The 115,343-nt window shown below is 56.1% G+C and carries 80 protein-coding genes; 46 read left to right on the top strand and 34 right to left on the bottom strand.

All coding sequences use genetic code 11. The annotated features are described in order from the left end of the window. Window positions 1–278: 278 nt before the first annotated feature. From EQG79_RS26005 to EQG79_RS25975, 7 genes are all read left to right on the top strand, one after another. On the top strand, window positions 279–3,377 hold the full coding sequence (locus EQG79_RS26005; RefSeq protein WP_129605567.1) for a SusC/RagA family TonB-linked outer membrane protein: 3,099 nt from the start codon (window positions 279–281) through the stop codon (window positions 3,375–3,377). 14 nt (window positions 3,378–3,391) lie between these two features. After that, the gene (locus EQG79_RS26000; RefSeq protein WP_077922958.1) at window positions 3,392–5,245 is read left to right on the top strand and encodes a RagB/SusD family nutrient uptake outer membrane protein; all 1,854 of its coding nucleotides are present in this window, start codon (window positions 3,392–3,394) and stop codon (window positions 5,243–5,245) included. Between the two features lie 151 nt (window positions 5,246–5,396). Continuing rightward, the gene (locus EQG79_RS25995; RefSeq protein WP_129605565.1) at window positions 5,397–8,426 is read left to right on the top strand and encodes a SusC/RagA family TonB-linked outer membrane protein; all 3,030 of its coding nucleotides are present in this window, start codon (window positions 5,397–5,399) and stop codon (window positions 8,424–8,426) included. A gap of 31 nt (window positions 8,427–8,457) precedes the next feature. Continuing rightward, a complete protein-coding gene (locus EQG79_RS25990; protein WP_129605563.1) occupies window positions 8,458–10,203 on the top strand; it encodes a RagB/SusD family nutrient uptake outer membrane protein in 1,746 nt (581 codons plus the stop codon). 29 nt (window positions 10,204–10,232) lie between these two features. Then, complete coding sequence (locus EQG79_RS25985; RefSeq protein WP_240699453.1) at window positions 10,233–11,264, top strand: DUF5627 domain-containing protein; 1,032 nt, start codon at window positions 10,233–10,235, stop codon at window positions 11,262–11,264. Window positions 11,265–11,289: 25 nt separating this feature from the next. Beyond that, entirely contained in the window at window positions 11,290–12,966 is a 1,677-nt protein-coding gene (locus EQG79_RS25980) for an endo-1,4-beta-xylanase (protein ID WP_077922954.1), read from the top strand. A 210-nt stretch (window positions 12,967–13,176) separates the two neighbouring features. Beyond that, window positions 13,177–17,217: a two-component regulator propeller domain-containing protein gene (locus EQG79_RS25975; protein ID WP_129605561.1), complete on the top strand. Its 4,041-nt coding sequence runs from the start codon at window positions 13,177–13,179 to the stop codon at window positions 17,215–17,217. Window positions 17,218–17,318: 101 nt separating this feature from the next. On the opposite strand, the gene EQG79_RS25970 is transcribed toward EQG79_RS25975, so the two are convergent. From EQG79_RS25970 to EQG79_RS25955, 4 genes are all read right to left on the bottom strand, one after another. Then, window positions 17,319–18,086, bottom strand: a complete 768-nt coding sequence (locus EQG79_RS25970; RefSeq protein ID WP_077922947.1) for a LytR/AlgR family response regulator transcription factor — start codon at window positions 18,084–18,086, stop codon at window positions 17,319–17,321. Window positions 18,087–18,176: 90 nt separating this feature from the next. Next, window positions 18,177–19,211: a sensor histidine kinase gene (locus tag EQG79_RS25965; protein ID WP_129605559.1), complete on the bottom strand. Its 1,035-nt coding sequence runs from the start codon at window positions 19,209–19,211 to the stop codon at window positions 18,177–18,179. Window positions 19,212–19,267: 56 nt separating this feature from the next. Next, the gene (locus tag EQG79_RS25960; RefSeq protein WP_129605557.1) at window positions 19,268–19,942 is read right to left on the bottom strand and encodes a hypothetical protein; all 675 of its coding nucleotides are present in this window, start codon (window positions 19,940–19,942) and stop codon (window positions 19,268–19,270) included. A gap of 273 nt (window positions 19,943–20,215) precedes the next feature. Beyond that, window positions 20,216–20,554 (bottom strand): winged helix-turn-helix transcriptional regulator, encoded by a 339-nt coding sequence (locus EQG79_RS25955; protein WP_077922944.1) that lies wholly within the window; start codon window positions 20,552–20,554, stop codon window positions 20,216–20,218. A gap of 103 nt (window positions 20,555–20,657) precedes the next feature. Between EQG79_RS25955 and EQG79_RS25950 the strand changes: the two genes are divergently transcribed. The 3 genes from EQG79_RS25950 to EQG79_RS25940 all read left to right on the top strand — a co-directional run bounded on the left by EQG79_RS25950 (window position 20,658) and on the right by EQG79_RS25940 (window position 25,935). Continuing rightward, window positions 20,658–21,047, top strand: a complete 390-nt coding sequence (locus EQG79_RS25950; protein WP_129605555.1) for a DoxX family protein — start codon at window positions 20,658–20,660, stop codon at window positions 21,045–21,047. A gap of 295 nt (window positions 21,048–21,342) precedes the next feature. After that, window positions 21,343–21,747: an enoyl-CoA hydratase/isomerase family protein gene (locus EQG79_RS25945; protein WP_129605553.1), complete on the top strand. Its 405-nt coding sequence runs from the start codon at window positions 21,343–21,345 to the stop codon at window positions 21,745–21,747. A 438-nt stretch (window positions 21,748–22,185) separates the two neighbouring features. Beyond that, window positions 22,186–25,935, top strand: coding sequence for a GH32 C-terminal domain-containing protein (locus tag EQG79_RS25940; protein WP_129605551.1), 3,750 nt, complete (start codon window positions 22,186–22,188; stop codon window positions 25,933–25,935). 412 nt (window positions 25,936–26,347) lie between these two features. Here the strand turns inward: EQG79_RS25940 and EQG79_RS25935 are convergent, their stop codons facing one another. From EQG79_RS25935 to EQG79_RS25890, 10 genes are all read right to left on the bottom strand, one after another. Beyond that, the gene (locus EQG79_RS25935; RefSeq protein WP_077922940.1) at window positions 26,348–28,036 is read right to left on the bottom strand and encodes a RagB/SusD family nutrient uptake outer membrane protein; all 1,689 of its coding nucleotides are present in this window, start codon (window positions 28,034–28,036) and stop codon (window positions 26,348–26,350) included. 12 nt (window positions 28,037–28,048) lie between these two features. Continuing rightward, window positions 28,049–31,078, bottom strand: a complete 3,030-nt coding sequence (locus EQG79_RS25930) for a SusC/RagA family TonB-linked outer membrane protein (RefSeq protein ID WP_129605548.1) — start codon at window positions 31,076–31,078, stop codon at window positions 28,049–28,051. A 19-nt stretch (window positions 31,079–31,097) separates the two neighbouring features. Further along, entirely contained in the window at window positions 31,098–31,991 is an 894-nt protein-coding gene (locus tag EQG79_RS25925) for a carbohydrate kinase family protein (RefSeq protein WP_129605546.1), read from the bottom strand. 8 nt (window positions 31,992–31,999) lie between these two features. Further along, on the bottom strand, window positions 32,000–33,325 hold the full coding sequence (locus tag EQG79_RS25920) for a sugar porter family MFS transporter (protein ID WP_129605544.1): 1,326 nt from the start codon (window positions 33,323–33,325) through the stop codon (window positions 32,000–32,002). A 191-nt stretch (window positions 33,326–33,516) separates the two neighbouring features. Next, window positions 33,517–36,300, bottom strand: a complete 2,784-nt coding sequence (locus EQG79_RS25915) for a substrate-binding domain-containing protein (RefSeq protein ID WP_129605541.1) — start codon at window positions 36,298–36,300, stop codon at window positions 33,517–33,519. Window positions 36,301–36,791: 491 nt separating this feature from the next. Next, on the bottom strand, window positions 36,792–37,289 hold the full coding sequence (locus EQG79_RS25910) for a DinB family protein (protein WP_077922935.1): 498 nt from the start codon (window positions 37,287–37,289) through the stop codon (window positions 36,792–36,794). A 222-nt stretch (window positions 37,290–37,511) separates the two neighbouring features. After that, a complete protein-coding gene (locus tag EQG79_RS25905; protein WP_077922934.1) occupies window positions 37,512–38,711 on the bottom strand; it encodes an AGE family epimerase/isomerase in 1,200 nt (399 codons plus the stop codon). A gap of 98 nt (window positions 38,712–38,809) precedes the next feature. Beyond that, window positions 38,810–39,949 carry a glycoside hydrolase family 10 protein gene (locus EQG79_RS25900; protein WP_129605539.1) on the bottom strand — a complete coding sequence of 380 codons (1,140 nt, stop codon included), beginning with the start codon at window positions 39,947–39,949 and terminating at the stop codon, window positions 38,810–38,812. A gap of 37 nt (window positions 39,950–39,986) precedes the next feature. After that, window positions 39,987–41,762, bottom strand: a complete 1,776-nt coding sequence (locus EQG79_RS25895; RefSeq protein WP_129605537.1) for a RagB/SusD family nutrient uptake outer membrane protein — start codon at window positions 41,760–41,762, stop codon at window positions 39,987–39,989. 8 nt (window positions 41,763–41,770) lie between these two features. Next, the gene (locus EQG79_RS25890; protein WP_129605535.1) at window positions 41,771–44,803 is read right to left on the bottom strand and encodes a SusC/RagA family TonB-linked outer membrane protein; all 3,033 of its coding nucleotides are present in this window, start codon (window positions 44,801–44,803) and stop codon (window positions 41,771–41,773) included. 162 nt (window positions 44,804–44,965) lie between these two features. Here EQG79_RS25890 and EQG79_RS25885 point away from each other — a divergent pair, with 162 nt between their 5' ends. From EQG79_RS25885 to EQG79_RS25865, 5 genes are all read left to right on the top strand, one after another. Continuing rightward, window positions 44,966–46,540: a DUF4127 family protein gene (locus tag EQG79_RS25885; protein WP_077922930.1), complete on the top strand. Its 1,575-nt coding sequence runs from the start codon at window positions 44,966–44,968 to the stop codon at window positions 46,538–46,540. A 65-nt stretch (window positions 46,541–46,605) separates the two neighbouring features. After that, window positions 46,606–47,916, top strand: a complete 1,311-nt coding sequence (locus EQG79_RS25880; protein ID WP_129605533.1) for a citrate transporter — start codon at window positions 46,606–46,608, stop codon at window positions 47,914–47,916. Between the two features lie 67 nt (window positions 47,917–47,983). Next, complete coding sequence (locus EQG79_RS25875; protein ID WP_129605531.1) at window positions 47,984–50,128, top strand: hydantoinase/oxoprolinase family protein; 2,145 nt, start codon at window positions 47,984–47,986, stop codon at window positions 50,126–50,128. A 19-nt stretch (window positions 50,129–50,147) separates the two neighbouring features. Continuing rightward, window positions 50,148–51,749: an FAD-dependent oxidoreductase gene (locus EQG79_RS25870; protein ID WP_129605528.1), complete on the top strand. Its 1,602-nt coding sequence runs from the start codon at window positions 50,148–50,150 to the stop codon at window positions 51,747–51,749. Window positions 51,750–51,761: 12 nt separating this feature from the next. Next, window positions 51,762–52,070 carry an ImmA/IrrE family metallo-endopeptidase gene (locus tag EQG79_RS25865; RefSeq protein ID WP_077922926.1) on the top strand — a complete coding sequence of 103 codons (309 nt, stop codon included), beginning with the start codon at window positions 51,762–51,764 and terminating at the stop codon, window positions 52,068–52,070. 351 nt (window positions 52,071–52,421) lie between these two features. On the opposite strand, the gene EQG79_RS25860 is transcribed toward EQG79_RS25865, so the two are convergent. Further along, on the bottom strand, window positions 52,422–53,579 hold the full coding sequence (locus tag EQG79_RS25860; protein ID WP_077922924.1) for an ROK family transcriptional regulator: 1,158 nt from the start codon (window positions 53,577–53,579) through the stop codon (window positions 52,422–52,424). 286 nt (window positions 53,580–53,865) lie between these two features. Here EQG79_RS25860 and EQG79_RS25855 point away from each other — a divergent pair, with 286 nt between their 5' ends. Further along, on the top strand, window positions 53,866–54,528 hold the full coding sequence (locus EQG79_RS25855; RefSeq protein WP_077922923.1) for a hypothetical protein: 663 nt from the start codon (window positions 53,866–53,868) through the stop codon (window positions 54,526–54,528). Between the two features lie 13 nt (window positions 54,529–54,541). Here the strand turns inward: EQG79_RS25855 and EQG79_RS25850 are convergent, their stop codons facing one another. Next, window positions 54,542–55,444 carry a helix-turn-helix domain-containing protein gene (locus EQG79_RS25850; protein WP_077922922.1) on the bottom strand — a complete coding sequence of 301 codons (903 nt, stop codon included), beginning with the start codon at window positions 55,442–55,444 and terminating at the stop codon, window positions 54,542–54,544. 271 nt (window positions 55,445–55,715) lie between these two features. Here EQG79_RS25850 and EQG79_RS25845 point away from each other — a divergent pair, with 271 nt between their 5' ends. The 3 genes from EQG79_RS25845 to EQG79_RS25835 all read left to right on the top strand — a co-directional run bounded on the left by EQG79_RS25845 (window position 55,716) and on the right by EQG79_RS25835 (window position 59,195). Next, entirely contained in the window at window positions 55,716–56,198 is a 483-nt protein-coding gene (locus EQG79_RS25845; RefSeq protein WP_129605526.1) for a nuclear transport factor 2 family protein, read from the top strand. A gap of 254 nt (window positions 56,199–56,452) precedes the next feature. Beyond that, window positions 56,453–56,908 (top strand): (2Fe-2S)-binding protein, encoded by a 456-nt coding sequence (locus EQG79_RS25840; protein WP_077922921.1) that lies wholly within the window; start codon window positions 56,453–56,455, stop codon window positions 56,906–56,908. A 34-nt stretch (window positions 56,909–56,942) separates the two neighbouring features. Further along, window positions 56,943–59,195, top strand: a complete 2,253-nt coding sequence (locus EQG79_RS25835) for a xanthine dehydrogenase family protein molybdopterin-binding subunit (protein ID WP_129605524.1) — start codon at window positions 56,943–56,945, stop codon at window positions 59,193–59,195. A gap of 507 nt (window positions 59,196–59,702) precedes the next feature. Here the strand turns inward: EQG79_RS25835 and EQG79_RS25830 are convergent. From EQG79_RS25830 to EQG79_RS25820, 3 genes are all read right to left on the bottom strand, one after another. Continuing rightward, window positions 59,703–60,449 carry a hypothetical protein gene (locus EQG79_RS25830; RefSeq protein WP_129605522.1) on the bottom strand — a complete coding sequence of 249 codons (747 nt, stop codon included), beginning with the start codon at window positions 60,447–60,449 and terminating at the stop codon, window positions 59,703–59,705. 68 nt (window positions 60,450–60,517) lie between these two features. After that, a complete protein-coding gene (locus tag EQG79_RS25825; protein ID WP_077922918.1) occupies window positions 60,518–60,829 on the bottom strand; it encodes a hypothetical protein in 312 nt (103 codons plus the stop codon). Window positions 60,830–60,941: 112 nt separating this feature from the next. After that, a complete protein-coding gene (locus EQG79_RS25820; protein WP_129605520.1) occupies window positions 60,942–61,241 on the bottom strand; it encodes a hypothetical protein in 300 nt (99 codons plus the stop codon). A 371-nt stretch (window positions 61,242–61,612) separates the two neighbouring features. Here EQG79_RS25820 and EQG79_RS25815 point away from each other — a divergent pair, with 371 nt between their 5' ends. The 6 genes from EQG79_RS25815 (at window position 61,613) to EQG79_RS25790 (ending at window position 67,815) form a co-directional block, all read left to right on the top strand. Then, on the top strand, window positions 61,613–62,647 hold the full coding sequence (locus EQG79_RS25815) for a LacI family DNA-binding transcriptional regulator (RefSeq protein WP_129605518.1): 1,035 nt from the start codon (window positions 61,613–61,615) through the stop codon (window positions 62,645–62,647). A gap of 165 nt (window positions 62,648–62,812) precedes the next feature. Continuing rightward, complete coding sequence (locus tag EQG79_RS25810) at window positions 62,813–63,811, top strand: aldo/keto reductase (protein WP_129605516.1); 999 nt, start codon at window positions 62,813–62,815, stop codon at window positions 63,809–63,811. Window positions 63,812–64,028: 217 nt separating this feature from the next. Further along, complete coding sequence (locus EQG79_RS25805) at window positions 64,029–64,766, top strand: helix-turn-helix domain-containing protein (RefSeq protein ID WP_240699452.1); 738 nt, start codon at window positions 64,029–64,031, stop codon at window positions 64,764–64,766. 184 nt (window positions 64,767–64,950) lie between these two features. After that, complete coding sequence (gene egtB, locus EQG79_RS25800; RefSeq protein ID WP_129605512.1) at window positions 64,951–66,114, top strand: ergothioneine biosynthesis protein EgtB; 1,164 nt, start codon at window positions 64,951–64,953, stop codon at window positions 66,112–66,114. Window positions 66,115–66,128: 14 nt separating this feature from the next. Continuing rightward, entirely contained in the window at window positions 66,129–67,088 is a 960-nt protein-coding gene (egtD, locus tag EQG79_RS25795; RefSeq protein ID WP_129605510.1) for an L-histidine N(alpha)-methyltransferase, read from the top strand. A 292-nt stretch (window positions 67,089–67,380) separates the two neighbouring features. Continuing rightward, a complete protein-coding gene (locus EQG79_RS25790) occupies window positions 67,381–67,815 on the top strand; it encodes a response regulator (RefSeq protein WP_077922913.1) in 435 nt (144 codons plus the stop codon). An 8-nt stretch (window positions 67,816–67,823) separates the two neighbouring features. Here the strand turns inward: EQG79_RS25790 and EQG79_RS25785 are convergent, their stop codons facing one another. Continuing rightward, the gene (locus EQG79_RS25785) at window positions 67,824–71,246 is read right to left on the bottom strand and encodes a HEAT repeat domain-containing protein (RefSeq protein ID WP_129605508.1); all 3,423 of its coding nucleotides are present in this window, start codon (window positions 71,244–71,246) and stop codon (window positions 67,824–67,826) included. 280 nt (window positions 71,247–71,526) lie between these two features. Between EQG79_RS25785 and EQG79_RS25780 the strand changes: the two genes are divergently transcribed. The 9 genes from EQG79_RS25780 to EQG79_RS25740 all read left to right on the top strand — a co-directional run bounded on the left by EQG79_RS25780 (window position 71,527) and on the right by EQG79_RS25740 (window position 80,871). Further along, window positions 71,527–73,623 (top strand): TonB-dependent receptor plug domain-containing protein, encoded by a 2,097-nt coding sequence (locus EQG79_RS25780; protein WP_129605506.1) that lies wholly within the window; start codon window positions 71,527–71,529, stop codon window positions 73,621–73,623. A gap of 15 nt (window positions 73,624–73,638) precedes the next feature. Then, window positions 73,639–74,274: an HmuY family protein gene (locus EQG79_RS25775; RefSeq protein ID WP_077922910.1), complete on the top strand. Its 636-nt coding sequence runs from the start codon at window positions 73,639–73,641 to the stop codon at window positions 74,272–74,274. Between the two features lie 111 nt (window positions 74,275–74,385). After that, window positions 74,386–74,724 carry a DUF6686 family protein gene (locus EQG79_RS25770; protein ID WP_129605504.1) on the top strand — a complete coding sequence of 113 codons (339 nt, stop codon included), beginning with the start codon at window positions 74,386–74,388 and terminating at the stop codon, window positions 74,722–74,724. Between the two features lie 13 nt (window positions 74,725–74,737). Then, window positions 74,738–75,607, top strand: a complete 870-nt coding sequence (locus EQG79_RS25765; protein WP_240699451.1) for a heme/hemin ABC transporter substrate-binding protein — start codon at window positions 74,738–74,740, stop codon at window positions 75,605–75,607. Between the two features lie 3 nt (window positions 75,608–75,610). Continuing rightward, complete coding sequence (locus EQG79_RS25760) at window positions 75,611–76,714, top strand: FecCD family ABC transporter permease (protein WP_240699450.1); 1,104 nt, start codon at window positions 75,611–75,613, stop codon at window positions 76,712–76,714. A gap of 2 nt (window positions 76,715–76,716) precedes the next feature. Beyond that, the gene (locus EQG79_RS25755; protein WP_077922906.1) at window positions 76,717–77,514 is read left to right on the top strand and encodes a heme ABC transporter ATP-binding protein; all 798 of its coding nucleotides are present in this window, start codon (window positions 76,717–76,719) and stop codon (window positions 77,512–77,514) included. Between the two features lie 12 nt (window positions 77,515–77,526). Next, window positions 77,527–78,564, top strand: coding sequence for a hemin-degrading factor (locus EQG79_RS25750; protein WP_129605501.1), 1,038 nt, complete (start codon window positions 77,527–77,529; stop codon window positions 78,562–78,564). A 176-nt stretch (window positions 78,565–78,740) separates the two neighbouring features. Beyond that, the gene (locus EQG79_RS25745) at window positions 78,741–79,595 is read left to right on the top strand and encodes a hypothetical protein (protein WP_129605498.1); all 855 of its coding nucleotides are present in this window, start codon (window positions 78,741–78,743) and stop codon (window positions 79,593–79,595) included. A 337-nt stretch (window positions 79,596–79,932) separates the two neighbouring features. Beyond that, window positions 79,933–80,871, top strand: coding sequence for a S1/P1 nuclease (locus EQG79_RS25740; RefSeq protein WP_129605495.1), 939 nt, complete (start codon window positions 79,933–79,935; stop codon window positions 80,869–80,871). A 9-nt stretch (window positions 80,872–80,880) separates the two neighbouring features. Here EQG79_RS25740 and EQG79_RS25735 read toward each other — a convergent pair whose 3' ends face one another. The 6 genes from EQG79_RS25735 to EQG79_RS25710 form a co-directional block, all read right to left on the bottom strand. Beyond that, a complete protein-coding gene (locus tag EQG79_RS25735; protein ID WP_129605492.1) occupies window positions 80,881–81,093 on the bottom strand; it encodes a hypothetical protein in 213 nt (70 codons plus the stop codon). After that, complete coding sequence (locus EQG79_RS25730; RefSeq protein WP_129605489.1) at window positions 81,083–82,285, bottom strand: PepSY-associated TM helix domain-containing protein; 1,203 nt, start codon at window positions 82,283–82,285, stop codon at window positions 81,083–81,085. Before EQG79_RS25730 ends, EQG79_RS25735 begins: the two co-directional genes overlap by 11 nt. 66 nt (window positions 82,286–82,351) lie before the next feature. Beyond that, window positions 82,352–84,805: a TonB-dependent receptor gene (locus EQG79_RS25725; RefSeq protein ID WP_129605486.1), complete on the bottom strand. Its 2,454-nt coding sequence runs from the start codon at window positions 84,803–84,805 to the stop codon at window positions 82,352–82,354. A gap of 585 nt (window positions 84,806–85,390) precedes the next feature. After that, window positions 85,391–87,607, bottom strand: a complete 2,217-nt coding sequence (locus tag EQG79_RS25720; protein WP_077922899.1) for a bifunctional alpha,alpha-trehalose-phosphate synthase (UDP-forming)/trehalose-phosphatase — start codon at window positions 87,605–87,607, stop codon at window positions 85,391–85,393. A gap of 120 nt (window positions 87,608–87,727) precedes the next feature. Beyond that, window positions 87,728–90,424 carry a TonB-dependent receptor domain-containing protein gene (locus tag EQG79_RS25715; RefSeq protein WP_129605483.1) on the bottom strand — a complete coding sequence of 899 codons (2,697 nt, stop codon included), beginning with the start codon at window positions 90,422–90,424 and terminating at the stop codon, window positions 87,728–87,730. Window positions 90,425–90,518: 94 nt separating this feature from the next. After that, window positions 90,519–92,282, bottom strand: coding sequence for an alpha-amylase family glycosyl hydrolase (locus tag EQG79_RS25710; protein ID WP_165358954.1), 1,764 nt, complete (start codon window positions 92,280–92,282; stop codon window positions 90,519–90,521). A 432-nt stretch (window positions 92,283–92,714) separates the two neighbouring features. Between EQG79_RS25710 and EQG79_RS25705 the strand changes: the two genes are divergently transcribed. Then, on the top strand, window positions 92,715–93,896 hold the full coding sequence (locus EQG79_RS25705) for a sensor histidine kinase (protein WP_129605477.1): 1,182 nt from the start codon (window positions 92,715–92,717) through the stop codon (window positions 93,894–93,896). A gap of 105 nt (window positions 93,897–94,001) precedes the next feature. Then, window positions 94,002–94,370, top strand: coding sequence for a DUF1304 domain-containing protein (locus EQG79_RS25700; RefSeq protein WP_077922895.1), 369 nt, complete (start codon window positions 94,002–94,004; stop codon window positions 94,368–94,370). 98 nt (window positions 94,371–94,468) lie between these two features. On the opposite strand, the gene EQG79_RS25695 is transcribed toward EQG79_RS25700, so the two are convergent. Both EQG79_RS25695 and EQG79_RS25690 read right to left on the bottom strand, forming a co-directional pair. Beyond that, on the bottom strand, window positions 94,469–95,404 hold the full coding sequence (locus EQG79_RS25695) for a sterol desaturase family protein (RefSeq protein WP_077922894.1): 936 nt from the start codon (window positions 95,402–95,404) through the stop codon (window positions 94,469–94,471). A gap of 281 nt (window positions 95,405–95,685) precedes the next feature. Then, a complete protein-coding gene (locus EQG79_RS25690) occupies window positions 95,686–96,885 on the bottom strand; it encodes a glycosyltransferase family 87 protein (protein ID WP_129605474.1) in 1,200 nt (399 codons plus the stop codon). A 189-nt stretch (window positions 96,886–97,074) separates the two neighbouring features. On the opposite strand from EQG79_RS25690, the gene EQG79_RS25685 reads away from it, so the two are divergent. Together EQG79_RS25685 and EQG79_RS25680 are read left to right on the top strand one after the other, a co-directional pair. After that, complete coding sequence (locus EQG79_RS25685; RefSeq protein WP_129605472.1) at window positions 97,075–98,106, top strand: alkaline phosphatase D family protein; 1,032 nt, start codon at window positions 97,075–97,077, stop codon at window positions 98,104–98,106. A 51-nt stretch (window positions 98,107–98,157) separates the two neighbouring features. Beyond that, the gene (locus EQG79_RS25680) at window positions 98,158–99,930 is read left to right on the top strand and encodes an ABC transporter ATP-binding protein (RefSeq protein ID WP_129605470.1); all 1,773 of its coding nucleotides are present in this window, start codon (window positions 98,158–98,160) and stop codon (window positions 99,928–99,930) included. A gap of 23 nt (window positions 99,931–99,953) precedes the next feature. Here the strand turns inward: EQG79_RS25680 and EQG79_RS25675 are convergent, their stop codons facing one another. Genes EQG79_RS25675 through EQG79_RS25665 form a run of 3 tightly spaced genes read right to left on the bottom strand, consistent with a single transcriptional unit; the run spans window position 99,954 to window position 103,144 of the window. Further along, window positions 99,954–101,216: an NAD(P)/FAD-dependent oxidoreductase gene (locus tag EQG79_RS25675; protein WP_129605468.1), complete on the bottom strand. Its 1,263-nt coding sequence runs from the start codon at window positions 101,214–101,216 to the stop codon at window positions 99,954–99,956. After that, entirely contained in the window at window positions 101,213–102,217 is a 1,005-nt protein-coding gene (locus EQG79_RS25670) for a 4-hydroxyproline epimerase (RefSeq protein WP_129605466.1), read from the bottom strand. Before EQG79_RS25670 ends, EQG79_RS25675 begins: the two co-directional genes overlap by 4 nt. 12 nt (window positions 102,218–102,229) lie before the next feature. Beyond that, complete coding sequence (locus EQG79_RS25665; protein ID WP_129605464.1) at window positions 102,230–103,144, bottom strand: dihydrodipicolinate synthase family protein; 915 nt, start codon at window positions 103,142–103,144, stop codon at window positions 102,230–102,232. Between the two features lie 137 nt (window positions 103,145–103,281). Between EQG79_RS25665 and EQG79_RS25660 the strand changes: the two genes are divergently transcribed. From EQG79_RS25660 to EQG79_RS25640, 5 genes are all read left to right on the top strand, one after another. Next, on the top strand, window positions 103,282–104,217 hold the full coding sequence (locus tag EQG79_RS25660) for an AraC family transcriptional regulator (protein WP_129605462.1): 936 nt from the start codon (window positions 103,282–103,284) through the stop codon (window positions 104,215–104,217). Between the two features lie 118 nt (window positions 104,218–104,335). Further along, entirely contained in the window at window positions 104,336–105,967 is a 1,632-nt protein-coding gene (locus tag EQG79_RS25655; RefSeq protein WP_394343326.1) for a M1 family metallopeptidase, read from the top strand. 532 nt (window positions 105,968–106,499) lie between these two features. Continuing rightward, the gene (locus EQG79_RS25650) at window positions 106,500–107,579 is read left to right on the top strand and encodes a Gfo/Idh/MocA family protein (RefSeq protein ID WP_077922886.1); all 1,080 of its coding nucleotides are present in this window, start codon (window positions 106,500–106,502) and stop codon (window positions 107,577–107,579) included. Further along, window positions 107,576–108,403, top strand: coding sequence for a sugar phosphate isomerase/epimerase family protein (locus EQG79_RS25645; RefSeq protein WP_077922885.1), 828 nt, complete (start codon window positions 107,576–107,578; stop codon window positions 108,401–108,403). The genes EQG79_RS25650 and EQG79_RS25645 overlap by 4 nt, the downstream gene beginning before the upstream one ends. 17 nt (window positions 108,404–108,420) lie before the next feature. Then, the gene (locus EQG79_RS25640) at window positions 108,421–109,233 is read left to right on the top strand and encodes an alpha/beta fold hydrolase (RefSeq protein ID WP_077922884.1); all 813 of its coding nucleotides are present in this window, start codon (window positions 108,421–108,423) and stop codon (window positions 109,231–109,233) included. Between the two features lie 7 nt (window positions 109,234–109,240). On the opposite strand, the gene EQG79_RS25635 is transcribed toward EQG79_RS25640, so the two are convergent. The 3 genes from EQG79_RS25635 to EQG79_RS25625 all read right to left on the bottom strand — a co-directional run bounded on the left by EQG79_RS25635 (window position 109,241) and on the right by EQG79_RS25625 (window position 112,138). Then, window positions 109,241–110,503 (bottom strand): cation:proton antiporter, encoded by a 1,263-nt coding sequence (locus EQG79_RS25635; protein WP_077922883.1) that lies wholly within the window; start codon window positions 110,501–110,503, stop codon window positions 109,241–109,243. A 33-nt stretch (window positions 110,504–110,536) separates the two neighbouring features. Further along, entirely contained in the window at window positions 110,537–111,427 is an 891-nt protein-coding gene (locus EQG79_RS25630; RefSeq protein WP_077922882.1) for a YitT family protein, read from the bottom strand. Window positions 111,428–111,754: 327 nt separating this feature from the next. After that, complete coding sequence (locus EQG79_RS25625) at window positions 111,755–112,138, bottom strand: hypothetical protein (protein ID WP_077922881.1); 384 nt, start codon at window positions 112,136–112,138, stop codon at window positions 111,755–111,757. Window positions 112,139–112,457: 319 nt separating this feature from the next. Here EQG79_RS25625 and EQG79_RS25620 point away from each other — a divergent pair, with 319 nt between their 5' ends. From EQG79_RS25620 to EQG79_RS25610, 3 genes are all read left to right on the top strand, one after another. Beyond that, window positions 112,458–112,811 (top strand): helix-turn-helix domain-containing protein, encoded by a 354-nt coding sequence (locus EQG79_RS25620; protein WP_129605460.1) that lies wholly within the window; start codon window positions 112,458–112,460, stop codon window positions 112,809–112,811. A gap of 159 nt (window positions 112,812–112,970) precedes the next feature. Next, on the top strand, window positions 112,971–113,930 hold the full coding sequence (locus EQG79_RS25615) for a ParA family protein (protein ID WP_077922879.1): 960 nt from the start codon (window positions 112,971–112,973) through the stop codon (window positions 113,928–113,930). 12 nt (window positions 113,931–113,942) lie between these two features. Next, a complete protein-coding gene (locus EQG79_RS25610) occupies window positions 113,943–114,932 on the top strand; it encodes a ParB N-terminal domain-containing protein (protein ID WP_129605458.1) in 990 nt (329 codons plus the stop codon). Window positions 114,933–115,343 lie beyond the last annotated feature (411 nt).

The raw sequence follows: 115,343 nt of genomic DNA, 5'->3' as shown, positions 1-115,343 counted from the left end.
CGTTCCAAACCAATAAACAGATCACCCTGACAGTCATTTATTTCTATGACTTTTTGTATTATTTAATTTATTAACTCCTAAACCCAACCTCTTCTATGCGACTAATCAGCCTTACAACCAGATGCATCGTTCACGTTGAACAGAGCAGAAAAAAGTCACAGAGTTCTGTTTGAATTAATCAATATATCCGATCACTGTAATTCAACGGAAGTGAAATGATCAAAACTATACAGTACGCAGTCCGATTTCCAAAAAATGGAGTGCAGAAAACCCGACTGATGGCTTTTTTAGCCTTGTGGATCGGCTTGATTCTGGGCAGCCAGGTAGCGCTAGCGCAGGAAAGTCAAACGGTTAAAGGGGTCGTTCTGGATGAAAACCAGAAGCCGCTTTTTGGCGCCTATGTGATCCTGAAGAATACGATGACCGGAACCACTACCGATGTCAATGGGGAGTTCAGCCTCAGGATTCCGGCGGGTAAGCAAACCCTGGCGGTCTCTTACCTGGGATCGAAAGCGCAGGAAGTGGCTGTAGATAAAGGGAGTAGCCTGAAGGTCGTACTGACCGGGAGCGACATCACCCTCGACGAAACGGTTGTGGTCGGCTACGCTCAGCAGAAAAAACAAAGCGTTGTCGGAGCCATCTCCCAGACCACGGGTAAGGTGCTTGAGCGTGCGGGAGGTGTCTACAGCGTAGGGTCTGCCCTGACGGGTAACGTACCGGGTGTCATCACCACCTCCAGCACGGGTATGCCCGGCGAGGAAGACCCGCGTATCCTTATTCGGGGGTTGAGCTCCTGGAACAATAGTTCGCCCCTGATTCTGGTCGATGGGATCGAGCGGCCCATGAACAGCGTGGATATCTCATCGATCGAAACGATTTCTGTGCTGAAAGATGCGTCGGCGACGGCCGTTTTTGGGGTTAAAGGTGCCAACGGGGTTATTTTGATTACCACCAAGCGGGGTAAAGAAGGCAAAGCGACCATCAACGTGCGAGCCGATTACACGCTGAAAGTACCCTCGGCATTGCCCAATAAGTATGACTCCTACGATGCCCGAAGCATCCGGAACCGGGTTATCGAAAACGAGCTCGGGCTGGAGTCGGCGGGCTGGGCTACTTACACGCCGTACGAGATCCTCGATAAATACCGGAACCCGGCCAACCTGGCCGAAGCCGAGCGCTACCCGAACGTAGACTGGGCCAAGGAGATGTTCAAGCCGGTTACCAAGTCGTACAGCGCCAACCTCAACGTGTCGGGGGGTACGTCGTTCGTCAAGTATTTTGCATCGGCGGATGTGCTGATGGATGGCGACATTTTCAAGGAATGGAACAACAACCGGGGCTATCAGGCAGGCTACGGGTTCAACCGGGTCAACGTTCGGACCAACCTTGACTTTCAGTTGACGCCCACTACCCTGCTCATCACCAACCTGTCCAGCTCAAACGGAGTGAAGAAGAGTCCGTGGGGCGCTACCGGTGGGGAGTACGATATGTGGCAGGGGGCGTATGGCGTAGCACCCGATGCGATGCTGCCCCGCTACTCCGACGGCACCTGGGGGTACTACGCCCAGGACCCGGTAGCCGCCACCAACTCCGTGCTGAACCTGGCCCGCAGCGGGATCATGAAGCGGACCACCAGCCGGATCACCACTGATTTTACCCTGAATCAGGATTTGAAGATGGTCATGAACGGTCTGAGCACGTCGGGTACGGTTTCGTGGGACAACACCTTCGTGGAAAGCCAGCGGGGTATCAACGATCTCTACAACGATCCGCAAACCAAGTGGATCGATCCCGCTACCGGCGAGTCGCGCTACCGGTTCACCTACTATGCGGCCAATATGTTCGACTTTCAGGAAGCCATCCGATGGGCTCCCCAGGCGGGCACGATGGATAACGGGGCTACGTACCGACGGTTGTTTTACCAGCTCAAGCTGAATTACAACAAGACCTGGGGTAAGCACACCGGCACCGCCATGGGGCTGTTCAGCCGCGAGGACCGGGCGGCCGGCAGTGAGATTCCCAACTACCGCGAAGACTGGGTATTCCGTACCACCTACGACTATGCGGGTAAGTATTTCGCCGAAGTGAACGGCGCCTATAACGGATCGGAAAAGTTCGGCAAAGAAAACCGCTTCCATTTTTTCTCGTCGGGTGCGGTAGGCTGGCTCTTGTCTGAAGAGGCTTTTTTCAAGCGGGCCAAGTTTCTGGATCTGCTGAAACTACGGGTGTCGTACGGGAAAATCGGGGATGACAATATCAACCAGCGGTGGCTGTACATGACCCAGTGGGCCTATACCGGACAGGCCAAAATCGGGGAGAACAACTCCGACGTGAGCCCCTACGTCTGGTATCGGGAGTCATCGGTAGGGAACCCATCGGTACACTGGGAAACGGTAACAAAAACCAACCTGGGAGCTGACTTCTCCCTGTTCAACGGCACCGTTTCGGGTAGTGTCGATTATTTCAACGACTACCGAACCGATATCCTCATCGCTGGCGGGTCGCGCGCGATACCATCTTACTTCGGCACCAACGCCCCCGTCGCGAACCTGGGTAAAGTTCGGGTGAAAGGGTACGAGCTGGAAGTAAAGGTCAATCACCAGCTCACCAACGGCATCAGACTCTGGGCCAATGCCAACATGACCCACGCCAAAGACCGGATCATCGAAGCCGACAACCCGAGCCTGCTGCCTGACTACCGCAAGAGCGAGGGCAAACAGATTGGTCAGACCTACTCGTACGTCAGCCACGGGTACTACAACAACTGGGATGAGCTGTATGCCAGCACCGAACAGAACACCAACGACCGGCAAAAGCTACCGGGCAACTTCCAGATCGTCGACTTCAACGGCGACGGCCGCATCGACACCTACGACAACATCCCGTACGGGTTTCCCGAGCGACCACAGAACACCTACAACGGCACCGTTGGTTTTGAGTGGAAAGGATTTAGCGCCTTCGCGCAGTTCTACGGCGTCAATAACGTAACCCGCCAGGTCGTTTTCACCAGCTTCGGCTCCCGGATGAACACCGTCTATGACCAGGGTGAATACTGGTCGAAGGAAAACCCGACGGCCAACTCGCCCCTGCCGCGGCTGATGACCGCCACCGACCCATCCACCTACGGCAATTTCTACATGTACGACGGGTCGTACCTGCGGCTGAAAAACGCCGAAGTCGCCTACACCTTCAACCGGGGCTGGATCGAACGGTTTGGCATGCGCTCGCTGCGCGTTTACGCCAACGGAAACAACCTCTGGCTCTGGACCCGGATGCCCGACGACCGCGAATCGAACTTTGCCGGAACGGGCTGGGCCGCCCAGGGTGCGTACCCCACGGTAAAGCGATACAACTTCGGACTAAACATTACCCTGTAACTCACGGCTGACTCATGAAACGAATAACAAAAACGATTGGCTGGCTCGGATTGGCCGCGATGCTCTTCGTGCTGCCCTCCTGTAGCGATTATCTGGACCGGGAAAATCAGTCGACAGTTTCGTCTACCGACGCCTTCAAGAACTTTATCAATTTTCAGGGCTTCGTCGAAGAACTCTATTACTGCATACCGGAGTCGTCTAAGTTCTACTGGCAGAACTCGTTCAACTGGGGCGAAGACGAAATCATTGTGGCTGGCGCGACCTGGTTCTACGGCTACAAGATCGACAACGGCGATTTCTGGGGCTGGCAGCGCGAAAACGACGGCTGGGGTGCGGGCTGGATGGACGGTCCCGGCAATACGCTCGATCAGACCAACCGCTTCAATAAACGGTTCTGGCCCCTTGCCTGGTATGGTATCCGGAAAGCCAATATGGGTCTGGAGAATATCGAACGGCTCTCCGATGCTACCCCGGAAGAAAAAAACCTGGTGAAAGGTCAGCTGCTCTTTTTCCGGGCCTGGTTCCACTTTCAGCTCATGACCTACTTTGGGGGCCTTCCGTACATCGACAAGGTACTACCCGCCGACCAGAAGCTGGACCTGCCGCGCCTGACCTATCAGCAAACCGCCCTTCGGGCTGCCGAAGATTTCAAGGCAGCCGCCGAACTGCTGCCCGTAAACTGGGACGATACGGATGCCGGTAAACGAACGCTGGGGAAAAATCAGCTGCGTATCAACAAAATTATGGCTTACGGGTATCTGGGCAAAAACTACCTCTATGCGGCCAGTCCGCTGATGAACTGGTCGTCTACGGGTAGCAAAACCTACGATGCGGACCTGAGCAAAAAGGCCGCCGAAGCCTTTGCTACCCTGCTCCAGATGAGCGAAAGTGGTAAGACACACCACAAACTCGCTAATTTCTCGGAGATGTCGAGTGTGTATTACACGCTGAACCAGGGTATGCGGGTGCCGGGCTTTCCCGAAGCCATCATGCAGTCGCCGGCCTATGATGGTGGCGCTACGCGCTGGGGTCTGAACGAGCAATACGTAGCGGGGGTGTTGTTCAATGGCGGCAGTACCTGTTTCTCGCCAACGGCTAACTACGTAACCTACTACGGTATGGCCAACGGGCTTCCCATCAGGAATGCCGAGCAGGCCGATCCGGAGTCAGGCTACGACCCGACCGATCCCTGGAAAGGGCGCGATCCGCGTTTTTACAAAGACATCATCTATGACGGCGTGAAAATGATACAGGGTATTTCGGCCACCCGCGAAGCCCACCGGTACGCCAACCTGTTTACCAAAGGCAGCTACCGCGACGAGAACAACGGCAGCCGCACCGGCTATCTGAATGGTAAGTTCATTCCCCGAACGACCAACTACGACGATAACGGGCATAACCAGTCGCACTTCATCCACCTGAGTTATATGCGCCTGGCGGATGTTTATCTGATGTATGCCGAAGCGGCCCTGCATGCCTACGGAAACCCGCAGGGTGCTTATCCGGGCTACATTTCGGCCGTCGAAGCCGTCAACAAGATTCGGCGCCGGGCGGGGGTTGCGGATGTGAACGCCAAATTTCTGGGCTCGAAAGAGGCTTTCATGGGCGAACTGATCCGGGAGCGGGCCGTAGAGCTGTCGTTCGAGGGGCATCGCTTCAATGACCTGCGTCGCTGGCTGCTGCTCACCGAGCGTCCATATACGCTGAAAACGGCCCACGATTTCGATCGGGCGCCCAACGGGAAGGTGGCCAACCTGAAAGAGCGGATCATTCTGGAACGTCGCTTCAACAGCAAACACTACTGGCTACCGCTGAAGGTCGTCGACGTGAGCATGTACCTGGCTTTTCCCCAAAATCCAGGCTGGTAAACCGCAGGCTCTACCGCCTGATTGATAAAACTTTTCTAAGCCGCGTATCACCGCCAACATCCGTTTTTGTGTCTCCGGAAGGGGACACAGCAGGCCGTGCCATGACTCGAATCAGGTATGGCGGTGTTGGCAGGCTTTCCAAACCATCCTCATGAAACAGTTAGTCTACATCACAACGGTTTGTTCGTTGCTGGCACTCTACAGTGCAGGCGCCAGGGCGCAGACCAATCCGAAAGTCGAGGTCAGGTCGGTTGTTCGGAATGCAGAGGGTAAGCCTTTGCGGGGTGCCTTCATCAGCGCCAATGCCGGCCAGGTGAAAACCAAGACCGATAGTCTCGGTGCATTTTCGCTGACCCTGGCGCCCAAATCGACCGTGCTCGTATCGGCCGAGGGCTACCAGGACCAGGTTGCCCAGGCCGACACCAACATGCAGGATATCGTGCTGGCCGGTATTGACGACAACGCCAGCCTGGTTAATGTGGCCTTCCGCACAGTGCCCAAAAAAGACCTGCTGGGCGGGGTAGCCGTGGTTAATCTGCCGGGCTTGCTGCAAAAGAACTACACAACCGGCGCGCTGGACAACCTGAGTGCCTTTGCGGCCGGGTTCAACGGCAACATCTGGGGCATGGGCGAGTATCTGGTGCTGATTGACGGGGTACCCCGCTCGGCCACCACCGATATTCACCCGACCGAAATTGAGCAGATCACGGTCCTGAAAGGCGCGGCTGCCCTCGCCCTGTACGGAAGCCGGGCGGCCAAAGGGGTTATCCAGATTACCACCAAACGGGGCGTTGCCAACGAGAAACGGATCAACGTTCGGGTCAATACGGGGCTGCACGTGCCCAAGGGTTACCCGGATTACCTCGGTTCGGCCGAGTACATGACCTTGTACAACGAAGCCCGCCGGAACGACGGTCTGGAGCCCCTCTATAATCAGGAGACCATCTGGAACCATTATTCCGGTACCAATCCCTACCGCTACCCGGACGTCAACTATTACTCGCCCGAGTACCTCCGGAAAGCGTATAACCGAACCGACGCTTTCACCGAAATATCGGGTGGCAACAACCGGGCCCGGTTCTATACCAACATCGGATTTGTTCACTCAAACTCCCTGCTGAACGTGGGCGAGGCCAAAAACGACAACAATACCCGGCTCAACGTCCGCGGAAACATTGACGTACGGCTCACCGACTACATCAGTACATCGGTAGACGCCACGGCCATCTTCGGCAACAACCGCTTTGCGCATGGCAACTACTGGAGTAGTGCCGCAACCTTACGCCCCTACCGCTACTCGCCGTTGATCCCGATCAGCATGATCGAAGAAAGCGATCAGCTCACCCAGCTTCAGGTGCAGAACAGCAACTACCTCATCGATGGCAAGTACCTCCTGGGCGGCACCCAGCAGCACCTGACGAACCCCTTCGCCGACATGTACGCAGCCGGGTACAACAAGGGAACCACGCGCCAGTTCCAGTTCACGAGCGCCATCAACGTAGACCTGCGTAAAGCCCTGCCGGGGCTGTCGTTCGGTACGCGCATCGGGGTCGACTACTCCACGTCGTACAACCTGTCGTTCAACGATCAGTACGCGATTTATGCGCCGACCTGGAACAGCTATGCCGGGAACGACATGATCAGCAGCCTGCAGAAGTTCGGCGAAGACCGCAAAAACGGGGCGCAGAACGTCAGCAACAGCTGGCGGCAACAGACGATCTTCTTCTCGGGTCAGTTCAACTACCTCAGACGAATCAACAACGTCCATAACATCAACGCCATTCTGGTCGGCACCGGCCACCAGCGGGCGGAGACCAGCGTTTACCACAAATCACAAAGCCACGTGAATCTGGGCTTACAGCTGGCCTATACCTATCGGCAGCGCTATTACCTCGACTTCAGCGGGGCCGTGCTGCATTCGGCCAAACTGCCCCCGGGCAACCGGCAGGCCTTCTCTCCCACCCTGTCGGCGGGCTGGCGGATCAGCGATGAGCCCTTCATGGCGGGTGCGTCGTTTGTCAACAACCTGAAACTGACCGCATCGGCGGGTATCCTGCATACTGATCTCGACATTCCGGGCTATTACCTCTACAAGGGCCTCTTTACCCATGCCGACGGGACCTGGTACAGCTGGCGCGACGGCACCCTGACCCGCACAACCGATTCGCGCCGGGGCGAGAACAACGACCTTTTCTTTGCGCAGCGGAAAGATATCAACGTTGGGGTCGAAGCCTCGCTCTTCCGACAACTGCTGACGCTGGAAGCCAATTACTTCATCAGCCGGATGGATGGCATCGTGACCCAGGCGGCTTCCATCTACCCGAACTACTTCGTGACCGGTTTCCCCCAGAGCTCATTTATTCCGTATATCAATTACAACAACGACCAGCGCAACGGCCTGGATGTCAACCTGAGCCTGAACAAGCAGCTGGGTCAGGTGGCCTGGACGGTCGGCTTGACCGGAACCGTTTACAACTCGAAGGTGATCAAGCGCGCCGAAAACTACGAGAACGCTTATCAGAACCGGGTGGGCAAGCCGCTCGACGCCATTTTCGGGCTGCGGAGCAACGGCCTCTTCGCCGACGAAAGCGACATCGCCAGCAACCCCACCCAAACGTTCGGCCAGGTTAAACCCGGCGATATCAAGTACGTAGATCAGAACGGCGACAACCTGATCGACAGTCGCGATGAGGTATACCTGGGCCGGGCGGGCTGGAATGGCTCTCCGTTGACCTTTGGTCTGCACCTGACGGCCAGGTGGAAAAACTGGACGGTGTTCACCATCGCTACCGGCAACAACGGGGCCTTCTCGCAGAAGAACAGTTCGTATTTCTGGATCCGGGGCGACGACAAATATTCGGCAGCCGTTCGTGATCGCTGGACGCCCGACACGAAAGAAACGGCCACCTACCCCCGGCTCACCAGCCTCAACAACGATAACAACATTCGCACGTCGGACTTCTGGCTCTATCGCAACAACCGCTTCAACCTGGCTAAAGTACAGGTTACCTACGCCTTACCCGGCCAGGCGCTGCCCGTTAAGTTCATCCGCGATCTGACCATCTATGCCAGCGGGTCCGACCTGCTTACCCTGGCCAAAGCCCGGCAGATTATGGAAATGAACATCGGCGGCACCCCCCAGACCCGCTTCTTCAATATTGGCTTGAACGCAGCGTTCTGACCAGCTTCTTACTTTCTGGCTAGCAAAACTTATGAAAAGATACCTACCCATCCTGCTCGCTGCGAGCTTGTCCCTGACGGGCTGCGCCGATCTGCTGGAACCCGAAGTCGAGAACCTCCCCGGCAAAGATGCCATGTACAAAGAGGTGACCTTCGCCCAGGGATTCCTCCTGAATGGATACACGCGGCTGCCCGGTCTGCCCTTTAACGATGTGGCCACCGACGATGCCGTCAGCAACGACAAAAACAACGCATTCCTCAAGATTGCAACCGGCCAGTGGACGGCCAACTACAACCCAACTGACCAGTGGGTGAACAGCATGTCGGCCATTCAATACCTGAACACCATGCTGGCCGAAGTCGACAAGGTTACCTGGGCCACGGACCCCAGGGCGGCTCAGATGTTCCGGGACCGCATCAAAGGGGAAGCCTACGGCCTGCGCGCCTTTTACATGTTTCAGCTGTTGCGAGCCCATGGCGGCTGGGCAAGCAGTGGTGAGTTGCTGGGGGTTCCCATTCTGACGAAACCCCAGGATACGAACTCCGACTTCAACCAGTCCCGCGCTACCTTCGAAGCCTGCATGCAACAGCTCTACAGCGACATTAAACAAGCCGAAGAACTGCTGCCCCTCGATTACGAAGACGTTACATCGGCCTCGCAGATTCCCGCCAAATACAGCGGCATCAGCCCGGAAGAGTACACCCGGGTATTCGGGCAGTACTCCCGGCTTCGGCTAACGGCCCGGATCGCCAAAGCCATTCGGGCACAGGCGGCCCTGCTGGCGGCCAGCCCAGCCTACAGAACCGGCACCACCACGACCTGGATCGATGCCGCCAACCACGCGGGCGAGGTTCTGAAACTGGTGGGAGGACCGGCCAGACTAGCCGCTAACGGAGGCACCTGGTACGACAACCGCACGGAGATCAACAACCTGGGCGCGGGTATCAATCCGCCGGAGATTCTCTGGCGGGGCGATGCATCCAACAGCCGCAACCTGGAGGAGGACAACTATCCGCCGTCTCTGTTCGGTCGGGGTCGTGTCAACCCGACCCAGAACCTGGTCGACGCGTTTCCGATGGCGAATGGGTACCCCATCACGGCAGCGGCCAGCGAGTACCGGGCGCAATCGCCGTATACTAACCGCGACCCCAGGCTGCAGCGGTATATCGTGGTCAACAACAGCACCCTGGGGCCGTCGAACACGGTGATCAGAACCGAGACCGGCGCGGGTAACGATGCCGTCAATCAGATCGAGACATCCACGCGCACCGGCTACTACCTGCGCAAACTACTGCGTCAGGACGTGAACCTGAACCCGATTGGCGCCAACCAGCAGCGGCATTACACGGCCCGCATCCGCTACACCGAAATCTTCCTGATCTACGCCGAAGCGGCCAACGAAGCCTGGGGCCCCGACGGACAGGGCTCATTCGGGTTCTCGGCGCGCGACGTAATCCGGGCCATTCGTCAACGGGCGGGTATCGGTGCCAACAACGGAGATGCGTATCTGGCTTCGGTCCAGACCCAGGCCGATATGCGGCAGCTCATTCGGAATGAGCGTCGGCTGGAGCTGTGTTTCGAGGGCTTCCGCTTCTGGGACCTGCGTCGCTGGAATGAAAAGCTCACCGAGAGCGCTAACGGCATCCGGATAACGAATGGCAACTACTCCATTTTTCCGGTAGAAAACCGATCCTTCACGGCGCACATGAACCACGGGCCTATTCCGTACGGTGAAATGCTCAAATGGAAGTCACTCGTCCAAAACAAAGGCTGGTAAACGCTCCTCATAACCAATCATTTACGAAGGTGAAGAAATTACATACACTCTTACTACTGGCAGGAATGGCTGTTTTCAGCGCCTGTGAAAACCAGGAATGGGTATTCCCGGACTTCAAGTACACGACGGTCTATTTTGCCTACCAGTCTCCGGTTCGCACCATCACCCTCGGCGAAGACCTCTACGATACCTCGCTCGATAACGCACGCAAATGCAGGATCATGGCAACAAAAGGCGGGGCCTATACCAACAGCACGGACATCACCGTCGACATCAAGATCGACAATTCGCTCTGTGACAGACTGTTGTTCGGCACCAATGGCCAGAAGGTATTGCCGATGCCAGCCAACTACTACAGCCTGGCCGCCAACCAGATCGTTATCCCTAAAGGCAGCATTACGGGCGGAGTAGAGGTGCAGCTGACCGACGCCTTTTTTGCGGACCCGGCCGCAATCCGGAATACCTACGTCATACCGGTGGTGATGAACCAGGTGCAGAATGCCGATTCGCTGCTGCGGGGGAAGAGCACACTGCCGTCGCCCCGCCGGACGGTGGGTAGTGACTGGGACATTACCCCCAAAGATTATATCCTTTACGCGGTGAAATACGTCAACCCCTGGCATGCCACCTACCTGCGCCGGGGCAAGGATGTGATTGCCGGTAAGGACGGGAATACCGCCATCAGTAAAACCCTGGTGCGCCGGGGCAGATACGTCGAGAACAGCGAAGTCTGCAACCTGTCAACCCGCTCGCTGAATCAGGTTGTGTTCAGCAACTCCATAAAAGCGACCAACGGAACCGACATGCCGTTCCGGCTCATCCTGAATTTCGACGAAGCCAGTACCTGCACCATCACCACCGACGCCACCGACTATACGGTGAAAGGAACGGGGCGGTTTGTGAAGAAAGGTGATCTTAAAAGCTGGGGCAATCAGGATCGCGACGTACTGCACCTCAACTATGAAGTCAACTTCAAAGATGCGGTCCTGACTACCACCGATACCCTGGTCGTACGCAACCGGGGTGTCGTTGCCGAAACGTTTATTCCGGTGTATCAGTAAGCCACCCTCAACCTCATAGAGCCCGATGACACCTTTGAAAACGACCACCTGCCTGGCACTCCTGACGGTGCTTTCGGCTGCCTGTAGTCCCGACGAAACCGAATTCGTTCTGGAAAGGCCCGAAAGTGTAGCGACCATGGCACCCATCAACCGGTATAATGCCCTGAAATCATACGTCGACCCAACGGCGAACCCCAACTTTAAGTTAGGCGCCGGCGTGAGCCTGGCCGATTATATGGCCCGGGGCGTGGTTTACCGGATGATTAACAGCAATTTCAACGATATTACCCTGGGTTACGAGATGAAGCACGGCGCCGTCGTGAAAGCCGATGGGAAGCTGGATCTGACCAACGTGACCAACCTGCTCAAAGCCGCTCAGGCGGCCGGGGTCAGCGTCTATGGCCACACACTGGCCTGGCACGCCAACCAGAACGCGGCCTACCTCAATAGCCTGCTGCTGACGGGCGTCGACTTCGACCCGGCCGACAAGCGCGTAAACTACGTCAATGGCTCCTTCGAGCAGAACCAGACCGGCTGGAACTCCTGGGGCGGCTCCAGCACCCGCGATATTGTCAATACGGGGCTGGTGGGCACGAAAAGTCTGCGTTTCACGCATACGTCCAAAGCAAACCCCTGGGATGCCCAGATCGCGCTGGACTTCTCCCCGATGCCCGTACCCGTGGGCGAGTACACCCTGTCGTTCTTTGTCCGGTCCGACGCGCCGGGTAAGTTTCGCTGCTCAACGGTAGGAACGGGCCCCGACGTGCAGTACCAGGCCGATGTCATTACGTCGACCACCTGGCAATATGTGGAGTGGGACATCAAGTCGGCGGGTTCGTTACAGGCCTTACGCTACGACATGGGCACCACGCCCGGCACGTATTACCTCGATGAGGTCCGGCTGAATCCAAGATCCACGCTCTATAAAAAACCGGTTATCCTGCAGCTGAGCGACCAGGAAAAAGGCCGGATTATTGGCGGAGCCATGGACAAGTGGATCTCCGAAATGGTTACCCAAACCAAGCCCTACGTAAAGGCGTGGGACGTGGTGAACGAACCCATGGACGATGCCAAACCGACTACGCTGAAGACAGCCGCCGGCCGCGCCCGAATTGCTACGGATGAATTTTTCTGGCAGGACTACCTGGGTAAAGACTATGCGGTCAGAGCCTTCAAGCTGGCCCGGCAGTACGGGAACGCCGACGATGTGCTGTTCATCAACGACTACAACCTCGAATACGACCTCAACAAGTGCCGGGGCCTGATCGACTACGTCAGCTACATCGAGGCCAATGGCGCCAAAGTAGATGGCATCGGCACCCAGCTGCACATGAGCCTGGATACGAAGCGGGAAAACATCGATCAGATGTTCCGGATGCTGGCCGCTACCGGCAAGATGATCAAAATATCCGAGATGGACATAGGCATCGGTACGGGTATCAAAACCCCGGCTACGACCCCCGCGCAATACAAAGCCCAGGCCGACCTCTACGAATACGTGATCTCGAAATACATGGAACTGGTGCCCGCCAAACAGCGCTACGGCATTACCATGTGGAGCCCGATGGACAGCGCCGAAGGGTCGACCTGGCGAGCCGGTGAGCCGATCGGCCTCTGGAAACGCGACTACAGCCGCAAACAGGCCTACGGTGGGTTTGCCAACGGTCTGGCCGGTCGAAATGTGAGTGCTGATTTCAAATAACGAAACCGCGGCCGAATACCCCGGTAAAACCATAGATTTCGTCGTTCCTCCCCATGGGTGGGATGACGAAATCCTTTATTTTAGCCGATTGTATGGCTCCTTGCCCTAACCGGAAACCAGTCAACCGCTTCCTGTAAAGCGCGTTGTTCGGCGTTGGTCCTTTAGGTCTTCTTTCCACTCGCTGTCAGCAGCAAACTCAGCGTATTGTACATGGTTCGTAAGCTTTTACTCTTCGTTCTCTGGTTTATGTGGCCGTGTGTTGCGCAGGGCCAGCTGGGCAAGCTCTTCACAGTCGAAACCGGCCTGTCGGGCAGCCTCGTTACGGACATACATCAGGATCGGAGTGGGTTTGTCTGGATAGCCACCGAAGACGGGCTCAACCGGTTCGACGGGATAAAATTCACCGTATACCGCCATACCAAAAAAGACTCGACGAGTCTGCTGAACAACCAGATCCATGTGCTCTTTGCCGACAAAAACGGCCGCATGTATGTCGGTTGCATCGAGGGGCTTCAGTACTACGACCCGGCTACCGACACGTTTCACGCCATCCCCCTTATTTTGCCCAATGGCCAGGCCGTCAGCGCCAGTGTATCCACGATCTGCCAGCGAAAAAATGGGGACATACTGGTGGGTACCTCTGGCCACGGCACCTTTAAACTAACCCGGCAAGGGCCACGGCTGGTTGGCCATAAGACCCAGACAAACGCCCCCAGTGAACTGATCATCCGACTGCTGGAGGATAACGAACAGAACCTGTGGGTATCCACCGAGGATAAAGGCCTCTATCGCTTCAGCGGTCAGACGGTCAACGCGTACTTTGTATCGAAAAAGTCGCAGAACAACATCATCAGCAGCATCTGCCAGGACCGATACGGGCGTCTGTTTGTGGGTAATATGAGCAGTGGGCTGTATCGCTACGACCCGGCCGGTCAAACCTTTGTTTCCATACCCTACAATGGGCAATCCGACCTGCCGGTAGCCGATCTGCTGGTCAACCAAAGCAACCAGATCGTGGTGGCCACCAGCGGTAAAGGAATGAAGTACTTCGACCCGGTTTCCAATAAAATCCTGGACCTCGAACCCAGCGTAACCAGTTTCGATTTCTCCCGGTCCAAGGTGAACACCATGCTCGAAGATCAGGCCGGCAATGTCTGGATCGGGATCTACCAGAAAGGCCTGTTGCTGCTGGCGGGCAACACCAACCGATTCGGCTACATCGGGTACAAGTCGGTCAGCCGGAAGTCGATCGGGTCGAGTGCAATCATGGCGCTGGAGCAGGATGAGCAGGGAACCGTCTGGGTAGGCACCGACAGCGACGGTCTGTACGCGCTACCGGCCGGGGGTAATGCCAGCGTTCACTACCCCACGGATAAGGAAGGCGGCACGGTACCGTCCAACATCCTGACGATTCATCAGGACTCCCAAAAAAACCTCTGGCTGGGGTCCTACCTCAGTGGCCTGTCCCGGTTTGATCGCGGCACGGGTAGAAGCGTCCCGATAGCCAAACTGGTCGACAAGCGGGGTGACAACGTACAGCGTGTGTTCAGTATTCAGGAAGACGCGCGGCAGCGGCTGTGGATCGGTACGATGGGGTCGGGTATTTTCCGGATGGATCTGCGGTCGGGGGCGGTCAAAAACTACGACGCCCTGCCCGGTCACCTCTACCGGCCCGAGTATAACAATCTGCTGAACAGCTGGATCAACTGCCTGTATATTACCAAAGATAACAAGCTCTTCATCGGTACATTCGACGGGCTGGGCTGTCTGGACCTCGACACGGAAAGTTTTATTTCCACCCTGGGCACAAACCGGCTCATGGCCGGTACGGTCGTGTACTCGCTCTTCGAAGACAACCGGGGTATTCTGTGGATAGGTACCTCGCAGGGACTGAAAAAGATGAACCGCTCCACCAAGGAGATTACCACCTTCGACGCCGATCGTGGCCTGCCCGGCAACCAGATCTGGTCGATCCGGGGCGATAAGATGGGCGACCTCTGGATAAGCACCAACCACGGCCTGTCCAAGATGGACGTGGAAACCAACACCTTTACCAACTTCTACTCCTCAGATGGCCTGCAGGGTAATGAATTCAGCCGGGGAGCCTCGCTGATCAGCGAGGCCGGCGAGCTGTATTTTGGCGGGGTAAACGGCATCACGCACTTCAAACCCGATGAAATTCGCGTGGCCAGCAAGCACCTGGCGGTGCAGATTGTCGACCTCTACATCCGCGACAAACCCGTCAGGAAAGGGACCCGGTCGGGCCGTTTTCAGGTGGTCGATACCACCGTTACCAACGCCCGTGAGTTTAATCTGGCTCATCACGATAACTCGTTTACCCTCGAGTTTTCGACCATGGATTTTATCGACGCGGAACGGGTGGCCTACCAGTATTCGATCAACGACAACGTCTGGGAAGAACTACGGCCCGGCACGAACCGACTCACCTTCGACAATCTGTCGCCGGGCAGCTACCAGTTTCGGCTCCGGGCCAAATTCAGCAACGCCGTTTCGGCCATTCGCCAGGTAACCGTCATCGTGCATCCCGTCTGGTACCTGTCAACCTGGGCCATGCTGGTCTATGCCCTGCTCACCCTGATCGGGGCCGTATTCGTGGCCCGAACGGTCAGACAACGGCGACGGGTAAAAGCGGAATCACTTGCCCACCAGCGCCAGGAGGAGATTAACGAAGCCAAGCTTCAGTTCTTCATCAACATAGCCCACGAAATCCGCACGCCCCTGACTCTGGTTGTCAGCCCGCTGCAAAAACTCATTACCCATGATCAGGATGAGGAACGCAGCCACCTCTACAGCATTATGGGGCGTAACACCAAACGGATACTGGATTTGGTGAACCAGCTGATGGATATTCGAAAAATTGAAAAGGGGCAAATGACGCTGCAACTCGAAACCGTCGAGATGACTCAGTTTACCAACGAGATCTGCCAGCTTTTTGAAGAACGAATCCATGCCAAACCGATTCAGTTCAGTACCGACTTTCCGACTGTATCCATCTACGCCCGTATCGACCCGCACCACTTCGACAAAGTACTGATCAACGTACTCGCCAACGCCTTTAAGTTCACCCCGGCGGGTGGCCTGATCCGGGTTGTGCTGCGGGTCGATGCGTTCGAAGCCACTAGCGGGCAGCCGGTTTTACTATTGGCTATCGAAGACTCGGGGCAGTGCATCAGCGAACTGGAGACCGAGCGTATTTTCGAGTGTTTCTACCAGTCGGAAGACCATCGCGGCTATAACCAGCAGGGTACGGGCATCGGCCTTCACCTGGTAAAACAGTTGGTTGAACTGCATGGCGGCACGATCAAAGCCGAAAACATGGACCCCGTCGGCTGTCGGTTTCTGATCAAGCTCCCCCTCCAATCAGTCGTTAACGAAGTACACATACCGGCGGTAGTGCCTGTCAATACCCCTCAACTGCCGGAGCTGGCAGCGCATAGCCCGGCTATAGCAAAAGCCCGAAAGCGAGCCCGACGCATCGCCATTGCCGATGACGACGCTGAAATCTGCACGTTCCTCTCCGATGAGTTGTCGGATGAATTTACGGTATTGACCTACGCCAACGGGGAAGAAGCCTACAAAGGCATTGTCAAAGAAAAACCCGATCTGGTGGTCAGTGATGTGATGATGCCGTTGATGGATGGCATGACGTTGTGCCGTAAGCTGCGGGCCAACCCGCTCGTCAATCACATCCCCATCATCTTGCTGACCGCCAAAACCGAAGAGTCGAGCAACGCCCTGGGTTTTGAACTGGGTGCCGACGCGTATATTACCAAACCCTTCAACATGGAGATACTGTCGAAAACGATCAGGAGCCTGATCCGAAACCGGCAGATTATCCTGAACAATGAGCAGGAACAGCAGTACCAGGATGAGTTCATTGCCAAAGTCAGTCTAAAATCTGCCGATACAAAATTGCTGGAAAAGGTACACGCGCTGATTAGTAAAAACCTGGCGAATCCGGAGTTAAGCGTAGAAATGATCGCCAGCGAGATCGGCATCAGTCGGGTTCACCTGCACCGTAAACTGAAGGAACTAACCAACTCCACCACCCGCGACCTGATCCGGCAGATCCGTCTGAAACAGGCGGCAGACCTACTGACTACCAAAGGACTAACGGTGTCTGAAATTGCTTTTGCCACGGGCTTTGCAAACGTGAACAACTTTTCGGTTTCGTTCAAGGAAATGTACGGGGTATCCCCTGCCCATTACGCCGAGCAACACCTGGTGTGAGGGTAGGATTGTACTTCAGGAAAACAACGACCAGCCGGTCAGCTTTCACTTATATGGGGGTGTAAAAGCAAGCCTACGCCATCCATTTTCCTGTCCAGCTGTTACCGGTCCAGCCAGGCTTTAAAAGCCGGTGCTTTCTCGCGGCTGACGAGTACTTCCTGGGGTGTTTCGGGCCGCAGGTCAACTTTGAGCTTGCCGTTGAAATAGGTATGAATTTTCTGGATCGCCGTCACCTGGGCGATGAACTGCCGGTTGAGCCGAAAGAACTGATTCGGGTCTACGAGCGCTTCCAGCTCCTCCAGCGTGTAATCGACCAGATACTGCCGCCCATCGCGACCGACGAGGCAGGCCAGCTCATTGGCAGTGTAGAAATACGCTACCTGGTCCTGCGACAGGGGAATGAGCTGCTCCCCATTTTTCACCAGAAAGCGGGTTTTGTGCGGCCGGCGGCTCATCTCCAGGCTGTCGAGGAGTGATTCCACTTTTTTGGCGTAGGCCAGTGGGGAAAATTCCAGTTTCAGTGCTTCGTATTTCTGGATAGCCGCTGCCAGTTCGGGCAGCTTGATCGGTTTCAGGAGATAATCGATGCTTTTGACCCGAAAGGCTTTGATGGCAAATTCATCGTAGGAGGTCGTGAAAATGATCGGACTATGGGCCGGGAAAGCCTCGAAGATTTCGAAGCTTAAGCCGTCGGAAAGCTGAATATCCGATAGGATCAACGCCACCGTCTGGCCCGCTGCAAACCATTGTTTCGCCGAAGCCACACTATCCAGCACGCCCACAATCTCGATACGGGCATCCAGCTTACGGATCAGTTTCTCGAGCCGTTCGGCGGCTGGGTACTCGTCTTCGATGATCAGGACTTTCATTTTTTCCAATGAATGAACGTGCAACTTACTGATTGGGTGAATGTAGATGAGCAGGGCCAGTCAGTCACCATTCGCTCAATCACTGATTCGCTAACTTAGCAGGAGCGGAATCTTAACGGTAAACAGGCTACCAGTCCGGATAATCTCCACCTGCCGATCGGTAAGCAGACTGTATCGATTGATGATGTTCTGCAAACCTACCCGCATCGACTCGTCCCGGCCGTCGCTCCGGAGAATAGTTTTCTCCTGAATCGTATTTTCAACGACCAGATACTGATCGCCTTCCTGCTGAATACTGATTTTCAGGGGGTTTTCTTTCGACACAACGTTATGCTTAATGGCATTCTCGATGAGCATTTGTAGACTGAGGGGCGTAACGTACTGACGATAGGCGGTTGGCGAGAGCTGTTTGTCAACCTGTAGATTATCCCGGAAGCGAATTTTATTCAGATACACGTACGCATCCAGGAAAGCGATTTCCTCTTCCAGAGGCACCGTATTCTTGTGGCGGCTGACCAGCACATAGCGGTATACGTCGGAGAGCCGTTCGAGGTACTGCTGGGCGTCGATGTTCTCGTCATCAATCAGGGCCGCCAGTGTGTTCAGGCTGTTGAACAGAAAATGGGGGTCGAGTTGATTTTTCAACACTTCCAGCTGCGACTGTACGCTCTCCCGGGCAAGCGACTCGGTCTTCCGGACGTTCTCCTTCCAGGCCTCAAAAAAATAGATGGCTTCGTAAATCAGATACACCAGTATGGTAGGAACCAGGCTCCTGCGAAACCCGATGAGCAGTTCCTCTTTGTGGAGAATACCTTTACACAAAATCTGATCCAGCAGAAAGGTGGCCACCAGCGTGAACAGGAGCCCGGCGGCTGCTTCGGTCAGTAGCCGCTGGGTCGTCTGGCTATAGCTCGGGAAAGCGCGACGGGCCTGGGTAATAATCAACCGGTTACCTTCCCATAACATCAGCGTGGTACAGACGGAAATAAGCAGATACATACCGAACGTGGCATTCAACTGCCGGAAATCGTCGAAGTGCTGGATGGCAGGAACCACACAACTGATGAGCGGAATACCAATCAGTCGGAATTTGCCGTCATTCAGTCTGTAGGGAGTCGCTTCCATTGACTGTCGCTGGATTAGTCTGCACAAGAAGGTGTTGAAAGATACGATTTTATCCCCTATCGATTCGGTTTATGCAGTCCGAAGGTGTAGCCAACCGTTACGTTGGCCAGCAGCCCATTCGTACCGGGAAAGCCCTGGGGAGCCGCTTTATAGGTTTCGGTTCGGTTCGTCGCTTTGTTCAGGTAGGTTAGTTTGTTATCGTCCAGTGAACTCCAGACGTTGGGCCAGAACCGAAGGCTGGGCATAACCAGGATACCCGCCAGCGCATTGTTTTGTCGGCGGAATGGGTAGTAGCGGTAATAGGCCCCCAAGCCGAGCGTAACGGTTTTGTACGAGGTCAGTAACGCACTGCCGGCATCGGACTCTCCGTTGTAGTTTACCTCGTAATAATGCAGCTTCGGCTCAAATCGAATATCAAGCGTGGGGGTCAGCCGATAGCCGATGCCGATACCCAGCGTTGAGGTCAGGGTTTCGTTGAGCTTCTGATCCTGCGCGACCAGTGACGCTGCCTGGCCGCTCAGCCTGATATTGAAGCCGTGCGAATAATCGAAAACCAGGCGTTTGGTGGTGTATTCGGCCTGCACGTTAAAGCCGCCCAGTAACAGTTGGCTGACTCCGCCCCCCAGCGTCAACCGATTGGAATAGGGGAAGTTAGCCCGATGCGTATCCTGAGCCCAGGCCGATGCGCTAAATGCCAGGAAAGCGAGGAAGGTAATCGTCCGGTTTTTCATGATCTTTCTCTGTTTTGGTTATCGTCTTTTTCCTAATTGACGGCTCAAAACTGGTGAAAGAGCAAGGGGCCCAAAAGCGGTTCGGGGGCGAAACGTCGGTAACGAGGGGGCGAAGCGTTTTCAGAAAGGGGTAAGCTGAACCGTCAGCGCAACTGCCCTACGGCTGGCTAAAGTAACGCCCCTGAATACCACGGTGGATATGAGCGACCATAGGTGCAAACTGCGGTTGGTCCGGTGGTATCCCGGCTGCATTGGCCAGTCGGGCTAGACCGGTTAGTCACGAATGATTTCGCTTCGATGCAGCAGGCCCCACTTGTGTAACTCATCCAGCACGGCCGCTAACGAGCGACCATGTGGCGTAATCTCGTAATGGACTTCCGGCAGGGGTGTATGCGTTACCGTACGTGTCACGAGCTGATTCATCTCCAGAAGTTTTAATTCTTTAGAGAGTGTTCGATCCGAAATGCCCTTGATCTCCCGACTCAGCTGGCTGAACCGTTTGGGACCCGAGGAGAGCACAAACAGGATCAGGAGCTTCCATTTTCCCTCCAGCACTTCCAGCGCATCTTTGATGGACAGTAAGCTCGCCGGGCACGTTGTTCCGTTCAGCATAAGTATCGATTACTATCTTGGTGGATAGCACTATCTGCCGGTATAGTGCCATGTACTGCCTGCCAAAGGTAAATAGATTTGTAGCCACCAACCTTTGTTAGCTATGCGTCCGTTACAATCCTCTGCCCGGCTTCTGCACATCAGTTTATGGTTTGTCCAAATCGTACTGGCCAGCAGCCTGCTCTGGGCTGCTTACCTGAAGCTGTTTTCGCCCACCGCCCAACTGGCCGCCATGTGGCCCTGGACGGCTCAGCTCCCCAAGGCCTTTGTCAACTTGACGGCCTTCTTCGATGGGTTAGGCGCCATCGGGTTGGTTCTACCCACCTGGCTCAACGTCCGCCCGCGGGTGACATCCCTGACAGCAGTTGGAATAATCGGGCTGATGATTGGAGCCATTGTCCTTCACCTTTACCGGGGCGAGGCCTCCCTGATTGGCGTCAATCTGGTTTTTATGGGACTGGCCGCGTTTGTGGCCTGGGGCCGTGCAACCTAAACCCACGTGGTGGTCAACTGGGCTCAGGGGTTCGAAGGTGTTTTCGGTACGCCCCAAAGGGGTAAATTACACGCCACGGTACTAGCTGGCCCGCTAGTCTTTCCGGGCCTGTTTTCGCGCCTTATATTCCTGGAACCGGTTGCGGTATTCGTCCAGCTGTTCAGGCTTATACTTTTTCTGGTAGTCGACGGGAAGGCCAGCAGGTGTTGCAGAACCTGGCCGCCATTGGCGTACCCGTAATCGCAGCCATTAACGGCCCAGCACCGTACACTCCGAATATGCCCTGACAGCCGACATGATTCTGGCTTCGGAATCGGCCTACTTCCAGGATTTTCCACACCTGACCTTCGGCATTGTTCCGGGTGATGGCAACCAGACAGTCTGGACGCGGGCCATCGGTGACTACCGGGCCAGGTATTTTCTCTACACCCAGCAGTCCCTTTCGGCTCAGGAAGCAAAACAACTGGGGGTAGTAGCCGAGGTGCTGCCCCCAGTTGTTTTGCTGATGGAACGAGCCAGGACGCTGGCTGAACAGTTTTTGCGTATACTGGAACTGACCCGTCGGCACATGCGGGCCATGTTCGCCTTGCCGCTGAAAAAAGAACTCCTGGAGCAGGTCGGTTTTGGACTGGCGGTGGAAGGCATTACTGCAACGGATCTGCGCATAATGGCCGAAGAACAAACTAAAGCCACAGCCTGATCGATCGGCATGTCAGTACGACACTGTTGTTGGATGATGAGCCGCTACATGCGTTCACCCAACCCGCTCAACGACTGACCAGGCTACTTTCATCAAATAGGTAAACCAACTGGTCACCAGGCTTTACATCCTATTTTTCTATGAGGATGATGGGAGAAGCCGGTTTACAGTCCGAGCCCCAACAGAACGCACATCGAATCGATACGCTCTTACAAAGTGATTTAGGTGAGTTGGACCAAGCAGGACGTATCATTACTTAAATAGCTGTAACATACGTGAACACCAGTACTAACAATCCGGGCAGTCAGTATGGCGCTAATGGCCTGCATTTACAGATGAGGCTTCGGAAACGCCCTCGAAACAAAATTTAATTTTTTTGGGAGATAATTTAACTATTGTCGGTCAGTAGAGGCTGAGTTTTGGGGAAACGTTATTACTATGAAAACCTCTACCCTTTCTCTGCTGGTCGGTAGCCTGGTGAGCGGGTTGGCCTCGGCGCAAACGCCGGTGCTGCACTTCGCTTACAACGAAGCCACCGGCACAACCACGACCGTCAATGCGGCCAACAGCGCATCATTTTCGGTCGTCAATCAGTTCAACAAACCGGAACGAGTAGCGGGCATCAACGGCAACGCACTCCGGCTCGATGGCTTTTCGACCTGGGTGACGGGTAACTTCACCCACAACTTCACCAAACAGTTAACGGTAGAGACCTGGGTGAACCTCGAAAGCTATCCGTCCGACGCCGAAACGCCCTACGCCAACCTGACTCCTTCGGCACTGATCAGCCAGTTCAGCGGGGCCAACGGGTACCAGCTCAGTCTCAATGCATTCGGCGTCTGGGCCTTTACCGTGAGCCTGAATGGCCAAATCTACGCGTGCCAGGCCCCCAAACCGTTTCCGCTCTACGAATGGACACACGTAGTCGCGGTGGTGAACTCACCCGGCGGCACCCTGAAATTATACCTGAACGGCGCAGAGGTAGCCAGCACGGCAATCCCCGTCAACAGCGACGTTACGGAAGCGAATGTGCCCATGTTTGTCGGCAAGAGTAATGTGGACAAACGCGACGGTATCTTTTTGCTCAACGCCCTGAGCGCGGCTGTTGATGATACCAAGCTGTACGCCGGGGCCCTATCAGCCTCCACCATTCAGACAAACTACCAGCAGGGTGCTGCCACGGCCCGCGCGCTGGGCACCCGCTCGCTGGATGTACCCCTCTCCCGTTTTGCCAATGACCCCAACCGGCCGCTGTTTCATGCCCTGCCCCCCGCCAACTGGACCAACGAACCACACGGACTGGTAAAGCATAACGGGGCCTACCATCTGTTTTATCAACGAACACCCAACGGCCCGTTCAAAACGCTTATGCACTGGGGCCATACCGTCAGTCGGGATCTCGTCAACTGGTATCACGCTAAAGACGCGCTCTGGCCCACACTGGAATGGTCGGCTACCAACGGGTACGACATGAAAGGCATCTGGTCGGGGGACGTGGTGATGGACGGTAATAAAGCGTACGCGTTTTATACCAATGTCAACCACGGCGGCTCGTACAACCCCGGCATTGCGCTGGCCATCAGCGACGATGCGAAGCTCGAAAACTGGCGCAAAAGTGGCCCCGTCATCAGCAAAGAGAATGTCAACGACCTGCGCGACCCGTTCGTCTGGAAAGACGGCAGCACCTGGCGAATGCTCATCGGCGCGGCCCTGAACGGCTACGGCGGACTGGCGTATTACACCTCTACCGACCTCGTCAACTGGACCTATCAGCCAACGTTCTCGACGGTGCCGTACAGCCAGATGGACATCGGTTCAGCCATCTGGGAGATGCCGGTGTTCGAGTCGCTCGGCGGGGGCAAATACGCGCTGGTGGTTAACCCCATCGGCGGCAACGTGGGCAAGTACGGCCCGACCAACTACACGCGGGCCGTCTACTGGACAGGCACCTTCCAGAACGGGCAGTTTACCCCCGACTACGCCCAACCGAAATTTCTGGACGTGATTCATGGCCACCTGTCGCCCACTACCGAGCGCGATTACAAAAACCAGCTCGTCGGCATCGGAATTGTCGATGAACGGCGGTCGTCGCAGGCTCAGCTGGATGCGGGCTGGTGCCACCTGTTCACGCTGCCCCGCGTCTGGTACCTGCGCCCCGACGGCAAAACGCTTGGCCAGAAACCCCTGCCCGACCAGGCCAACCTTCGTAAGCCCGACACCTACCAGAAATACACCGACCGGACGGTTACCGGCACGTCAGCCCTGGCGAACACCCGCGGCAAGCAACTGGAAATCATTGCCTACGTGGATACGAATACCACAGCCACGAAATACGGGCTGAACTTCCGGATCTCGACCAACCGCAACGAACTGACGGGCCTGTATTACGATGTGCAGCAGCAGAAAATCGTGCTCGACAAAACAGCCTCGACCACAGCCTCGAACGACGAAGAAAAGGTAGTGTTACAGGGCAGTTACGACGTAACGGCTTTCGGCAAGCCGCACAAGTTCCACATCTTCCTCGACGGGTCCATCATGGACGTATTCATCAACGACGCGGCTGCCTTCTCGAACCGGTTTTACCCGACGATGGCCAGCAGCGAGGGCGTCGAGCTGGTGGCGCAGGGCGGCCCGGTCACGTTCCGGTCGGTGGAAAGCTGGGGCATGAAGCGCGCCGTTCCCGACACGACCAATGGCGCCCCCCGACCCGATTACTGGCGCTATGATTTTGAAACGGGCGGCCTGCAGAACCTGACCACAACGGGCACAGCCTTCACCGTCGCCGACCTGACCACCGACAATAGCTGGGGCTGGGGCGGACCGTTTCAACAACAGGGCATCCGGCACCTGTGGGGCTTTAAAGACGGCGGAGATGCTCAAACCGGCGAACTAAAAACACCTAACTTCGTCCTGGGGGGCGACGGTAAAGTGAGTCTATTGCTGGGGGGTGGTAACGATCTCGCCAACCTCTACGTGGCACTCGTTCGGGCGTCGGATGGTGTCGTGCTGACGAAAGCCACCGGTCAGAACGACGAAGCGTATCAGCGGGTTGTGCTCGACGGATCGGGGCACATCGGCACGACCTGCTACCTCAAAATGGTCGACAACGCCACGGGTGGATTTGGCCACCTCAACATCGACGACATCGTGATTCCCGTGCGGGTAGCCGTAACGGGTGTTACCCTCGACAAGCAGAGCCTGACCTTACCCGCGGGCGACAAAGCCACTCTCTACGCCACCGTGCAGGCTCCCAACGCGACCAACCCGGCCCTTACGTGGCAGTCGTCCAATACGGCCGTGGCAACCGTGGATGCGTCGGGTAACGTGACGGCTACAGCAGCGGGTTCCACGACCATTAAGGTTACGACCCAGCAAGGCAATTTCACCGCCCAGTGTACGCTGACCGTTACGGCGGCTATGCCCACGACCTATCGAAAGTACACCTTCGAGCAAATCAGTTTCGACGACCTGATCGTAACCGGACAGGCGTTTAGTCTGGGTGATATCGCTACCGAAACCGGCTGGGGCTGGGGTGGTCCGTTCAACCAGCAGGGGCTGCGACATCTTTGGGGCTTCAAAGACGGCGGTGACACCCAGACCGGCGAGCTGAAAACGCCCAACTTCGTCCTGGGGGGCGATGGAAAAATCACGTTTCTGCTGGGGGGCGGTAAGGACCTGAACAACCTGTATGTGGCGCTGGTGCGGGCCTCCGACAACGCAGTCCTGATGAAAGTAACCGCTCTGAACGACGAAGGCTACGCCCCGAAACTGCTGGACGCCAGCGCGTACATCGGCACCAGCTGCTACCTGAAAATCGTCGACAACGCCACGGGCGGCTTCGGCCACCTTAACATCGACAACATCGTGATTCCCATCCGCGACGGAGGCACGTCGGGACAAACCACATCACCCGGCATCATCATGTCGACCGATGAACGCGGGGCAGTCATTCGGGCTTACCCCAATCCCATCCGCGAGCAATTCACGCTGGCTCTGGGCGGATTTGCCGATGAGGAAGTAACGGTAGAAATCATCGACCTGAACGGACGGACGGTAGACCTTCGCTCGTTCCGGGCCGTACCCACGTACCAGTACGCCACCAAAGGCATGATGCAATCCGGCCAGCTTTACGTCGTAAAAGTATCCGGCAAAACCCGGGTCATGACAACCAAGATTGCCGTGGAGTAACGGGGTTCGCACAACAAAACGCCCGACCTGTTCTGACAGGCCGGGCGTTTTTATATCAATACTATATTTTGATTACCATACATTATGCCTTTTTGTCATCCCTTCGGTAGAACCGTGCCGCCTGGATGACAACATCGAATTCTTGACATAACCAAACCGTTGACAGGTTTAGACTTGTCTCAACGAACTCTCCTTCATTGGGCCTGCCGATGGTAAGCCGATGGTTCGAATGTAATGGGCGGGGGTATCCCGCCGGGTAAGAACTCCTATATAAACCTCTTGTACTCAGCCCCCCTTGTTTAATAGCGTAAACTCCCCCACCCCTAAACGCAATGCTTCCGTCCTTCCATAACGGGCCGGTTGTATGGCCTGCTATCGAAAGACGGAAGCGGGTTATTGACGGGAGAAACCGTTACCGGTAGAACTCATTCTGCACATAAATACCTTTGCTGCGGTCGATTTCGCTCTGCGGCAGGGGCAGGTACTCGTGCTTGTTTTTGAGAAACTTAGCGCCAGCTAAGAATGGGCGTGTTCTGGTTTCTTCCTGCAAATAACGGTTTAGCACGGCATCGGCTTCGCCCCAGCGCACGAGATCGTAGAACCGGTGTCCTTCGAGGCAAAGCTCCAGCCGACGCTCGAACCGGACGGCCCGGCGGGCATAGTCCTGCGTCCAGCCCGATGTTGGGTACAACCCAATTTTATACGTAGCAGCCGGGCCGCTACCGTCGAGTTTGAGCACGTTGGGGGCATCAGCGGCTCTTTTGCGAATCTGGTTTACGATCTGCCGGGCCTCTTCCAGCTGGTTTAATTCAACAAGGGCTTCAGCCTTCCAGAGAAGCAGGTCGGTGTACTTGATCAGCGGGAAGTCGAGTGCACCCAGCGCCCAGGGGAAGCCGATGGCCGCCCGCAGGGGTGAGTTGGGCGAAATAATGTTCTTCTTTTTCGAGAACGGCCCGTAGACCTCAGCCCCCCGCGCCCAGCTCAGCGTATAAACACCCGCTTTGTAGTCCTTCCAGGGAATGGTCGGCCGACCAATGGCGTGGTCGAGACGGGGGTCAACGGGCGTCGTTACGTCGCTCGGGGCGAGATTGGTCTGGTTGAACGTATCGAACAGAGGCAGGCCATTCGCGTCTACCTTGAATGCATTGACCAGGTTCTGGCTGGGGCGGTGGAATCCGTCGCCAGCGGTATAGGCGGGCGATACCGGCGAGTTGAGCAGATCACCCCAGTTCAGGTTACCCACCGGCGACCCGTCGGTAATGGAATGGGCAATGGAGAAGATAAACTCCGGCCCGTGTTCAAACTCGGGCAGCGAATATACTTTCTCGAAGTTGTCGAGTAGTCCGTACAGGCCCGAATTGGTCACCAGGTTGGCCTGCTCCAGCGCTGGCTGCCACTTCCGCTGGAACACGTAGGCCTTGCACAGAAAGGCATGGGCGACAAACTTGTTCGCCCGGCTTTTCTGCACCTGCGTGGCGGGCAGGTCGGCGATGGCCAGCCGGAAATCATCTTCGATTTTCTGCCAGAGCTGCTCTGAGGTCAGCGTGTTGCCCACCGTACCCAAATCCGCGTCGGCTACCGTTTCATCGATATACGGGAAGGTGTAGTAGTGCTTCTTCAGGTCGAAATAGAAGTAGCCCCGCAGCACCCGCATCTCGGCCAGCTGGGCCTTTTTATTGGGAAATTGGCTGTCGGCGATGCCATTCAGGGCCCGAATCGCCTTGTTGATGTTGGCGATGCCGATGTAGTTACTGCGCCACTTCTTCTCCAGCGTCATGTTGTTGGCGCTGATCTCCCCGATTTCCAGCTGGTGGTATTCGATGATGTCGCCCGTGCCGCCCCCGCCTTTGTAGGCATCGTCGGAGCGCATGTCGGCGAAGCTCCAGTTGGAGGGCGGGTGGAAAAAGTCGGGCCACATGCCTTCGAAGTGGGTATCGAGCGACGAATAAGCCATCGCAACCAGGCCATCGACCCCTTCTTTCGAAGTCGTCAGGAGGGTCTCGGCTAAGACGCCCTGGGGTTTTGGGTCCAGAAAATCGGTATCACAGGCCGAGCTGACCAGCAACAGGCCGCTAAAGAGCCAATAGGTATGTGTTTTCATAAGTGTCTTTTGTTAGAAGGCGAGGTTCAGGCCGAAGTTGATGGCACGCGAGTGCGGGTAAAGCTGGGTATCGACGCCCAGGTCGAGGGGCCCCCGAGCCCCTACCTCGGGGTCCATGCCCTGGTAGTTGGTGATGATGAACAGGTTCTGCCCCTGCACATACAGCCGCAGCCGGTCGATGTTCAGGCGCTTCGTAACGGGCGCGGGCAGCGTATAGCCCAGCACGAGACTTTTGAGGTTCACGAAGGAGCCGTTCTCTACGAAGTAACTCGACGCCCGCAGCTCGTCGTTGGGGTTGTTGATGTTCACCGCCGGAACCGACGCACCGGGGTTTTCGGGTGTCCAGGCGTTGAGTGTCTGCCGGCCGAAGTTGAACGGGAAGTAAGCAAAGTCGGTCAGTTTGCGGAAGGTGTTGTATACGTCGTTACCAAACGTACCGCTGGCGAACACGCTGACATCGAAGCCCTTGTACTGGGCCGAGAGGTTCATACCGGCCAGCAGTTTCGGGTGCGGGTTACCGATGTACGTCCGGTCCTGGTCATTGATGGTCCCGTCGCCGTTCAGGTCTTTGTACCGAATCCGACCGGGGGCTTTGCCGGGTTGGGTAGCGTGGGCATCTACGTCGGACTGCGTTCGGAACAGACCATCGGCTACCCAGCCATAGAACACCGACAGCGGCTGACCCGGCACGATGCGGTTCGCTTCGGCGCCCAGAAAGAACTCATTACCTTCGCCCAGGCTCAGCACCTGGTTGCGGTAGGTCGACGCGTTCAGATCGACGCTGTAGCTGAAGTCGCGCACGTTGCCCCGGTAGGTTACCAGCGCTTCAAAACCCCGGTTCCGCATCTGGCCAGCGTTGATGAACGGCGGGGCGCCCTGCCCGTAAACCGCCAGCAGCGTCGGGTTGATCAGCATCCCGTCGGTGCGTTTGTCGAAGTAATCGGCCGTGAGCGACAGTTTGCCATTGAACAGCGACGCGTCCAGACCGATGTTGGTTTGGGTGTTGCTTTCCCAGCGCAGGTTGTTGTTGCCGATCTGCACGGTGTAGTAGCCCGGCACGGCACTGGTGTTGCCACCCCCCAGGTCGTAGTTCCCAAATTCACCGCTCGTGCGGTAGAAGTTCAGCGTGGTAAAATCACCGATTTCCTGGTTGCCCGTCCGGCCCCACGACGCCCGCAGCTTCAGGTCGCTGACGTAGCGGTTGTCTTTCAGGAACGATTCATCGCTGATGCGCCAGCCCGCCGAAAAAGCCGGGAATACGCCGTATTTGTTGTTGGCTCCGAACCGGCTGGACCCGTCGCGCCGGATGGTGGCCGAGAACAGGTACTTCTCCCGGTAGCTATAGTCGAGCTTGCCAAACTGCGAGAGCAGGCTGTAGCGACTTCCGCCCCCGTCGGCCGCCTGCAAATCCGTACCAGCGCCCAGGTACGCGTAGTCGTAATCCTGCACGAGAAAATTCTTCCGGCGCGCCGAGAAGCTCTCACTCTGGCTTTGAATGGCTTCGACACCCGCCAGAAAGCCGATGTTGTGAGCCTCGCCAACGGTTTTTTGAAAATTCAGCGTGTTCGACCACGTTCCCACCAGGCCCTCGCTGTAGGCGGTTGTCAGAAAGTTTTCGACGATGTTGAACCGGCCTTCCTTAAAGCGCGGCTCGAAGTTGCGGGCGTAACCATTGTTGTAATCTACGCCATAGGAGGTGCGCAGGTTCAGCCCTTTCATAAGATTCAACTGGGCATAGACATTACCCAGAATGCGCCAGTTGCGCGACTGGTTATCGCGGTTGCGCGACAAAATGCCCAGCGGGTTCAGCTTGTCGCCCAGGCCGTCGGTGGGGCCGCCAAAGTTACCGGCGTTGTCGTAGAGCGGAATCAGCGGGTGCTGAAAAATGGCGTCGTGGGTGACGTTGGCTTTTACTTCTCCGAAGCGGGCCACCTGCAGGTTTTCGCCGATAGTCAGCCGGTTTTTCACCGTGTAATCGCTGTTCAGCCGCAGCGTCAGCCGGTTATAGTTCGTGTACTGCTGAATGCCGTTGTCGCGTACGTAGTTCAGGCCGGTGTAGAGCTTACCTTTGGTGCCGCCCATGCTCAGACCGAGGTTGTACGACTGTATCTGCGACGGTTTGAAGACCGCACCCAACCAGTCGGTATTGCTGGCCGGAATGGTGTTTTCGGCATCGATAAACGGGGGAATTACCGGCTGGGCGCCATTGCCGTACTGCGGATGCGAGGGGGTCAGGCCGGAGTTGCGCTGCGCCTGCCAGTAGACCTGTCCCCACTCATTGGCGTTCAGCATCTCGATGCGGTTGCGCAGCGTCTGCACGCCGTAGAACGTGTCGAAGGTAATCTTTGGCTCGGGCGAGGAGGCCCGCTTGGTCGTGACGACGATAACCCCGTTGGATGCCCGCGACCCGTAAATCGACGCAGCAGCGGCATCTTTCAGTACCTGAATCGACTCGATATCGTTGGGGTTCAGCGCACCGGAGTAGGTTGTTGGTACGCCGTCGATGACGAACAGCGGCCCGTTGGCGCCGATGGTCGAAAAGCCCCGGATCCGGATCGCCGTGCCCGATCCGCCCGGCGTTCCGTCCGACTGAATCACCACACCCGGCACCCGGCCCTGCAGGGACGAGAGGATGTTGGCGTTCGACTCCTGAAGCGTCTGCTTCAGGTTCACCACGGCCACCGCCCCGGTCAGGTCGCGCCGACGTTCTTCTTTATAGCCCGTGACAACAACTTCGCTAAGCTGAGCGGGATCTTCTTCCAGCGATACGCTGACGGGTGAGGTAAGCCCCTTCACATTGAGGTCATACGGCTTCATACCGACGAACGAAAATCGCAGTGTCGCATTCGGCGGGCTCGTCAGCGCGAAGCCGCCGTTGATGTCGGTGGTGGTGCCGTTGTTGGTGCCCACCTCCAGGATGGTTACGCCGGGAATGGGTTTTCCATCTGTTCGGCCGGTTACGGTACCACTCACGCGAACCTGCGCCCATAGCGCATGGCTCAGGCTCAGCAGTACCAGCAGTAAGCATAGTCGTTTTTGCATAGTCTGAAAAAATTAAGGGTTAAACGGTAGTTGTTTGGTGCATAAACTGGTGAAGGGCGGCCAGCGACAGGTCGGGCGTGGCTCCCCGGCAGGTGGCCACCAGCGACCCGGCCGCACAGGCTACCGGCAGCCAGGTTTCAGGGGCGGTTTGGGCCAGGTAAGCCCGCAGCAGGCTCGCCAGAAAGGCGTCGCCACTGCCGATGGTGTCTACGACCTCGACCGGGTAGCCATTGTGTTCGTAGAACTGGCCATTCACGAGCAGGGCCGCGCCGTTTTCGCCCCGCGTTACGCAGAGGATCGACAGGCCAAACTGATCGGTCAGGGCCCGCATAGCCGCTTCGTCAGTCAGTCCCGGGGTAAACCAGCCCGCGAGGTCGGCCAGCTCGTGGTGGTTCATCTTGGCGATGTGGGTCCGCTCCAGCAAATAGCCGACGGTCTCGGCCGTGTAATGCGGAGCCCGCAGGTTGACATCGAAGACCGCCAGCCGGGCGTGGTCGAGCAGGCGGTAGAGCGTTTCGCGGGAGACAGGCAGGCGGGCGGCCAGGCTACCGAACACGAAGGCGTCGGACGCGGCTACGAGCCGGGCCAGTTCATCGTCGTACTGGATGTAGTCCCAGGCAACGGGTTGCACGATCTGGTAGGTGACCTCGTTGCGATTGCTGACGTCCGCCTTTACGACGCCCGTCAGGTGCGTTTTACCCCGCTGGATGAGGCTGAGGTCGACGCCTTTTTCCTGTAGAAAATCGAGCAGTTCGTTGCCCAGGGCGTCGGAACCCAGGCGGCTGATGAGCCGGGCGTCGAGGCCGATATGGCGGCAGTGGACCGCCACGTTCATCGGCGCTCCTCCGGCCTGTTTGCCCGTTGGGAGCACATCCCAGAGCGTTTCGCCAAAACAGAGTATAGTGGGTGTCATAGCGTAAATCAGTGAACAACTAAGGTTTTTTCGATCTGCTCCAGGCTGGTGCCTTTGGTTTCGGGCATGTATTTCCAGACGAACAGGAGTTGCAGCACCATCATGGCGCAGAAGAACAGGAACGTATGCCCACCACCCAGTTGCTCGGCGAAGTAGGGAAACGTAAACGCGATGACGGCGGCCATGAGCCAGTGGGTAAAGCTGCCCAGCGCCTGACCCTGCGCCCGCACCGAATTGGGAAAGATTTCGGAGATAAACACCCAGATGACGGCCCCCTGCGAGAAGGCGAAGAAGGCGATGTACACCAGCAGCAGCGCCGGGACGGTATACCCACTGAACTGCATCTCGTAAAAGGCCTGCGCCACCAGCGCCAGCGTAACTACGATGCCCACCGAGCCGATCAGCATGAGCGTCCGCCGACCGAAGCGGTCGATGAAGTTCATGGCCAGCAGGGTAAAGGCGAAGTTGACCACGCCCAAGCCCGCCGTCGACAGTAGAGCCGACCCGACACCCAGTCCGGCCATTTCGAAGATGCGTGGCGTGTAATAGATGATGGCGTTGATGCCCGACACCTGGTTGAAAATGGCGAAGATGATGGCCAGCAGCACCGGCCGGCGGTGTTTGGCCGAGAAGAGCGACTCCGACGCATCGGTGTCCAGCGCCTGGGCGGTCAGGATGGCCGCCACGCTGTTTTCTACCGTTGCCGGTTCGATGATGCGCAGAATTTCGCGGGCCTCGTCGACCTTTCCTTGTTTCAGAATCAGCCAGCGCGGGCTTTCGGGTACCTTCAGCAGCAAGACCAGGAACGCCAGCGACGGCAGCGCCTGTACGCCCAGCATCCAGCGCCAGGCGAACTCCCCGCTCCCGTCGAGCAGGTAATTGGACAGGTAGGCGATCAGAATACCGAAAACGACATTGAACTGAAAGAGGGCCACCATACGGCCGCGCGAACGGGCCGGTGAAATCTCGGAAATGTACAGCGGGGCGGTAACCGACGATGCTCCGACGCCCAGCCCGCCCAGAAAACGAAAAATCAGGAAGAGCGGCCAGTCGGGTGAGAGGGCCGAGCCGACCGACGAAATCAGGTACAGCACCGCGATACCGAGCAGCGTTTTGCGCCGACCCAGCTGATCGGACGGAATGCCGCCGAAGAGCGCCCCGACGACGGTTCCCATAAGGGCGATGGAAATGGTAAAACCATGTTCAAAAACGTTGAGATCCCACAGGCGCTGGATGGACTTTTCCGCGCCGGAGATGACGGCCGTATCGAAGCCAAACAGGAACCCGCCCAGCGCCACGACAATCGACCAGAATACTACTTTACTATTTTGCATAGGGATGAATTTTGACCCAAAATTGGCCCATCACTCACCCGGCAATAATTAAAAAGTATCTCAAAAAAATTAAAGTTTGATACAGCAGCTAAAATCCGGGCCTAAGAACGGATTGCCTTTATTTTGGCCCGATCAGGTCTGTACAGGCCGGTTTTCACCTTCAAATTTGATACAGGCTGTACAGAATTGTTTCAGTCGGCTACAGCTACGTTACCCAGTTTGAACTCTGACGGCGAGATTCCGTATTTGGCCTTGAACGTGGTGGAGAAGTAGGTAGGCGACGAGAACCCGACGCGATAGGCTACATCGGCCACGGTAACGCTTTCGTGAAGCAGGATGTACCGGGCTTTGGTCAGGCGGATGTTCTGGATATAGTCCGTGACGTTGCAGTTCAGCAGCGCCTTCACTTTCCGATAGAGCTGCACCCGCGAGACGCCCATAATGCGGGCCAGTTCGTCGACGCTAAGGTCGGTGCGGGTATGGTGTTCCTCGACCAGCGCAGCCAGCTCCTGCACAAACTTCCGGTCGATCCGCTGCGGTGACATGAGGGTGGTGTCGACGGAGAGCTCGCGTTTGTAATGTTCCCGCAGGTAAGCGCGGTTGCGGAGCAGCGTTCGGATGTTTTCGAGCAGCAAATCGGCGTGGAAGGGCTTGGCCACGTAGAGGTCGGCGCCAGCCTGCACGCCCTCCAGCTGGTGTTCAATGGCCTGCCGGGCCGTCAGCATAATGACGGGTATATGCGAGGTACGCCAGTCGTTCTTGAGCGCCGACACGATCTCCAGGCCGCTTTGTCCGGGCAGCATGACGTCGCAGACGATGACGTCGGGAATGGTATCGAAGGCCATGCGCAGGCCCGCATTCCCATCGGCGGCTTCCAGAATCTGGTAATGTGGTTGTAATTTCTGCCGGACAAACGCCCGCAGGTCGGCATGATCCTCGATCACCAGCACCGAAAAACCGGAGGGTTTGCCGGCGTTCTCTACCGGGCTGTCGTCGGCTATGTCGGTTTCCTCTTCGGTCGGTTTACGGGCGGCTACGGGCAACGGCAGCGGGAGGAGCGCGGTCTCGGTCTGGCCAAAATGCGCGTTTCCCAACGGCAGCCGCACATCGAACGTACTGCCCTGGCCAGGTTGGCTGCTCACGCTAATGTCGCCGTGGTGGAGCCGGACCAGTTCCATGGCCAGGGCCAGTCCAATGCCCGATCCCGACGAGCTGCGTTGCTGGCTCCCCTGGTAAAACCACTCGAAAACGTGCCGGCGTTCTTCGTCGGTCATGCCCTGTCCGCTGTCCTCTACTCGTACCCGCACCACGTTTTCGGCCGGGAGCCGCTGTACCGATACGGTGATGTGACCGCCATCGGGCGTGAATTTGAAGGCGTTGGACAGCAGGTTGTAAAACACCTTGTCGAGCAGGCCCGCGTCGAACCAGACGTTTAGTTCCGGCTCGGCGGTGAGCATCCGTAAACTGACATTCCGCTGCCGGGCGGGTTTCTCGAAGCCCGTCATAATCTCCCGCAGCAGGGTGATCATGTTCTGCTCCGTGGCCCGGATCGGCATTTTACCCCCTTCAATCTTGCGGAAGTCGATCAGTTCGTTGACCAGCCGCAGTAACCGCAGTGCATTCTGGCGCACAAAGCGAACATCCCGCTGCTGGGCCGATGTCAGGCTGGCCTTCATTAATTCCTCGATAGGCCCCAGAATCAGCGTCAGGGGCGTACGTAACTCGTGCGAGAGGTTGGTAAAGAACCGAAACTTGGCTTCGGACGCTTCGCGGGCCTGCTCGGCCATATCCATGATCTGGTTGCGCTGGGTCAGAATCTCACCGTTCTGCCGTTCGAGCCGCCCGTTTATTTCGCGGTTTTCGCGGAGGGAGATAAACGCCACCGCCCCCAGCAGAATAGCCCCCACCAGCGATACAACCAGGATGTAGAGTACGACTTTCTGGCTTTTGTACAGCTTCATCTGCTCGGTTTGCAGCACCTGCTGCCGCCGGATGTCCTGCTGCTGGCTCAGGATCTTGTCCGACTGTACCTTGAGCATATGCACGTTGGTCGGGTTGATGACCATCGTTTCGAGAATGTTTTCTTTCTCGTAGGGCTCCTTGCGCAGGATTTTTAACGCCGTCCGGATGGCCTCTTCGCCCCCTGTTGAATACAGCACCGTGGCATTCAGGATGCCATCTTCAACGAGCTGAATACCGCCTTTTGGTCCGGCCAGCCCATCGACGCCCACTAACTTGATGCGCTGGTCGAGACCGAGCTGCTTGCAGACCTGATAAGCACCCAGCGCCATCCGGTCGTTGTGCGCGAAAATAAGGTCAACCTCGGGGTGTTGCTTCAGCACGGCAGGCAGCCGCTTCAGTACGTATTCCCGCTCCCAGTCACCCGACACTTCGGCCACAACCCGGATGCCCGGCTTAAGTGTCTTACCGAAACCCATGTGGCGGTCGGCGGTGGGCGAGGCTCCCCGTGCCCCTTTGATTTCCAATACGTTGCCGTGCCCTTTCAGCAAATCGCTTACGTACTGACCCGCCGTCTGGCCAACTTCCGTGTTGTTTGCGCCTACATAGGCAGTGTACAGTTTCGAGGTTGTCCGACGATCGACGATGATAACGGGTATGCCCCGGTGGAAGGCTTCTTCCACGACGGGTGTGATGGGTTCGGCTTCGTTGGGCGAGACGATCAGCAGGTCGACATTGGCCCGCAGCAGGTCGCGAATCTGTTCGACCTGACGGGCGCTGTTATTCTGCGCATCGCGAGTCAGCAGGGTAACGTTCGGGTAGAAACTCAGTTCGCGTTCCATACCTTCCTGCATGGCCCGGCGCCAGTCGTCACCGCCTGTACACTGGGCGAAGCCAATGCGGTAAGTTGGCTGGGTAGGTGCGGAGCAGGCTGCCAGAAAGCAGCTTATACATATACAGGTCAGGGTGAGCAACCATACCGGCCTGCCGACCAATGAGCCGGTAAAATTTTTCATAACGGGGGTGAAATAAAACTATTCGCAGGTCAAATATAGCTCTTCTAAGCACAGTTTCTACCGATCCGAGCGATCCATATTTGTGTCCTCCAAACAATTCTAATCAACAGCTACTGCACGTTGTGAGAAGGCGGTGAATTCCGATAGCGCCAAAGTAACCAGTAAGATATATTCCGCCAGCCCGGGTATTCTACTCCCGGGAACCTCCTTTGACACAACCTATGCCCCCCGAGTAGTAGTGAAAACGGGCGACCGGTTTGGGTAAAAAGCACGATTAAAAACAGGCCCAGGTTATCCGTTACCGTAAAAAACAAGTCGCCCCCCCTGCTTCCTGTCATTTCGGCGAAGGAGGGAACTAAGACCTTCCTGACTATCTGGTAAAGACAGGCTTAGATCCCTCCTTCGACGGGATGATAAAACAATAGCCTACAAGCCAATTCATGTACTGTCGTCCTACCCGTTGTCCAGGCATAGCGCCTTAGGCTCACCAGCTACGAGCGGTCCCAGAAAGCAGGGGGTTCGATGCCCAACGTGCGCAGATAAACGTAGGCCTGCGCCCGGTGATGAATCTCGTTGTCGATCAGGTACAGGATGAACCAGTACATCGTGCCCTCATACAGGCCAAACGCCAAATCTACTTCCTGGTACCGGCTCGTCGGAATCTGGGGCCAGATGGTATCGATCTGGGCCGTAACCTGGTCCCACTGGGCCAGCACCTCGTCCTTACTGCTGGCATCCATCGTCTGAAAGGCATCCCACCGGCCCGACCGAACCCCCTCCATGCCGGCTCCGGTCATCCCCAGGATTTCGGCAATCAGTTCGGAACAGGGACGCATGCCGCCCAGCGAATAGGTGAAAAACTGATCGGCGGGGAAGGCCTCGATCAGCCGCCGGGTGAGCCGCCGGTGCGCCTGCCAGTGATCGAGCAGTTGCTGTGATGAGAGGAACGCCTGATTCTGTGCTGGTTCAATTTGGGTTGTGTTTTCCATGTCTGCGTTGCTGGAGGTTTATCCGTTAGTTAACCCTACAAAGGAACGGCCCACCCATGACAGCCCTATGTCAGCAGTGAATCTCCGCAGCCGGAAAAGATCTTCGTCAACCAACCGTCGGTTGTACAGTCCCGCATTTGCCCAGGGCATTCCTAAAAAAACGTCGCCCTGGCAACAGCTTGGCCAGGGCGACGTGACAACCTAATAGAAAGCAGCCAATGCTCAGGCCGTATAGGAATTGGGGGCAAGGGCACTCGCTTCGATCTTCTCCAGCACCTGCCAGCACTGGTACAATGCCCGCGGAATGTGAAAACAGCCTTTCCATTTACCCCCCTTCAATGGGAGCAGTACCTCGCCCTGGCGGTTCAGGTAGCCGAACCACTCTCCGTATTCGGCATCGCGAAAGTGGTTGAACGTATAGTCGTGCACCTTCTGGAACCAGGTCAGGCATCGTTCATCTTTGGTAAAATAGTATCCCTTGAGCAGCGCCACCAGCGTTTCGACGTGGACCCACCAGAGCTTCTGGTCCCATTCAAGGTGCTGCGACGGATAGCCTTTGCTGTCGAGGAAATAGAAGATGCCGCCATGGGTTTTGTCCCAGCCGTACTCCAGATGCTGAAGGGTCAGCTCTTTGGCCTTTTCGATCAGTGCGGGCCTATTGAGCCGCTGCCCCAGATCCATGATGAACCACATGGCTTCGATGGCGTGTCCAGGATTCAGATGCCGCCCCTCAAAACTGTCGACTACGGAGCCATCCGGCGCCACGTTTTCGCGGATGAGCCCCAGCGATTCATCATAGAATACCTCCATCACTTCGTGGATACACTCGTCGATCAAGCCGCTCACCAGCGACGCATCGAGTAAGTGCTCCAGCTCGAGCGACAGATTGCAGAGGATCATCGGTAAGGCAAAATTCTTCAGCGGCCGCGTGCCTGCCACACTTTTATCCCAGCCCCGTTTCGGCTGATGCCGCCGATCGAGAATCTGGTGAAACGTTGTTTTGGCTATGTCGGCATGGCGATCCGTATTCGTGGCTTTGTAAAGTTGCCCAAACCCCATGGTGGCGAAACAATCCGAAAAAATGTTGTAGGGCTGCACCAATGGTTTGCCCGACCGGGTGGTCGAAAAATACCAGGACCCATCGGGAGCACGGCCGTGCTTTTCCAGGAAATCGGCACCGTGCAGCGCCATATCGAGCCATTCGGGCTTTTGGCTGACGAGGTTGTAGAGCATTGAAAAGGTCCATACCTGACGACCCTGTAACCAGGTGAACTTGTCCGTGTCGAAAACCGAACCATCGCGGTTGAGGCAGGTAAAATACCCGCCCTGTTCGGTATCAACAGCATGCTCCTGCCAGAAGGGAATGATATTGGTCAGTAATTCGCGCTTGTACAGGTCGGCGAACCGGTCTAAAACAGTCATGTGAAATAATGGTGTAAAATGAGAATGAGGCCTGTGTACTGGTCAGCGTCGTCAACGCGCCGGAGAGACCGAGTCGCCAGTATCCAGTTTACATTCAGTCAGTTAGTTGAGTAGGTTTTAAAAAAGTCGGGTTGCTCGGAAAGGCCTTCGTAATAGAAAAAGATTTCATTATTGAGTTTATGTAATCGGTTTTCGCGAATCATGGCCTCCAGAAACTGACGGGTCGGCTTGTAACTTCCGACCTTCAGCAGCACCCCCGGAGCCAGCATGGGCAGTTTGTCGGCCGCAATCTGCTGGGTCGTGATTTTGTCGAGCTCATTCCGGTAGGCATCGATGTTGTACCGATACACCTGTGGGGAAATCAGATCGACCCATCCGTTCTGCACCCAGGTTGGCCAGTCCTGCAAATATTCAGTTTTTGCAAAGGGGTATATGCTGGGGGCCATTGCAATCTGCAAAGACGGCCGGATGGCTTTCAGTTCGGTATACAGGCGTTTCGCAAACTGATTAAGCCGATCGGCCCGCCAGTTTACCCACTTCGTGTCTGTTTTCGGGTCCAGCGGTGTCGAGCCGTTCGTTTCCTGTTTGTAAGCCGCCAGTATTTCCGGATTGTAGCCACATTCGGTGGGTAGGGCTGGCAGTCGGTCGTCGCCCTGAATACCGTCCAGGTCGGGGTAGTTGGTAGCCACTTCTTTCAGCAGCGACAGCATAAAATCCTGCACGTCGGGGTTGAGGGCGTTCATCCATTTGAACCCATTTTTAACCACCACCCGCCCATCCTGACCGAGCGCGGCCCATTGGGGTTTCAGCCGGAGAATGTGTTCACCGAAGCCATTGTTTTCGGCAGCAAAGCCATACTCCATCCAGGCCGATACCCGGATCGAATCGGCATGAGCCGCATCCAGCAGTTCGCGGAGCGGATCACGACCGCTGAGCGTTTCGTCGATTTCGATACCGAAGGTATTTTTCATCACACGCGAGGGGTACAATGTCCGGCCTTTGTTCCACATGACCACGAAGATGTGGTTGATGCCGTTTTGCCGACAGGTTGCTACGGCCTGCCTGATTCCGGCAGGGGTACTCAGGACCTGGCTGCCCACATTGGTGAGCCAGACACCCCGCAAATGGGTTGATACGGGTGGGCGGCCCGGACCAGCCTCGACCGCTGCCGTCTGCCTGCACTGCCCCAGTAGGGCAGGCAGGACAAACAACAGGGTGAAAAGAACAAATTTTTGCATGAGACGTGAGCGTACGTTAACTACTTGGACAAGGTCATTACCAGCCTGAATTCTGTTTCAAGGCCTTATTTTTATCGATTTCACCCTGCGGAATCGGCCAGAGCACGTGTTTATCCACGTTCTGCCGGGTCTCGTTGCGGCTTTTGATCCGCTGGGCAATGCTGGCCGAGTAATCGGGAATATCGTTCAGATCCTGCACCGACCCTTTGGCCCCGAATGACGGAATGGCCGGCACGTTGGCCGGGTTGATGGCCGCTCCGACAATAGGTCCGTTCAGTACTTCCTTGACGATCTCCCAGCGCCGGATGTCGAACAGCCGGAGTCCTTCGGTAGCAAACTCAACCGCGCGCTCCCGACGCACCAGCTGCCGCAGTCTGGCCTGATCCGTTACTGTAGCCGCCGGTTGACCCGCCCGCCGACGAACCGCGTTGATCGCATCGATAACGGATGCGTCGATCTGGTTCTGTTCGATTTTTGCTTCGGCATACGTCAGCAGGATTTCCGCATAACGCATCAGTATAAACGGCGTCTTCAACTCCCATACGTATTGGTCGGGATCGTTGTATTTCCGCCAAACATAACCAACGCCACCCACGGCCCCCGTGGCCCCAAACTGCCAGACGCTGTTGGATGAGGTCACAAAATCGGGGTTGCCGTTGATGACATCATAGCGCTGGGTGTTCCAGTTATAGCGAAAAATCTGGTCGCTGTGGATGTTGTAGATAAACCGCTGATTCGGGTTCTGATACGGCAGGCTGGCGGCTTTCACCATCCTGACCTCAATGGTATCGCCGGGCATGTAGAGCGTCCAGCGGAGTCGGCGATCGCGGTTACGGCTCGGATTGGCCGGGTCGTACAGGGGCGATTCATCGATCCGCTTGCCGTCAATGCATTCGAACTTATCGACCATGGCCTGGGTGGGGAAGTTGTTACTTTGGGCACCCAGGGTCTGCCGGGGCGTGTACCCAACCACCTGCCACGACGCGATATTCGGGTTCTCGGCCGGGTACATCATCTGCCCCATAACCTCGCGGCCCACGTTGGCGGTTTGTCCGGCCAGGGTGAACAGCGCCTGGTAGTTGGGGTTCAGGCTGTGGTTGCCACTTTTTATGATGGTGTTGGTAGCCTCAGCCGCCGTGGCGTAATCCTTGATCAGCATGGCCAGCCGGGCTTTGATTCCGAGCGCCATGTGCTTGCTCATGCGGCCCCGTTCGGCGGGGTTCAGATCCAGCCCCGTGTAGGCTTCGTCCAGGTCTTTGTAAAGCGCGCGGGCAATTTCTTCTTTAGGCGTCTGGGCCTGCGTTTCGTACTGATCGGGCTGAAGCGGCTGGGTGTAATATACTACGTTGCCGTACCAGGTCATCAGGTTCAGATAGGCCCAGGCCCTCAGGGTTAGCGCTTCGCCCCGCATCCGGTCGTAGCTGGCCTTACTGGTTCTGGCCTGGCCCCGTTTCATGCCCTCCAGCAGGTCGTTGGCCCGGGCAATCAGGCGGTAGCCCTGCTGCCAGCCGGTTTCCGAGATGGCGTTGCCAATCACGAAGGGCCCCTGGTTTCCCATGGCCACCAGCGATTCGGGGTCGGTTTTGCGGGAGATGATCAGATCGGTAGTACCCTCAATCCGTTTCAGGTCGGGTACGTTGCCGCGGCTGTTCCAGAAAGCCGCGTTGTAGACACCCGTCAGGCCAATCCGGATTTCGGCTTCGTTGGCGTAGAAGGTGGCACTGGAGGGGGTATCTAAAGGCTGTCGGTCCAGAAAATCCTTACAACCCAGGGCCAGGAGGGCCAGCGCAATAATCGAAACTGTCTTTTTCATGGCGATGTCTAGAATTTCAGGTTTAGGCCAACCGTATAGGTTTTCATGAGCGGGTAAAACTCAGCCGTGTTGTTGTTGATTTCGGGGTCGAATCCTTTCCAGAATGGGGTCAGGGTAAACAGGTTCTGCGCACTCACATAGAACCGGGCCGACCCTACGCCCAGCTTGCGGATCAGGTTATCCGGTACGCGAACACCCAGGTTTACGTTTTTCAGCCGGAAGTAGGCCGAGTTCTTTACCCAGAACGACGAGTTCGTTCCGTTGACGCCGATGGCCGGCAGCAGCCGCGGGAAGGCAGCGTTGGGATTTTCGGGGGTCCAGTAATCTTTGTGAAACGACAGCAGCGACGGGATGAAATCCCCCGCAAAGAAAGGCCAGGCTCCGGTGCCGGAGATGTAGTTTTCCTTTCTGGCAACACCCTGCCCAAACAGATTCAGATCAAACAGCCCGTATGCCAGGTTGGCGTTGATGCTGTATTCGTAGCGGGGGAAGTTATTGCCGATAAACGTACGGTCGTCGTTATTCACCTTGCCATCGCCGTTCAGGTCAGCATATTTGATGTCGCCGGGCGCCGGGTTAAAAAAGTGCGTCGGACTGCTGGCAATATCTTCTCTCGACTGAAAGTAGCCGATGGCCTGGTACCCAAAATACGACCGCAGCGCATACCCTTCGGCCGACCGGAGCAGCCCTTCGTCGATGTAAGGAACGCCGGGCAGTTCGGTTACTTTGTTTCTGACGTCCGACAATACCCCCGTTACGTCGTAGCGAAGTCCGCCGATGCGGTTGCGGTACGTGGCCGACAGCTCCCAGCCCCGGTTCTCCATTTTGCCCAGGTTCAGCAACGCCGGATTCAGACCCACATAGCCCGGAATAGGCCGGCGCATCAGGATGTCCGAAATCTTGCGGACGTAATAGTCAGCCGTAATGGTCAGTCCCTTGAGCAGTTGAAAATCGACGCCCAGGTCAAACTGGGTCGATTTTTCCCAGGTCGTGCCTGCGTTGACAGCATCGGTGAGCGCCAGACCCTGGTTAATGGCGTTGTTAAAGTAATAATCGTTACCCGAGTTATAGGTACCGGCAAAGGGGTACAATTCCGGTACGCCCTGGTTCCCCAGCGTTCCGTACGACGCCCGGATTTTGGCAAACGAGATGACCGAGCTTAGGCCCGAGAAGAACTTCTCGTTGCTGAACACCCAGCCCGCCGATGCCGATGGGAAGAAGCCCCACTGCCGATTGAGCGCCTGCGAGAAGCGCGACGATCCATCGTACCGCCCGTTCACTTCAAGCAGGTATTTGTCCTGAAAGGCGTAGTTGACACGGCCGTAGAAGCCGGCCAGCGCATACTCGTTGGCCCCACCCGAGTTATCGCGGTTGGCACCACCCAGCGACAGATACGGCAACTCTTCGTTGATAAAGTCCGAACGCGACGCATTCAGGGTTCGGTTTGTCCCCTCTTCCGTCTGTGCTCCTACTAGAAACTTGATTTCGTTTTTGGTATCCCGATAGGTGTAAGTGGCCTGCGCCAGCAATGTTGTCCGGTAACTCGTGGTATCCCTTTCCGACAAAGCGTTGGTGCCGGGATAAGGCGCCACCAGGTCATAGGATCTGTTGGCTATGTTGGGGGCGTATACATTGTAGTTCTTCTGGAACCGCTTTGCATACGGATGCCACTGTTCACGGGCCGCGCTGGCTTCAATTTCCAGGGATTTGATGGGCGTGTACAGGAATGTAACCTTCCCCATCATGTTAGGCCGGGTTACTTGAAACAACCCGCTGGATTCAGCCTGGCCCAGCGGATTTCGGCGGTTCGACTGGCCCGCGTCGCCGTACATACCGTCGCCAAATTTAGCCGGTCCCGTGGCGGGCAGACCAATGGCCTGACGGATGATAAACTCGGGGGTTCCGCCAGCGGGTTCGGTCCGGGTCGACTGGTTGTAAAACAGGACAGACGTAACCCGGAATTTGTCGTTGAACCGAATATCGGGGTTGAGCCGCAGGTCGAAGCGGTTGAAGCTGTTGTTCGGAATCAACCCCTGCTGGTTCAGGTACGAGACGGAGGCAAACAGGCTGGCTTTTTCGCTGCCTGCTTCGACGGTAATGTTGTGGTTCTGCATCAGACCGCTGTTGGTGAACAGCAGCTTGACCCAGTCGTTGTCAAATACTTCGAGGTTGTCGGGGGCGGTATTTTTGTATTTGTCGATTAACGCCTGCGAAAACACAAACGCGTTGGGATTACCAGTCTGGTTGCGCTGGGCCACGTTACTAAGTTCCATGTGTTCAACGGCGCTGACCTTTTCGGGAATGTTGGTGGCTTCCTGTTTGGTGACAAACACATTATATCCGACCTTAATCCCACCGGTGCCACCCCGTTTGGTTCTAACGAGAACAACCCCGTTGGCAGCCCGCGACCCATAAATAGCCGTAGACGCAGCATCTTTCAGTACGGTTATACTCTCGATGGCATTGGCATCTACGTTATCCAGACTCGATACAATCCCATCGATCAGAATAAGCGGAGCCTGGCTGGAGAAGATGGACCCGATACCCCGGATCCGGATGGCGGGCGAGTCGGCACCGGGTTTACCCGACCCCTGAAACACGGATACCCCGGGGGCCAGGCCCTGCAGCAGGTTGCTGGTGGTGCCCACCTGCCGTTTCAGCAGATCGGCCGACTTCAGCTGGGTGACGGCCCCGGTCAGGTTAGCCTTCTTCTGCACCCCGTAGCCCACTACGACAACCTCGGATAAGGTGCGGTCGTTGGGCCGGAGCCGAATGGTCAGCTCTTCGGTACCGGCCACAACTTCGGCGTTGTCATACCCAATACTGGAAACAATCAGGGTAACCCCCTTGTCGACAACCAGCGAGAAGTTGCCCGATGCGTCGGTGGAGGTTCCTTTGGTGGTGCCCTTAACGGCCACGTTAGCACCCACTACGGCTTCGTTGGTCTCGCCGTCGTTGATTTTACCTTTAATCGTGATCGACTGAGCCATGGCCGTGGCCCATCCGATCGTCAGCAGGATGAGTGGTAGAATTCGTTTCATTGGGAGTATTAGGTAAAGGACTATTGACTGGATTTGATGCAAACATATTCTTTTTAAATAAATTACTAAAACTTTTATTAATTTTTTATATAAGTTTATTTGGATGTACCGGATTTATTCAGACTTTTGTTTCGTCCTTTACCTGAAAAGTGCTCAATTCTTATGCGTAGCTGGTTACTCTCGTGCGTACTCCTGTTGCTCTCCTGGGGGGCTAACTCCCAGAGCCGGAGCCAGGCAACGACCCGTATCTTACTGATCCCGCTCGACGAACGACCGCCCTGCCTGCAGTATCCGGTACAGATGGGTAAGATTGGCGATGTGGAGGTCGTTGCGCCCCCCCGCCACCTGCTGGGCCGGTTTACCGAAGTCGGACAGTCCGACGAAATCATCCGCTGGTTGCGGGCGCAGTCGCTGAGCCGCTTCGATGCCGCCATTATTTCGGTCGATATGCTGGCCTACGGGGGTCTGGTAGGATCGCGGATTCACGGGGTTCCGGCCCAGAAAGCCCTCGACCGGGTTCAGATTGTACGCGAGCTACGCCGTAAAGCCCCCGGGCTCAAGATCTACGGCTCCAGCGTAATCATGCGGCTGGCGCCCACCGCCGACGGCAAAAACGAGGGGTACCGCGAAAAACTGGCCAGGTGGGCCGAGGTGTCGCCCGATACGAACCTGCGGGACCAGACCCGCCAGCTCGAACAAGCCATTCCGTCAGCAGCCCTGGCCGATTATAAACAGGCCCGGCTGCGTAACCTGCAGGTCAATCAGTTTGCCATCGGGCTGGCCCGGGAAAAGGTGTTCGATTACCTGATCGTGTCGCAGGACGATGCGAAACCCCGCGGGGTGCATATCCGCGATCGGGAAAACCTGACAAACACGGTAAAACAGGCAAACCTAACCGCGCAGGTCGCTATTCAGCCCGGGGCTGACGAGGTATCCATGCTGCTGCTGGCGCGGGCCATGACTGACCGATATAACTACCATCCCCGCATCAAAGCCATCTATTCGTCCGAAACGGCCGCCCATACGGTGATGCCGTTTGAAGACCGGCCCTTGCGGCAAACGGTCAGTTTTCATCTGAATGCCGTTGGCGCCCGCGAAGTGAACGACCCCGGCGAGGCTGATCTGCTGTACTATGTATTCGCATCCCGCTTTGACGCTGGTAGCGCCCGCCAGTTTGCCGATCAGATCATTCGCAGCCCGGACAAGGGAATCATTATTGCCGACGTTGATCCCAAAGGGGATGTACAGGGAGGAGATATTCCATTTACGGAAGCCCTGAAAGAGGCATCGGTATTTGCCCGAACCTACGGTTATGCCTGCTGGAACACCGCCGGTAACACCATCGGCACCGCTCTGCCCCATGGTATCCTGGCGGGTGTATCGCGGGTGGTGGCCCAATCGAAACCAGCTGCTGCGCCCCGCATGAATCAGGCGCAGGTGTGGTTTATGCTGAACCGACTCCTCGACGATTACACCTACCATTCCCTGGTGCGGCCCGAGGCCAACAAACGATGCCGGGCCAGTCAATGGAACCCGAACCGACTGACCGCTGAACAGACCAGGACCATTGAAGCCTATTGTCTGACCGAACTGCAGCCGATAGCCACCCGGACAGCCGCTGGTTTTTTCCCGAAAACCAGTGGTCAGCGCTGTACGATCACCAACCTGCGTTTCGATCTACCCTGGGACCGCACCTTTGAAGCCGAAATTGATTTCGATCTGAAACTGACCAAGTAATATAACCCGTTCGATGACAGAAGTGCAGTAGCCCGCCTACTCATCGTCTACCCTTACTCACGCCTATGATAGCCATTGGTTTACTGATCATATTCCTGGTGTTTGCCACCCTGATGTTCCTGCGGAAGATGCCGGCGCTGATCGCGCTGCCCGCTATGGCCGTACTCATCGCCGTACTCGCCCGGCTTGGCGCTACCGACATCCTGAACGAGATTGTGGCGGGTGGTGCGGTGAAGCTGGCGCCTGTCTACGTGGCGGTCTTTGCCGGAGCCATGATGGGTCGGGTCCTAATCCAGACCGGTATTGCCGAGGAAATCATTAAGCGAGCCGCTGAGTTCGGGGGCGAACGCCCACTGGTAGTGGCTTTCGGGCTGATGCTGGTAACGGCCATCCTGTTTACGACCCTGCAGGGGTTGGGAGCCATCATCACGGTAGGATCGCTGGTGCTGCCGATCATGATGAGTCTGGGCATTCCGCGCAAGCTGGCGGGGGTGCTGTTTCTGCTCGCTTTTGCCACCGGCTTTATATTCAACCCCATCCTGTTTACCCTGTACCGGCAACTGTTGCAATTGCAGGACAATCAGCCGATGCCGCCGGAGGTGCTACAATTCGCCTTTATCATGCTGGGGCTGATGGTTGTATTCGTAATTGCCTACGCCCTGATTGCCGCCAAACGGTCGGGGGAGGTGTTGCTCCTCTCGGCGGTGGCGGCTGATCGGGTAACCCAGTCCGAAACGACCCGTCCGGTAAAACGCAAGGCCGTCCGGCCCATCGCGCTGCTGACCCCCATTGTGCCCCTCGTTCTGTTCATCGGCTTCAACGCCTTCGGCATCAAACTCGACTTCATCGCGGCTTTCCTGATCGGTTCGCTCTACGGGGTCGTCACAACCAATCTGGGCACGGCCATCCAGACGCTGACAGCCTCGGCCATCAAGGGGATTGAAGATGGCGCTCCGGCGGCTATTCTGATGATGGGCATCGGTATGTTGCTCAACGCGCTGAATCTGGGGCCCATCAAAACGGCCCTCGAACCCCTGATCGTGTCGCTCCCGTTTCAGTCGGCCCTCTTTTACGTCGCTTTCTTCGGACTGCTGTCGCCCCTGTCGCTCTACCGGGGGCCGCTCAATATTTTCGGGATCGGCATTGGCTTGTTCACGATCATGTTCGGCACGGGCATCCTTCCGGCGCTGGCGTTGCTGGCGGCCATTATCTGTGTGGTTCAGGTACAGAACATCTGCGACCCAACCAACACCCACAACGTATGGATCGCCAATTTCGTCGGGGTTCCGGTCGAAGGGCTCACCAAGGAAACCCTGCTACCGGCCATGGCCGTCTGCTTGCTGGGATTGATCATAGCCGTTGTGCTGTTTTTCTAAAACTACCCCAACCGAGGCTGTAGCCGCTACTGGCTGAGCCTGATTACCAACGAGACGACTAGCTCCCATGAAACGACAAGTACGGGTAGGCATTGATGTTGGCGGAACGTTCACCGACGTTGTGGTTGTCGATCACGCCACGCGCGAGGTCATATCCCAGCTGAAGGTTCCAACCACCCACCACGCTACCGAGGGCGTGGCGCTGGGTATCATTAACGCCATCGCCCGCGCGCTGGCCGAACTGGCCGTTGATCCCGAAGACGTTGTGTTTATTGCCCATTCAACGACACAGGCTACCAATGCCCTGCTCGAAGGCGACGTTGCCAAAGTCGGCATCATCGGCATAGGTAGTGGCTGGGAGGCCTTTAAGGCAAAGTCGGATACGAACGTACCGGCCATTGAACTGGCGCCCAGCCGCTGGCTCCAGACCGAACACGTTTTCTGCCAGGGCCGGGAGCTGACCGGCGATTATGTTGACCGACAGGTCGAAACGTTTCGGCAGAAAGGGGTCGAGGTGATCGTCGCATCCGAAGCGTTCGGGGTAGATCAGGACGAGAACGAAATCTTCGTCAGCGAACGGGCCCGGAAAGCGGGATTGCTGGCCACCAGCGGCCACGATGTGTCTACCCTCTACGGCCTGCGCACCCGCACCCGTACGGCCGTGATAAACGGAGCCATTCTGCCCAAAATGATTCACACCGCCACCATGACCGACGAGTGTGTGAAGAAAGCCGGCATCACAGCCCCGCTAATGATCATGCGGTCAGACGGCGGGGTTATGAGCGTCGATGAAGTGCATCGCCGACCCATCATGACCATGTTGTCGGGGCCGGCTGCGGGCATTGCCGGCGCACTCATGCACGAGCGGGTATCGGACGGTATTTTTATTGAAGTAGGCGGTACCAGCGCCGACATTTCGGTCATCCGCGATGGTCAGCCACAGACCAAAAACGCCCGGGTGGGCGGCCATCGAACCTACCTCAACACCCTCGACGTACGAACCCTTGCCATTGCCGGTGGCAGCATGATTCGGGAGTCGGACGGCAAACTCGTGGATGTGGGAACCCGGTCGGCGCACATCGCCGGTTTGTCCTACGCCTGTTTTCAGACGCCCGAACGCTTTATCGATGCCCGGCTGGTACACCTGCGCCCGACCGAGAAAGATGCCGACGACTATACAGCCATCGAAACAACCGACGGCCAGCACTTTGCCCTGACACCTACCTGCGCAGCTAACCTGCTGGGGATTATTCCGGACACGGCGTTTGCGAAAGGCAACACCGAAGCGGCCCGACTGGCGTTCAAACCCCTGGCCGATAAACTAGGCAAGACCGAGCTGGAAACCGCCCGGCTGGTGCTCGACATATCGTGCCGGAAGGTAGCCCGCCAGCTCGAGGAACTCATCACCGAATACCACCTCGACCGGAACACCGTCGAGTTGATCGGGGGCGGGGGCGGTGCCGCATCGCTGGTGCTCTTCACGGGCGAGCTGATGAACCTGCCCGCGCGACTGGCCAGGAAAGCCGAAGTCATTTCAACCATCGGGGTAGCTCTGGCCATGGTGCGGGATACCGTAGAACGCAACCTGGTCGACCCCACGCCCGAGGATATCCTGGCTGTCCGGCGCGAAGCAACCGAAGCCGTTATGAAAGTCGGGGCCCTGCCCGAAACCATCGAAGTACAGATTGAAGTAGATACGCGCCGAAATCTGGTACGAGCCACCGCCTTCGGCACCACCGAACTGCGCAAGGAAGACAACGCCAAAGCCAGTACGCCTGACCTCTGCCGGGCATCGGCGGCTCGTTCCCTACAGGTCGACGAAGGGGAGGTCAGGCTGTTGGGTCAGACCAGCGGTTTGTATGTGTTCGGTGTGGAGCGGGAATCCAGTCCGTTTTTTGGTTTGTTTAAAAAGCGTCAGCTAGCCGTCCGAATTACCGATAAAACGGGAGTGGTTCGGCTACAGCGAACCCAGGCGGGTGTGTATTTGACAGACATACGGCAGGTAGCCGCTGAACTGGACCAGGTCATAACTAATTTGACAGATTTTGGCGATGCCGGCCGGAGCCTGCCCGACATTCACCTGCTGGCCGGTAGCCGCATCATCAACCTCTCAGGCCTGGCCGAGCTGGAACAGGTCCTTGCCCTGGCCCAGACCGAACTTGAAAACCGGCCCGGCGACGAACCCATTGTGATTATAGCCTCCAGAAAGTAGCTGCAGAATCAGACAACGAATGCCAGTTTTAACAACAGATATTCTCATTGTAGGCGGGGGTGTGGGCGGATGCGCCTGCGCGCTGGCGGCCTGCGAAGCGGGTTTAACCGTCATCCTGACCGAGGAGTCGGACTGGATTGGCGGCCAGTTTACCACTCAGGCCACCCCACCCGACGAACACGGCTGGATTGAACAATTTGGCTGCACCCAGACTTACCGACAGTTCCGCGAAAACGTTCGGGACTATTACCGAACCCATTACCCACTTACTCCCGAGGCCCGGCTCAACCCGACCCTGAACCCGGGTAACGGCTGGGTATCGCCCCTCTGTGCTGAACCCATCGTATTTCTGCGGGTGTTGCAGGCCATGCTACAGCCGTACATTGACCGCCAGCGCCTGACGATCTTGTACGAGTACGAGGCAACTGAGGCCGTTTACGAGGCAGATACCGTTCAGTCGGTCACCCTGCAGCATACCCAGACGTCCGAATCGGTATGGGTGAACGCCCGATATTTTGTCGATGCTACCGAGTTGGGGGATTTGCTGCCCCTGACGGGAACCGACTACGTGACGGGCTCGGAAAGCCAGGCCGAAACCGGAGAGCTCAGTGCTGCACCCGTTGCCAGACCCGGCAACGTGCAGGCGTTTTCGGTATGTTTTGCCATGAGCTATCACGAGGGCGAAGACTGGACCATCGATAAGCCAGCCCGCTACGACTACTGGCGAACGTTTGTGCCTCCCCTGTTGCCCGCCTGGTCGGGTCCGCTACTGAGCCTCACCGGTCTTAGCCCGCGCACCCTACAACCTGTTCAGTACAATTTCCAGCCTAACCGCGAACCCAACCGAGCCTTCGCCGGCCTATGGACCTACCGGCGGATACTGGACAAAAATCTGTTTCAGGAGGGTGCTTTTGAGTCGGACATTACCCTCGTCAATTACCCACAGATCGATTATCTGGGGGGTGATCTGAGCGAGGCTAGTCCAGCCGAGCGCGCCCGCTACGTACAGGAAGCCAAGGAGCAAAGCCTTTCGTTTTTGTACTACCTGCAAACCGAACTGGGCTTTCGGGGGCTAAAACTCCGCCCCGATGTGGTTGGCACTGCCGACGGCCTGGCCAAACGACCCTACATCCGGGAATCGAGACGAATCAAAGCCGAGTTTACGATTCGGGAACAGCACGTGTCGGCTCATCTTCGACCCGGCTCAACGCTGGCGGAACCATTCCCTGATTCGGTCGGCCTGGGTTTTTACCGGATCGACTTGCATCCAAGCCTGGGTGGCGATAACTATATCGATGTAGAGAGTCTGCCTTTCCAGATCCCGCTGGGCTCGTTATTGCCTGAGCGGGTTGAGAATCTGTTGCCCGCCTGTAAGAACATCGGCACCACCCACATTACCAATGGCTGTTACCGACTGCATCCGATCGAGTGGAACATCGGTGAGTCGGTCGGCCATCTGCTGGCCTACTGTCTGGAAAAAGGCGTGTCGCCCCGGCAGGTTCGGAATACGCCCACGCTGCTAATCGATTTTCAGGCCGCGCTGACCCGACGGGGCATTCCCATTGAGTGGCCCGATAATCTTGTGCTGTCCGAAGGCGACCCGCACCGTCATGCCCTGTAAACGTATCCGTTCATGACCGGCGCCGAGTTAGCCCATCAGATCAGCCAGCGATATGGCACTACCGAAGCAACCGAAATTGCGCAGCGGGCAGGCGTAGTCGTGCGGTACGAACGATGGCATCCGGCTACTATGGGTGAATACCACAAAAAGGATCGGACCATCTGCATCAACCTGGCCGCTCCCCTGGAGCCGACGCAGATACTGGCCCATGAGTTAGCGCATTTTTTTATTCACGAAGCAGCCATCCTGCTGCCCCGTCTGGAAGAAGAAAAACTAGCCGAGTCCTTCGCCGACGCGTTGATTAAAGCCAATCACCCCTGAATGAATTGGTCGCAGATTACTCTCCGGCTCGCTAAAGGAGGTGTTTGTTTACCCCCCAGCCCCGCGACGGCGGCCCGGCCTAAGAGTTGTTAGGGGAAGGAATTGATGTGAATTCCTCTAGCCCGAATCGCTACCGTTTCACCCCCCAGCCCCCTAAAGGGGGAGAAAAAACGGCGGGGTTAACTCCCCCTTTAGGGGGCTGGGGGGTGAAAAATCCGGTCTCTGCATAGCTTTGCTTGCTTAACCACCCTTCCCCAAACAATTCATCTGAATGGACTGGGGGGTATAAACCGGTCTCCCCCTTATAACATCATGATGCATGTAGGGTTAACAGGATTGACCTTTAAGCCGCTAGGGCTCGAAAACCTTTTCGATGACCAGCGCATAGGCGCCCAGCATCTCTGCTTTTTCGCCCAGCGGGGAAACCTGAAACTCGCAGTCGGCCAGAAGCTGGGGCAGGCTGTGCAGGCTCAACCCGCGGATGACCTGATAGGTCAGGTACTCACCTACGTCAATAAACCGCCCGCCCAGAATGAGCAGTTCGGGGTTAAACACCTGAATCAGCATAGACAGGGCTTTGCCGAGTTGTTCGCCCAGGTCAGACAGCAGTTCGTTGACGAGTCGGTCGCCTTGTTTCGAGAGGGCCAGTAAATCGCGGTAGGGCAGATACCGGCCCGTTTTTTCGGCGTAGCTTTCTTCGAGAGCGGCCCCCGACACCACCGTCGACAGGCAGCCTTTCTTGCCGCAAATGCACAACTTATCGTTGTCGAAAAAGGTGACGTGCCCAAATTCCCCGGCAAAATAGGAATGCCCGTTGTGGATGTGCCCGTTCGAGATCAAGCCGACGGCCAGCCCCCGGCTCAGGTTTACATAGACCACGTTTTGTTTGTCGCGGGCCAGCCCGAACACCTGCTCACCCATGGCCATGAAATGGGTATCGTTATCGATGTAGACTGGGTATGGCCAGAGTTTTTCCAGCCGCTCGGTCAGGGGTTCGTCGAAGTTCAGGAATGAATAACTGATGCCTTTGGCGTGGTTGACCCGCCCGGTGATCCCGATGCCCACCCCCAGAATCTTGTCCTCGGCAATGCCCTTATTTCGGATAAGGGCCGGCACCGTGCGGGCCACAAACTCGAACGATTCGTCGCGCTGGCTGATATCGAAATTGTCGGTTTCGTAATCGTAAATGACTTCGTGATGCAGGTTGATAATACTCATCCGAAACGACTTGAGCAGTAACTCAACCCCCACGATATAGCCCTGGTCCGGGTTCAGATTGTACACGGTTGGCCGACGCCCCCCCGACGACTCTTTCTTACCCGACTCGATCAGGATGTTCTTGTCGACCAGGTCATTGACGAACTTGATGGTGGTGGGTAGACTGAGCCCGCAGAAGTCACGGATTTCGAGCACCGTTTTCCCTTTTTCACGCAACAGATACTGGATGATTTTTCGGGTCTGCAGACTATGGTTATTGCCGAAACCCAGACCCTCAAGAAAGCTTCTCATTCAATGTGCCTCTACAGAACCCTCCGAACGTGGTTTCGGAAGCCCTGACAAATATAGAGTTCTGCCATCAAATAATGCGGTCGACCAGTCCGGGTAACGTTCTGAACAGATGCTCGCTACCGGGCTGAACGCACGCCAGATCGGTAGCTGGTGTAGGTCTACAGAATGCTTTCGACCGGTGACTCAAAGGATTAGTTACTCAACCGTTCATACGGATTATATTCACCAGTCCGCTTGATGTGTGACTTTCCAAACGACTACCCTTACCCTCATCAATCGTCCTCTTATGAAAACCACAATCCTTTATTCCTGTCTGGTCGCATCGCTTCATCTGCATGTTCCTGTGAATACCCTCTGGCGAGCCGCTCCGCAGGCCCCGGTTCCGTGCACCATGTCGAACGGGCAGACCCGCCCCTACCCCTGCGAATTCAAGATCCAGGCGATGTATTTGCTCGGTAAAAACAACGAAGTGGTGGGAACCCTCACGCCCGCGAATACCAGCGTCAAGTTGCCCAGGAGCAAGGCTGTTCAGGTTATAAAGTCATCCAGTGGCGAGTCTTTTATCTACAACGTATCGCTGGATATTCGCCGGATCAACACCGCCAGTTTCCCGCCCAAGCCTTCTCCCATTCCGGGTCTGAAAGTCGGATTTTACGAAGTGGGAACGTCTACCGTCACCAGCCCCATTTCGCCGGGCGAGGTAAAACCCGTCAAGCGGGTCGACATCGCTCAAGCGCTGCCCAAACCGGGCGTCCGCCCTACCCGCATCAGCTTTACCCTGCAGCTAAACTATACCACCGGTGCCGGGGCTACGATCGTGGCGCCCGTTCAGTACGTACAGGTTAAAAACCCGATTACGTTCACGAAATTCCCGGCCTCGATCAACCAGTACCGCGACCGCGCCGAAGCGTGGCTGGCTTTCAATACCAGCGTAGATATGACAAAATAGGTGGCCTTTCCCCTTACTTGTACTGAAGGGTTCGATACTCGTTGGGCGATTGCCCCACCCGTTGCCTGAACAAACGGTTGAAATGCTGCGGATACGTGAACCCCAACTCGTAGGCGATCTGGCTGATCGATTTGCCGGGGTCAAAGAGTCGTTCCTTAGCCAGATCGATGAGTTTCGTCTGGATGTATTCCTGCGCGGTTTTACCTGTTTCTTTCTTGATGAGGTCGCCAAAATAGTTGGCCGACAGGTTTAGCTCGGCGGCACAAAAGGCTACCGTTGGTAAGCCGGTGGTCTGGGGTTTGTCGGACTGAAAATACGCGTTCAACAACGTCTCAAACCGTTCCAGTATCCCTTTATGCACCGTTTCCCGGGTGATAAATTGCCGATCGTAAAACCGGCTGCAATAGCCCAGAAACAGCTCAATCGTGGCGACGATCAGTTTTTTGCTGTGCTTGTCAATGGCGTGTTGTAATTCAAACTCGATTTTAGCGAAGCAGTCCAGCACCAGCTGACGCTCCCGCGCCGACAGGTGCAGGGCTTCGTAGGACTGGTAACCGAAGAACGTGTATTCATGTATGTGCCGACCGAGTGACGTACCATGAATCAGGTCCGGATGAAAGACCAGCGCAAACCCTTTCGGCTGGTAGGTTGCCCCGTTGCTGCTAACGCCCGCCACCTGTCCGGGCGCCATGAATACCAGTGTTCCTTCCTGGTAGTCATAGGTATGCCGCCCGTACACCAGGTCCCCGCAGTTGACATCTTTCAGGAATATGGTATACAGGCCAAAATACATCCGCGAACCCTGACGCGGAGCGGCCTTCGACAGATCAACGACGCTGACCAGGGGGTGAAGCGTTTCATGATTGTTGAAGATGTTGTAGTCGTTTACCGTTTCAAATCGCTGCAGGGTATCCATAGCGTGGATCAGTTTCATCGACAAAAGTAGGGCATTCCCCCTCTCCCCACTTTACCCGTGAACCCGGATCGGTAATAATGGTAAGAAAGTCCGTAATCCGTATACCTGGCCGAAGCAGAACAAGCCAGACCTTTGCCCGAGAGAAGAGTGAAAGCCAGGGTAACGGTTGGTTACCATATTGGCGAATAGTTCCACAAACCAGGCAACGTACATGCACGCAGAAAATCACCTCCGCTCCCGTTCTATCAGTCAGCCGACGACAAAATTGAGTATGATCCCATTTTTTCTCGCCCTGTGTTGTCTCTCGTTAGGTGTGCCGGGAGTTCTGGCTCAGGTAACCCACCTAAGCGCGGGTGTAACCAGCCGGCCCCCTGCCGAACAGGAACTCATTGCGCTCTCGAAACAGAAATGGCAATGGATGGCCGACAAGCAGATCGACAAGCTGGCCCTGCTTTTCGATGACAAAGCGAAGTTCGTTCACATGAGTGGAACCTGGAAAAAAGACGAAGAACTTGACATCATTAAAACCGGCAGCATCTGGTATAAGAACGCCGAGGTGCATGATGTAGCGGTAGAGCTGTTCGACAACACGGCTATTGTCTGGAGCCGCCTTAGGCTGGATGCCATCGTTCGGGGTGCCGAGGTCAGGACCGAGTTCACAGCGACTGAAGTCTACCAGAAACAAGCCAGTACCTGGAAAATGACAGCCCTAACCTTTTCCAGTGTGCGCGACACCCATCAAATAAAGCATTGACGCGACATACGGTCGGTTATGTGAAGATCGGTAGGCGTATGGCGAACAGGAAAGCAGAGAAATCTGATTATCTTTAACCAAATTTTTTCTTCCATCGATCTGACTATCAGCCCATACGACACGAACTAACGTTCAGCCTGCATGCAAATGTCCGGTCGGACGGCCGCTGTCGGGCCAGACCAGATTCCATTCAATGACGAATCGAGCGGCAGTACGGTTATCCCCTCGTTCCTAATCATCCTTACGTTTTAAACATGGCAAAGTACAGTCTTAAAATCAACGGTAAAAGCAGGCTGGTGGACGTAGACCCATCCACGCCTGTGTTGTGGGTACTGCGCGACCACCTCGACCTGACCGGCACCAAATACGGCTGCGGTATGGCCCAGTGTGGCGCCTGCACCATCCATCTCGACGGAACGGCCGTCCGCTCCTGCCAGCTGCCGGTTTCGGCGGTTGGCAATCAACCCCTTACCACAATTGAAGGCTTATCGGCAAAAGGTGACCATCCGGTGCAAAAAGCCTGGCAGGAACATGACGTGGCCCAGTGCGGCTATTGTCAGGCGGGGCAGATTATGAGTGCGGCTTCGCTGCTGAAGGTGAACCCGAACCCGTCCGATGCGGATATCGATACCTACATGAGCGGGAACATCTGCCGGTGTGGTACCTACGTCCGCATTAAAGAAGCCATCAAATCTGTTGCCAGGAAGTAAGCTGGTTATTGGTAACCCCTAAACAAAACCGACCATGAAAACCAGCCAAACAACCTACAACCGACGTTCTTTTCTTAAAGCCTCCCTCCTATCCGGTGGCGGCATGATGCTCAGTGTGAGCTGGCTCGCCAACGCCAAAGCGGCCGATAAACTACAGGCGCTCAACCTGCCCCAACAGTGGACCCAGCTGAACGGCTACATCCAGATTACCCCCGATAACCAGATCAAACTAATCTGTCCCAACCCGGAGTTCGGGCAGAACGTAATGACGTCGCTGCCGATGATGATCGCCGAAGAACTGGATGCCGACTGGAAAAACGTGGTCGTGGAGATGGGTCCGCACGACAACGCGAAACTAGGCCCTCAGTTCTCGGGCGGCAGTAACTCGGTTCGTATGTACTGGAAACCCCTGCGCGAAGCAGGTGCCGCTGCCCGCCAGATGCTGTGCGAGGCCGCTGCCCAAACCTGGAATGTGCCGGTTGGGGAAGTGACAACCAAAGCGGGGGTGCTGTTGCATGCGAGCGGGAAGTCCGCGAAATACGGCGAAATGGCCAGCAAAGCGGCTACCCTTCCCGTGCCCAAAGGGATGAAACTGAAAGCCCCTAAGGATTTTACCATTGTCCGAAACTCGAAGAAAAATGTGGAGGGGTTAAAAGTCGTTACCGGCAAACCCCTGTTCGGCCTGGACTACCGGGTAGACGGTATGCTGATTGCCATGATCCAGCATCCACCCGCCTTTGGCATGAAGCTTAAATCGTTCGATGCCACGCAAGCCCTCAAAATGCCGGGGATCAGGGATGTGTTCAGCCTGAAGTTGTACGAAGATGGTTTTGAGCAGGGCGGTTTCGATACCCGCTCGTTCAACGATATGGTAGTTGTAGTGGGCAAAACCACCTGGGAGGTAATGAACGCCCGCAAAAAACTGCAACTGGACTGGGAGCCCATTGGCGATACCAAAGACACGATGATGGGCCGGGGCGGCAAACAGGAAGTTGTGGTTCCAGGTGAGCTGGAAAGCACCAGCGCCCAGCTTGAAAAAATGGCCGCCTGGGCCAAAAAGCCAGCGAAACAATTGCGGAAAGACGGAGATCCCGAAACGGCGTTCAAAAATGCGGCTCAGGTTATCGAACGCACCTATAACGCACCCTTTCTGGCCCACAACTGCATGGAGCCGATGAATTTCTTTGCCCATGTGACCGACGAGAAGGCGGTAGTAGCCGGACCACTACAGGCACCGGGCTGGTCGGAGCCGACCCTGTCAAAGCTGCTGAACCTTCCTGCCGATAAGATCGAGATTCAGATGACGCGCATGGGTGGCGGGTTTGGTCGTCGGGCCTATTGCCAGTATATGTACGAAGCGGCCCTGATCTCAAAACGAACCAAGGCCCCCGTCAAACTCATCTACACCCGCGAAGATGACATGACCTATGGCATCTACCGGCCTATGTACACCGCCACCTACCGGGCAGCTCTGGATGCCAACAAGAACCTGATTGCTTTCCATGTGAAAGGGGGCGGCATACCCGAACATCCGATACACGCCAACCGTTTTCCGGCGGGCGCTGTCGATAACTACCTGGCCGAGGGCTGGGAGATTCCAACCAATATCACGATTGGCGCTTTCCGCGCACCGCGTTCCAACTTCAACGCGGCCGCCGAGCAGTCGTTCCTCGACGAAGTAGCCGAAGCCATGGGCATAGACCCCATCGAGTTACGGCTGGAGTTGCTGAAGCGGGCCAAGGACAACCCGGTTGGTAAAAACAACGAATATGATCCCGATCGGTACGCGGGCGTGCTCAGGCTGGTTCGCGATAAATCGGGCTGGAACAAACCAGGCAACGAGACGTATAGCCGGGGGGTAGCTGCTTACTTCTGTCATAACTCCTACGCAGCCCACGTCGTCGATATGGTCAGCCGGGATGACCAGCCCTACGTAGAGCGCGTGTTTAGCGCCATGGACTGCGGCATCGTGGTGAACCCGGATTCGGCTAAAAACATGGTGCAGGGAGCCGTAGTCGATGGGATAGGCAATGCGCTTTATGGGTCACTGACGCATAAAAACGGAGCCGCTGAGCAAAACAATTTTCACAATTACCGCCTGATTCGGCACAACGAGGCTCCCAAACAAATTGAGGTCTACTTCGTCGACAACGACCTCGACCCTACCGGCCTGGGCGAACCCCCCTTCCCGCCGGTGTTTGGGGCGGTGGCCAACGCGCTGTACAAAAAAGAAGGAAAACGGTTTTACAACCAGCCGTTCCAGCCTGACATCAAGAAACGGGCCTAACCCGGCTGAACCGTTTTTTTGCGCCGGAATCGATTGGTTCGATACCGGCGCTTTCCGTTAATAGCGGATAACCTGTTAATCCAAATAAAAAGGTTTCTCTTTACAATAGATGAAGGGTGATTACGACGTGAAAGCCAATCAGATAATGGGTTTCTTCTCCCCCGCCCCTAAGAGATTTTTTGGGGAAGCTTTTTGCTATGCTGTGCACCCCCCAGCCCCCTAAAGGGGGAGCTCATTCGGCGGAGCTAACTCCCCCTTTAGGGGCTGGGGGGTGTAAAAGGCAGCCCATCTAGCCGACTAACGTCCGCAAGTATGTTCCCCAAACAAGCTCTAAAGGGGCGGTCGGCCGCTGCCGGAGAAAAAACGGCGGGTCTAACTCCCCCTTTAGGCCGGGCCGCCGTCGCGGGGCTGGGGGGTGAACAGCTCAATCAGTCCAGCAATCCCTGTGAATTGTCGGTTCATCGCGTCAACTGCCTCCAGATGCATCGCCCGACGGGAGCGATACAACTAAGCCGGCATCAGAACCGTACCCTCAGGGGGCTGTTCCTCCCAGAATGCACACAGCGTTTGTTTAAGCGGAAAAACCAACCCATGCAAAGCAATCTGCGTCCGGTAGGTCTTGTACTGGGCAACCAGCGCCGGATACAATCGAAGCCGGGCCGATTCCAGAGGCTGGATATCGAACAGAGCCGTTACGTCCGGATTGGTTACCCTCATTACATCTTCCCCGGTCAGTTGCGGACGATAGGGGCTCCTTTCGGGCTGCACAGCTCCCAAACACGTATGTAGATAGTGCCCATAAGCGGCCAGCCAGAATGCCAGTCCAGCCGTAGCATGCCCCTGATTCAACTCTTGCGTCAGAACAGGAAGCAGAAACGTGGGTAAGACAGAAGCCCCTTCGGCACATAAGCGCTGTAGCGAATCCGTATCTACCGTTTCGGCAAACTGGTTCAAGAGCTGATCAACCCAGGCGCTCTGATCCGCGTCTGAAACCACGTTGTCGGTAGCCCCATCGAAGCGAACGACAAAGGAGTGCAAAAAGGAGTGATATAACCCGCCGGAACGTATGTCAGCCGTTGGTTCAGCCAAAACAAGTGGATAAGCCAGCCAGGTAAACGCGGCAGCCCGCATCGACTGGTCTGTATCGCCGACGGTCTCAATCAATTGTTCAACACCGTCGGCTGCGGGGCTATATCCCGGCAGGTTGGCGCCAGTCCTGTCTACGGTCAGCAACTGATTTATAAGTGTCAACATAGCTGGGACAGTTTTAGGTGGATAAATCCGGTAGGACCAAATGAGTCTTTTCGGCTGGTAAGTCAACCCTAGGCAAACAGGCTTGGCCGATGTAGGTCACCAACCGGCAGCCAGCCTGCATCCCGACGGCGAAGCGACTGGGCAATGGTGATGATCCGGTTGCCCTGATCGCCCTGTTCCCCGATGCTGGCCTGTTCGTAGTTTTGCTGGCGGGATGGTTCCCAGTCGAATAACTCCGTCTTGGAATCGTAGATACCAACCGGCTTCCGTTTTTTGTCAGCGGCCAGTTTATGCAGCACCGATTGAGCCTCGGTCTGTGTGTTGCAGCCAACATGATGATACTGCTCGTTGAGCAGGTAAAGCACTGAAAAACGTTTCATGACTTGGTTGTTCAATAATGAGTGAGCACGACCACAACGGACCGACAAACTGGAATACCAGTGTCAGCCTGTCTGGAGTGAAAATTGTAGTTACATGCTGGTAGAAAACGAACTAGGCGTTTTCCTGCTGGGCGCGAAACCGATCAAGTCCGATTCCTGTGGTTTGGGGCACTTTAGAGCCTACTCGGGAGGAAAGCGTACGAGAGCTGACAGCCGGCCTCAAAACGGATAGCTGGGGTTGGCCCGGTTGCTGATCGGCGGGCAGCCAGTTGCTGCCAAATGGGTTGCCACTGCGGGCGAGCGCTTCAAAAACCTGCACCTGTGTGTTAATAAAGGTCAGTAGCGTTTGTTGAAGCGGGTTGGCCAGCTTCGTCGGGCGAAGGCTGGTCCTATGTGTTTGTGTAAATTTCATAATCGGTAACGTTGTCGGTCGGGTCGCTGGCTTCCTTTCCCATCAGGATGGTGAAGCGAAACAACATCGGCTTTGGTCTTTGCTGGATTCGGCCGATCCCACCCGGTTTCGGGCGGGCCACTCGCAACTGTCTTGTTGTCAAGTGTTCGTCAAAGTAACGGCATCGTTGCGTCGAAAGTTTAATCGTTTAAACCTAAATAGTACAACAAACCTAAATTTCATTATATAATACGACAAATCTATAAAAATAGTACAATTAAAATGAGCATTTTAGAATTTTTCATTGAAGTTTCAGAGCCTGCAAACTTTATATGACCGTTTATTAGTTTAAACGATTAAACTAATTTGTTGCATTTTATTTTGTTGTTGGCATGCAAAAGAAGACCTCTCTCAAAGACATTGCTCAGGTCGTAGGCGTATCTACAGCCCTGGTATCGTACGTACTCAACAACAAGAAGGAAAACCGCATCAGCAAGGAGGTCGCCAAACGCATACGACAGGTTGCCAAGGACTTAAACTACCAGCCCAATCAGATTGCCAAGAGCCTCAAAACGAGCCGGACCCGTACGCTGGGGCTCATTGTGGCCGATATAGCGAACCCCTTCTTTGCCACACTGGCCCGGTACATCGAAGACGAAGCCGATAAACACAACTACACCGTCATATTTGCCAGCTCCGACGAAAACCCGGATAAGTGCCAAAAACTGATTACGACCCTGCTCAATCGCCAGGTCGATGGCCTGATTCTGGCCCCTCCCGCCGGGGTAGAGTCGCAGGTGATTGATCTGCAGAAGAAAGGCATTCCGCTGGTACTGGTAGATCGGTACTTTCCGGACATCCGAACCAGCTATGTGGCCCTCAACAACTTTCAGGCCATGTACACGGCTGTCGGCCACCTGGCCAAAGCCGGTTACCGCAGGGTTGGCATGATCACCCTCGACACTGACCTCTTCCACATCACCGAGCGAACGAGAGGGTATCTGGCTGCTCTTCAGGACAACCATCTCACCACCCGGCGCAGCTGGCTCAAATCGATTGGCCCATCGAACCTGCCAGCCGACGTAGCCAGAACCCTGCAGGCCTTCACTACTGGCCCCCAGCCGATAGAAGCCGTTCTGTTCGCATCAAACGTGATCGCTATGGCGGGCCTGAAAGCCATTAAATCGTTGTCGGTAGCCGTCCCCAACGAGCTGGCGGTGGTCTGTTTCGACGAGACGGATGCCTACGGACTTTTCGACACGCCCCTCACCTACATTCGTCAACCCGTTCAGGAACTGGGCCAGCTGGCCGTTTCGGTCCTTCTCGACACACTGGCCATACCGAGCCAGATTACCCAGATCAACCTGGATGGTCAGTTGATTGGGCAAGCCTCCACCCAGCCGGTCTCCATCCTGCTCCCCGACTAAAGTGAATACGATTTCCAGACCTGCGCAGGACGCAGCACGTTCGGACCAGACTCGGCCAAACTGCTCCTGAGTTGTTATTTGAATTTCGTAACTTTCTGTTTGTATTTCGTCCTTTTACGACGCTGGGGCCTGGTAGCTTTGTGTCAAATTTTAACCCCCTATGGTATGAGTACAACCCGTCAAAAACGCACACTGGGAACGGCCGGTCTCGAGGTATCAACCCTTGGCCTGGGCTGTATGGGCATGAGCTTTGGCTACGGGCCTGCTCAGGACACAAACGAGATGATCAAGCTGATTAGGTCGGCCGTCGAACAGGGCATTACCTTTTTCGATACCGCCGAAGTGTACGGACCGTACGCGAACGAAGAGCTGGTCGGTGAAGCGCTTGAACCGTTTAAGGGTCAGGTTGTCATTGCCACCAAATTCGGCTTTGCCATTCAGGATGGGAAGATGGCAGGCCTCAACAGCCGCCCCGATCACATCAGAGCCGTTGCCGACGCATCGCTCAAGCGGCTGCGGGTCGAGGTGATCGATCTGTTCTACCAACACCGGGTCGATCCCAACGTACCGATCGAAGAGGTGGCGGGTGCCGTTCAGGACTTGATACAGGCGGGTAAGGTGAAGCATTTCGGACTGTCGGAAGCGGGTGCCGGCACCATCCGGCGGGCCCATGCGGTACAACCCGTAACGGCGCTTCAGAGTGAATATTCGCTCTGGACCCGCCAGCACGAGCAGGAAATCATCCCGACTATCGAGGAACTGGGCATCGGTCTGGTGGCTTACAGCCCGCTCGGAAAAGGGTTTCTGGCGGGTAAGATCGACGAACGTACCCGGTTCGCAGCGGGCGATATTCGCAACACGCTGCCCCGCTACACCGAAGAGGCCCGCGTGGCTAACAAGGCGCTACTGGATCTGATCGATCAGTTTGCGAAACGCCACGAGGCCACACCGGCTCAGATTGCCCTGGCCTGGGTACTGGCCCAAAAGCCCTGGATCGTGCCGATACCGGGAACAACGAAGCCGCATCGCCTGACCGAAAATATTGGCGCTGTGGCTGTTCAGCTAACCGCCGAAGAACTCGCCGATATCGAAGCGGCTACCGCCCGGATCGATGTGGTGGGCGCCCGGTACACGGAGCAGATGGAGAAATCGACCGGTTTATAAACCAGCTTACGCGGTCGGAACAGTGGCACTGTTTCGACCGCAATTTTCTAACTCCTTTCCAGTTTCTTATTCCTGGTCAATGGCTAACCTACCCAAACCACAGCCGACAGCGGGCAATTCGACAGATTTGACGTTGAGGGGCTTTAAAGTCTATGAGGTTAACCTGCCCGCCACAAAACCGCACCCGCACAGCCGCCGGGACTTTTACAAAATCGTTTTGAGTACGGGACACCTGATCATTCACTATGCGGATCGGCGCATTGAAGTCAACGGCACGTCCTTATTTTTTGCTAATCCGATCGTTCCCTACTCGGTAGAACGACTCACCGACCACCAAACGGGACTTGCCTGTGTGTTTACAGAAGACTTTCTGAAACCAACCGATCGTTCAGCGAGTTTGCAGCAGTCGCCCCTGTTCAAAATCGGGGGTACGCCCGTTTTCGCGCTGACCGATGACCAGGCGGCTACCATGACGGCGCTCTTTCAGAAAATGCTAGCGGAACAGGCTACCGACTACCCGTTCAAAGGCGAATTGATTCGCACATACATCAACCTGATCATTCACGAAACGCTGAAACTGCAGCCCTCGAACGATCTGGTCAGACCACAAAATGCCTCATCGCGTATAGCGTCGCTATTCCTCGAACTGCTGGAGCGGCAGTTTCCCATCGAAAACCCTAACCACCCGCTTACCCTCCGTACGGCCCACGATTACGCGCTGCAGTTATCGATTCACGTAAACCATTTGAACCGGTCCGTTAAGGAACATACGGGACGACCCACAACGGCTCACATTGCCGACCGCGTCATCAGCGAAGCTAAAGCCCTGCTGCAGTTTACGGATTGGAGCATCTCGGAGATTGGGTACGCGCTGGGCTTCGATTACCCCACCCACTTCAATAACTTCTTCAAAAAAATGACCGCCACAACTCCCAAAGCATTCCGGTCCCAATAAACCCGAATCAGGCACGTTTAACCCGATGCTGTAGGTCAGGGCAAACCGTATCTAATCATCTGATTTACTACAGAACAGACCAGTGATGGCGAGCTATAGCGTCTTTTCACGATCGGGGAAATGCGTTTTTTGGGCACCACCCGCTCCCAAAGCGGGTTATGTATGAAACGTTGAATTTTCCCGCATGCACCTGTCCGAACGATACAGCCAGTTGAGGGCCCGAAGCGAAGCCATTTGTCAGGGTCTGCAACCCGAAGATCATGTTGTACAACCCATAGTCGATGTGAGTCCGCCCAAATGGCATCTGGGGCATACGACCTGGTTCTTTGAAACATTTATTCTTATCCCCTTTGCCGCTGATTACAAGGTATTTGACCCCAGTTATCCGTACGTATTCAACAGCTATTACGAGTCGGTGGGGGCCCGGGTGGTCCGAACCGACCGGGGCAACCTGAGCCGTCCGTCAGTGGCTGACGTGATGGCGTACCGGGCCCATGTCGACAGGGCCATGCAGGCCTTTCTAACCCAACCGGCTCCTTTATCCGACTCGCTGCGGGCAACTATTGAACTGGGCATCAACCACGAAGAACAGCACCAGGAACTGCTGATCACCGACATCAAATACATCCTGGGTCATAACCCGCTCATGCCGGGCTACAGCACCTCGTACCCAAAACCGGACGTCCCAGACTGCCAGCAGCCGGACTGGATCTCCTTGCCGGAGGGCGTTTACGAGATGGGTGCCCAGGGCGGTGAGTTCTGCTTCGACAATGAACTGAACCGGCATAAGGTGTATCTGGCCGCCTATCAGGTTCAGTCTCAGCTGGTCAGCAATGCCGATTATCTGGCGTTCATCGAAGCGGGCGGCTATTCGGACTTTCGGTTCTGGCACGCAGAAGGCTGGGAATGGGTTAAAAGCAAGCCGATCAAGGCCCCCCTCTACTGGCACTGGATCGATGGTAGCTGGTACCACTACAGTCCGGAGGGGCTTGTGCCGCTGCCGCCCCACCAGCCCGTCTGTCACGTCAGCTATTACGAAGCCTGGGCGTATGCGCAGTGGCGCGGGTTGCGCCTGCCCACCGAGGCCGAATGGGAAGTGGCTCAACGCCTGTTTCAGTGGGGCCCGCGCTGGGAATGGACCGAAAGCGCTTACCTGCCTTACCCCGGCTTTACGAAGGCAGAAGGGGCCATTGGCGAATATAACGGCAAGTTCATGGTCAGTCAGATGGTGCTTCGGGGGGCTTCAGAAGCAACCACCCCCGGTCACAGCCGGCCCACCTACCGTAATTTTTTTCACCCTCCTTTACGCTGGCAGTTCACAGGTATCCGCCTGGCCAGATCCATATGACAGATTCTACTGGTATGCAGCTTACTCAAGTTGACAGCGCCTTTCGTCGGGATGTCATCCGCGGTTTATCCGCCAGCCCGAAATTCCTGCTGTCGAAATACTTTTATGATGCCAGGGGCGATGCCTTGTTTCAGCAGATCATGCGCTGCCCGGAGTATTACCTAACCCGGGCCGAAGAAGAAATTTTACGGGACAACAGCAGGGATATTCTACGGGCCTGTACCGCTCTGCACCCCACGTTCGATATCGTTGAACTGGGAGCGGGCGATGCCTCAAAGACCACGTACCTGCTGCGGGCCGCCATGGACCTGACATTTAGCAATCGCTACGTGCCGATCGATATTTCGGCCAGCATGGTTGAGCAACTTACGCAAACATTACCGGCACAGCTCCCGGGTCTGGCGGTCGACGGCCTCGCGGGTGAATATTTCCCGATGCTGGCCCAACTGAAGAACAACGGACCAACCCCCAAACTGGTGTTGTTTCTGGGAGGAACCATCGGGAACCTCCTGCCAACCGAAGCCATCGGGTTCTGCAAGGAACTAAACAGCTACCTGAAACCGGGTGATTACGCGCTGATGGGATTCGATCTGCGAAAGGACCCACAGACCATACTGAATGCTTATAATGACAGGGGCGGACTGACCCGCGCGTTTAACCTGAACCTGCTGCACCGGATCAATGAGGAACTAGGGGGTACGTTCGACCCGGCTGATTTTGTTCATTTTCCCGTGTATGACCCCGTAACCGGAGCCTGTAAGAGCTATCTGGTCAGCACCCGCCGGCACGACATCCGCCTGGACGACGGCACACGTTTCCAATTTGAAAAAGACGAGCCGATCTACATGGAAATCTCACAGAAATACACCCAGACGCAGATTGCTGAACTGGGTCGTGAAGCGGGTTTCGAGCCGATACAGACGTACATAGATAGCCAGCAGCGGTTTACGGATGTGCTCTGGAGAAAACCCTGAACTACTGCCATTAGACCCTGGCTTCCTGTGGGTTATACCGTAGTTGACCACCTATAGTTAGCCCAGCCTTGTTTTCCCAACGGGGAAGCCGGGATGGCAGGGCTGGGCCATTATTCGTCACATACAGCCAAATAGGGGCCCTTCTGAGCCAGACCCGGACGAATACGGGCGACGTTATGCTTCCGGCAGCAAAGCACGCACAGGCAGTCTGCCACTTAGTAGATAATTGGCCATTTCCCTATCAATTCTGAACGCATTGGGTTCTGTATGCACAACGAAGAATTGAAAACGTATGGAAGTAAACGGTCCTATCATCTGTATTGACGACGATACAGATGACGAAGTGCTTTTAACCCCTATTCTCAACGAAATTGCCCCGCTGAGTCCGGTCATTTTTTTCAGCAGTGCCCAACGCGCGCTCGACTACCTGAAAACAACCAAAGACCGGCCCTTTTTGATCATCTCAGAAGTCAGCCTGCAGGAAATGAGCGGAATCGAGCTGCGCCAGCTGATCGAAGAGGATTCAGCCTTGCGCAAACGCGCGATTCCGTTCATTTTCTTTACCCATCCAGTTTACAAACACCTGGTCGAAGAAGCCTATGAGCTAACCATACAGGGATTTTTTGAAAAGCAGCAGAGTCAGCAGGCCATGCGTTCCCAGCTACAGGCTATCGTGGATTACTGGTCTAACTGCCTGCACCCCAACCGGTTTACCGAGGAAGACTAACCCACCCCCTACTTGTCGTCCTGTAACGTAGCCAGAAAACTGACCACGTCCCGAATCTCGCGTTTGGTGAGCAGGTACTTCATGTCCGGCATACTCGACGGCGAATCGGTGCGGGTCACTATCTGGCTTTTACTGATCACGGCATCGGGCTGATCACCGGCCTTGATGGTCAGTTCGGTGGCCGTTTCGCCCTGAATGATACCGCTGATCGTCTTGCCGTCTTTCAGCGCGAGCGTGGTCGTGCCAAAACCGGGAGCCAGCCGCGCGCTGGGGTTGATTACGGCTTCGAGCAGTTGTTCGCGGGTCAGCCGCCGGGCTACCCCGTTCAGACGCGGACCGGCATTACCACCCAGGTCATCGTAGGCATGGCACCGGATGCACTGTGCCGTCTGGTGCCGCATGAAGATCCGGCGTCCTTTATCGGGTTCACCCCCCAGCAAACTGCCCTTGTACGACGCCATGACCGCATCCGCCGACAAACGGCCGGTGATGGTTTTGTAACGGCTGGCCAGTACCGGCGATCGGGTGCTGGCAATGGCTTCTTCCAGTTCCAGGCTGATTTCGGGCGAGAGCGTTCCACCCTCCAGTTTGGTCAGCAGTTGATTAAACACAGTCTGCGTGTTGGCAACGGGCAGTTTGCCCAGCGTCAGCAGAGCCGCCTGCTTCTCTTCGACGGGTTGATTGTTGATTACGTCGGTCAACAGGCTGGTGATGCGGTCCTTTGCCATGGTGGTTTTTCCAACCAGATCCAGCGCGGCCACCCGTACCTGTTTGTCTTTATCGGCCAGACCCAGCTCAATGGCACTGCCAATTTTAGGGCTGTTTAGCCCCGCCAGCGCCCGCAGCGCTTCGACCCGAATCGTGGCCGAAGCATCAGTTTTGAGCCGGTCCAGCAGGTTATCCGACGCCTGGGCCAGACCCAGCTTCTGGATGCCCCGCACCGCGCTGAGCCGTAAATTCTGATCCGAATGGGTCAGCAGCTGGGTGTAGGTAGCTGCCGATTTGGTCTTTACCAGGTTGGCGTCCCGTACGGCCGGACCCCGATACCGCCCGTCGACGCGGTCCAGCACCGACGGCTTTGACCAGGTACTGAGCGCATCGAGGGCATCGGCCCGCATCGCAACGGGGGCTCCTTCCCGGCTGGCAAAGCTGATCAGCTGCTGCATGGCCGCTGGCGTTCCTACCCGCAGGTTGGCACTGATAGCCCGACGAAGCAGTGGCTCATTCGTGAAACGGGTCGTGGTCAACAGATTGCCCAGGGCAGGTAGTGCACCCGGAATAGACAGGTCGTCGTTGATACCCCGGGCGGCTTCGGTAACGATAAACTCATCATCGTCGGCCAGAAAATTGGCAATGCCGGGATGGCTCAACCGCCGAAGGGCCACCACAGCCGCAATTCGTACCCCCCGCGACGGGTGCTTAGCCAGCGCTACGACCGGCTCTGCCTTGCCGATCCGGGCCAGCGCCAGACTACCCGCATGACGCAGGTACGCGTCTTTGTCGTTGTTGGCCGCCAGCATGGCAATGATCGGCTGAATAGCGGGTTCATAGGCCATCCGACCGAGGGCCTCGGCCGCAAAGAACTCCACCCGTTCGCTCGGATCGCTTAGCAACGGCAACAGCGACGGGGCGGCTTCGGCATGGCGACCATCGCCCAGCCATTTGGCGGCCTGTGCTTTGATTTCAGGGTCTTTATCCGTCAGCAGGGGCACCAGCTGCTGGGCGTATTTCTTATCCTGCCGGGCCAGCTGGCCGATACCCCATATGCCGTGAATGCGGGCCAGCTGATCGGTAGTTTGCCGGATGGCTGCGCTGAGCACCGGAGCGCCTTTAGCCCCGCGCTTCACCAGCTCGAACTGAGCTTTCTGGCGCACGCGCATGTCGGGATTCCTGAGGTAATCGCCCAGTTGGGTTTCGGACACGCGGGCGAAGTTCTCGGCCAGCAGCTTTTTGGTCAGCAGCCGTTCGGCCGAGCCGGCCCCATCTTTATCGTCGAGTTTCCAGATCCGACCGTAGTCTTTGGAGTCCCAGCCGTTGATCCAGTCGGCTACGTACATGGCTCCGTCGGGACCGAAATCGATCCCGGTGGCCAGCACATTGCCCAGTATCTTTTTATGTTCACCCAGCTCGAAAGAGGCTCCTTTGGGCTTCAGGCTAAACATATGAATACCCGACCGGGCCGGGCTACCCACAAACTCGCCAATGAAAAACTTGTTCTTATAGGCCGGACTCAGCGCCGTACCCGGGTTGAACAGCATACCCGTTGGCCCGCTGACAAAGTTGGCGATGGTCGGCGTAAAATAAGCGGCCTGACCGTCGAAACGGGGTTTGTACATACCCTCGTCCATCCAGACTTTGTAGGTATTGTTGTTCGGGTCGCGGTATTTACCGTACTGCCAGTTGCTGCGCCAGCCGGTATCGGAGCCGTTGACGATGTATACGAGCCGTTCGCGTTCGCCGGGGTGATCGCCGTCGTTGTCTTCGCTGATCAGGTTACCGAATTGGTCGAAAACGAATTCGTGGGTGTTGCGAACGCCGTAGGCAAACACCTCGAAGTCACTCCCATCCGGATTCGACCGGACAATGACGCCACTGTTAGGATGCTCCCACTTTTTACCGTCGGGACCTTTGCCGTTGAAACCGATATCCCCAATCTGCCAGTAGATACGCCCGTCGGGGCCCATCTTGATGCTTGACATCCCGTGGCCACTGAAGCCGACGTGGACCCCGTAGCCGTGCGAAATGGATTTTTTCTCGTCGATGATGCCGTCGCCGTTTTTGTCTTTCATGCGCCACAGGTCCGGCGCTACGGCTACGTACAGATCGTTGCCATCGGCCATCACGCCACCGGCAACGTCGGTTACTTCGTCATGAAAATCACTGACGACCCGTTTCGACAGATCAGCCAGTCCGTCGCCCGAAGTGTCTTCGAGCCGGTAGACATGTTCACGCTCGATGGTCAGATCCCGCCAGTCGTGCGAGCCGTCGCCGTTGAGGTCTTTCAGCCATTCGTTTTTCTTGCTGTTTGCGGGCGACAGCACCTGGCGCAGAAACGCCTGCCGATCGGCTACATTCTGCAGCCGGTTCGATTCGATTTCCCAGTCCTGGTGCCCCCGAATGTCGAATTCTGAGTTTTTCTGGCGGTTGGTACGGGTGTAATACAGCCGGCCCTGGTCATCCATATCGATGGCTATCGGGTCTGCTACCAGTGAGTCGACCCCCCATATTTTCAGGGTCAGACCGCTGGCCAGCTCGGGCGAAACCTGGGCTTCGATGGCTTTCGCCTGCGTGGTGAGTTGTTCGGGGGTCAGGCGTTTGATGGCTGACCCGATCGGATTTTCTTTAAAGCCTACCAAGACCAGTAATGGAGTGAGCGCTATGCCTGCACACCCCGCAATCGTTCCTATTCGGTTTCGTCTGAATGTCGTCATGGAAAAAGTAACTACGCACTATTTACAATCTATGTATCAAGTTCGCATTCGACCTTCTTTACTGTTCAATCCCAAAATCGTTAGCTAATTCATTCAAACCAGAAAACTATCGACTTGTATCTATACCAATTCGAACATTGTTTGTAATAATTCTAAATAACTCAGTTTTTATTTGGATTAATTTTAAATAAGGAATACGTTTGCAGCGAACCTTTGCAGTAATGATCCAGGCAAATGCTGGATTCACCTGTATAACCACCTCACTGCCAACCTATTCACCATGCTATCGATTCTACTTCTTCTGGCCATTGAGCAGGTACCGGACCCGGTAGTTGACACGAGTCGTACCCAACAGCTGGACCCCGTTGTCGTTACGGCGACCCGGACCGAGCGGCAGGTTGGCTCGCTGCCGATGCCGGTTACCCTGATAGGCCAGCGGCAGATTCGGCAATCGGGGAGTTTGCGGCTGAACGATATTTTACGGGAGCAGACGGGCCTGGCTATTGTCAACGACCACGGGCAGGGGCTGCAGGTGCAGGGGTTCGGACCGGACTATACCCTGATTCTGGTGGATGGCGAGCCATTGGTGGGCCGTACGGCCGGTACGCTCGAGCTGAGCCGGTTAACAGTGGGTAATATCCGACAGATCGAAGTAGTTAAAGGTCCTTCGTCCAGTCTGTACGGCTCCGAAGCCCTGGCCGGCGTGGTGAACATCATCACCGCCAATCCGGCGGAGGGAATGCGGGGTAGCCTTTCGGGTCGGTACGGTGCTAACCAGACCAGCGACCTGACCACCGATGTATCCCTGCGCTCCGGCAAAACCGGTCTTTACCTGTTCGGCAATCGGTACCAGTCGGGTGGCTACGACCTCAGTCCCGAAACGCCGGGCACCACCGTGTCTCCCTTTCTGAACTACACCGCCAGCGGGCGGCTCACCACGAGCTTCGGTCCCCGCCTGAAACTGGGCATATCGGGTCGATTCTTTACGGAACAGCAGGACAACTCGCTGGCCACCGTTGATCAGCGGCTAGTCTCGGGCACCGGCCGGGTTCGTGACTACTCCATAAACCCGGTACTGACCCAGCAGCTTACGGACACCTGGAAGCTGACCTACCGCTATTACCACACGGGTTACTCTACCACCACAAAACTGGCCTATCAGGATACCCAGGCTCCCTACGACGACAGCTATTTTCGGCAAAACTTCGACCGGGTAGAGATTGTCACGGAGCGCACCTTCCGAAACCGGCACTACCTGACGCTGGGAGCCGGCTACATTGGCGAAGGCGTGGAAGCCACCCGCTATCCCGGCCGCCAGCAGTTCAGCACCCGCTACGGACTGGCTCAGTTCGAGTGGCAGCCGTCGACCCGACTGACGTTCATTGCGGGAGGCCGCTTCGACGCCCACAGCCAGTATGCCTCGCAGTTCAGCCCTAAGTTATCGGCCCGTTATGAGCTTAATCAAACCCTGGCCATACGGGCTAGCGCAGGCGTTGGGTTCAAGGCGCCCGATTTCCGCCAGCTCTATCTCAACTTCGACAATGCGGTGGCGGGGTACAGCGTGTTTGGCACTCAGGAGGTGGGCGCGGGTATCGCGCGGTTGCAGCAACAGGGTCAGATTGCCGAAATCCTGATCGATCCGGGCCGATTTGGGGCCATCCGGGCAGAGAGTTCAGTGGCGGTTAACCTGGGGGCGGTGCTCGACCTGCGCAAAGCCTACGACATCCCCGTTCGGATCAGCGCAAATCTCTTCCGAAACGACATCCGCGACCTGATCGAAACCCAGGTCGTGGCCCGCAAAACCAACGGGCAAAACGTGTTCAGCTATACCAACCTCAGCCGGGTATACACCCAGGGCATCGAACTGGATGGCAGCTACCGAATCGAACTGGGCGGCTCTCAGCTAACGGTCAGCAGTGGGTATCAGCTCCTCGAAGCCAAAGACAAGGCCGTGGTGTCGAGCATCCGAAACGGGGACGTGTTCCGCCGGAATCCGGAAACCCTGCTTACCGAACGGGTCAACCTGTCAGACTACGGCGGGCTGCTGAACCGGTCCCGGCACATGGCCAACGTAAAGCTCTTCTATGAGCTGACCAAATCCGGTGTTTCTGCCTCGCTGCGGGGCATCTACCGGAGTCGCTACGGCCTGGCCGACCGGAATGGCAACCTGATTCTGGACGAAGCCAGCGAATATATCCAGGGATACACGACCTGGCACCTGACAGCCGCCAAGACCATTAAAAAGATCACCCTGCAGGTCGGGGTCGATAACCTGACGGGCTATACCGATCCGTCATTCATCCCCACCCTCGCCGGGCGGCTCTGGTACGCCAGCCTGCGCTGGGACTGGGCCACGACGAAAAGCAAATCCAATTAATCAGTACATACTCTTATGAAAACTACGTATCCCGTTTTACTCCTGGCAGCCGCTATGTCCCTGCTCCTGGCCTGTAATGACGACGACACCGCTACCAACCCAGTGCTGCCGGTACAGGCGCAGACGGTAACGAACCTGCCCGCCGACCCGACCACCCCCAGTTCAACGACCGGCCAGCCACCGCTCAGCACCGGCAAATACACGCTGTTCAACCTGAGAGATAACAAAACCGTAGCCAATACCGACTCGGCCAGTACCAAATGGGACATTGGTTTCCGGGGTACATCGATCATCGTCAACGGTGGCCCGATCCGGTCTGGCCAGGGCGGAGCCTATGTGCATACCGGCACCTTCGATGAACTGACTACCCTACCCACCTCGGCCACGTTCGCGCAGGATCAGAGCCCATCGAGTCTGGCCATTCCGGCGGTGTCGGGGGCGGGCTGGTATAATTACAACTCCAGCACCAACCTGGTTACGCCGATTCCTGGTCGGGTGCTGGTGATTCGTACGGGCGACAACAAGTACGCCAAGGTCGAGATCCTGAGCTATTACGAGAACGCACCTGCCGCGCCGACTTCGGCCAACCGGTCTCGGTTCTACACCTTCCGGTACCTGTACCAGCCCGACGGTTCCATGAAACTCAACTAACCCCGCCCCGGCGGAATCCCAAAGTCCTCGGCGTGGCAGCCAGCCCGGTTCGTGATCTGTACTGGCTGCCCGCTTAGGCACAAACCACTCAACAGAACGACGCTTACCGCTATGAACCACAAACACCACTTCCGAAGTTTTGCGCAGAACGAGTTTGGGTATATAGGCATGTGTGAAGATTGCCGCGTGGTCAATGTGGCGTTCAACAACTCGCTCTTCTGCCTGTCTCTTGACCAGTTCGATGCATTTGCCGAGATGATTTTTGACCGGCTGGCCATGCAGCCGTTCGGTACGACCCACGGGAAGGAACTGCTCCTGCCTACGCCCATGCCGAATTACTTCCTGCTTTTTTCGGAAGACGACCTGGCAAACCTCTGCGCCTTACTGACCGAAGCCGCCCCGGTTCTGGAAGCACAACGTATTCTTGATCTGAGTCAGCGACTCTCCTAACCATCCTCTGATTATGACGGCTGTTTCTCAACCAACAACCCTTCTTCGCCGGCTGGCGCGCTGTGTATTCGCGTTGTTCATGGCAGTACCGCTGGCTACATCGGCGCAGGTACCCCGCATCGTCTCGCTCGACGGAACCGTCAGCGAAATTCTGTGTGAGCTGGGGCTACAGGATCGGCTGGTGGGCGTCGACGTGACGAGCACCTATCCCGAAAGCCTGCAAAAGCTCCCTAAAGTAGGTCACAACCGAACCGTTTCGGCCGAGGGCGTGCTGGCCCAGCAACCGACACTCGTGCTAACGACCGAAAAAGCGGGTACCAAACCGGCCGTGCTGGACCAGCTACGGGCGGCCGGGGTGCAGGTAATCACCTTCGAACAGGAGTTTTCGGTGGAGGGCACCAAAAAGCTGATTACCGATATAGCGGCTACCTGTCGGGTATCCAGCAAGGCCCGGGCCGTTGTCCGGCGGCTGGAGTCGGATATGGCCCGGGTTCAGCCGGCGCCGGGTCGGCCCAAGGTCCTGTTTATTTACGCCCGGGGAGCGGGAACCATGCTGGTAGCAGGCCGGGGAACACCGGTCGAGAAGATGATCGAACTGGCCGGTGGCCAGAACGCTACCCGCCAGTTCGATGAGTTTAAGCCCTTAACGACCGAGGCTCTCGTGGCTGCCAACCCAGATGTTATTCTTCTCTTCGACAGTGGGCTCGAAAGTTTAGGCGGGGCCCGGGGCTTGCTCGATATTCCGGGCGTGGCCCAGACCAACGCGGGGAAGCAAAAACGATTGGTGACCATGGATGGCCACCTGCTCACGGGCTTTACCCCCAGGCTGGGAAAAGCCATCAGCGAACTGGCCCGTAAAATCAGCCCCTCTGGCTCGCTCTGACCGATGGCAACCGAACAGCTATTCACCGACCAGCCAATAGCCCGCATGCCGATTACCCGGACCGGCGCGCTGCCGGCCGTGCGCCGACCCTGGCTCCTGCCGGTGCTGGTCGCGGGCCTGCTGGCTACCGTTCTGGTTTCGGCCGGGGTCGGTGCGGTATTCATTTCGCCTGCCGAGGTGCTGGCCATGGCCGGCCATCATTTTGGACTGGCTGCGGCACCTGACGAGATGAAAACGGTAATCCTGACCACGATTCGCCTGCCGCGGGTCTGTCTGGGTCTGCTGATCGGGTCGGGGCTGGCGGTAGCGGGAGCGGCCATGCAGGGCTTGTTCCGCAACCCGCTGGCCGACCCTGGGCTGATCGGTATTTCATCGGGAGCCTCGCTGGCCGCCGTTTGCATGATCGTTCTGGAACTTACCCTCTTTCAGCAGCTGGGTGGCCTGCTGGGGTATTATGCCCTATCGCTGGTTGCTTTTCTGGGCGCCTGCGGTACTACCCTACTCGTTTACCGGCTGGCCCGGGTAGCCGGGCAGTCGGTCGTGACGACCATGCTGCTGGCCGGTATAGCCATCAATGCGCTGGCGGGGGCGCTGACGGGGCTGCTAACCTACCTGGCCACCGATGATCAGCTACGGACCATCACGTTCTGGTCGCTGGGCAGTCTGGGCGGGGCTAGTTGGACCACCGTGCTGGCGCTGCTACCCTTTACGGGGGTGGTTCTGGTTGGTTTGCCCCGGCTAGCCAAGTCGCTCAACCTGTTATCGCTGGGCGAAAGTCAGGCAACCATGCTGGGGGTGAACCTGACGGGCCTGAAGCGCCAGGTGATCGTGCTGAGTACCCTAGCCGTGGGCACTTCGGTAGCCGTGGCGGGCATCATCGGGTTTGTCGGCCTGGTCATTCCCCACCTGATCCGGCTGGTTGCCGGAGCTGATCATCGGCGGGTTCTGATCGGGTCAGCGCTGGGCGGGGCTACCGTGCTGACCGGTGCCGATGCCCTCGCCCGAACCATTGTGGCCCCGGCTGAACTGCCCATCGGCATCCTGACCGCCTTACTTGGAACGCCCGTATTTCTCTGGATGCTAATCAACGAACGAACCCGCTCCTGACCATGCTAAACGTTGAGAACCTAAGCTTCCGAACAAACCAGCGAACGCTGTTGACTCAGCTGTCATTCGAGGCCCGGGCGGGCGAACTGCTGGCCATTGTCGGACCTAACGGAGCCGGGAAGTCAACCCTGCTCAAGCTATGCGCCGGTGAGCAGAAACCCACCGCTGGCACCATCGCGCTGCACGCTACCCCGCTGAGCGCGTACAGCAGTAAACAGCTGGCCCAGTGTCGGGGTATGCTGCATCAGCAAAACACCCTGGCGTTTCCGGTTCGGGTCCACGAGTTGGTGCTCATGGGCCGCTACCCCCACTACGGAGCCCACCCCTCCCCCGCCGATTATTCGATTGCCGCAGCGGCCCTGGAAACGGTAGGTATGCAGTCATTTAACAACCGGATCGTGTCGACCCTGTCGGGTGGGGAGCAGCAGCGGGTTCAGCTGGCCCGGGTACTGGCCCAGGTCTGGACCATACCAAACGGCTTACTGCTGCTCGACGAACCGACCACCGGCCTCGACCTGCTCCATCAGCATCAGCTGCTGGACGTAGCCCGGCAAATGGCGCAGCGGGGGTTTGCTGTCGTCGCTGTTCTACACGACCTGAACATGGCCGCCCAGTACGCCGATCAGATACTGATGCTGCGGGCCGGTCGACTGGAAGCCTACGGTACGCCCAATGACGTGCTGACGGCTTCGCTGGTGGAGCGGGTGTTCGGCCTACCGGTCAAACGGCTCGAAAACCCCTGTCATCACTGCCCACTGATTGTTCCTGTACCTACTTTTTCACCCGCCTTTACACAATAACCTATATCATTTATGACAACCGACCTCCTTTCTCTCAAAGCACGCTGGGCCGATTTACGCCAGCAGCAGCCCCAAAGCCGAATTCGTGATGCGGCTCAACAACTCGGGGTCAGTGAAGCCGAACTGCTCGTTACCGGCCTGGGCGAAACCGTTACCCGACTCACCGGCGACTTCCGGGAGCTGCTCAAACAGGTTACCTCGCTCGGTTACGTGATGGCGCTGACCCGCAACGATGTATTGGTGCACGAACGCAAGGGCGTGTATGAGAAAGTATCGTTCTCGAACCACGTAGGCCTGGTACTCGGACCCGATATAGACCTGCGGCTATTTATGAACCGCTGGCAGTGGGGCTTCGCGGTGCAGGAAAACGGCCGAAAAAGCCTGCAGTTCTTCGACCCGCAGGGACAGGCCGTACATAAAATGTACCTCACCGATCGCTCCGACGAGATCGCCTACAACCGGTTGGTAACCCGCTTTCAGGATAGTCAGCAATCGACAGAACTAGCTATACTGCCCGCTGCTGCCAAAGAGATCGAAAAGGACGACACAGATATTGACGTGAGCGGGTTTCGGCACGGCTGGCTCGACATGAAGGACACCCACGAATTCTTCAGCCTGCTTCGTCAGTACGGGGTGGGTCGTCAGCAGGGACTACGGCTGGCCCCCGAAGGCCATGCTCAGCTGCTGTCGATGGAGGTGTTGAAACGGATATTCGCCGAAGCCGCTGACCGGCAGGTGTCCATTATGGTTTTCGTATCCAACCCCGGCTGCATTCAGATTCATACCGGGCCTGTCCATAAGCTCGCAACAATGGGTCCCTGGTTCAATGTGCTCGACCCCACGTTCAACCTGCACCTGAACGAAACCCGTGTCGATCAGGTATGGCTGACCCGAAAACCAACCACCGATGGCATTGTCACGGGCCTGGAGCTATTTGACAAAGACGGGCAGAACGTGGCGCTCATCTTTGGTGAACGAAAACCCGGCAAGCCCGAACTGACCAGCTGGCGCACCCTGGTCGATGACATTACCGCAGCCGCCATTTCCTGATAGCAGTACCATTTTTTTGGCGTCTATAGTGTCCATTCTCTACCGGCGGGTCAACCCGAACGGGCGATAGAGTGGACACTTTTGGTTACCCAAGCTCACATAAATCGCTGATCATAAAAACAGTATGGCTAAACGTGGGTTTTACTACCCATTCCTACTCATCTCCATTTATGATCATGCGATTTTACTCATTCGTCACCGGCCTACTTCTGTTCACAGCCTGGGGTTGTCAGCAGGAATCCGTAACGGTCTCACCCGATGCGGCCTCACTTGACGCACGTACGCCGACGGCGGCTACCAATCCAGCGGCCGCGCAGAATTTTCGGCTGAAGCAACTGTTCGTCGAAGGCTATGCAGGCGGCCTGGGGCCCTATTTCGTGACGACACACTTTGAGTACAACGAGGGGCGCGCGCTGAAACGGGCTATCATTCCACCCACGTCGGCAGCCGCTCCCGAGCTAACGAACGAGTATACCTATGATCAGCAGGGGCGGGTTGTTTCGTACTTTGTTCGCTACAGCCGGCCCAACGGCGATGGGAGCGTGGGAGAACTAAACACCTTTACCTTCGGAGACAATCGTATCGAACAGTTGTTCGCCCGGCAGCTGGCCGACGGGCAGAAGCTGCCAACCGCCGAAACGAATCCGCGGCATATATACCGCACCAACGCCGACGGCCAGATGACGGAATGGATACAGGAAGGCATCATTCGGTACGGCAAGCCTACGCGTGCCCGTTACGTATATACCTATGAGAACGGGAATATTACCCGGGCCACGTACCTGGATGCGAACGACAAAGCAGAGTTCACCATCAGCTACGAGTACGACGATAAACCCAACCCCTTCTACCGCTGGATGTATACGATCGACCCGGTGCTGTACAACAGCCGGAACAACGTGGTGAGTACCCAGGTCAACGAGAGCGCGCCGTCCCGAACCGAATATACCTACACCGACAGCGGATTACCGGCCACGAAAAAAGACGTGACAAAAGGAGCCGTGTTGACCTACGAATACGAAACGTACTAGGCAGACAAACCCGTCAACGAGTGAACCCCGGACCGATCTGGGGTTCACTCGTTGACGAAGATACGCTTCTGTTAGAAAATGGCTGGGAAGCCGGTTTCACCCTTAAACAACCTCCTGGGAGTGATTTGTCGAGCCATTAGAAGTTTGAAAACTACCAGACTAACCCCCTCTACGTAGATGGCCCTGGTCTGACTCACCAGCAATTATGTCTGCTCTATACCCGCCTTTAACTGACTGATTTTAAACTGGCTGGCGTTGGCGCCGTATCCGTTTGTCATCTGTCGCTTGGTTTGGCCGGGGTAAGGTTTTTACCTTTGCGACCAGATTACGCAACTTCATGAAAAACAAACTAATCGTAAAACGAAACTGGCTGTGGCTGGTTTTCGTATCGTTAACTCTCCAGGCATACAGTTGGAACAAGCCGACCCATATGGCGATCGGCGCCATTGCGTACCGTGATCTGCAGCAGAAATCGCCGAAAACGCTGGCTCGCGTGCTGAATTTACTTCGACAGCACCCCGACGTGAAAACGCGCTGGGCACCGATGATGGCCGACACTACGCTCACTCCTGCAGAAAAAGACAGGTACCTCTTCATGCTGGCCGCGCGCTGGCCCGACGACATCCGGGGTCAAAACAATCCCAACGACCACGCCACCTGGCATTTCATCAACTACATATACAACCCGTCGTTGGGTATTGCCCGCACCGATTCATCGCTGGCCACGGGCGAAAATATCGTGCAGGCGTTTGTCCTGAACCAGCAGATCCTGCAAAGCAACGCCCCCGACAGTGAGAAAGCGATTGCCCTTTGCTGGTTGTTTCACCTGGCGGGGGATGTCCATATGCCCCTGCACACGGCGGCCCTGATCAGTCCGCAGTTTCCGGAAGGCGACCGGGGTGGCAATCTATTCAGGATCAAGGTGAGTATGAGCAATCCGACCCTGAATCTTCATTCATTCTGGGACGGCATGCTGTTGGGGAAAGACCAGTTTCGGGCGGCTGACCAGCTGGCCATCGAACTGCTGAAGAATCACCCGAACCGCAAACGGATACGGGGTCGAAAACCGGCCATACAGGCCTGGTCGACCCAAAGTTTTGACCTGGCCCGATCGCTGGCGTACCGACAGGGGGCACTCGTTCCGGGCACCGGTGCCGAAGGGGCCGTTCTCCCTGCCGACTACGTAGCCACGGTAAAACCGGTTGCCGAACAGCAGGTCGCCTGGGCCGGTCACCGGCTGGCGGGTACCTTACGGGCCGACATGACGCGCCACTGACAACGTGAGCTAGGCCCGTCTGCCGGTCGATCCGGCCGGGCGCGTCCGCGATGGGCGGGGTTTTGTCAGGTACCAGGCCGTAACGACCAGGGGAATACCCAGGCTGATCCACGACAAGATATCCCAGCCGTCGTTACCGACCAGGGCCGCAATCAGGCCAATCAGACCCAGGACGTTCAGTACCAGCGGTATGGTCCAGATGTGCCAGAATTCACGCTTCATGGGCCGACGTTTTTTCCAGGTTGAGGGATAGAATTTCCTGCTCATCTACCGCACCGTCTCGTTTCGACAGGGTTCTGGCGAGCTGGGCCTGGGTGGCTTTGTACCGGGCGAACCAGAGATAAAATCCACTGATCAGGATCACGATCATGATCAGATCGAAAAATGCCCAGATAATTTTGAGTGGCAATCCGCCATAGTCTCCGAAATGAAGCGGCTGCGACAGAAAGAAGGCGTTGACGTACCAGGGCATGGTACGAACGTCGGTCAGGGCACCGGTTTTGGCATCGATGAGTACCGGTTTCACCAGCCGCTCGGTCAGGGGCGTATTCCCCTTCATGAATACCGCATAATGGTGCTGACTGGAGTAGGGCGTACCCGGATAGGCAATAAAGGACGGACTCATGTCGGGAGCGGTGCGGAGCGCCACCTGCATTGCCTTATCGAGCGGACTGAGCCGACCCGTTAACGGTGCTTCGTTTTTGTAGGGCGCCACCATCTCGGCCAGCTGCCCCTGCTGCCAGAAACCCAGTACCACTTCGGCCAGGGTGTTGACAACCCCCGTCAGGCCAACCACCGAGGCCCAGATAACCGTAACTACGCCCAGCATATTATGCATGTCGAGCCACTTGAGCCGGGTTGATTTTTCGGTCCGGATCATACCGAAGTCGAACCTGCGCATGATGGGGCTGTAGAGCATCAGACCCGAAAGGATAGCCACGAAAAACAGCAGGCCCATCAACCCCAGAAACAGCTTACCTCCCAGGCCCAGAAACATGTCTACGTGCAGCTGAAGCATGATGTACATGAATCCCTCCTTAACGGCCGGCTCTTCGAGGACCTGAGCGGTCCGGCTGTCCAGAATAAGCAGGGTGTAGTCGTCGGCGGGCGACGTGATCGAGTCAGACAGGGTGAAGGTAGTCGTGTTTGGTTCGTGCTCGTCCCAGTAGGTGTACCGGATCACCTTGTTCGGGTAATGCTGGCGGGCTTTTTCGGCCAGTTTTTCCAGCGGAACCTGGGGCGTACCGGCCGGCAGAACCTGAGCCAGGGGCGCTTTGCCCTCCAGATGCTCGATCTCCTCGTGGAAAATCAGGGGTAAGCCCGTCAGGCAAAGCATCAGCAGAAACGCCGTGCAGATGAGGCTGGTCCACTTGTGAATCAGAAACCAGGCTTTTATCTGTTTTGTGGTACTCATAATGGCCAAACGTTACCGGTAAGAAACAGACTGCCAGCCCGGCGTGTCCGGGCTGGCAGTTTACAACTAGAATGCGTAGCTCACACTACCCGCAAAATTCCTCAGCTTCTGCGGATTAGCCGTTGTATAGCCGACCCAGTAACGCTGGTTGGTGAAGTTGTCGACTTTACCCGACACGCGGAATTTTCGGTAGGTATAGAAGACCGATGCGTTCAGGACCGTGTAGGCCGGTAGGATAAATACCCCCTGGCTGACGCTGTTAAGAATTTTATTGTCGCTGGCGTAGTTACCACCTACGCCCACGCCAAGCCCCTTGACGAGATTGTCGGGCAGCCGGTAGCTGACCCAGAGGTTAGCCAGGTAAGGCGACGAAGCCGTTGACGGTCGGCGGCCGTTTACGTCGGCATCGGCCCGTACCAGTTTGGCGTCGTTGTAGCTGAAGCCGGCCACTACGTTGAGCCCCCGGGCCGGGTTTGCAATCACTTCCATCTCTACGCCCTTACTGGTCTGAACGCCGTCCTGAATCTGGGCAAAGCGGGCGGCTGCCAGCGGGTTCGGATCGGTACGAAGGATGTCGTTTACCCGAATCGAGTAATAGCTGATGGTCGTGCTGAGTTTACCCCCGAAAGCGTCCAGTTTAACCCCGGCCTCTACCTGGTTGGCCCGCTCCAGCTTAGCCTGACGCTGGCTGGTGCTGTCCGGAGCCTGCAGATCAAACGCGTTGTAGACGCCCCGGTTGTTAAAGCTGTTCTGATAGTTGGCGAAGAGGGCAACTACGTCTTTCACGGGCTGATAAACCAGACCGAATTTCGGCGAAAGGGCGGTTTGCTGGTAAGCGGCTACGGCTCCCCCTTCCGAACCGCCTTTGTTGTCGTAATGATCGACCCGCAGGGCGGCCAATACGCTGAGCTGATCGGTCAGGTTCAGCACATCCGATGCATAGGCGCTGTAAATGTTCCGCTTGTTGATAATAGGATACGTGAACTGGGGAGGACCGCTGGCGTATATCGAATCCATCCGGCTCCCGCTGAAACGGCTGTAGTCAAAGCCCGGCACGTTGAGCGGAACCGTATCGAACGTACTGCCGAAGAAACGCTGGTTCGAGTTGATGCGCAGGAAGTCGAGCCCCACGACGACCCGATTGCGAAGTGAACCGATGCGAAAATCACCGTTCAGGTTCTGCTGTACCTCGAACACAGTATTGCGGCTGTTGTCTGTCGACTGGTCGGCCCGGGTCAAATAATTGGCCTTACCCGCATCGGCCGGGTTGCCCGTAACCACATTGTCTGGTACGAGGTAGAAGTAAGCGCCCTTGCCGTCGGAAAAACTCTGGCTCGAGGTGATGTTTGTGGACGTAGTGAAGGTAGGCGACAGGCGGTAGTTGATCTGCCCAAACAGGTTGGTGCTTCTCGAATTCAACGACAGTCCGTCACCCATGTAGGAGTTGCGGTAGTCCAGGTTCAGCTGATCGGCGCGGGTGGCACCCAGCTGATCGGCCGGGAAGTAGAAGAATATCATTTGCTTGCCAACACTCTGCACCCGGGTAATCTCGGCGTCGAGCAATATCGATAGCCGCTCGTTCGGTCTGAACATCAGACTCGGCGCCAGCGCGAAACTGCGGGTGTAGCCCTGGGTCTGGAAGGTGCCTTCGTAGTTGTAGGCGGTGTTGACGCGCAGTAACAACGAACGCGACGCGTTGAGGGGGGTGTTTACATCCAGGCTTACCCGGTTAAAATCATAGCTACCGCCTGCCAGGGTAACCTCACCGCCAACCGTTTCGTAGGGTTTCTTGGTCACCCGGTTCATCAGCCCGCCGTACGACGTCAGCGCACTCCCGAACAAGGTAGCCGAGGGTCCTTTGATGACTTCCAGCTTTTCCAGGTTAACCGCATCGATACCGCTCGATACGTAACCGGCCACGCCATTTCTCAGCGAGCTCTGCAGAATGAAGCTGCGGCTGTTGTAAAAACCACCCCCATCGCCCGAGCGGCCGGTGGCTTCCCACATCCGCTGCACACCCGGCGCGTTCCGGATGGCATCATCGACCGAGAACACAAGTTGTTCGGCCAGCAACTCCTTGCCGACCGAGGTATAGACCTGCGGATTTTCCAGATTTTTCAGCGGCATCTTCGACACGTAATCACTCGTGGTGCGTGAAAAACGATTGATCTGGCCCGCGCTGATGATGACCTCTTGCAGCTGAGCGGTGTTTTCGGCCAGCACGAATGACACGGTGGTGGTTTCACCGGCCGTGACGGTAATGGTTTGCTCGGCGGTTTTCAACCCGACCGACGATACGCGAATGGGATAGGTACCTGCCTTGACCCGGTTGATAACGAAATCGCCCTGGCTATTGGTCAGGGCGCCCAGACCCGTTGTGCCTAGTGTAACGGTGATGCCTTCGGCAGGATTGCCATCGGCGGTAGTGACATTCCCCCGAACAGCCGGGCCCGTCTGAGCCAGCACCTTAGCTGAGGAAATGGTAACGAGTATAAACAGGAAAAAATAAACTGATCTCATGGTGGTGCGCTTTAATTAGCGCACAAAACAAGCAGGCAAACGCGAGAATTAAAAATTATTTTTAATTATTCTAAATAAATTGCCTACACAACCGACCTTGTAAACTGAGTATACGGGTGTTCAGATTACCATTTTTTAGCAGCAAAAGGTCACTTTCCTTATTGCTCCTTTCTCTTACTCGACAGGGTTATAGGGAACATATAGCCCGTTAGGGCCTTCCCATCGCATCGTCCGTCTACCAACGCTACGCTGTTAAGGCCCTATCGGGCCATATCGATCCTCATTTCCTTAGCTACCAACGCTACGCTGTTAAGGCCCTATCGGGCCATGGCGATTCTCATTTCCTTAGCTACCGACGCTACGCTGTTAAGGCCCTAACGGGCCATATCGATCTTAACTCTTCGCATACCGACGCTGCGCTGTTAGGGCCCTAACGGGCCATGGGTGTCCTGGTTCCCTTGTTTACCGACGCTGCGCTGTTAAGGGCCCAACGGGCCATGGCATGGCTTGAATTCAAGATAACTGGTGATGAGAGATGAATGCATGGTAAAAAGTCCATTGCAACTTACCGGTGCCGACCGCTTATCAGGCCGTAACCAGGACGTCGCTCATGCGTTTGAGCAGGGTTTCGACATCCTGCTGGCGGGCCAGCCGATACCGCGCGTACGAAGCACCGGAGCCAACTTTCAGCGTGTAGGCCCAGTTAGGCAACTGCCGGAACATGTCCTCGTCGGTGGTGTCATCGCCAATGCTGACGATAAAGTCGTACGGAATTTGTTCGAAGATCGACAGAGCAACCGTTCCTTTGCTATGCTGGGAGGGCTTCACTTCAACGACCTTGTTCCCCTGAATGACGGCCAGAGGTGTGGAGGTACTGACATCGCGGAGCTGAGTGGCCAGTTCTACACTCTGGGTGTCTACATCGTCGGCCTCAACGAGCCGGTAATGCCAGGCTATAGCCGTTTCTTTCTCTTCAATGAACGAGCCGGGAAACCGGTCGACAAACTGGCTCATAACCGTCCGGATCGGCTCCACCCAATCGCCAGCCGACAGATCGAGCCGTTCCCAGGGCTGCCCGGGCTTTTTGAGGAATGCGCCATGCTCGGCCACTAGATGAACGGGTATCGAGTCGAAGGTTTTTTCCAGAAACGCCCGATTACGGCCACTGATCACGACCAGGTCGGTAGCCTCGGCCAGTCGGGAGAGCGACTCGCGCAGCGTATCGGAGGGACGCGCACTAGCCGGATCATCGACAATCGGGGCCAGCGTACCGTCAAAATCGAACAACAGCAAGCGCTGTTGTGCTTCGGCAAACGCCGTCAGGAAAGGGCTCAGCGACAGGTCTGTTTCCAGACCCGGCTGACTGCCCGGAACTTCGTCAAAGGCCATAAGAAAATCGTGACTCCAGCGAAAAACATTGTAATTCTGTAAGTGATGACGCATGCGCTGCATCCGGCGCTCCTGCTCCTCGGGGGCCATGTGTAGCCCCTGTTTGATGGCATCGGCTACCTCCTGCGTATCGGTCGGGTTGATGATCAGGGCGTCTTTCAGCTCCTGGGCCGCACCGGCCAGTTCACTCAGGATCAACACCCCCCGGTTGTCCTGTCGACTAGCCACGAACTCTTTGCAGACCAGGTTCATACCGTCGCGGATGGGGGTTATCAGCGCCACATCACAGAGGGTGTACAGCGCCATCAGTTCGGTGAACGTCATCGATGCGTAGGAGTACACGATAGGACGCCAGCCAATACTGCCGAACAGGCCGTTGATGCGCCCGACGGTTTCTTCGATCTCCCGTTTGATCTCCTGATACTGCTCGATCTTGTCGCGCGAGGGCACCACCGTCATCACGAACGTTACCTTATCGTGCCAGTCGGGATTCTGGTTCAAAAACCGCTCGTACCCCAGTAGCCGGGAGGTGATCCCTTTGGTATAATCGAGTCGATCGACGGAGAAAATTACTTTATTCTGCCGGAGCTCGGAGTGGTAAAAATGGCGGGTGTCGATGACGGCCGGCTCCTGGCCCGAGCTGTTGAACTTATTAAAATCGACACTGATCGGAAAATCTTTAACCACCACCGGCCGGTCGGGCAGCACGATCCGATTCCCGATAATGGGCAGGTTCAGCACCTCCGATACGCTCTGGATAAAGTGCTGCACATAATCGGCGGTATGGAACCCAATCACGTCGGCCCCCAACAGCCCCTCGATGAGCGCCTGTCGCCAGGTGCGGGGCAGCAGTTTAACAATTTCGTAGGTCGGGAACGGTATATGAAAAAAGTACCCGATGGTTGCATCCGGCCGGGCCTCTCTGACCTGCCGGGGCAATAACATAAGCTGGAAGTCATGGATCCAGACCAGATCGCCGGGCTCGATCAGCTGGTCGAGTTCTTCCAGAAAACGATTGCTGGCCTGCTGATAATCATCAAAATTTGGTTCGCTGAACGATGCATAGGACGGAAAATAGTGAAAGAGGGGCCAGATCAGGTCATTGCTAAACCCTTCGTAAAACCCCTTGTGCACGGCTTCGTCCATAAAGACCGGATGGGCTACAAACGTCTCGTTCTCGAAAACCGACTGATCGATCGATTTCAGTTTCGGGTCGGCATGACCCACCCAGTGTATTTTGGTAGCCTGACCGTCGGGGTTGTTCCCCATACGCTCGGCCATCGACAGCACCGCGGAGACCAGACCGCCCGAGTTCTGCACAAGCTCCAGCCCTTCTTTGGTCTGCTTTATGGTAAATGGCAGACGGTACGAAACAATAAGAAGGCGTTTAAAAGATGGCTTCGATACTTTCATTCAGTTGGCACGTTGCTTTTTACAAATCACGCTTACACGATTTAGAAGCGGATTAACTACATGTTATGACTCGAGTCCGGGGCGGTAATGACCTGATGCGTTTGCCCCGGATCGGCCCTGCTAATTTGAAAAGTCCGGATCGCCGGCCGGATTATCGGGCTGACGATCGTCGTTATCCCGGTCCTGCTCCCGGCTGATCTGACGACTCAGGCGGTAGCTGAACCCAATAAATCCGATCCGGCTCTCGCGCTTGCTCAGGCTCGTCGCCAGGAAGTTGGGTCCGAAGCTGTCGCTCTGGAACTGGAGGGTGTTGAACACATCGCTGACCCGCAGCGACAGGGTACCTCTCCCCTTCAGAACCGTTTGTTTAACGCCCAGGTCTACGTTTGTGAAACTATTGATAGTCCCCTGCGCGACCAGAAACGGCGACCGGTAGTTGTACACGAGCTGAATGGCGGTTTGCCGGGTAGGTTTCAGATCAAACGTCACCCGGCCGGTCCAGCTCCGGTTGGTCCGGGAGAGAATGTCGGGTACGTCGGCGCTGGCCAGGATCGACCGCTGAAAAAACGAGAAGTTTCCGCTTGCTTTCCACCAGCGGGTAATGTCCTGATTGAGGACCACCTCCAGCCCGTAATTCTGGGACCGGTTGAGGTTTAGCGACGTTTGTTCGGTTATGCCGTCTTCGCGCAGGGTGCGGTAGTTTGTAATCTCGTTATTCGTCTGTCGGAAAAACAGCGACGACGTCAGCGAGGTACTCTTCCCGTTCCAGAGGTGACTCAGCTCGAAGGAGTTGATCAGTTCAGGATTCAGTAGGGGATTTCCGAACCGAATGTTGAGTGGGTCCGAGAGATCGATGAACGGGTTCAGCACCCGAACCGACGGCCGGTTGATTCGCCGGGTATAATTGATCTGTAGCTTTTGCGCCTGGCTCAGGTTGTAATTGACGAAGGCGCTCGGGAACAGATAGATATAGTCGGTGGTGTTGCGCTGGCTGGTAGTCCGCTGGTCGGTGCTGATGCTGGTATATTCGGTCCTTAGCCCAACCTGATAGCTGAATTTTTTTAGTTCATTCCCCAGGTTTACATAGGCAGCACTGGTCTGTTCGTCGTAGATGAAATTATTGCTGATACCGGGGTTGAGCACCCAGTCCGGTCCTTCCAGGTTCTCGAACACGTAGTTGGCACCCAGCTGGCGTGTGGTGTACTTAAGTCCTCCCTCCAGCCGCTTTTTGCCTTTCAGCGGCTCTACGTAGTCGAGCTGCAATACCCCAACCCGGTTGTCGCGGTCGTTGGTGGCCCGCTGATCGCCGATCAGGAAATTGGGGGTAAGCAGCGTTTCGGGCAAGGTGGTTGTATTGGTAAAGCGCTGAAATTCGGTCCCTTTGTTGGTCGACAGGGTCGCATCGAACGACAGCTCCCGCCCTTTTTTCGGGAAAGTCCGTCGGTAACCGAGAGTATAGTCAATCCCCCGTTCGGGTTCCCGCTCTTCGTTGGTACGATAGATTTGCCCGAGCGAAAGCCGGTTTTCGTCCTGCGTATCGAAGGTTTCTACCTCGCTGTCGTAGCTATACCCCGGTCGGTAGAGCGCCGATACCGTAATATTGTCCCGTTCTGAAAGCGTATAGTCGAAGCCCAGCCGCAGATTGTTATTGACCCGGCGTCTGACCGCATCGTTACGCTGCGCCAGGAACGATGTCGAATCGGTAAAGAGATTCTGCCGGTCCGAGATCCGGTACTGAAACCGCCGGTCTTCCCGGAAGTTGTAACTGCCAAACAGGTTCAGCTTCTTGAAGCGGGCGTTCAGATTAATGGACGCATTATACTTGTCGCGCGTACCCACGTTCAGCTGAACGGTACCGTTGAAACCAGCCGCCCGCTCTTTCTTCAGCACAATATTGATGATCCCCGCGGCCCCATCGGCGTCGAAGCGGGACGAAGGGTTGGTGATAATTTCGATGCGCTCGATGTTACTGGCCGGAATCTGTTCCAGAATGGCCTGCCGGTCCAAACCCGTCAGCCCCGATGGCTTCCCGTCTACCAGGACAATGACGTTACTGCTCCCCCGTAAGCTCAGCACCCCATCCACATCCAGGGTAACCGACGGTACATTCAGCAAAATATCGACCGCCGAGCCGCCCTGCGCAATGGGGAGCTGGTCGACGTTCACAATTTTCCGGTCGAGTGAGTATTCGTAGGCCTGCCGCTGTCCCTGAACAACGACCTCTTCCAGCTGCTGCGATGTTTCGGTGATGATTACGTTTCCCAGGTTAACGGCGGCATTGTCGGCCGACACCGTAATTCGGGGAATCCGCTTGGGGGCATACCCCAGGCTCTGAATCAGAATATAATAAATGTCGGGGCTCAGGTTAGCGATGCTGAAATACCCGTTTTCATCCGTCAGTCCTCCCGTTACCGAACTGGAGTCGCGGGTGCGGAAGACGCCCACACTAGCAAATTCGATGGGTTGATTTTTTCCGCCCTGTACAGTTACCAAACGGCCCCGTAAGGTTCCCGTCGCGGCCGTAGCCTCACCAGCCGGTTGACCTGGCTGAGTCGGGGCCGGTGACGTCTGGCTACTATCCCGGGTAGCGGGCAGGCTTATACCAGCGTTTCCGGGTGTCGACTGCCGCACCGTATCGGGCCGATCGGCCGAGTTGAGCTGGGTTGTATCGGGGCGGGTAGGGCTTAGGGGCTGCAGGGTGTCGGGTGCCATACCCAGCGCCTGCCTGAGCGAAGCGGGCGACGGCTGCTGCGCCCGGCTAATCGAAGATACCAGACAAATACAGACTATGGAGCAGCTAATAAGCAAATGATTCATTCAGAAGATGTTGAGTAGAAAAGGTCGTACTTAGTTAACCTTTTCCCTGACGCTGTGTTTGAACGCAGCGCCCCTAATTACCAATCATTACGTGTCAGACGCTGACGTGTTCATCGGCGCAGGCCTGGGGGTCGGGCTGGTCGCAGCCTTTATAGATCAAAATCGACTCGGGCTGCAGGGTAATCGTATCACCGTCCGACAACCATTCGGGTCCGGCTTCGGGGCCAAGCCAGGCCGGATCGGCCGAGTCGATCAGTTTATGCCAGTAGGTGTTGAGGGCAGGTACGGTGATTTCTCGTTTCTCTTCCGAAAAATTCATCAGGCATAAGATGTCATTCCGTTCGTACCAACGGTGAACCACCATGGTTTCCTGATCAGGTTGCTGATTGACCGACGTTTGTTTCCGGTTCAGATGATACAGGGCCGGTTGCTGTCGACGAAGGCGGGTAAGCGCCTGATAGTAGGCATAGAGCGTCTTATTCGTCTCGTCGGGTTGGGCGTCTGAAGCAGCCGCAGCCAGATCCTGGTCGGTGTCAGCAGAGGCCTCCGTACCGCCCTCAGCAGGCGTCAGCACGGCGAAGGGATTGGTCCCGCCCCATTCGTCGCCCATGAACAGGGAAGGCACGTACGGACTCACCAGGATGGAGCCAGCCATGAGTTTCATAGACTCGAAGCTTGGCTGCCCCCCCCCCTCTTCAGTTGCCGAAAGTCCGTGTCCGGCTTCGTGGGGGCGGGTAAACATCACACTGGGCTCACTAACGATCGTCTCTGCCTCCCGACCGAAGAGTTCGCGGAGCACCGAAGAGAACTGCCTGTCGTAGATAAAATCTTCGCGGTAGGCTTTCCTGGTATGACCGTCTGTTTCGTAATAATTCCGATAGGCCTGGTCAGCTTTGACAGGGCGTCCCCCGCCCATCGGTTCGGCATCCTGATCAGCTTCCTGTTCGGGACTATCTTCGACCAGGAGGTAATAATGCCGTCCGGTTAACCCGGTCAGCGCGTCGGCCTGCTGCCGGATGTCGCTCAGAACGGCTTCCGCATCGGGCAGCACCTGAAGATCGTTTAAGCGGAGGGCATCGACGTGAAAATCACGCAGCCACATCAACGCGTTTTCAACGATGTATTGCCGACGCGCCTGCCGCCAGGCCCGACCGTTATTGCCCGTTCGGCGCCGGTTGCGATCATCCGATCCGGTGCAACGCGCGGCTACGTCTTCCAGATACTGCTTCTGCTGGTCGACATGATTGTAGGACAGGTCGACCGTTACGGCGATGCCTTCATAATGGCAGGCATTGACCAGTTTCTGCAACTGGCCTGGCCCGCCGTACGAAGCCTGCACCGCATACATAAAAATATCGGGGTGGTGCCCCTTCTGGGCATCGGGAAAGGGCGTGACGGGTCGTATTACGATGGCGTTTACCCCCAGCGCCTTTAGGTACCCGAGCTTGTCGGCAATACCCATAAAAGTGCCCTCGGCCGAGAACGTGTATACATCCAGTTCGTAAATGATGTATTCATCGAAAGGCGGATTGACCCAGCAGGTATCCTCCCAGTAAAAGGCGCTGGTGTCGAACGCCTGGGAGGGGCCGTAAACCCCATCGGGTTGAACCAGCGAGGCCGGGTCAGCGTACTCTTCTTCGTTTTCAAGGACAAACGAATACCGATCGCCGGGCTTGAGCTGATCTGTTTCAGCGGACCAGTAGCCCAACTCAGACCGGGTGAGCGGCAGTGTGAGGCTGTCGCGATTGATGGTGAGGGCCACCTGACTGGCATACGGAGCCCAAAGACGTATCTTCGCTTTCTGCCCGGCATCGAACGTAACGCCGAGTGTTCGTCTGTTTAATTCTACCTGGCCCATGGTGCTTTTTAGTAACGTGAGTTGAGAACATGACATCGGTCGACATATCAGCCAAAAACCCGGCCTATGAGTAGCCGGTTAGCCGTCCTCTCTGGTTGTATAAACCAGAAATCCGCCAAATTGTATGCGTTTGCGCAGCATGTTGACAGCCCTGCATAGCTGCACAACGGAAAAGAGAGAGGCAAAAACCGTAAGGACAGCCAGCGGTTTTAGCAGTCGGAGCAGTAAAAACATAGGCTTATTGTTGATCAACCAGCGATAACCAACAAACTACGGGGCAACTACTTAGAATGAACTTAACCTAATCTTAGAAAAACATTAGATTACCGCGCCGGCCATTCCCTTGTTTGGCCATCTACCATTCAGTAAACTATCGGTCTGGCCCTAAACTTTACCCTTCTGATTTAGTAGATTATTCAAATACTATTGATTATGTCTGCTTTGCCTTCCGCTCTGATCAATGAACTTTCGTTTCTGCGCCATATCCTTGATTCGACTCAGCTAGGGGTTGCCATTTTTGAGCCTATAACTGACGAGCAGGGGCAGGTAATCGATTTTAACTTCGTGTATGTCAACAACCGGATACGGGAAATGTATGGGGGCGCCTTACCGGCCGATTTGCCCCGGCCGGTTTCCTACCTCCAGCTTTTCCCCAGCGCCAAATCAAGGGGATTGTATGACGAATACCTGAAGGTGCTGCATACCGGCCAACCCTACCAACGATCAGAGCTGGCCTATGCCTGGGACGGGATTGACGGCTGGTTCGACCTGGTAGTGAGCCGGTACGAAAACAGACTGGTGCTTATCACGTCTGATGTTACCTCGGTCAAACAGATGCAGCTCGTGCTGAAGCATCAGACCAGTGAGCTGGTCACCCTTAATCAGGAGTTGATGCGCTCGAACCAGGAGTTGCTCGAATTCTCGTACGTAGCGAGTCACGATCTACAGGAGCCACTCCGAAAAATTCAGCAGTTCGGCGACATGATGATCGATATCTATGCCGCGCAACTCGGGAACCACGGAACCGACCTGCTCAATCGAATGAAAAACGCGTCGGTCCGCATGTCGGCGCTGATCAACGACCTGCTCGACTATTCGCGATTGACCCGACAGCCCGATACCTTCCGGAAAAACAATCTGAACGACATTATTGACACCGTGCTGACCGCCCTTGAAGTTGTCATCGGCGAGACTAACGCCCGGATTGAGGTTGCCCCCATGGCCGAAGTAAAATGCGACGCAAGCCAGCTCAACCAGCTCTTTCAGAATCTGCTGACCAACGCCATCAAATTTACCCGCCCCGGCGAATCCCCCCACGTTATCATACATAGCCGAACGGTTCAGGCCCACGAGCTACCCGTCGAGTTTACTCCCATCAGCGCCCGACCGACCTACCATCTGATCGAGGTTCAGGACAACGGCATCGGCTTTGATCAGGCCTACGCGGATCAAATTTTCGGTGCCTTTCAACGGCTGCATAACCGCACCGAATACCCCGGAACCGGCATAGGGCTGGCCATTGCCAAGAAGGTGGTTCTGAACCACGGCGGATTTATAAAGGCAACTGGTAATCCGGGGCAGGGCGCTGTCTTTAGCATTTATTTACCGATCTAGCTGGTTTAGCGAACGAAATTCGTACCCTTGTTCATCGGTAAAGCCCAGGGCAGGCCCGATTTGCTTACCCTGGCTTTGTGTGTATACATCTAAACCCATCGTGCCATGAAAGTAGTCGCTCAGATTTTCGTTGGACTGGTTGCCGTTGAACACCTGTACATTCTCTGGCTGGAAATGTTTGCCTGGACAACCCGGGGTCGTAAAACCTTCCGGTCATTCCCGCCCGAACTGTTCGAGCCGACGAAATCGCTGGCGGCCAATCAGGGGTTGTACAACGGTTTTCTGGCGGCCGGGCTGGTTTGGTCGTTGCTGATTCAGGACCCGGTCTGGCAGGTTCATGTCGCCTGCTTTTTTCTGGGATGCGTGATTGTTGCCGGTGTGTTTGGGGCCGTAACTGCCCAGCGCTCTATTTTCTTCATCCAGGCGGTACCGGCCCTGATCGCGCTGGTATGTACGCTCCTCAGCCGGGGATAGGTCAGCAGCGATAACTATCAGGTCATGAAATAAGCCAGTCAGGGTCTTTGATATCAAAGGCCCCGCCTGGCTTTATAAACTAGATTGGCTTTGGCTTATCAGGCAACCGAAGGCATTTCTGCTGGTTCGGGCCTGGCCTCACCTGCCTGCTTGGTTTCGGCGATTTTGATGGGGCTACCGAACACGTAGAACAGCTTCTGGCGCAGACCACGGGCTTTCTTCACATCGCGGGCCATGTCGGCAAACTCGTGAAAGTTGATGTGAAACGGGTTACCTTTCTGTTCAATATTGGTCGTGATGCCATAAATCGGCCGCTCTTCTTCGGGTTGATAGGTGCCGAACAACCGATCCCAGAAGATAAAGGTGGCGCCGTAGTTCTTGTCAATGTATTTGGGTTGCGAACCGTGGTGGACCCGGTGGTTCGAGGGCGTCGCGAAAACATACTCGACCCAGCGGGGCAGTTTACCAATATATTCCGTATGCACCCAGAACTGAAACAGAACGGCAATCTGGTTGGTGGTGAAGAAGATAACCGGGTGGAACCCGATCAGCGCCACCGGCAGGAAGAAAATAATTTTCAGATGCTGCACCCAGCTTAGCCGGAACGAAACGCTCAGGTTATAATGCTCACCGGAGTGGTGTACCACATGGGTCGCCCACCAGAACCGCTGCTCGTGCGAGATGCGGTGCGCCCAGTAGCTGAAGAAGTCAAAAATCACGTAACACGGAAGCAGTGTCCACCAGGCCAGCTCCATGCGCCAGGGAAGGGCATTGTAGATCCAGACGATGGCATACAGTAGCGCGAGTTTGGTGGCTGCTCCTACGGCCAGCGCCCCCAGCCCTACCAGCACCGAACCGACCGTTTCTTTGCGTTCGTAAAACGGCTTTTCTTCCACATAGGCCGCTATCATCTCGATTGCGGTAAACAGGATCATAAAGGGAACAGCCCATAGGATGAGGTTGGGAGCCGACTGCTCGACGGGACCAAGCTGGTCTAATGAAATGGGGGGAGCACCGAAAAAAGAAGTGTTCATAGCGGAGTACTAACAGGTTGCTGATAAAAAACGTAGTCAACTGGCTGTCCTTGTCTACGTCACGACGAAAGGCGTTCTGCAGGATCTGCATCTTCACAACGCTGGGTTGACTTTTCTAAACCAGGGACGACTCACTCAGGCCGTCAGGTTTGGCCCAAAAGAACCGGAATTTGCTTAGAAACTACTTAGCGGCTGCTTAGAATCTGATTAGCCTGACAACGATTCGCTAGACTAAAGTAGGCGTTCTAGCTTAAAATTCAACCCTTTTTTGCTCGTTTTGCTCAAACCGGGGTCAATTCCGGGCGGGTTGGCTTCCTGTCCCGAGTCAGGAGTTCATAGGTCAGCCGCCCCCAGATGGCGATGCAGAAGACGCCTTTGAAGACATAAGGCTCAACGAGTGACTGGCGCAGGCCGGCCGGAAAAACATCGGTCGGCGAGAGTGACGTAAAGACAAAAGCCAGCAGAACGAGCACCCGGTCCATAGCGGTAGCTGTCCTGGTAAAGTACCAGATGGCCACCCCCCCCATGGCAATAATAAAGGTCGGCGACTCGGCCTTGTGGTTGAAGATAACCACCCAGATCAGCACCGAAGCCAGCAGCAGCAGCCGGTAGCCGTAGTCGGCATAGAGCGACAAGCGGACTAGCGGAACCAATAATAACATCGCCCCGAGCCCAACGACGAGCAGTTTGGGAGGTTCCGCTGAAAACCAGGTCGATAACCAGCCCATGACCGAATAACCCAGCGAGCTTGAATGGTCGGCCTGTAACATGACCCACCAGTTCTGATACTGGGCCAGCAGTTGCGGGCCCGTTATGACCACCAGGGGCAGAAGTAGTAAAATCAGGGTCCAGACCAGGGTATACGCCATGGCTACCGGTTTGCGGGGATATAGCAGGAACAGCATAAACGCTACAACCCCAAAGATTTTTATAAAAACACTGCCCAGCATCAACAGGGTGGCCCAGATCAGCCGCCCCCGCTCCAGGAAAATAAAACTCCAGATCAGCATACCCAGAATCAACCCGTTGCTTTGCGAATTCTGAATGGAGGTCAGCAGCTCGATCAGGACAAACCACCTCAGTTTAACGGTTGTTTCCCGGGACAATCGGGGTAGATGTTTTATGCCGAAAAAAAGGACCAGCGTGTTGAGCGCATTCCAGAGAAAGAGACCCAGCCAGTTGGGCAGCCACGCCAGCGGGGCCATGAGCAGCGCAAACGTAGGTGAGTACTTATACAGATCCCACTGTTCGGCCAGGTAGTAAGTGTACAGGTTTTGATTGGCGAGCAGGTGGAAGAACGAATTCTTGAAAATTACATAGTTGTTGTAATGCGTATACAACTGTTCACTACCGGCAACAGACGTGGGCGTCAACAGATACTGCTGGATACTGGCGAGCAGGGTGATCAGGCCATATACAGTGAGCAGTACCGGTTCTCTGCCAAAAAACAGGATGACTTTTTGATAACGTGAGCGATTCATGCAGGCTGTATCGGTGACTGGCGCCAAAACTACAACAGTTGCCTCTGTATACTAAATAGATTTTTATGGATTATAAATCATCCCCCGTTTTTTTCGCTGGGAAACACCCCTCAGCCTGTATTAACAAATCTTGAAGTCAGTCTTAGTCCGCCATCGACTAGCTAGTTTTGTGCAATTAACCAGTCAACGATGCTATCATTTACCAAACAACTTGCCCTTGGCTTTCTGGGCTGCGCAGCCGTTATCGGATGCCGCACACCTAAAGCGGAAACCAATAACCGGGCCGACCAGGCGCCCATTTCAACGATCGCGTTCGGGTCGTGCAGTGATCAGAAGCGCCCCCAGCCCCTGTGGGATGATATCGTGGCCCAAAAGCCGAATGTGTGGATTTGGCTGGGTGACAACGTGTACGGGGATACCGAAAACATGGATACCCTGAAAGCGAAGTACGATCGTCAGAAAGCCAACCCCGTTTACCAGCAGCTACGTCAGTCGGCTTCGATCATCGGCGTATGGGACGATCATGATTACGGGGTGAATGACGGTGGTAAAGAGTACCCGCGTCGGAAGGAGAGCCAGCAGCTAATGCTCGACTTTCTGGATGTACCGGCCAGCGATCCGCTTCGCAAGCAGGAAGGGGCCTACTCAGCCCACGTCTATGGCCCGGCCGGAAAACGGGTAAAGGTCATCCTCCTCGACGGCCGCTACTTCCGCGACCCGCTCAAGAAAGAAGGCAAGCTGAACGTACCGGATCCTTCGGGCGATCTGCTGGGCGAGGCTCAGTGGACATGGCTGGAGAAACAGCTCACGAACTCTGATGCGGATGTTCATCTGATTGGCTGCGGGATTCAGTTCCTGCCCGAAGAACACCCTTACGAGAAATGGGGCAATTTTCCCGTTGCCCGCCAGCGCTTTCTGGACCTGCTGGCCAAAACAAAGCCGAAGGGCGCACTGTTGCTTAGTGGTGACCGGCATATTGCCGAAGTGTCGCGCGTTCGGGTTCCCGGCCTCGGCTACGACCTCTTCGACATTACCAGCAGTGGTCTGACCCACGTGTCGAAACCGCATGAAGAACCAAACCGCCACCGCGTGGGTGAGATGGTTGCCAAACTGAACTACGGTTTGATCACCATCAACTGGGAAGCTAAACCGCTGACGGCTACCGTCCGGATCAACGGCGATGGCCAGGCCACTCACCTTACCCAGACGGTTAGCTTCTGAACGGTCTGAACGGGTCGGCGTTGCATTTGTCACACGTTAACCCCTACAGGCGTGCCCATTCTCTGGAAATATCTGTATCCATACCGCTGGCTGGCCGTTCTGGCGCTGGGCCTGGCGGGCGTTGCGCAGGCGCTGGCCCTGATCGACCCGATCATCTTCGGTAAACTGATCGACGAGTATGCCACCAATCCGGGGCAGAAAACTGAGTCGGAGAAAATACGCGGTGTTTTACAACTGCTGGGTCTGGCCGTTGGGGTAGCCATTCTGGCTAATGTCATGAAAGCCCTGCAGGAGTACGTCACGCGGCTGGTGGTGCAGAAATTCGGTACGGATATCTTCAACGATGGACTGAAACAAACCCTTCGGCTGTCGTATCAGGAGTTTGGCGACCAGAGCAGCGGGGCCACACTGGCCATTCTGCAAAAGGTCCGTACCGACACCGAGAAATTCATTAACTCGTTTATCAACGTACTTTTTGCGTCGGTAGTGGGTATGGGCTTTTTGATCTGGTACGCCGTCACGAAACACTGGGCGCTGGTTCCTGTGTTTCTGATCGGGGTGTTGTTGCTGGGCGGGCTCACGGGCCTGCTCAGCCGACAGATCAAAACGACCCAGCGCTCCATCAACCGCGAAACGGCGCTCCTGTCAGGCGTCATAACCGAGTCGCTCCGGAACATCGAGCTGGTTAAGAGTCTGGGCCTTACCTTTTCGGAGATTCGGCGGTTGACGGGCCAGACCCGTAAAATTTTCGAGCTGGAGATGTTCAAAGTCCGGCGGGTGCGGCTGCTGTCGTTTTGGCAAAGCAGTACGCTCAGCATCCTGAAACAATCGGTATTGTTCACCCTGCTGTGGTTGATTTTTCGGGACATTTTGAGCACCGGCGAGCTGATCTCGATGCAGTTCATCTCGGTCGCCATCTTCACCCCGCTGCAGGAACTCGGTAATATCATTCTGGCCTACCGCGAAGCCGAAGCCGGGCTGAACAGTTTCGCATCGCTGATGGATAAACCCATCGAGCGCAATCCCGAATCACCGATCGAGGTGGGTCCGATCGAGCGGTTGCGGTTCACTGACGTGATATTTCGGCATAAAGGAGCCAGCCAGAACGCTATTGACGGCGTATCGTTCGATGCTGCGCTGGGCGATACCATTGCCTTCGTCGGCCCCTCTGGCTCGGGTAAATCAACGATGGTTAAACTGCTGGTGGGCCTGTACAGACCCGTAGGCGGTGAAATCTATTACAACGACATCTCAACGAAAGACCTCCGGTTCAACCCGATGCGTCGGCAGATTGGTTTCGTCACGCAGGATACGCACCTCTTTTCGGGTACCATTCGGGAGAACCTGCTCTTCGTCAAACCCGACGCTTCGGAAGCCGAGATGCTCGAAGCCCTCGACAAAGCCGCCTGTAACCACCTCCTGGCCCGCTCCGCAAAAGGCCTCGATACGCCCATCGGCGAAGGGGGACTGAAAATGTCGGGGGGCGAAAAACAACGCCTGTCCATTGCCCGGGCGCTGGTTCGAAACCCACGGCTGTTGATTTTCGACGAGGCCACATCGGCGCTGGATTCGCTCACCGAAGATGAAATTACCGCTACGGTTCGGGCAGTGTCGGCGCTGCATGAACAGATCACTATCCTGATTGCCCACCGGCTCTCCACCATCCTGCACGCCAACACCATTTTCGTGCTCGAAAAAGGAAAGATCGTGGAAACAGGGAGTCATGCCGACCTGGTCGAGCGCAAGGGCCTGTACTACGCCATGTGGCGCCAGCAGATCGGCGAACGGAAGGTCATTGACCCGGCCACGGTAGAACCCGACTAACCCCTCTCCTACCCCAGGGCGGCTCACGCAAACCGGTCGGGTCGGAACGGGTCGAGCTTAACCCCGGTGCTGGTTCCGGCAATGGTTTCGGCAACGAGCTTCCCGGTAGCGGGCCCGAGACTCAGCCCCATCATGCCATGACCGGTGGCCAGGGTTACGTTATCGAAACGACCTGTACGACCAATGTACGGCAAACCGTCGGGCGAGCAGGGCCGCAACCCTTTCCAGACTTTATCTACGGTTGGCATTTGCACCGGAATGTCCGGATAGTACTGGCTGATGGATTCGTAAATACCCCGCACCCGATTCATGTTGATGGTCTGATCGGTGCCGGCCACCTCCAGCGTACCCGCAAACCGCAGGCTGTTCCCCATGGGCGTGGCCGTGGCCCTTGCCTCCAGCATGATGGCCGGAATCTGCACGTTACTGGCCAGATTTGGTACCATGAAACTGTAGCCCTTTCCTCCCTGCAGGGGGAGGAAAAACCCGAGTAGCCGGGCAAGCTCCGGCGACCAGGCCCCGCCCGCTACAACCACTTCATCGACCGGATAGTCACCGTGTTTAGTATGGACACTGCTCAGCCGACGGTTGTCGGTTTTGAAACCCGTAACGGACGCTTCTTCCACAAACTGAACCTCATAAATCCGCAGCCAGCTGATCAGCGAGCTAATCAGTTCTGCCGGGTTGAGGTGCGCATCGCCGGGGTAATACACCGCCCCCCGAACGTCGACCCGGACCTGCGGTTCAAGGGCCTGCACCTGCGCGCCGGTCAATACCTGGGCTTCAATACCCACCCGGTTGGCTACCCGGGCCTCCTCGCCCATTTCATGTTCGGCAGATGCGGTTTTGTAGAGCATGAAAAGCCCCCGCTCCTGCCAGCCAAAACTCAGCTCGTCCGTAGCGGCCAGTTCCTGATACAGTTGCTTGCTGAGCAGGCTGATATCGCGCAGCGCGGGTATGGCCCGCTCTACGTGCTCGTCTGTGGCGTGCCGGTAAAACAGCCAGCCCCAGCGCACCAGATCGGCGTTGAGCCGGGGCTTTACGTAAAACGGACTGGTCGACCGAAGCATCCAGCGAAGTCCTTTGGCGATCATACCCGGCTGCGCCAGCGGAATAATATGGCTGGGTACAATCATACCGGCATTGCCGAATGAACACCCATCGGTAATCCGGTTCTGGTCGAAGATCGTCACCCGGTAGCCAGCCTGTCGCAGGTAATAGGCCGAGCACAGGCCCGCAATACCGCCACCAATGATTCCGACATGGAGGCCTTTGTTCTGGATCATAAAACCTGGAAGCCAAACCGGTAGGGATCAGCCTCGTTTACGATAATATGGTTGTAACCGTGGATAACCGCCCACCCTTCAATACTAGGCACGATGGCAGGCTTACCGCCCAGCTCGGTTTCGGCCTCGATCCGCCCGTTGAATATAGAGCCGATGATACTTTCGTGGACGAAGGTTTCGCCCGGTTTGAGCCGACCCTGGGCGTACCATTGAGCCAGTCGGGCCGAAGTGCCGGTGCCGCAGGGCGATCGGTCAATGGCTTTGTCGCCGTAGAAAACAGCGTTTCGGGCTGTAGAGGTCTGTTGTAACGGCGCGCCCGTCCAGAGGATATGGCTTAGTCCGTTGATCGTCGGGTTTTCGGGATGAACGAAGGTGTACCGCTCATTCAGCCGCTGACGCATGACGCGGGCCCAGGCAATGAGTTGTTCGGCCTTGTAATGCTCCAGCCCGGGGAACGACGGTTGCGGATCGACGATGGCATAGAAATTACCGCCGTAGGCCACATCGACCGTCAGCTCTCCCAGATCGGGACACTCGACCGTCAGTTTCTCGGCGGCCAGATACGACTTCACGTTGGTGATCTTTACTGACCTTACCCGCCCCCCTTCCTGCTTGTATTCGGCACGAACGAGACCCGCCGGCACTTCCAGCAACAGAACCCCCGGCGTTTTCGGTGTGATGAGTCCCTGCTCGATGGCTACTGTAACGGTACCGATGGTGCCATGCCCACACATGGGTAAACAGCCTGAGGTTTCGATGAACAACACGCCAGCATCATGAGCCGGGTTGGTTGGCGGGTAGAGAATACTTCCCGACATCATATCGTGCCCGCGTGGTTCGAACATCAGCGCTTTGCGAATCCAGTCGTACTCGCGCAGAAAGTGCTGCCGCTTCTCGCTCATCGACTCACCGATCAACGCAGGAATGCTGCCTCCCGTAACCACCCGTACCGGATTACCACAGGTATGCGCGTCGATGCAGAAAAAATGAAAGTCTGGCATATGGAATAGGTATTATCGAGCAGCCGTTAACTCCGGCCGACAGGCAAGCTGCGTTTGAATCAGCGACCAAACCTGTTCGCGCTCTGCCGCATCGAGGGTGAGACGGGGGGCGCGAACGTGTTCAGACCCGATGCCGGTTGCGGTGGCCGCCAGTTTGATATACTGAACCAGCTTCGGATGAATGTCCAGCTCGAGCAGGGGCATGAACCACCGGTAAATGTCGCGGGCTTCATCAAACTGGCCAGCTTTCGTCAACTCATAGATGGCCACCGTCTCCGCTGGAAACGCATCGACCAGTCCAGCCACCCAGCCGTCGGCGCCCAGTACGAGGGCTTCGAAAGCCAGCGTATCCACCCCGCCCAGAATCCTGAATCGATCGCCGAATGCATTGCGCATCCGGGTGATGTTCGTCAGATCGCGGGTCGATTCTTTAACGGCCTGTATGTTCGGTAACTCAGCCAGCTCCCTGAACATAGCCACAGTGGTCATAATCTTGTAATCATACGGATTGTTGTAGATCATGATCGGCAGTGAAGTTGCCTCCGCCACGGTCTTAAAGAACACCACGGTCTCGCGCGGGTCGGCATAGTACCGCATGGGGGGTAAGACCATCAGCCCATCGGCGCCATGCGCTTCGGCCTCCCGGGCGCAGGCTACCGCTTCGCGCGTGGCCTGCTCGGCAATATTCATCAACACCGGTACACGGCCGTTACTGACCGACTGCGCCGTTTGCAGCAGGGTTATCTTTTCCGGCCGGGTCAGTGTACTGGCTTCGCCAAGGGACCCTCCCAGTATCAGGCCATGTACACCAGCCTCAAGCTGAGCATGAAGATTGGTCTCAAACAGCGGCAGATCGAGCTGATCGTCGGCCGTAAACGGAGTGAGCAGGGCGGGATATACGCCCTCCCATTGAACAGGTTGTGCCATATGAGCTATCCGGTTGAAAAAGGTACAGACAAATGTCCGGCAGATCCGCTTCTGCTAGATATGGCGAATTAGCGAATACTAATACATTTTTCACTCATTTTAAGTATTTATACGGCTTGTGTATGCTTTACTGTATCATGAAACCTTTACTGTTTCGTGTTCCAACGGTCGACTCCCGTTCGTTTCGGGTACAGGTCGATGATGGACCGCACCTGTATAACCGACTTCATTTTCATCCCGAGTATCAGCTTACCCTGATCCGCGAGGGGGTTGGTACTCTGGTTGCCGGCGACCGGATTGACCGGTTTCAGCCTTTCGATGTGCTGTTGCTCGGAGCTAACCTCCCGCACGTGTTTAGAAATGATCCTGCTTACTTCGAAGCCGGATCTGCCCAGCGGGCGTTGTCGTACTCCGTGTTTCTCCGGTACAATCCGGCCGATGGGCCATTGTTTGGCCTGCCCGAACTGGAACACCTGACCCACCTGCTGCGGGATTCGATCTATGGCGTCCGTATTCGGGCCACCCAGCCGAACGCCCTGACCAGCCAGCTTGAAGAGTTGCACCGGCTTCGTCCGTTCGAGCAGCTGACCTGTTTGTTTTCGGTGCTCGACCAGCTGGCCGCCCATCCGAACCGCGAAATGCTGTCGGCCACGGCCTATGAAAAACCACGCCGACCCGATGACCACCAGCGGCTCGATAATGTGTTCTCTTTCATCATGAACCGGTATGCCCAGCCCATTACCCTCGAGGATGTAGCAGCAGAAGCCAGTTTGACCCCCGGTGCCTTCTGCCGGTTTTTTCGACTGCACACCCGAAAAACATTTTCCCGCCTGCTGAACGAAGTGCGGATCAAACACGCCTGCCGCATGTTGCAGGAAACACCCGACAGCATAAGCCAGATCGCGCTGGCCTGCGGCTACGGTAACCTGTCTAATTTCAACCGGCAGTTTAAAGCCATTACAGGTTTGACCCCAGGTCATTATCTTCGCGCCGTCGATCAGACTCCTCTCCCGGGCAATACGGACCTCAAAAATCGGGTTAAGAACGTATCAGACCCGGTAAACGCTTATTAAGCCGCTCATTTCTCCGGGTTCTCACAAGCCCGTGAACGTACCTGACACTGTGGTTTCCAGCTTTCGCATCCGCCTGCTCCGTCCCCTCGATCTGGGACTATGTTTCCTGCTTATTTTCCTGGCCCTCCGGCCGGCTCCCGGCTACGCCCAGCACTATGCGTTTACCCACGACGATACCCTTCGGGGCACCATCACCCCCGAACGGGCCTGGTGGGACCTGGCCCACTATCATCTTCGGGTGCGGTTACACCCCGAAGACAGCACCCTGAGCGGTAGCAATACGGTTCGGTACCGGGTTCTGAAACCCGGCCAGGTTATGCAGATTGATTTGCAGCGACCCGTGCAGATCGAAAAGGTAGAGCAGGATGGTCAGTCTCTCCCGTTTCGGCGGGACGGTGATGCCTATTTTATTCAGCTGAAAAAACCCCAGCGCGTTGGCCGGACCGAATCGATCACGGTCTTCTACGGCGGCAAACCACGCGTAGCGCGCAAACCACCCTGGGACGGCGGCATGGTTTATTCGCGGGATAAAAAAGGGCAGCTGTTCATCGCTACGGCCTGCCAGGGACTAGGGGCCAGCGCCTGGTGGCCCTGTAAAGACCATATGTATGACGAGCCCGATTCCATGCAGATAGCGGTAACGGTTCCTGAGCAGCTGACCGACGTATCGAACGGGCGGCTGCGTAGTGTGGTAAAGAACAGTGACGGAACCCGCACGTTTACCTGGGCCGTCGTTAACCCGATCAACAACTACGGGGTAAACCTGAACGTCGGCAACTACGTACACTGGTCTGATACACTCCGGGGCGAAAAAGGCCCGCTGACCATCGATTATTACGCGCTGGCCGAAACCGCCGACTCAGCCCGGCAGCAGTTTAAACAGGTAAAGCCCATGCTGCGGGCCTTCGAGCACTGGTTCGGGCCGTATCCGTTTTACGAAGATGGCTACAAACTGGTTGAGGCCCCCTATCTGGGCATGGAACACCAGAGTTCGGTAACCTACGGAAACGGCTTCAAAAACGGGTACCGCGGCCGGGATCTGTCAGGAACCGGCTGGGGGTTGCTCTGGGATTTTATCATCATCCACGAATCAGGTCATGAATGGTTCGCCAACAATATTACCTACAAAGACGTGGCTGACATGTGGGTACACGAGAGCTTTACCAACTACGCCGAAAACCTGTACGTCGAGTATTATCACGGTAAAAACGCGGGGGCTACCTACGTCATTGGCTGTCGGAAACTGATTCGCAATGACCGGCCCATTGTCGGTATCTACGGGGTAAACCACGCCGGTTCGGGGGATATGTATTACAAAGGGGGCAACATGCTCCACACGATCCGGCAGCTGGTAAACGACGATGTCAAATGGCGTCGGGCCTTGCGCGGACTCAACAAGACGTTTTACCACAAAACCGTGGAGGGCAGGCAGGTCGAAGCCGAGCTGAGCCGGCTAACCGGGCTTAAATTACAGAAGGTATTTGACCAGTACCTGCGCGACACCCGGATACCGACCCTTGCCTACCGGTTCACTGGCAACACGCTGGAGTATCGCTGGACAAACTGCGTTGACGGTTTCGACATGCCGGTAAACGTATGCCTCGGCGAATCGGGGCCGACCCAGCTCCTGCGGCCAACCACCCGCTGGCAACGGATACCGGTCAGGGACAAAACCCTCACGGCCGACCCAAATTTTTACGTGCTTACCCAGCTTGTAACCGAAACCGCCCCCAGCGCTCAGACCAATTAGCCGTGAACGCCGGGGGCGATTAGCTCACCACCTTTGGGTTCACTACTCCATGGCCATATCGACATGGGCCGGGGCCTCAATTTTCTAACCGACAAACAGCAGCAACCCGCAGACCAGGAAGAAACCGCCAATAACCAGAAACGCAGCGGCATACCAGAGCCCAGGATAAAATTGAATAGCAAACCGACGGCAAACCGGAGACCTCCCGCACTACTGGGTCTTTCGAAACCAGCTGATCGGTTGGCCGGGTTGAAGTCGGCCATTTTTTCGTTCAGTCCACCGCCGTCAACCTACCCGGATACACTTCAGATACCCGACGGTGTACGATGGTACTACTGCACCGACGGGTCGAAGAGCGCCAGTCTCTGACCGAAGTGGTTAAACATGTAGACACCAGTCCGGTGCAGGGTGGCGATCAGCTCGTGCTAGCAATTTTGATGTTGTTTGTCCATGGGGTCACCCGCTAGCCAGTTGCCGGGATGGCCCGTTCCTGCTTATTTGCGGCTATTGTTTCTTAACCCGGCTAGTTTGTATGATCAGAAAGGACGATCGATTACTCAGGGTGGGCCTACTTGGGTGTGGGCCAATTGCTCAGTTTGCCCATTTCGAAGCCTGCCAGAAAGCTCGCAATGCCGAACTCTACGCGCTCTGCGACGCGGCCGACGACCTGCTCGATCGGATGGCCACCATCTGGCAACCCCGCCGGGCTTACCGCGACTATGACGCCATGCTGGCCGACCCGGCCGTTGAAGCGATTCTGATTGCGACGGCCGATGCCTTTCATTTGCCGATGGCCCTGCGGGCGGTCGAAGCCGGTAAACACGTGCTGGTTGAAAAACCGATGGGAACCTCGCTCACCGACTGTCTGCGGCTTCAGGAACTGACCAGGCAGCAGCAGGTACACGTCCAGGTGGGTCACATGAAACGCTTCGATCCGGGTATTGCCTACGCACGGCGGTTCATCCGGGACGAGATTGGCGAGCTTATGTTTTTTAACGGCTGGTACAGCGATAACACCCATCGATATACAGTTACCGACAATGTGCAGCCATTGCCTGTTTTATCCGCCAGGGCACTAAAACCCGGTCACGACGAAAAAGCCGACAAAGTACGCTATTACCTCCTGGCTCATGGTAGCCACCTGCTCGATACCGCCCGGTTTCTGGCGGGGCCAATCGGGTCGATCCGGGCGCGGCTGGTGCAAAAATCCGGCGCCTATCACTGGACGCTGCAAACCGAATTTACGAACGGCGCCGTTGGGCATCTGGACCTGACCATCGGCTACCGGGGCGACTGGCATGAAGGCTTTTCAGCAGCCGGTCAGTGGGGCAGCGTTCAGGCAAAAACCTACAACCCCTGGTATTTCAGAGGCAGCGATGTCAGCTGCTTTTCCGAGCGCGATGCCATGTACCATCAGGTTCTGGGTGCCGATGCCCATTTTTATCGTTTACAACTCGAAGGACTCGCCGATACCATTCTGAATGGGTTGCCGCAGCAGGGTACCACCGTGGCCGAGGGGCTGGATAACGTTCGCGCTATGCTGGCAGTGCAGCAGGCGGTTGCTACGGGCCAGCTGGTTTATCTGGACAACCTACAGGAAGGGGAGCTATGATGGAGGTAGGCATCTTCGCCAAAACGTTTGCCGGGCCCCTGCCCGACGTGCTACGGACCGTCGAGGACCACGGGCTGAGCCGCATTCAGTTTAATTTTTCCTGCGCGGGACTGCCGTCCATGCCCGATGCTGTCGATGCGTCTGCCCGCTTTTTCATCCAGCAGGCGCTGGCTCAGTCGCCGGTAACGCTCGAAGCCGTTTCGGGTACGTTCAACATGATCCACCCCGATCGGTCGGTGCGGGTTAACGGCTTGCGTCAGTTGTGGGTTATTGCCGCCCAGTGCTCATGGCTCGGTACCAATCTGCTTACACTCTGTACCGGAACCCGGCACCAGACCGATATGTGGACAGCCCATCCGGACAATGATCGGCCGGACGCCTGGTACGATCTGCGCCAATCGCTGGACAAGGCGCTGGAGCTGGCCGAGCACTATGATCTTTACCTGGGTATTGAGCCAGAGACCGCCAACGTTATCAATACCGTCGAAAAAGCCGCTCAGTTGCTGAAGGAGGTTCGTTCACCCCGGCTGCGAATCATTTTTGACCCGGCAAATCTTTTTGAACACGAGCCCCTTGCGGTTGTTCGTCAACGGATTGCCCGTGGTCTCGATCAGCTGGGTGACGCCATCCGGTCAGTCCATGCCAAAGATCGGGATGCATCGGGGCAGGTTGTGGCGGCCGGTACAGGTCGGCTCCCTTACAATGACTTTATTCAGGGGTTACGGGCCATCGACTACCGGGGCAATCTAATCCTGCACGGCTTATCCGCGGCCGAAGTAAGTACCAGCGTTGCCTTTATCCGGGAACTCCTACACCAGACCTAGCGCTTGTTGCAAACGAAATGACCTATCCCCTACTTCCCTACACAAACCTTGGCCAGGGGCAGCCGCTGGTACTGCTGCATGGCCTGGGGGGTAACCGGCAACAATGGCCATCGCTACTGCAGCCAATTCCCGGTTATCAACTTCTTGTCCCTGATCTGCCGGGGCATGGCGACGCCCGCTGGTTACCAACCACACCCTGCTCCTTCGATTCATTTGCTCAGGCGGTGGCCGATTGGCTGGATCAACTGACTCAGGAAGGTCAGATAACGGGCCCTGTTGTGTTGGGCGGCCTATCGATGGGAGCCGGCATCGCCATTCGATACGCGCTGAACCGTCCGGATCAGATTCGGAGCCTGGTGCTGCTGCGGCCCGCCTGGGTAGACCAGCCCCTGCCTTCGCCACTGATGATCCTGTATCGACTCGGGAAACGGCTGGAATCCGGTCATGACACCCTCGCGACCCGAGCGTGGTTGCTGCAGGATGAGCCATTTCTTACCCTTCAGGCCAAAAACCCGGCCTGTGCAGATTCAATAATGGGTCAGTTGAACCGACCCGACCCACCACTGACTGCCCGCACACTGGTAGAAATCGTCAATAGCGCGCCCATACAGGATTGGGCGGAGGTGTCGCGGCTCGCTCTGCCTACGCTGGTTATGGGTTCTCCGGATGACCCGCTTCACCCCGTGGCTATGGCCACGACCTGGGCGAACGCACTACCGAATGCCTCGTTTCGGGAGATTGCCTCCCGGTATACGGAGCCTGACCAGCATACCGCCGATGTGAACCGATGCATGATCGAGTTCCTGACCGTCGGAAACGGGGGGAACTAAAACCGGATCATTCGGCCGGATCGGTCACCACGACCGGGCCTGCGTTGCGCCGATCCAATCGGTTCATGGCGGGGGTAGACAAGATGCCGTGCAGAAAAACCGAGAGCAGGATTGTCCATCCCGTCAGCGCCCATATCCGCTCCGGCTGGTCGAAAGATACCTGCTGGAGCGCGAATGCGATATAAAACAAAGAACCGATACCCCGAATCCCGAAACTGGCTATGATCCATCGTTTCAGGCCAGTAGCCCCGGTGTTGCCCAGGGTCAGCCAGCCACCGAGCGGACGGATAATCAGTACGAGACCCGCGCCCAGGAGCGCATCCCGCCAGGTCAACGAATCCAGCAACCCTTCGGCTATGGTTCCTCCGAACAGCAACAGCAAAACCGCAATCAGCAGCCGCTCAATCTGATCGGAGAACGCGTGCATGTAGGTGTGGTACTCGTGGGTTCGTTCGTGGCTCCGGATAGTGATGGCCGCCACAAAAACGGCCAGAAATCCGTAGCCATGCACCAGTTCCGTAAGGCCATAGCTGATCAGCGTCACGGCCAGGGCCACAAAGCCGTAGGCCGTTGTTTTGATGCTGATCCGCTGAGGTAATCCGAAGATCAGGTAAGACAGCAGCCGGCCCGAAAGCCACCCGCCCAACACCCCCACGCCGACCCGAAGCCCAATATCGTACAGTGCCCACTCGGTAATCATTGCCGAGGATAGCGACCCCGCCTTAGCAATCGCAATGGCCAGAAAAACAAACGGAAACGCCATGCCGTCATTCAAACCGGCCTCGGCCGTCAGCGCAAACCGCACCGAATCTTCTTTCCCTTCGTTCGGGTCACCCACCTGAATGTCGCCCGCCAGTACCGGATCCGTGGGAGCCAGTCCACCCGCCAGCAGAATCGCAGAAGCCAATGGCCACCCGGCCCAGTCGGCCGCGATCCAGGCGAATACGATAATCGTTACCACCATCGTAAGCCAGACCAGCCGGATTGGTAAACGCCAGCCGCGCCAGCTGAACCGCCGATCTATTTTCAGGCCCGTACCCGTCAGTGCTACGATGACGCAGAGTTCCGTTAGCCGGGTCGTCAGCTCAGGATGCAGCATGGGCGATGGATCGGGCAGCGGCAACGGAAGCTTATACAACAGCCAGCCCGCCACTACAAACAAAATCGGGTACGACAGCGGATAATCTTTTAACAGGGATGGTAACCAGGCTACCGCCAATATGGCGACAGCCAGGATTACCAGCCATAAATCATAGTTGTATGAAAGCATTATTCGCTCGGAGAAAATGTGTCGATGCAGCCACTAATGCAGGGGCCGCCCCTTAACCATTCCGCCTTTGGTATCATCAACCCCATGATTGACAATGAACGCATTGGCATCAATACGCTCAATTCTGTCTTTCAGGCGGGTCAACTCCAGGCGGGTTACTATTACATAAAGAATATTGGTGTCATTTTGTTGAAGTCCCCGCTTGCCGTACCCTTTTTCGCCCTTGAAAACGGTAATGCCCCGCCCCAGCTCCTGGGTAACCATTTCGCGGATCACCTCATGATAATCCGATATGATGATCACGGCCGTGTATTCCTCGATACCGTGGATCAGAAAGTCGACGGTTTTGGAAGCAGCCAGGTAGGTCAGCATGGCATAAAGCGCCGTTTCTACGGTCAGCAGCATGGCCGCGGCTCCAAATACCAGCACGTTGATGACCATGATAACATCGCCAACGGTCAGCGACGACCGGCGACTTATCCAGATGGCGAGAACCTCCGTGCCATCCAGCACCCCCCCACCCCGAATGGCCAATCCGATGCCGGCTCCGAGGAAAAAACCGCCAAAAACCGATATCAGCAGCTTATCCGTGGTTACGACGGGATACGGAACCACCACCAGGCAAAGAGCCAGCAGGCCGATGGCGATAACGGTTCGTATGGCAAACCCGGTCGAAATCTGCCGATAGCCCATCCAGATGAACGGCAGGTTGACCAGGACCACCAGCAACGCCAGCTCCACACCCGTCGTTATTTCGAGGAGCAGCGAGATGCCCATGGCCCCGCCATCGATGAAATCGTTTGGTAACAGAAATCCCTTCAGGCCCATACCGGCACAAAGCACACCGGCGCACAGCAGGGCCAGATCTTTAAGCCGTTGAACATGAGATTGTGAAGAATCTATAGAAGCAGTTTGAGTAATCATATGAAGAAAATCAATTAGTATGGATCAATGGATACAGATCGGGGAATGAGCGCACGAGCCGGGCTCACCCCATCAAAACAGGATACGGGAAACATGCGGGGAACTGATGCAGCCTCCCTTTGACGAGAAATGGGGGTATGCACACGCCTATCCCACACAATTGGCGGTGGGGTATTCTACCGGAGGTGTCGGGTCAGCTATGCCCCTGATGGGCCTGACGAACCGAACCTTTTCAGGTCTACGGATTGATGCACGTGGTCCAGGAAGCCGATACCGTTTGCGGTGATACCTACCCAGACAACCGGTAATGAAGAAGACCCCGGCGGATCAGGGCGCGTTAATCGCAATCTGGTGTTCAAAAATCGGTCTGAGGAAGCCGAACCAGAAATACGAATCACCCGACTGACCGAGCAGCTCAATACAGAGTGTACGACAGAAAGCCGAGAATAGGCTGGGCAGGAAAACGACGGATGGCAGAAACGAAAAACCGGCCCTGGGGCTCACAACCGCAATCCGGTGGTCGTGGTAGGCCGAGGAAGAATAATCGGAATCAGTATCCCAGTTTTCGGACGAAGCGGTAGTCAAAAAGGCCTGTTCGCTGACAGCCGGCAAGTCAGCAGCCCGAACAGGCAACAACAGCAACAGCCAGGCTGCCAGGAGGCCACCTATCCATTTTACTGATTGCTGTATGTCTAGTCCGCTTTTTCCCATGCTTCAGGTAAAGAAAGTATTTTTTTCAGGAAGAGCCATTAAATTAGTAGGCAAACTCGCAACTTATTATCGTACAACCGACTGCTGCTCTCCTTCTGGGTGAATAGCCCTCTGGCCGTTCGCCCGGGCGACGTTGGTAAGGCCGGGTCGATCTGCTCTGTAGTTCCGGTGTATTTCATCCGTCCCGATCCGACCGAATAATTTCCTGCCCGTACATTCGCTAACGTTTCCGTCCCCTTGCCGCCTTCGACCAGCCAGTTTTTGTAAATTAGGCCTATATTTCAGCGTTCATTCGTTGTTTACCTTTATCATCGCTCCTATGGCCACTCCTGTTGGCAAAAAGTTTGACACAGTCGCTCCCCCACTCTACCGTGATCTTTTCGAGTTTATCGATGTCATGGGTATCAAGCAAAGCAGAGTGATCGAAGCGTTTGGTGTTGGCCGTTCCAACTGGTACAAGCTGAAGCAGCAGCACCTGAACGGCATCTCGCTGGAACATATGCACAACTTCGCTACCTATTTCGGGCTTCCCCCCGAAAAGGTGATGTCGCTCTGTTATATGACCTATGTTCGCGGTTTAACGGTTCAACAGGCCGTTGACGCTCCAACTGAGCAATCCGCTGTTGACCACAGCCGTACCGAAGTGGACTCTGATTTCCCACCCATCAACTAGGGTATTTTTCTATTCAGGGCCAGAAAACGAACACAACGCGTCCCTCTCCCTCATTTTTTAAGCTAATTCTTCTAAAAATAGTTTGGTTTGTCTTAAAATTAAGACATAAGATATACTTTTGCCCTAATTATAAGACAATTCTAAACTCTACACATTACCATGATCACTCACGAACAGGCTGTTCAGTTTCTGCGCAGAAACCCGGCGCTGTCAGCTTCTGTATTAGAAAAGGAAGCCGGATTGCCGGCCAGCACGCTGCTGAAAGCCGTGGCTGGCGATCGGGTTTTGAACGTAAAACACCTCGGCGCCCTGTTCCCGGTCCTGATTCGATATGGGTATCAGAACCAGCCTAAAGCCAGAGTCATTTCGGTAGTCAATCACAAAGGGGGGGTTGGTAAAACGACGACGACGCTGAACCTGGGCAGGGCCCTGTCGCGGATGAACTACCGCGTGTTGCTGATCGACATGGATTCGCAGGGCAACCTGTCTCAGGCGCTGGGGGTCGACGAACCCGAAAAACAGGTTAAACACGCCCTGCTCGACAATGAACCCTTACCCATTCTCAACATCGGCGAACGGTACGATCTGTCGCCGAGCGATCTGGAGCTGGCCTATGCCGATCTCGAGCTGGTACAGGTAGTCGGGGGCGTCAATCAGCTTCGGAACGCGATCTCTCCCCTCCGATCGGAGTACGATTACATTCTCATCGACTGTCCGCCGGCGCTCAACATTTTTACCAACTCGGCCCTGGTTGCGTCACAGTCGTGTCTGGTAACGCTCCAGCCCGAGGTGTCGGCGCTGAAAGGCATAAACAGCCTGATTGACCGCATCACCCAGGTCCGCGACCGCATCAACCACGAACTGACGGTGGAAGGTATCGTACTGACCATGGTTGACCGACGGCTGAAGCTGCACCGCGACATGATTGAGTACGTCCATACCAACCTGAGTAACTTCCGGATATTCAAGACTGAAATCCGGCTGAATGTATCGTTGAAAGAGTCGCAGGTAGCGCAACGTGATGTGTTCACCTACGCTAAAGAATCACACGGCGCTCAGGATTATTTAAAATTGGCCCACGAATTCACTCAGCCAGCTCCTCAACTGCTTACCGCCTAAACTGCACCCGGTATGAAAAAATACATGGAATCGCTGAGCACGAAGAAAATCATAAAAGATCAGAGCCTGCTCCGGCACGAAGACATTCGTCGAAACATCCGGGTATTGCCCGAGCTACAGGCCTTCATCCCCCCACTCCTCCCCGACGAACAGGCCCAGCTGGAAAACAACATTCGGAAAGACGGCTGTCGGGAAGCGCTGCTGGTATGGGAAACAACCGAGGGTAGCCTGGCCGGTTCGGACGATATAAGCCCGGTATATGTGCTGGTAGACGGCCACAATCGATACGGCATCTGTCAGCGTTTCGGCATCGATTTTCGGGTTAACCTGGTCTCCTTCTCGGGCATGGATGAGGTCAGGAGCTTCATGATCGAAAATCAGCTGGGACGCCGGAACCTGACCCCGGAACAGACCGCCTATTTTCGCGGCTTACGCTACCTCGATGAACGCGGGACACGGGGCAAATACAAACGGGACAACCATAAAGGACAAAATGTCCCATATGCTTCAGCCGACTTTATCGACACGGCTTCGAACCCGGAGGCAAAAGCCGAATCGACCGCCCAGAAGATAGCCAAACAGTACAACGTCAACGAAAAGACGATTAAACGCGATGCCGAATTTGCCGCAGGCATGGACAAACTGGCTCCTGCCCTGAAAGCTTCTATTCTGGCCGGTAGTGTCTCGGTAAGCAAGTCGGTGATACAACAACTGGCAAAAAGTGATATACCAGCTGGTAGCCTCACTTCCATCGACAGTTTGTTGACCGGGTCTGATCAACTCGTTGCGGCAGACAAGCCAGCTTCGGTATCTATCGGGCGTCAGATGAGCAAACCAGCCAAACCGGCCGCACTACGCAAACGGTTACACTCCTTACTAGCTTCACTGACCGCTACCGGTGCCGATGAAATAGGTATCTGCGATCAGATCATTGACTGTGCCGCGATGCTTAAAAAGACGCTTGTTGAAAACCATTCAGGAGAGAGGGCGAAAAACCTATAAGGGGGCGGCCGCAACAGGGGGTTAAGGGAAAAGTGGAAGAGCGGTAAAAGGAAAGTTTAAAATTTGAAAAAAGAAAAAAACACCCACCCAGTCTTGCGGCAGGTGGGTGTTTTTTTAGAGTGTGTTTTTTCTATTATTTTTAGATACTATTTTTTCTATTTTTAATATATTTTTAGACCCCGCCTAACCTGTTGACTATCAGGTTTTTATAAGCTAATTATGTAAGTCGTTTGGTACGGATATGTAAGTCGTTTGGTACGAGAATGTAAGTCATTTGGTACCGGATGTAAGTCGTTTGGTACGGATATGTAAGTCGTTTGGTACGAGAATGTAAGTCATTTGGTACCGGATGTAAGTCATTTGGTACGGATATGTAAGTCATTTGGTACGAGAATGTGGAGGGCACTTTAG

The sequence above is a fragment of the Spirosoma sordidisoli genome, from assembly GCF_004138325.1.
GTDB lineage: Bacteria > Bacteroidota > Bacteroidia > Cytophagales > Spirosomataceae > Spirosoma > Spirosoma sordidisoli.
This window is presented reverse-complemented; position numbering and strand designations above follow the sequence as displayed.

Coding starts and splice junctions, on each gene's coding strand:
- EQG79_RS25735 (WP_129605492.1), bottom strand. CDS start 81,093: ATGAAGCGTGAATTCTGGCACATCTGGACCATACCGCTGGTACTGAAC.
- EQG79_RS25765 (WP_240699451.1), top strand. CDS start 74,738: ATGACGGCTGTTTCTCAACCAACAACCCTTCTTCGCCGGCTGGCGCGC.
- EQG79_RS25925 (WP_129605546.1), bottom strand. CDS start 31,991: ATGACACCCACTATACTCTGTTTTGGCGAAACGCTCTGGGATGTGCTC.
- EQG79_RS25685 (WP_129605472.1), top strand. CDS start 97,075: ATGCTATCATTTACCAAACAACTTGCCCTTGGCTTTCTGGGCTGCGCA.
- EQG79_RS25625 (WP_077922881.1), bottom strand. CDS start 112,138: ATGGGAAAAAGCGGACTAGACATACAGCAATCAGTAAAATGGATAGGT.
- EQG79_RS25870 (WP_129605528.1), top strand. CDS start 50,148: ATGCCAGTTTTAACAACAGATATTCTCATTGTAGGCGGGGGTGTGGGC.
- EQG79_RS25975 (WP_129605561.1), top strand. CDS start 13,177: ATGGTTCGTAAGCTTTTACTCTTCGTTCTCTGGTTTATGTGGCCGTGT.
- EQG79_RS25745 (WP_129605498.1), top strand. CDS start 78,741: ATGCGATTTTACTCATTCGTCACCGGCCTACTTCTGTTCACAGCCTGG.
- EQG79_RS25780 (WP_129605506.1), top strand. CDS start 71,527: ATGCTATCGATTCTACTTCTTCTGGCCATTGAGCAGGTACCGGACCCG.
- EQG79_RS25920 (WP_129605544.1), bottom strand. CDS start 33,325: ATGCAAAATAGTAAAGTAGTATTCTGGTCGATTGTCGTGGCGCTGGGC.
- EQG79_RS25935 (WP_077922940.1), bottom strand. CDS start 28,036: ATGAAAACACATACCTATTGGCTCTTTAGCGGCCTGTTGCTGGTCAGC.
- EQG79_RS25850 (WP_077922922.1), bottom strand. CDS start 55,444: ATGGATACCCTGCAGCGATTTGAAACGGTAAACGACTACAACATCTTC.
- EQG79_RS25755 (WP_077922906.1), top strand. CDS start 76,717: ATGCTAAACGTTGAGAACCTAAGCTTCCGAACAAACCAGCGAACGCTG.
- EQG79_RS25615 (WP_077922879.1), top strand. CDS start 112,971: ATGATCACTCACGAACAGGCTGTTCAGTTTCTGCGCAGAAACCCGGCG.
- egtB (WP_129605512.1), top strand. CDS start 64,951: ATGCACCTGTCCGAACGATACAGCCAGTTGAGGGCCCGAAGCGAAGCC.
- EQG79_RS25740 (WP_129605495.1), top strand. CDS start 79,933: ATGAAAAACAAACTAATCGTAAAACGAAACTGGCTGTGGCTGGTTTTC.
- EQG79_RS25895 (WP_129605537.1), bottom strand. CDS start 41,762: ATGAAAAAGACAGTTTCGATTATTGCGCTGGCCCTCCTGGCCCTGGGT.
- EQG79_RS25990 (WP_129605563.1), top strand. CDS start 8,458: ATGAAAAGATACCTACCCATCCTGCTCGCTGCGAGCTTGTCCCTGACG.
- EQG79_RS25760 (WP_240699450.1), top strand. CDS start 75,611: ATGGCAACCGAACAGCTATTCACCGACCAGCCAATAGCCCGCATGCCG.
- EQG79_RS25675 (WP_129605468.1), bottom strand. CDS start 101,216: ATGATCCAGAACAAAGGCCTCCATGTCGGAATCATTGGTGGCGGTATT.
- EQG79_RS25645 (WP_077922885.1), top strand. CDS start 107,576: ATGATGGAGGTAGGCATCTTCGCCAAAACGTTTGCCGGGCCCCTGCCC.
- EQG79_RS25835 (WP_129605524.1), top strand. CDS start 56,943: ATGAAAACCAGCCAAACAACCTACAACCGACGTTCTTTTCTTAAAGCC.
- EQG79_RS25980 (WP_077922954.1), top strand. CDS start 11,290: ATGACACCTTTGAAAACGACCACCTGCCTGGCACTCCTGACGGTGCTT.
- EQG79_RS25700 (WP_077922895.1), top strand. CDS start 94,002: ATGAAAGTAGTCGCTCAGATTTTCGTTGGACTGGTTGCCGTTGAACAC.
- EQG79_RS25820 (WP_129605520.1), bottom strand. CDS start 61,241: ATGAAATTTACACAAACACATAGGACCAGCCTTCGCCCGACGAAGCTG.
- EQG79_RS25790 (WP_077922913.1), top strand. CDS start 67,381: ATGGAAGTAAACGGTCCTATCATCTGTATTGACGACGATACAGATGAC.
- EQG79_RS25845 (WP_129605526.1), top strand. CDS start 55,716: ATGATCCCATTTTTTCTCGCCCTGTGTTGTCTCTCGTTAGGTGTGCCG.
- EQG79_RS25955 (WP_077922944.1), bottom strand. CDS start 20,554: ATGCTGAACGGAACAACGTGCCCGGCGAGCTTACTGTCCATCAAAGAT.
- EQG79_RS25660 (WP_129605462.1), top strand. CDS start 103,282: ATGAAACCTTTACTGTTTCGTGTTCCAACGGTCGACTCCCGTTCGTTT.
- EQG79_RS25810 (WP_129605516.1), top strand. CDS start 62,813: ATGAGTACAACCCGTCAAAAACGCACACTGGGAACGGCCGGTCTCGAG.
- EQG79_RS25610 (WP_129605458.1), top strand. CDS start 113,943: ATGAAAAAATACATGGAATCGCTGAGCACGAAGAAAATCATAAAAGAT.
- EQG79_RS25725 (WP_129605486.1), bottom strand. CDS start 84,805: ATGAGATCAGTTTATTTTTTCCTGTTTATACTCGTTACCATTTCCTCA.
- EQG79_RS25710 (WP_165358954.1), bottom strand. CDS start 92,282: ATGGGCCAGGTAGAATTAAACAGACGAACACTCGGCGTTACGTTCGAT.
- EQG79_RS25965 (WP_129605559.1), bottom strand. CDS start 19,211: ATGGAAGCGACTCCCTACAGACTGAATGACGGCAAATTCCGACTGATT.
- EQG79_RS25860 (WP_077922924.1), bottom strand. CDS start 53,579: ATGAGAAGCTTTCTTGAGGGTCTGGGTTTCGGCAATAACCATAGTCTG.
- EQG79_RS25960 (WP_129605557.1), bottom strand. CDS start 19,942: ATGAAAAACCGGACGATTACCTTCCTCGCTTTCCTGGCATTTAGCGCA.
- EQG79_RS25630 (WP_077922882.1), bottom strand. CDS start 111,427: ATGATTACTCAAACTGCTTCTATAGATTCTTCACAATCTCATGTTCAA.
- EQG79_RS25905 (WP_077922934.1), bottom strand. CDS start 38,711: ATGACTGTTTTAGACCGGTTCGCCGACCTGTACAAGCGCGAATTACTG.
- EQG79_RS25885 (WP_077922930.1), top strand. CDS start 44,966: ATGCGTAGCTGGTTACTCTCGTGCGTACTCCTGTTGCTCTCCTGGGGG.
- EQG79_RS25750 (WP_129605501.1), top strand. CDS start 77,527: ATGACAACCGACCTCCTTTCTCTCAAAGCACGCTGGGCCGATTTACGC.
- EQG79_RS25930 (WP_129605548.1), bottom strand. CDS start 31,078: ATGCAAAAACGACTATGCTTACTGCTGGTACTGCTGAGCCTGAGCCAT.
- EQG79_RS25940 (WP_129605551.1), top strand. CDS start 22,186: ATGAAAACCTCTACCCTTTCTCTGCTGGTCGGTAGCCTGGTGAGCGGG.
- EQG79_RS26000 (WP_077922958.1), top strand. CDS start 3,392: ATGAAACGAATAACAAAAACGATTGGCTGGCTCGGATTGGCCGCGATG.
- EQG79_RS26005 (WP_129605567.1), top strand. CDS start 279: ATGGCTTTTTTAGCCTTGTGGATCGGCTTGATTCTGGGCAGCCAGGTA.
- EQG79_RS25910 (WP_077922935.1), bottom strand. CDS start 37,289: ATGGAAAACACAACCCAAATTGAACCAGCACAGAATCAGGCGTTCCTC.
- EQG79_RS25650 (WP_077922886.1), top strand. CDS start 106,500: ATGATCAGAAAGGACGATCGATTACTCAGGGTGGGCCTACTTGGGTGT.
- EQG79_RS25715 (WP_129605483.1), bottom strand. CDS start 90,424: ATGAATCATTTGCTTATTAGCTGCTCCATAGTCTGTATTTGTCTGGTA.
- EQG79_RS25950 (WP_129605555.1), top strand. CDS start 20,658: ATGCGTCCGTTACAATCCTCTGCCCGGCTTCTGCACATCAGTTTATGG.
- EQG79_RS25945 (WP_129605553.1), top strand. CDS start 21,343: ATGATTCTGGCTTCGGAATCGGCCTACTTCCAGGATTTTCCACACCTG.
- EQG79_RS25690 (WP_129605474.1), bottom strand. CDS start 96,885: ATGAATCGCTCACGTTATCAAAAAGTCATCCTGTTTTTTGGCAGAGAA.
- EQG79_RS25890 (WP_129605535.1), bottom strand. CDS start 44,803: ATGAAACGAATTCTACCACTCATCCTGCTGACGATCGGATGGGCCACG.
- EQG79_RS25705 (WP_129605477.1), top strand. CDS start 92,715: ATGTCTGCTTTGCCTTCCGCTCTGATCAATGAACTTTCGTTTCTGCGC.
- egtD (WP_129605510.1), top strand. CDS start 66,129: ATGCAGCTTACTCAAGTTGACAGCGCCTTTCGTCGGGATGTCATCCGC.
- EQG79_RS25770 (WP_129605504.1), top strand. CDS start 74,386: ATGAACCACAAACACCACTTCCGAAGTTTTGCGCAGAACGAGTTTGGG.
- EQG79_RS25665 (WP_129605464.1), bottom strand. CDS start 103,144: ATGGCACAACCTGTTCAATGGGAGGGCGTATATCCCGCCCTGCTCACT.
- EQG79_RS25915 (WP_129605541.1), bottom strand. CDS start 36,300: ATGAAAAATTTTACCGGCTCATTGGTCGGCAGGCCGGTATGGTTGCTC.
- EQG79_RS25830 (WP_129605522.1), bottom strand. CDS start 60,449: ATGTTGACACTTATAAATCAGTTGCTGACCGTAGACAGGACTGGCGCC.
- EQG79_RS25670 (WP_129605466.1), bottom strand. CDS start 102,217: ATGCCAGACTTTCATTTTTTCTGCATCGACGCGCATACCTGTGGTAAT.
- EQG79_RS25970 (WP_077922947.1), bottom strand. CDS start 18,086: ATGAAAGTCCTGATCATCGAAGACGAGTACCCAGCCGCCGAACGGCTC.
- EQG79_RS25855 (WP_077922923.1), top strand. CDS start 53,866: ATGAAAACCACAATCCTTTATTCCTGTCTGGTCGCATCGCTTCATCTG.
- EQG79_RS25865 (WP_077922926.1), top strand. CDS start 51,762: ATGACCGGCGCCGAGTTAGCCCATCAGATCAGCCAGCGATATGGCACT.
- EQG79_RS25815 (WP_129605518.1), top strand. CDS start 61,613: ATGCAAAAGAAGACCTCTCTCAAAGACATTGCTCAGGTCGTAGGCGTA.
- EQG79_RS25620 (WP_129605460.1), top strand. CDS start 112,458: ATGGCCACTCCTGTTGGCAAAAAGTTTGACACAGTCGCTCCCCCACTC.
- EQG79_RS25635 (WP_077922883.1), bottom strand. CDS start 110,503: ATGCTTTCATACAACTATGATTTATGGCTGGTAATCCTGGCTGTCGCC.
- EQG79_RS25730 (WP_129605489.1), bottom strand. CDS start 82,285: ATGAGTACCACAAAACAGATAAAAGCCTGGTTTCTGATTCACAAGTGG.
- EQG79_RS25825 (WP_077922918.1), bottom strand. CDS start 60,829: ATGAAACGTTTTTCAGTGCTTTACCTGCTCAACGAGCAGTATCATCAT.
- EQG79_RS25695 (WP_077922894.1), bottom strand. CDS start 95,404: ATGAACACTTCTTTTTTCGGTGCTCCCCCCATTTCATTAGACCAGCTT.
- EQG79_RS25840 (WP_077922921.1), top strand. CDS start 56,453: ATGGCAAAGTACAGTCTTAAAATCAACGGTAAAAGCAGGCTGGTGGAC.
- EQG79_RS25875 (WP_129605531.1), top strand. CDS start 47,984: ATGAAACGACAAGTACGGGTAGGCATTGATGTTGGCGGAACGTTCACC.
- EQG79_RS25880 (WP_129605533.1), top strand. CDS start 46,606: ATGATAGCCATTGGTTTACTGATCATATTCCTGGTGTTTGCCACCCTG.
- EQG79_RS25995 (WP_129605565.1), top strand. CDS start 5,397: ATGAAACAGTTAGTCTACATCACAACGGTTTGTTCGTTGCTGGCACTC.
- EQG79_RS25775 (WP_077922910.1), top strand. CDS start 73,639: ATGAAAACTACGTATCCCGTTTTACTCCTGGCAGCCGCTATGTCCCTG.
- EQG79_RS25900 (WP_129605539.1), bottom strand. CDS start 39,949: ATGCAAAAATTTGTTCTTTTCACCCTGTTGTTTGTCCTGCCTGCCCTA.
- EQG79_RS25640 (WP_077922884.1), top strand. CDS start 108,421: ATGACCTATCCCCTACTTCCCTACACAAACCTTGGCCAGGGGCAGCCG.
- EQG79_RS25785 (WP_129605508.1), bottom strand. CDS start 71,246: ATGACGACATTCAGACGAAACCGAATAGGAACGATTGCGGGGTGTGCA.
- EQG79_RS25720 (WP_077922899.1), bottom strand. CDS start 87,607: ATGAAAGTATCGAAGCCATCTTTTAAACGCCTTCTTATTGTTTCGTAC.